The organism is Streptomyces sp. NPDC126503 (assembly GCF_040302405.1).
In the GTDB taxonomy this organism is placed as follows: Bacteria; Actinomycetota; Actinomycetes; order Streptomycetales; family Streptomycetaceae; genus Streptomyces; species Streptomyces gulbargensis.
Map to the genome: position 1 here is coordinate 1 of NZ_JBEORS010000003.1, position 113,408 is coordinate 113,408.

The 113,408-nt window shown below is 73.7% G+C and carries 100 protein-coding genes (1 of these 100 running past the window's edge); 40 read left to right on the top strand and 60 right to left on the bottom strand.

The window, feature by feature from the left end; all coding sequences use genetic code 11:
- The 7 genes from ABTY40_RS05190 to ABTY40_RS05220 form a co-directional block, all read right to left on the bottom strand.
- Positions 1–1,036: RNA polymerase sigma factor (locus tag ABTY40_RS05190; protein WP_352058242.1), on the bottom strand; the 1,036-nt coding region annotated here is incomplete at its 3' end.
- 72 nt (positions 1,037–1,108) lie between these two features.
- Entirely contained in the window at positions 1,109–1,390 is a 282-nt protein-coding gene (locus ABTY40_RS05195) for a hypothetical protein (protein WP_345288102.1), read from the bottom strand.
- A 138-nt stretch (positions 1,391–1,528) separates the two neighbouring features.
- Positions 1,529–3,754: an NADP-dependent isocitrate dehydrogenase gene (locus ABTY40_RS05200; RefSeq protein WP_352058243.1), complete on the bottom strand. Its 2,226-nt coding sequence runs from the start codon at positions 3,752–3,754 to the stop codon at positions 1,529–1,531.
- A 43-nt stretch (positions 3,755–3,797) separates the two neighbouring features.
- Positions 3,798–4,871 carry a phosphatase PAP2 family protein gene (locus ABTY40_RS05205; protein WP_352058244.1) on the bottom strand — a complete coding sequence of 358 codons (1,074 nt, stop codon included), beginning with the start codon at positions 4,869–4,871 and terminating at the stop codon, positions 3,798–3,800.
- A gap of 122 nt (positions 4,872–4,993) precedes the next feature.
- The gene (locus ABTY40_RS05210) at positions 4,994–6,028 is read right to left on the bottom strand and encodes a LacI family DNA-binding transcriptional regulator (protein WP_352058245.1); all 1,035 of its coding nucleotides are present in this window, start codon (positions 6,026–6,028) and stop codon (positions 4,994–4,996) included.
- A gap of 82 nt (positions 6,029–6,110) precedes the next feature.
- Positions 6,111–6,443: a putative quinol monooxygenase gene (locus tag ABTY40_RS05215; RefSeq protein WP_352058246.1), complete on the bottom strand. Its 333-nt coding sequence runs from the start codon at positions 6,441–6,443 to the stop codon at positions 6,111–6,113.
- A 46-nt stretch (positions 6,444–6,489) separates the two neighbouring features.
- On the bottom strand, positions 6,490–7,254 hold the full coding sequence (locus ABTY40_RS05220) for an IclR family transcriptional regulator (RefSeq protein WP_352058247.1): 765 nt from the start codon (positions 7,252–7,254) through the stop codon (positions 6,490–6,492).
- Positions 7,255–7,525: 271 nt separating this feature from the next.
- On the opposite strand from ABTY40_RS05220, the gene ABTY40_RS05225 reads away from it, so the two are divergent.
- Positions 7,526–9,196 carry a VanW family protein gene (locus ABTY40_RS05225; RefSeq protein WP_352058542.1) on the top strand — a complete coding sequence of 557 codons (1,671 nt, stop codon included), beginning with the start codon at positions 7,526–7,528 and terminating at the stop codon, positions 9,194–9,196.
- A gap of 174 nt (positions 9,197–9,370) precedes the next feature.
- Positions 9,371–10,414: a serine hydrolase domain-containing protein gene (locus ABTY40_RS05230; RefSeq protein WP_352058248.1), complete on the top strand. Its 1,044-nt coding sequence runs from the start codon at positions 9,371–9,373 to the stop codon at positions 10,412–10,414.
- Positions 10,415–10,483: 69 nt separating this feature from the next.
- Here the strand turns inward: ABTY40_RS05230 and ABTY40_RS05235 are convergent, their stop codons facing one another.
- Positions 10,484–11,707: a cytochrome P450 family protein gene (locus ABTY40_RS05235; protein WP_352058249.1), complete on the bottom strand. Its 1,224-nt coding sequence runs from the start codon at positions 11,705–11,707 to the stop codon at positions 10,484–10,486.
- Positions 11,708–11,901: 194 nt separating this feature from the next.
- Here ABTY40_RS05235 and ABTY40_RS05240 point away from each other — a divergent pair, with 194 nt between their 5' ends.
- Complete coding sequence (locus ABTY40_RS05240) at positions 11,902–13,347, top strand: glyceraldehyde-3-phosphate dehydrogenase (RefSeq protein WP_352058250.1); 1,446 nt, start codon at positions 11,902–11,904, stop codon at positions 13,345–13,347.
- Positions 13,348–13,536: 189 nt separating this feature from the next.
- Positions 13,537–14,337, top strand: coding sequence for a DUF817 domain-containing protein (locus ABTY40_RS05245; protein ID WP_352058251.1), 801 nt, complete (start codon positions 13,537–13,539; stop codon positions 14,335–14,337).
- Positions 14,338–14,359: 22 nt separating this feature from the next.
- Here ABTY40_RS05245 and ABTY40_RS05250 read toward each other — a convergent pair whose 3' ends face one another.
- Positions 14,360–14,533 (bottom strand): hypothetical protein, encoded by a 174-nt coding sequence (locus tag ABTY40_RS05250; protein WP_309052614.1) that lies wholly within the window; start codon positions 14,531–14,533, stop codon positions 14,360–14,362.
- Between the two features lie 204 nt (positions 14,534–14,737).
- Entirely contained in the window at positions 14,738–15,295 is a 558-nt protein-coding gene (locus ABTY40_RS05255; protein WP_352058252.1) for a TetR/AcrR family transcriptional regulator, read from the bottom strand.
- Between the two features lie 93 nt (positions 15,296–15,388).
- Here ABTY40_RS05255 and ABTY40_RS05260 point away from each other — a divergent pair, with 93 nt between their 5' ends.
- Together ABTY40_RS05260 and ABTY40_RS05265 are read left to right on the top strand one after the other, a co-directional pair.
- Complete coding sequence (locus tag ABTY40_RS05260) at positions 15,389–15,988, top strand: DUF2867 domain-containing protein (RefSeq protein ID WP_352058253.1); 600 nt, start codon at positions 15,389–15,391, stop codon at positions 15,986–15,988.
- Between the two features lie 126 nt (positions 15,989–16,114).
- On the top strand, positions 16,115–16,573 hold the full coding sequence (locus ABTY40_RS05265; RefSeq protein ID WP_352058254.1) for a GNAT family N-acetyltransferase: 459 nt from the start codon (positions 16,115–16,117) through the stop codon (positions 16,571–16,573).
- Between the two features lie 182 nt (positions 16,574–16,755).
- Here the strand turns inward: ABTY40_RS05265 and bla are convergent, their stop codons facing one another.
- The 5 genes from bla to ABTY40_RS05290 form a co-directional block, all read right to left on the bottom strand.
- Entirely contained in the window at positions 16,756–17,673 is a 918-nt protein-coding gene (bla, locus tag ABTY40_RS05270; protein ID WP_352058255.1) for a class A beta-lactamase, read from the bottom strand.
- Between the two features lie 99 nt (positions 17,674–17,772).
- Positions 17,773–20,769, bottom strand: a complete 2,997-nt coding sequence (locus ABTY40_RS05275) for an NHLP bacteriocin export ABC transporter permease/ATPase subunit (protein WP_352058543.1) — start codon at positions 20,767–20,769, stop codon at positions 17,773–17,775.
- A 28-nt stretch (positions 20,770–20,797) separates the two neighbouring features.
- The gene (locus tag ABTY40_RS05280; RefSeq protein ID WP_352058544.1) at positions 20,798–22,915 is read right to left on the bottom strand and encodes an NHLP family bacteriocin export ABC transporter peptidase/permease/ATPase subunit; all 2,118 of its coding nucleotides are present in this window, start codon (positions 22,913–22,915) and stop codon (positions 20,798–20,800) included.
- A 278-nt stretch (positions 22,916–23,193) separates the two neighbouring features.
- Entirely contained in the window at positions 23,194–24,003 is an 810-nt protein-coding gene (locus ABTY40_RS05285) for an HlyD family efflux transporter periplasmic adaptor subunit (protein WP_352058256.1), read from the bottom strand.
- 101 nt (positions 24,004–24,104) lie between these two features.
- Complete coding sequence (locus ABTY40_RS05290; protein WP_309050641.1) at positions 24,105–24,356, bottom strand: hypothetical protein; 252 nt, start codon at positions 24,354–24,356, stop codon at positions 24,105–24,107.
- 449 nt (positions 24,357–24,805) lie between these two features.
- Between ABTY40_RS05290 and ABTY40_RS05295 the strand changes: the two genes are divergently transcribed.
- The 5 genes from ABTY40_RS05295 to ABTY40_RS05315 all read left to right on the top strand — a co-directional run bounded on the left by ABTY40_RS05295 (position 24,806) and on the right by ABTY40_RS05315 (position 28,869).
- Positions 24,806–25,624 (top strand): hypothetical protein, encoded by an 819-nt coding sequence (locus tag ABTY40_RS05295; RefSeq protein ID WP_352058257.1) that lies wholly within the window; start codon positions 24,806–24,808, stop codon positions 25,622–25,624.
- A 140-nt stretch (positions 25,625–25,764) separates the two neighbouring features.
- Complete coding sequence (locus ABTY40_RS05300) at positions 25,765–26,460, top strand: type 1 glutamine amidotransferase domain-containing protein (RefSeq protein ID WP_352058258.1); 696 nt, start codon at positions 25,765–25,767, stop codon at positions 26,458–26,460.
- 140 nt (positions 26,461–26,600) lie between these two features.
- Complete coding sequence (locus ABTY40_RS05305; protein ID WP_352058259.1) at positions 26,601–27,368, top strand: SDR family NAD(P)-dependent oxidoreductase; 768 nt, start codon at positions 26,601–26,603, stop codon at positions 27,366–27,368.
- A gap of 114 nt (positions 27,369–27,482) precedes the next feature.
- A complete protein-coding gene (locus tag ABTY40_RS05310) occupies positions 27,483–28,061 on the top strand; it encodes a hypothetical protein (protein ID WP_352058260.1) in 579 nt (192 codons plus the stop codon).
- Positions 28,062–28,137: 76 nt separating this feature from the next.
- Positions 28,138–28,869, top strand: coding sequence for an SOS response-associated peptidase (locus ABTY40_RS05315; protein WP_352058261.1), 732 nt, complete (start codon positions 28,138–28,140; stop codon positions 28,867–28,869).
- Positions 28,870–28,893: 24 nt separating this feature from the next.
- On the opposite strand, the gene ABTY40_RS05320 is transcribed toward ABTY40_RS05315, so the two are convergent.
- The 9 genes from ABTY40_RS05320 to ABTY40_RS05360 all read right to left on the bottom strand — a co-directional run bounded on the left by ABTY40_RS05320 (position 28,894) and on the right by ABTY40_RS05360 (position 40,052).
- Positions 28,894–29,541, bottom strand: a complete 648-nt coding sequence (locus ABTY40_RS05320; protein WP_352058262.1) for an AAA family ATPase — start codon at positions 29,539–29,541, stop codon at positions 28,894–28,896.
- A gap of 95 nt (positions 29,542–29,636) precedes the next feature.
- Positions 29,637–30,311 (bottom strand): GntR family transcriptional regulator, encoded by a 675-nt coding sequence (locus ABTY40_RS05325; protein WP_352058263.1) that lies wholly within the window; start codon positions 30,309–30,311, stop codon positions 29,637–29,639.
- Between the two features lie 80 nt (positions 30,312–30,391).
- Positions 30,392–31,396, bottom strand: a complete 1,005-nt coding sequence (locus ABTY40_RS05330) for a proline racemase family protein (RefSeq protein WP_352058264.1) — start codon at positions 31,394–31,396, stop codon at positions 30,392–30,394.
- Between the two features lie 105 nt (positions 31,397–31,501).
- Positions 31,502–32,410 carry a dihydrodipicolinate synthase family protein gene (locus ABTY40_RS05335; protein WP_352058265.1) on the bottom strand — a complete coding sequence of 303 codons (909 nt, stop codon included), beginning with the start codon at positions 32,408–32,410 and terminating at the stop codon, positions 31,502–31,504.
- A gap of 55 nt (positions 32,411–32,465) precedes the next feature.
- A complete protein-coding gene (locus ABTY40_RS05340) occupies positions 32,466–34,121 on the bottom strand; it encodes an FAD-dependent oxidoreductase (protein ID WP_352058266.1) in 1,656 nt (551 codons plus the stop codon).
- Positions 34,102–34,413, bottom strand: a complete 312-nt coding sequence (locus ABTY40_RS05345; protein ID WP_352058267.1) for a (2Fe-2S)-binding protein — start codon at positions 34,411–34,413, stop codon at positions 34,102–34,104. The genes ABTY40_RS05340 and ABTY40_RS05345 overlap by 20 nt, the downstream gene beginning before the upstream one ends.
- A 32-nt stretch (positions 34,414–34,445) precedes the next feature.
- Complete coding sequence (locus ABTY40_RS05350) at positions 34,446–35,627, bottom strand: NAD(P)/FAD-dependent oxidoreductase (RefSeq protein ID WP_352058268.1); 1,182 nt, start codon at positions 35,625–35,627, stop codon at positions 34,446–34,448.
- A gap of 83 nt (positions 35,628–35,710) precedes the next feature.
- Positions 35,711–38,071, bottom strand: coding sequence for a collagenase (locus ABTY40_RS05355; RefSeq protein WP_352058269.1), 2,361 nt, complete (start codon positions 38,069–38,071; stop codon positions 35,711–35,713).
- 217 nt (positions 38,072–38,288) lie between these two features.
- On the bottom strand, positions 38,289–40,052 hold the full coding sequence (locus ABTY40_RS05360; protein ID WP_352058270.1) for a BCCT family transporter: 1,764 nt from the start codon (positions 40,050–40,052) through the stop codon (positions 38,289–38,291).
- 380 nt (positions 40,053–40,432) lie between these two features.
- Between ABTY40_RS05360 and ABTY40_RS05365 the strand changes: the two genes are divergently transcribed.
- Both ABTY40_RS05365 and ABTY40_RS05370 read left to right on the top strand, forming a co-directional pair.
- A complete protein-coding gene (locus ABTY40_RS05365) occupies positions 40,433–41,068 on the top strand; it encodes a GntR family transcriptional regulator (protein WP_352058271.1) in 636 nt (211 codons plus the stop codon).
- A gap of 169 nt (positions 41,069–41,237) precedes the next feature.
- Positions 41,238–42,605 (top strand): amidohydrolase, encoded by a 1,368-nt coding sequence (locus ABTY40_RS05370; RefSeq protein WP_352058272.1) that lies wholly within the window; start codon positions 41,238–41,240, stop codon positions 42,603–42,605.
- 4 nt (positions 42,606–42,609) lie between these two features.
- On the opposite strand, the gene ABTY40_RS05375 is transcribed toward ABTY40_RS05370, so the two are convergent.
- From ABTY40_RS05375 to ABTY40_RS05385, 3 genes are all read right to left on the bottom strand, one after another.
- Complete coding sequence (locus ABTY40_RS05375) at positions 42,610–44,175, bottom strand: oxidoreductase (RefSeq protein WP_352058273.1); 1,566 nt, start codon at positions 44,173–44,175, stop codon at positions 42,610–42,612.
- Positions 44,176–44,262: 87 nt separating this feature from the next.
- A complete protein-coding gene (locus tag ABTY40_RS05380) occupies positions 44,263–45,096 on the bottom strand; it encodes a DUF6042 family protein (RefSeq protein ID WP_352058274.1) in 834 nt (277 codons plus the stop codon).
- Between the two features lie 128 nt (positions 45,097–45,224).
- The gene (locus ABTY40_RS05385) at positions 45,225–46,703 is read right to left on the bottom strand and encodes a glutamate-cysteine ligase family protein (RefSeq protein ID WP_352058275.1); all 1,479 of its coding nucleotides are present in this window, start codon (positions 46,701–46,703) and stop codon (positions 45,225–45,227) included.
- A 185-nt stretch (positions 46,704–46,888) separates the two neighbouring features.
- On the opposite strand from ABTY40_RS05385, the gene ABTY40_RS05390 reads away from it, so the two are divergent.
- The gene (locus tag ABTY40_RS05390; protein ID WP_352058276.1) at positions 46,889–47,683 is read left to right on the top strand and encodes a VOC family protein; all 795 of its coding nucleotides are present in this window, start codon (positions 46,889–46,891) and stop codon (positions 47,681–47,683) included.
- Positions 47,684–47,983: 300 nt separating this feature from the next.
- On the opposite strand, the gene ABTY40_RS05395 is transcribed toward ABTY40_RS05390, so the two are convergent.
- On the bottom strand, positions 47,984–49,195 hold the full coding sequence (locus ABTY40_RS05395; RefSeq protein WP_352058277.1) for a S8 family peptidase: 1,212 nt from the start codon (positions 49,193–49,195) through the stop codon (positions 47,984–47,986).
- A 321-nt stretch (positions 49,196–49,516) separates the two neighbouring features.
- On the opposite strand from ABTY40_RS05395, the gene ABTY40_RS05400 reads away from it, so the two are divergent.
- The 7 genes from ABTY40_RS05400 (at position 49,517) to ABTY40_RS05430 (ending at position 55,847) form a co-directional block, all read left to right on the top strand.
- Positions 49,517–51,328 carry a sensor histidine kinase gene (locus ABTY40_RS05400; protein WP_352058278.1) on the top strand — a complete coding sequence of 604 codons (1,812 nt, stop codon included), beginning with the start codon at positions 49,517–49,519 and terminating at the stop codon, positions 51,326–51,328.
- Positions 51,325–51,726 carry a roadblock/LC7 domain-containing protein gene (locus ABTY40_RS05405; protein WP_309055242.1) on the top strand — a complete coding sequence of 134 codons (402 nt, stop codon included), beginning with the start codon at positions 51,325–51,327 and terminating at the stop codon, positions 51,724–51,726. The genes ABTY40_RS05400 and ABTY40_RS05405 overlap by 4 nt, the downstream gene beginning before the upstream one ends.
- Positions 51,723–52,079, top strand: a complete 357-nt coding sequence (locus ABTY40_RS05410) for a DUF742 domain-containing protein (protein ID WP_352058279.1) — start codon at positions 51,723–51,725, stop codon at positions 52,077–52,079. The genes ABTY40_RS05405 and ABTY40_RS05410 overlap by 4 nt, the downstream gene beginning before the upstream one ends.
- The gene (locus ABTY40_RS05415) at positions 52,060–52,695 is read left to right on the top strand and encodes a GTP-binding protein (protein ID WP_352058280.1); all 636 of its coding nucleotides are present in this window, start codon (positions 52,060–52,062) and stop codon (positions 52,693–52,695) included. Before ABTY40_RS05410 ends, ABTY40_RS05415 begins: the two co-directional genes overlap by 20 nt.
- Entirely contained in the window at positions 52,692–53,921 is a 1,230-nt protein-coding gene (locus ABTY40_RS05420) for a cytochrome P450 (protein ID WP_352058281.1), read from the top strand. The genes ABTY40_RS05415 and ABTY40_RS05420 overlap by 4 nt, the downstream gene beginning before the upstream one ends.
- Positions 53,922–53,989: 68 nt before the next feature.
- On the top strand, positions 53,990–55,192 hold the full coding sequence (locus ABTY40_RS05425; protein WP_352058545.1) for a cytochrome P450 family protein: 1,203 nt from the start codon (positions 53,990–53,992) through the stop codon (positions 55,190–55,192).
- A 199-nt stretch (positions 55,193–55,391) separates the two neighbouring features.
- Positions 55,392–55,847, top strand: a complete 456-nt coding sequence (locus tag ABTY40_RS05430) for a DUF6098 family protein (RefSeq protein ID WP_352058282.1) — start codon at positions 55,392–55,394, stop codon at positions 55,845–55,847.
- Positions 55,848–55,906: 59 nt separating this feature from the next.
- Here the strand turns inward: ABTY40_RS05430 and ABTY40_RS05435 are convergent, their stop codons facing one another.
- Positions 55,907–57,061 carry a S1 family peptidase gene (locus ABTY40_RS05435; RefSeq protein ID WP_352058283.1) on the bottom strand — a complete coding sequence of 385 codons (1,155 nt, stop codon included), beginning with the start codon at positions 57,059–57,061 and terminating at the stop codon, positions 55,907–55,909.
- A gap of 210 nt (positions 57,062–57,271) precedes the next feature.
- Entirely contained in the window at positions 57,272–58,264 is a 993-nt protein-coding gene (mgrA, locus tag ABTY40_RS05440) for an L-glyceraldehyde 3-phosphate reductase (RefSeq protein ID WP_352058546.1), read from the bottom strand.
- A gap of 154 nt (positions 58,265–58,418) precedes the next feature.
- On the opposite strand from mgrA, the gene ABTY40_RS05445 reads away from it, so the two are divergent.
- Complete coding sequence (locus ABTY40_RS05445; RefSeq protein WP_352058284.1) at positions 58,419–59,294, top strand: LysR family transcriptional regulator; 876 nt, start codon at positions 58,419–58,421, stop codon at positions 59,292–59,294.
- 111 nt (positions 59,295–59,405) lie between these two features.
- Entirely contained in the window at positions 59,406–60,197 is a 792-nt protein-coding gene (locus ABTY40_RS05450; RefSeq protein WP_352058285.1) for a uracil-DNA glycosylase, read from the top strand.
- Between the two features lie 99 nt (positions 60,198–60,296).
- Here the strand turns inward: ABTY40_RS05450 and ABTY40_RS05455 are convergent, their stop codons facing one another.
- From ABTY40_RS05455 to ABTY40_RS05465, 3 genes are all read right to left on the bottom strand, one after another.
- Positions 60,297–61,019 (bottom strand): SDR family oxidoreductase, encoded by a 723-nt coding sequence (locus tag ABTY40_RS05455; RefSeq protein ID WP_352058286.1) that lies wholly within the window; start codon positions 61,017–61,019, stop codon positions 60,297–60,299.
- A gap of 62 nt (positions 61,020–61,081) precedes the next feature.
- Positions 61,082–61,474: a 5-carboxymethyl-2-hydroxymuconate Delta-isomerase gene (locus ABTY40_RS05460; protein ID WP_352058287.1), complete on the bottom strand. Its 393-nt coding sequence runs from the start codon at positions 61,472–61,474 to the stop codon at positions 61,082–61,084.
- Between the two features lie 41 nt (positions 61,475–61,515).
- The gene (locus tag ABTY40_RS05465; protein WP_352058288.1) at positions 61,516–62,964 is read right to left on the bottom strand and encodes an MFS transporter; all 1,449 of its coding nucleotides are present in this window, start codon (positions 62,962–62,964) and stop codon (positions 61,516–61,518) included.
- Positions 62,965–63,173: 209 nt separating this feature from the next.
- Between ABTY40_RS05465 and ABTY40_RS05470 the strand changes: the two genes are divergently transcribed.
- Entirely contained in the window at positions 63,174–63,581 is a 408-nt protein-coding gene (locus ABTY40_RS05470; protein WP_352058289.1) for an ArsR/SmtB family transcription factor, read from the top strand.
- Positions 63,582–63,772: 191 nt separating this feature from the next.
- Here ABTY40_RS05470 and ABTY40_RS05475 read toward each other — a convergent pair whose 3' ends face one another.
- The 7 genes from ABTY40_RS05475 to ABTY40_RS05505 are packed head-to-tail and all read right to left on the bottom strand — an operon-like array spanning position 63,773 to position 72,671.
- Positions 63,773–65,098, bottom strand: coding sequence for a phthiocerol/phthiodiolone dimycocerosyl transferase family protein (locus ABTY40_RS05475; protein WP_352058290.1), 1,326 nt, complete (start codon positions 65,096–65,098; stop codon positions 63,773–63,775).
- Positions 65,095–66,054, bottom strand: a complete 960-nt coding sequence (locus tag ABTY40_RS05480; protein WP_352058291.1) for an FAH family protein — start codon at positions 66,052–66,054, stop codon at positions 65,095–65,097. Before ABTY40_RS05480 ends, ABTY40_RS05475 begins: the two co-directional genes overlap by 4 nt.
- Positions 66,051–67,808, bottom strand: a complete 1,758-nt coding sequence (locus tag ABTY40_RS05485) for a thiamine pyrophosphate-binding protein (protein ID WP_352058292.1) — start codon at positions 67,806–67,808, stop codon at positions 66,051–66,053. Before ABTY40_RS05485 ends, ABTY40_RS05480 begins: the two co-directional genes overlap by 4 nt.
- Positions 67,805–69,055, bottom strand: coding sequence for an enolase C-terminal domain-like protein (locus ABTY40_RS05490; protein ID WP_352058293.1), 1,251 nt, complete (start codon positions 69,053–69,055; stop codon positions 67,805–67,807). The genes ABTY40_RS05485 and ABTY40_RS05490 overlap by 4 nt, the downstream gene beginning before the upstream one ends.
- Positions 69,048–69,929 carry an alpha/beta fold hydrolase gene (locus ABTY40_RS05495; protein WP_352058294.1) on the bottom strand — a complete coding sequence of 294 codons (882 nt, stop codon included), beginning with the start codon at positions 69,927–69,929 and terminating at the stop codon, positions 69,048–69,050. The genes ABTY40_RS05490 and ABTY40_RS05495 overlap by 8 nt, the downstream gene beginning before the upstream one ends.
- A 15-nt stretch (positions 69,930–69,944) precedes the next feature.
- Positions 69,945–71,618, bottom strand: a complete 1,674-nt coding sequence (locus ABTY40_RS05500) for a GH3 family acyl-acid amido synthetase (RefSeq protein WP_352058295.1) — start codon at positions 71,616–71,618, stop codon at positions 69,945–69,947.
- Between the two features lie 60 nt (positions 71,619–71,678).
- Positions 71,679–72,671, bottom strand: a complete 993-nt coding sequence (locus ABTY40_RS05505) for an aldo/keto reductase (RefSeq protein ID WP_352058296.1) — start codon at positions 72,669–72,671, stop codon at positions 71,679–71,681.
- Positions 72,672–73,074: 403 nt separating this feature from the next.
- Between ABTY40_RS05505 and ABTY40_RS05510 the strand changes: the two genes are divergently transcribed.
- The 7 genes from ABTY40_RS05510 to ABTY40_RS05540 all read left to right on the top strand — a co-directional run bounded on the left by ABTY40_RS05510 (position 73,075) and on the right by ABTY40_RS05540 (position 81,282).
- Positions 73,075–77,058: a type I polyketide synthase gene (locus tag ABTY40_RS05510; RefSeq protein WP_352058297.1), complete on the top strand. Its 3,984-nt coding sequence runs from the start codon at positions 73,075–73,077 to the stop codon at positions 77,056–77,058.
- A gap of 275 nt (positions 77,059–77,333) precedes the next feature.
- A complete protein-coding gene (locus ABTY40_RS05515) occupies positions 77,334–77,948 on the top strand; it encodes a TetR/AcrR family transcriptional regulator (RefSeq protein WP_352058298.1) in 615 nt (204 codons plus the stop codon).
- Between the two features lie 196 nt (positions 77,949–78,144).
- Positions 78,145–78,348, top strand: a complete 204-nt coding sequence (locus ABTY40_RS05520) for a cold-shock protein (protein WP_345286621.1) — start codon at positions 78,145–78,147, stop codon at positions 78,346–78,348.
- 122 nt (positions 78,349–78,470) lie between these two features.
- The gene (locus tag ABTY40_RS05525; RefSeq protein WP_352058299.1) at positions 78,471–79,058 is read left to right on the top strand and encodes a pyridoxamine 5'-phosphate oxidase family protein; all 588 of its coding nucleotides are present in this window, start codon (positions 78,471–78,473) and stop codon (positions 79,056–79,058) included.
- Positions 79,059–79,156: 98 nt separating this feature from the next.
- Entirely contained in the window at positions 79,157–79,813 is a 657-nt protein-coding gene (locus ABTY40_RS05530) for a HEAT repeat domain-containing protein (protein WP_352058300.1), read from the top strand.
- Between the two features lie 3 nt (positions 79,814–79,816).
- On the top strand, positions 79,817–80,821 hold the full coding sequence (locus ABTY40_RS05535) for a MerR family transcriptional regulator (protein ID WP_352058301.1): 1,005 nt from the start codon (positions 79,817–79,819) through the stop codon (positions 80,819–80,821).
- A gap of 44 nt (positions 80,822–80,865) precedes the next feature.
- Positions 80,866–81,282 carry a PIN domain-containing protein gene (locus ABTY40_RS05540; protein ID WP_352058302.1) on the top strand — a complete coding sequence of 139 codons (417 nt, stop codon included), beginning with the start codon at positions 80,866–80,868 and terminating at the stop codon, positions 81,280–81,282.
- A 165-nt stretch (positions 81,283–81,447) separates the two neighbouring features.
- On the opposite strand, the gene ABTY40_RS05545 is transcribed toward ABTY40_RS05540, so the two are convergent.
- From ABTY40_RS05545 to ABTY40_RS05555, 3 genes are all read right to left on the bottom strand, one after another.
- Positions 81,448–82,131, bottom strand: coding sequence for a restriction endonuclease (locus tag ABTY40_RS05545; RefSeq protein WP_502990503.1), 684 nt, complete (start codon positions 82,129–82,131; stop codon positions 81,448–81,450).
- Positions 82,132–82,385: 254 nt separating this feature from the next.
- Positions 82,386–82,559 (bottom strand): CsbD family protein, encoded by a 174-nt coding sequence (locus tag ABTY40_RS05550; RefSeq protein WP_309055296.1) that lies wholly within the window; start codon positions 82,557–82,559, stop codon positions 82,386–82,388.
- Positions 82,560–82,654: 95 nt separating this feature from the next.
- The gene (locus tag ABTY40_RS05555) at positions 82,655–84,598 is read right to left on the bottom strand and encodes a SpoIIE family protein phosphatase (protein WP_352058304.1); all 1,944 of its coding nucleotides are present in this window, start codon (positions 84,596–84,598) and stop codon (positions 82,655–82,657) included.
- Between the two features lie 116 nt (positions 84,599–84,714).
- On the opposite strand from ABTY40_RS05555, the gene ABTY40_RS05560 reads away from it, so the two are divergent.
- The gene (locus ABTY40_RS05560; protein WP_352058305.1) at positions 84,715–85,341 is read left to right on the top strand and encodes a flavodoxin family protein; all 627 of its coding nucleotides are present in this window, start codon (positions 84,715–84,717) and stop codon (positions 85,339–85,341) included.
- Positions 85,342–85,424: 83 nt separating this feature from the next.
- Here the strand turns inward: ABTY40_RS05560 and ABTY40_RS05565 are convergent, their stop codons facing one another.
- Positions 85,425–85,853: an SPW repeat domain-containing protein gene (locus ABTY40_RS05565; protein ID WP_352058306.1), complete on the bottom strand. Its 429-nt coding sequence runs from the start codon at positions 85,851–85,853 to the stop codon at positions 85,425–85,427.
- A 245-nt stretch (positions 85,854–86,098) separates the two neighbouring features.
- Between ABTY40_RS05565 and ABTY40_RS05570 the strand changes: the two genes are divergently transcribed.
- The 7 genes from ABTY40_RS05570 (at position 86,099) to ABTY40_RS05600 (ending at position 92,703) form a co-directional block, all read left to right on the top strand.
- Positions 86,099–87,295, top strand: coding sequence for a hypothetical protein (locus ABTY40_RS05570; RefSeq protein WP_352058307.1), 1,197 nt, complete (start codon positions 86,099–86,101; stop codon positions 87,293–87,295).
- Complete coding sequence (locus tag ABTY40_RS05575) at positions 87,295–87,906, top strand: hemerythrin domain-containing protein (RefSeq protein WP_352058308.1); 612 nt, start codon at positions 87,295–87,297, stop codon at positions 87,904–87,906. The genes ABTY40_RS05570 and ABTY40_RS05575 overlap by 1 nt, the downstream gene beginning before the upstream one ends.
- A 177-nt stretch (positions 87,907–88,083) precedes the next feature.
- Positions 88,084–89,004 (top strand): hypothetical protein, encoded by a 921-nt coding sequence (locus tag ABTY40_RS05580; RefSeq protein ID WP_352058309.1) that lies wholly within the window; start codon positions 88,084–88,086, stop codon positions 89,002–89,004.
- 450 nt (positions 89,005–89,454) lie between these two features.
- Positions 89,455–90,642 carry a S8 family peptidase gene (locus ABTY40_RS05585; protein WP_352058310.1) on the top strand — a complete coding sequence of 396 codons (1,188 nt, stop codon included), beginning with the start codon at positions 89,455–89,457 and terminating at the stop codon, positions 90,640–90,642.
- Between the two features lie 306 nt (positions 90,643–90,948).
- A complete protein-coding gene (locus tag ABTY40_RS05590) occupies positions 90,949–91,632 on the top strand; it encodes a DUF4142 domain-containing protein (protein ID WP_352058311.1) in 684 nt (227 codons plus the stop codon).
- A gap of 6 nt (positions 91,633–91,638) precedes the next feature.
- Positions 91,639–92,265, top strand: coding sequence for a class F sortase (locus ABTY40_RS05595; RefSeq protein WP_352058312.1), 627 nt, complete (start codon positions 91,639–91,641; stop codon positions 92,263–92,265).
- A 12-nt stretch (positions 92,266–92,277) separates the two neighbouring features.
- On the top strand, positions 92,278–92,703 hold the full coding sequence (locus ABTY40_RS05600) for a hypothetical protein (protein WP_352058313.1): 426 nt from the start codon (positions 92,278–92,280) through the stop codon (positions 92,701–92,703).
- 41 nt (positions 92,704–92,744) lie between these two features.
- On the opposite strand, the gene ABTY40_RS05605 is transcribed toward ABTY40_RS05600, so the two are convergent.
- Genes ABTY40_RS05605 through ABTY40_RS05620 form a run of 4 tightly spaced genes read right to left on the bottom strand, consistent with a single transcriptional unit; the run spans position 92,745 to position 97,365 of the window.
- Positions 92,745–94,151, bottom strand: coding sequence for a GH1 family beta-glucosidase (locus ABTY40_RS05605; protein ID WP_502990496.1), 1,407 nt, complete (start codon positions 94,149–94,151; stop codon positions 92,745–92,747).
- A 19-nt stretch (positions 94,152–94,170) separates the two neighbouring features.
- Positions 94,171–95,052, bottom strand: coding sequence for a carbohydrate ABC transporter permease (locus ABTY40_RS05610; protein ID WP_352058315.1), 882 nt, complete (start codon positions 95,050–95,052; stop codon positions 94,171–94,173).
- Positions 95,045–96,037: a carbohydrate ABC transporter permease gene (locus ABTY40_RS05615; RefSeq protein WP_352058316.1), complete on the bottom strand. Its 993-nt coding sequence runs from the start codon at positions 96,035–96,037 to the stop codon at positions 95,045–95,047. Before ABTY40_RS05615 ends, ABTY40_RS05610 begins: the two co-directional genes overlap by 8 nt.
- Before the next feature lie 11 nt (positions 96,038–96,048).
- Positions 96,049–97,365, bottom strand: coding sequence for an ABC transporter substrate-binding protein (locus ABTY40_RS05620; protein WP_352058317.1), 1,317 nt, complete (start codon positions 97,363–97,365; stop codon positions 96,049–96,051).
- A 184-nt stretch (positions 97,366–97,549) separates the two neighbouring features.
- Between ABTY40_RS05620 and ABTY40_RS05625 the strand changes: the two genes are divergently transcribed.
- Positions 97,550–98,860, top strand: coding sequence for an ROK family protein (locus ABTY40_RS05625; protein ID WP_352058318.1), 1,311 nt, complete (start codon positions 97,550–97,552; stop codon positions 98,858–98,860).
- A gap of 144 nt (positions 98,861–99,004) precedes the next feature.
- Here ABTY40_RS05625 and ABTY40_RS05630 read toward each other — a convergent pair whose 3' ends face one another.
- The 12 genes from ABTY40_RS05630 to ABTY40_RS05685 all read right to left on the bottom strand — a co-directional run.
- The gene (locus tag ABTY40_RS05630; RefSeq protein ID WP_352058319.1) at positions 99,005–101,200 is read right to left on the bottom strand and encodes a pectate lyase-like domain-containing protein; all 2,196 of its coding nucleotides are present in this window, start codon (positions 101,198–101,200) and stop codon (positions 99,005–99,007) included.
- A 307-nt stretch (positions 101,201–101,507) separates the two neighbouring features.
- A complete protein-coding gene (locus ABTY40_RS05635) occupies positions 101,508–102,536 on the bottom strand; it encodes a pyridoxal-phosphate dependent enzyme (RefSeq protein WP_352058320.1) in 1,029 nt (342 codons plus the stop codon).
- A 538-nt stretch (positions 102,537–103,074) separates the two neighbouring features.
- The gene (locus ABTY40_RS05640; RefSeq protein ID WP_352058321.1) at positions 103,075–104,673 is read right to left on the bottom strand and encodes a class I tRNA ligase family protein; all 1,599 of its coding nucleotides are present in this window, start codon (positions 104,671–104,673) and stop codon (positions 103,075–103,077) included.
- Positions 104,674–104,687: 14 nt separating this feature from the next.
- Positions 104,688–105,929, bottom strand: a complete 1,242-nt coding sequence (locus ABTY40_RS05645) for an ATP-grasp domain-containing protein (RefSeq protein ID WP_352058322.1) — start codon at positions 105,927–105,929, stop codon at positions 104,688–104,690.
- Complete coding sequence (locus ABTY40_RS05650) at positions 105,926–107,239, bottom strand: ATP-grasp domain-containing protein (RefSeq protein ID WP_352058323.1); 1,314 nt, start codon at positions 107,237–107,239, stop codon at positions 105,926–105,928. The genes ABTY40_RS05645 and ABTY40_RS05650 overlap by 4 nt, the downstream gene beginning before the upstream one ends.
- Entirely contained in the window at positions 107,236–108,456 is a 1,221-nt protein-coding gene (locus ABTY40_RS05655; protein ID WP_352058324.1) for an MFS transporter, read from the bottom strand. Before ABTY40_RS05655 ends, ABTY40_RS05650 begins: the two co-directional genes overlap by 4 nt.
- Positions 108,457–108,525: 69 nt before the next feature.
- Positions 108,526–109,182: an alanyl-tRNA editing protein gene (locus tag ABTY40_RS05660; RefSeq protein WP_352058325.1), complete on the bottom strand. Its 657-nt coding sequence runs from the start codon at positions 109,180–109,182 to the stop codon at positions 108,526–108,528.
- A gap of 92 nt (positions 109,183–109,274) precedes the next feature.
- Positions 109,275–110,111 (bottom strand): 2OG-Fe(II) oxygenase, encoded by an 837-nt coding sequence (locus tag ABTY40_RS05665; protein WP_352058326.1) that lies wholly within the window; start codon positions 110,109–110,111, stop codon positions 109,275–109,277.
- Entirely contained in the window at positions 110,111–111,454 is a 1,344-nt protein-coding gene (locus ABTY40_RS05670) for an ATP-grasp domain-containing protein (protein WP_352058327.1), read from the bottom strand. The genes ABTY40_RS05665 and ABTY40_RS05670 overlap by 1 nt, the downstream gene beginning before the upstream one ends.
- Positions 111,451–112,623 carry an NAD(P)/FAD-dependent oxidoreductase gene (locus tag ABTY40_RS05675; protein ID WP_352058328.1) on the bottom strand — a complete coding sequence of 391 codons (1,173 nt, stop codon included), beginning with the start codon at positions 112,621–112,623 and terminating at the stop codon, positions 111,451–111,453. Before ABTY40_RS05675 ends, ABTY40_RS05670 begins: the two co-directional genes overlap by 4 nt.
- Positions 112,620–113,006, bottom strand: a complete 387-nt coding sequence (locus ABTY40_RS05680) for a cupin domain-containing protein (protein WP_345286721.1) — start codon at positions 113,004–113,006, stop codon at positions 112,620–112,622. The genes ABTY40_RS05675 and ABTY40_RS05680 overlap by 4 nt, the downstream gene beginning before the upstream one ends.
- A gap of 5 nt (positions 113,007–113,011) precedes the next feature.
- Positions 113,012–113,408, bottom strand: the 3' end of a protein-coding gene (locus ABTY40_RS05685) for a lysine N(6)-hydroxylase/L-ornithine N(5)-oxygenase family protein (protein ID WP_352058329.1). 1,004 nt of this gene lie beyond the right edge of the window; 397 of the gene's 1,401 nt are visible here — the last part of the coding sequence; its start codon lies beyond the right edge, outside the window; the stop codon is at positions 113,012–113,014.

The window sequence follows — 113,408 nt, forward strand, 5'->3', positions numbered from 1 at the left end:
CGCCGCCCCCGTGTTCCCGCGCGGTGCCTCCGGTGGTCCCGTGGCCGGCGCCCGGCGCGTGCGGCCCGGACCCCGCGTCGCCCGGAAGTCCGGGCCCGGCGGGGACCAAGGGCTCCGCGAACCCCGGGCCTCCGCCCGTCGGCCCGGCGTGGCTCCCGGCCTCCGCGCCGCCGGCCCAGGGGGTCGCCTCCCCGGCCGGCACGGGCTGGGCGACGGTTTCGGCCGTCAGAGTGCCGTCGGACACGGGACCTGCGAGTGTGGCCGCGAGGGGCGGGACGAGGCCGAGGCCGACCAGGAGGCCCTCGACCGGGGCGAGGGCACCGCGGCCGGTCACCGCCCGCGTACAGGCGGCGCAGTCGCGCAGGTGGCGGGCCACGCGTTTGCGCCAGAGGGGCGAGGGGCGGCCGTCCCAGGTGGCGAGGGTGTCGCCCAGGCCGGGACAGGCCGGGGTGGCGTCGAGGGCGCGGACGACGGCACGGCCGGTCTCCAGGCGTTCCTTCATGCGCTGGATGCGGACGGCGGCGTGCTGCGGCGAGATGCCGCCGAGCCCTTCGGCGACCTCGGCGCGGGTCAGCTCACCGGCCGCTTCCAGCCACCACAGGCTGAGCAGTTCGCGGTCGTCCCCGTCGAGCCACCGGGTGGCGCGGGCCACGTCCCGGCGCTGTCCGGAGAGGCCGAGCCGGAGGATGGTGAGCGCGGTGAAGTCACCGGCGGGGTCGGCGAGTTCGGCGGCCCGGTCGAGCCCGGTCAGCGGGGCGCGCTGCCGTTCGCGCCACCGGCGCCGTACCCCGTTCATGGCGATGGCGACGAGCCAGGAACGGAACCGCGCGGGGTCGCGGAGGCCCGGCAGGCCGTCCAGGGCGCTGACCATCGTCTCCTGGACGATGTCGTCGGTGTCGGCGTGCCCGTCGAGGGCGCGGCCGACGATGTTGTGGACGAGCGGCAGGTAGGCCCGTACCAGCTCCTCCCTGGCGTACGGATCGCCCGCGCGTGCCGCCTCCACCAGGGCGGTGGTGCGGTGCTCGTCTGTGTGCATGGGTCGTGCTCCCTCGTCCCCGGTTCGTGTCCCCCGTCGTTGGGAGAGCCGTGGGCGTGGGAGCGATAACGGTTATGCGGGCAGGGTCGGGACGGTCGCCCCGTGGCCCTCCCGTACGGCCTCCACGACGGCGTCGTGGAGGTCGCGGCTGTCGGGCTCCGAGGAGCAGGGAACGGGACTTCCCGACATGGTGAACCAGTCGGAGGCGCCGCTGTACTGCACGGCCACGCGTGCCTCGCCCTCGGCCCAGGTCGTGTGCACGGTCAGATCGCCCGTGATGACACCGGCCTCGACGGTCAGCACGCCACCACGCCCGGTGTAGACACCGGTGGTCGTCCATGATGCGAAGCTCATCCATCCAGACTCACACCGGTCACCCGGATGCGCCACCGACGGGACGGCCCCGGCCGGACGGGATGTCCGGCCGGGGCCGTCGTCGCGCCGTGCGCCGGGCCGCGCGGGCGACCGCGCGGCCCGGCGTCGCCGGTCCGGTCAGGCGAGGGACGCGATGGCCTCGTTGAAGGTGGCGGACGGGCGCATCACGGCCGCGGCCTTGGCCGGGTCGGGCTGGTAGTAGCCGCCGATGTCGGCCGGGGAGCCCTGGACGGCGACCAGCTCCTCGACGATCTTGCCCTCGTTGGCGGTGAGGGTCTCGGCGAGCGGGGCGAAGGCCTTGGCCAGCTCCGCGTCCTCGGTCTGCCGGGCCAGCTCCTGGGCCCAGTACAGGGCCAGGTAGAAGTGGCTGCCGCGGTTGTCGATGCCGCCGAGGCGGCGGGTCGGCGACTTGTCCTCGTTGAGGAAGGTGCCGGTGGCGCGGTCCAGGGTGTCGGCGAGGACCTGGGCGCGGGCGTTGCCCGTGGTGGTGGCCAGGTGCTCGAAGGACGCGGCCAGGGCGAAGAACTCGCCGAGGGAGTCCCAGCGGAGGTAGTTCTCCTTGACGAGCTGCTGGACGTGCTTCGGGGCGGAGCCGCCGGCGCCCGTCTCGAAGAGGCCGCCGCCCGCCATCAGCGGGACGACGGAGAGCATCTTGGCGCTGGTGCCCAGCTCCAGGATCGGGAAGAGGTCCGTCAGGTAGTCGCGGAGGACGTTGCCGGTCACCGAGATGGTGTCCTCGCCGCGGCGGAGGCGCTCCAGGGAGAACGTGGTGGCCTCGACCGGGGGCAGGATCTTGATCTCCAGGCCCTCGGTGTCGTGCTGCGCCAGGTACTCGTTGACCTTGGCGATCAGCTGCGCGTCGTGGGCGCGGGTCTCGTCCAGCCAGAAGACGGCCGGGGCGCCGGTGGCGCGGGCGCGGGTGACGGCGAGCTTGACCCAGTCCTGGATGGGCAGGTCCTTGGTCTGGCAGGCGCGGAAGATGTCGCCCTCGGCGACCTCCTGCTCCAGGACCACGTTGCCCGCGGCGTCGACGAGGCGGACGGTGCCGGCCGCGGCGATCTCGAAGGTCTTGTCGTGGGAGCCGTACTCCTCGGCCTTCTGCGCCATGAGGCCGACGTTGGGGACGGAGCCCATGGTCGACGGGTCGAAGGCGCCGTGGGCGCGGCAGTCGTCGATGACGGCCTGGTAGACACCGGAGTAGGAGCTGTCCGGGAGGACGGCGAGGGTGTCGGCCTCCTGGCCGTCCGGGCCCCACATGTGGCCGGAGGTGCGGATCATGGCCGGCATCGAGGCGTCGACGATGACGTCGGACGGCACGTGCAGGTTGGTGATGCCCTTGTCGGAGTCGACCATCGCGAGGGCCGGGCCCTCGGCGAGCTCGGCGTCGAAGGAGGCCTTGATCTCCTCGCCGAGGCCGTGCGGGAGGGACTCCAGGCCCTTGAGGACGGCGCCGAGGCCGTCGTTCGGGGACAGGCCGGCGCCGGCGAGGACCTCGCCGTACTTGGCGAACGTCTTCGGGAAGAAGGCGCGCACGACGTGGCCGAAGACGATCGGGTCGGAGACCTTCATCATCGTGGCCTTGAGGTGCACGGAGAAGAGGACGCCCTCGGCCTTGGCGCGGGCGACCTGCTCGGAGAGGAAGGTGCGCAGGGCGGCGGCGCGCATGACGGAGGCGTCGACGACCTCGCCGGCGAGGACCGGGACGGACTCGCGGAGCACGGTGGTCGTGCCGTCGGCGGCGACGTGCTCGATGCGCAGGGTGCCGTCCTCGGCCATGACCGTGGACTTCTCGGTGGACCGGAAGTCGTTCTGGCCCATGGTGGCCACGTTGGTCCTGGACTCGGAGGACCAGGCGCCCATGCGGTGCGGGTGGGTCTTGGCGTAGTTCTTGACCGAGCCGGGGGCGCGGCGGTCGGAGTTGCCCTCGCGCAGGACCGGGTTGACGGCCGAGCCCTTGACCTTGTCGTAGCGGGCGCGGACGTCCTTGTCCTGGTCCGTCTGCGGGTCGTCCGGGTAGTCCGGGAGGGCGTAGCCCTGCGCCTGGAGCTCGGCGATCGCCGCCTTGAGCTGCGGGATCGACGCGGAGATGTTGGGCAGCTTGATGATGTTGGCCTCGGGACGCTTGGCCAGCTCGCCGAGCTCGCCGAGGGCGTCGCCGATGCGCTGCCCCTCCTCCAGGTACTCCGGGAAGAGGGCGATGATGCGGCCCGCGAGGGAGATGTCCCGGGTCTCGACCGTGACGCCGGCCGTCGAGGCATACGCCTGGATCACGGGCAGGAACGAGTACGTCGCCAGGGCAGGCGCCTCGTCAGTGTGGGTGTAGATGATGGTCGAGTCAGTCACCAGGTGCTCCGCTCCACGTCTGCGTATGCGAGATTGCTCGACATCAAGATATCTCGTGATCGCGGTCCTCGGTAAAGGGGCCCACGAGCTCCTCTTCGTCGGGCACGCCGGCGGCCTCCACGAAGGGGCCGCCGAGACGGTACGGCACGGGGCCGCCGTCCACGTCGACGTGGCGGAGGAGGACGAGCGGGAGCAGTCCCGCGGCGAGGGTGACCCCGGCGGCGAGGGCCTGGCCGCAGCGGTGGGCCAGGCGCAGCTCGGCCGGGTCGTACGGGGCCGTGGCGGGCAGGCCGAGGGTGTCACCGAGCAGCATGATCCCGGCGCCCAGTCCGGCCGCCGCGGCGAGCGCGAGGGGCACGGTGACGGCGAGGCCGCGCAGGGAGGTGCCGGCGCGGCGCGCGGGACGGACCCTGTTGCGGCGGGCCAGGAGGGCGACCAGGCCGCAGAGGACGGCGAGGGTGAGCAGGGCGGCGGCGATGACGTCCCCGGGCCGGTGCTGCCCGGCGGCGAGGCTGTACGCGCCGACGGCGGCGGCCCAGAGGGTGGCGGCGCCGGTCACGGGGGCGCGGAGGCGGTGCGGGACGACGAGGACGAGCCCGAAGGCGATGCCCAGGGCGAGCGTGGTCTGCGCGCTGGGGAAGCCGCTCGGCACGAGGGCGCCGGCGCCGTCACCGGGACGGGGGCGCGGCGCGTACCGCTGGAGCAGGCCGGCCACGGCCAGGGCGGTGACGAGGGCGCCCCCGGCGAGGCCGGTGAGGACGTACCGCTTGCGCAGGAGGCCGACGGCGAGGAGGAGAACCGCGCCGGTGACGAGCGAGGCGGTGGTGAACCCGGCGAGCGAGGGGTGCTCGCGGAGGAAGGTGGCGACGGGTATGTCGGCGCGGCGGCCGGTCACGGCGGCGTCGCCCCAGCGGCGGCCGGTGGCCGTGAGCACCAGGCCCGCGTACACGACGGTGAGGAGCAGGACGGCCCCGAGGCAGGCACGCCGGGTCCGGGTGCGGACGCGGGTGCTGAACGAACCGGGGGCCTCGCCGGCCACGGCGGCGTACCACCAGGTGGCACCGGTCTCCAGCGGCCTCGGGGAGCCGCCGGCGCGGGGCCTGTCGTAGGAAGCCATGCCCCGATTCGACACCGGACGCGCCGCCCGCGCCCGCTGGAGACACCCGAACGACACGCCGGGGCGGCGGGAGGAGGGCGCCGTGCCCGGCTCGCCGGGAGGCGCGCCGGGCGGGGACCGCCTCAGGAGGACGCGCGGACCACGAGGTCGGTGGGGAGCATGCGGCGGGGCTGGTCGTCGGGGCCGCCGGGGTCGGCGATCTCCTGGAGGAGGAGGCGGGCCATGGTGCGGCCCATCTCCTCGATGGGCTGGCGGACGCTGGTGAGCGGGGGGTCCATGAGCCGGGCCACGGCGGAGTCGTCGACGCCGACGAGGGCCACGTCGTCGGGGACCCGGCGGCCCGCCTCGCGCAGGACGGCCCGCGCGCCGGCGGCCATGACGTCGGAGGCGGCGAAGACCGCGTCGAGGCCGGGGCGCCGCGCCAGGAGTTCCCGCATGGCGCGGCGGCCGCCCTCCTCGGTGAAGTCGCCGGTGGCGACGAGTCCGTCGTCGGGTTCGAGACCGGCCTCGGCGAGGCCCTCCCGGTAGCCGTCGAGACGACAGCGGGCGCCGTACATGTCGAGCGGTCCGGTGATCGTGGCGACGGTCCGGCGGCCGCGCGCGGCGAGGTGGGCGACGGCGGCGCGCCCGGCACCGGTGTTGTCGGAGTCGACGAAGGCGACGCGCTCGTCCTCGGTGCGGCGGCCGTTGAGGACGGCGGGCAGGCCGAGGGCCCTGACCTGGTCGGGCAGCGGGTCGTCGGCGTGCACGGAGACGAGGAGGACGCCGTCGACGCGCTGGGCGGCGAGGTACTGCTCGAAGCGCTGGCGCTCCTGCTCGCTGCGGATCAGGGTGAGGAGCAACTGCTTGTCGGCTGCGGCCAGTTCGGCGCTGACGCCGCGGATGATGTCGAGGAAGTACGGTTCGGCGAACAGCCGGGCCTCGGTTTCGGGGACCACCAGGGCGACGGCGTCGGTGCGGCTGCCGGCGAGGGCGCGGGCGGCGCGGTTGGGGACGTAGCCGAGCTGCGCGACGGCCCGTTCGACGGCCGTCCTGGCCTGTTCGCTGACCTTGGGCGAGCCGTTGATGACCCGGGAGACCGTGCCACGGCCGACCCCGGCCAGGGCCGCGACCTCCTCCAGGGTGGGCCTGCCGGTCCGCCGCCCGCTCACCGCCATCTGCCGCCTCTCCCCTCGGGCCGCCGCCCCGCCTGCGTGTGCGGCGAAACCTATCAGGCGGGACGGGGCGTTCCGGGGTCGGTCAGGCGGGGTCGACGGGGGTGAGCTCCGCCATGGCCGCCCAGCCCTGCTGCGGGGTGTCGACGTGGATGATCTCGGGGGTGGTGGCGATGGCGGGGGCCATCGCGGCCATGCCGGCCGCGAAGTGGGGGGCGGCGACGTGCGCGGCGCCGGCCTCGGCGTCGGCGAAGCCCTCCAGGAGCGTGTAGACGCACGGGTCGTCGACGCTCCGGGACCAGTCGTAGAAGAGGTTGCCGGGCTCCGCGCGGGTGGCCCGGGTGAAGTCGGCGACCACGTCGAGCCAGTCGTCGGCACGGTCGGGGCGGACGGTGAAACGTACGGCGATGAAGATCATGTACCCACTGTGCGCCGGACCGGCCGCGGGCCCCGGGCCGTACCGCTCAGGATTCCGGCAGGGCCGGAAACGCGGGGACGGCGCGGGCCAGGGCGGTCCTGATGTCGCCGTGGCGGCGGGCGAAGTCGGCGGTGGGGAGGGAGACGGAGAGGGCGTGCACGATGCCGTCGCCCCGGTCCGGGAGGGCCACCGCGAGACAGGTGTACGCCGGGTCGGCCTCGCCCACGGAGACCGCGAAGCCCTGTTCGCGCACCCGGCGGGCCTCGGCCTCGAAGCGTTCGGCGCTGGTGATCGTCCGCTCGGTGAAGCGGGCCATGCCGTGCGCGGCGAGGTACCGGCGGCGCAGCGGGCGGGGCAGCGCGGCCAGGAGCGCCTTGCCGTGGGCGGTGGCGTGGGCCCGGGGTTCGGGGCCTGGGGTGAAGGGGTGGGCGGTGTCGGTGACGGGGGCGGTGGTGTCGACGACGGTGATGAGGCCGTCGCGGTAGGCCGTGTGGTACGCCTCCGCGCCGGTGGCCCGGCGGATCCGCCCGAGGAGCTCGCCGGTCCCGGCCGCCAGGCCGTGGTGGTGCTGGTGGGCACGGTGCAGCGCCGGGACACGGGGGCCGGGCGCGAAACCGTCGGCGGTCCTGACGAGATAGCCGCGGGCGAGCAGCGGTCCGGTGACGTGGTAGACGGTCGACAGGGCGCAGCCGAGCCTGCGGGCCAGCGCCTTCGCCCCGACGGGCCGCCCCGCCTCGGCGACGGCGTCGAGCACGGCGAGGGCGCGTTCGACGGACTGCGGTCCGCCGCTCGGGCGGGAAGGGACGGGCATCGTCCCAGCTTAGGCGGCGGCCGGCGCGCCGCGCGAAGCCGCCGGCCGCTCGGCCGGTGGCTCGGGCGGCCGGGCGCGCACGCACCGTGACCCGGCGCCACTTTCCGTATCACCGCAGGTCAAACGGGCCTTATGTGCATTAAACACACTTTCGGCGTACGGTCGTGAGGATCCCCTTGTCCCCGACGCCCCGGGAGAGCGTGTGCCCCGCCCCAGGACCGACCGTGCCCCCCTGCCCCGCGAGGGGCGCCGTCCGCGCCTGCGGGCGGTGATGGTCGCGACGGGGGTCGTCGCCGTCGCGGCGGGCGGCCTGTACGTGGCGGGTGTCGTGACCACCGGGGACGAGATATCCGCCGGCACCCGGGTCGCCGGCATCCCGATAGGCGGCATGAGCCGCGCCGAGGCCAGCGCCCGGCTCTCCGCCGAGGCACCCGCTTCCTGGACCGCGCCGATCCCCGTCGCGATCGGCGCCCGGACCACCACGGTGAATCCGGCCGCCGCGGGACTGCGGATGGACACGGACAGGACCGCCGAGCGCGCCGCGGATCCCTCCCGCGACCCGGTGACCGTGATCCGGCGCCTCTTCTCCCCCGACGAGCGCGAGATCCAGCCGGTCCTCGTCCACGACACCGCGCGCACGCGCACCGTCCTGGCCGAGCTGGCGAAGCACAACGACCGGAAGGTCCGCGAGGGCTCCGTCGCCTTCCGCGACGGCAGGGCCGTCTCGACCCGGCCCGTGACCGGACAGAAGCTGGAGACCGACCGCGCCGTCGGCACCCTGCGCGCCGCCTACCCGGCGGCCCCGGGCGCCTCGGCGGTGGCCCTGCCCGTGACGACGACCGAGCCGAAGCTGCCGGCCACCGAGATCGCCCACTTCCTCGGCTCGTACGCCAAGCCCGCCGTCTCCGGCCCGGTGACGCTCCTGGTCGACGGGGAGCGGCTGCGGATCTCCGCCGAGACGCTCGGCGACCACCTCTCGGTGACCTCCGAGGACGGCCGGCTGGCCGGCACGCTCGACGCCGAGGGCCTGCTGCGGGATCCGGACGTGGCCCGGCCGCTCGCCGCGATGACCGGCGCCCCGGTGGAGTCGGTGCTCGGCGTCCGGGACGGCAAGGTCGTCGTCGAGAAGGAGGGCCGCCCGGGCCGCGAGGTCACGGCGAAGGCCCTCGGCGACGCCGTCCGCCCGCTGCTCGCGAAGACCGGCGAGGCGGCCCGTACCGGCCGCGTCGCGACGAAGGTCACGCAGCCGGAGCTGACGGCGGCGTCCCTGGCGCGGCTCGGCATCACCGAGGAGATGTCGACCTTCACCGTGAACTTCCCGAGCGCCCCGTACCGCACGAAGAACATCGGCCGGGCCGTCGAGCTGATCAACGGGTCGCTGGTGCACCCCGGCGAGGTCTGGAGCTTCAACCGGACCGTCGGCGAGCGCACCGAGGAGAACGGGTTCGTGGACGGCACCATGATCCTGGACGGCCAGTACCGGCAGGCGCCCGGCGGGGGTGTTTCCGCGGTGGCGACGACCGTGTTCAACGCGATGTTCTTCGCCGGGGTGAAGCCGGTCGAGTACGGCGCCCACTCCTTCTACATCGAGCGGTACCCGGCCGGCCGGGAGGCGACCGTCGCCTGGGGTTCCCTGGACCTGAAGTTCCGCAACGACTCGGGCAAGCCGCTCTACATCAAGGCGAGTTCCACCGACTCCTCCCTCACCGTCAGCTTCCTCGGCACGAAGAAGTACGACTCGGTGGAGGCCGTCGCCGGGCCGCGCACCAACCTCACCGAGCCCGCCAAGCGCGAGGGCACCGGCGAGGAGTGCGTGCCGCAGCCGCCCCTGGAGGGCTTCGACATCTCGGTCGACCGGGTGTTCAAGGACGGCGGGGCCGAGGTGAAGCGCGAGAACTTCAAGACGCACTACACGCCCCGCGACGAGGTCGTCTGCAAGTGACCCGCCGCCCGGCGGACCCCAGGGCCGCCGGCACCTGACGGGCCGGGCGGGCGCCCGCCTGCGGAAGGGTGTCTTCCCGTCCGGCGCGGGCATCACTGGGGAGCGGCGTGCGGTGCCCCGGGGGGGCGGTCACGCCGATCACCCCCGTCCCGCCGCACCCGCCGGAGGCCCGCCATGGTCCCGCGCAGCCCGCGTCCCCGTGACCCCTTCGAGCGCCTCCTCGACGAGGGCGTGCGCGCCGGGGTGTATCCCGCCGCGGCCTGGGCGGTGGGCGACGCCCGGGCCCTCCTGTCGGAGGGGGCCGTCGGATTCCTGGACCCGGCGCGCCCGGACGTACCGGCCCGCCGGGACACCGTGTTCGACGTGGCCAGCCTCACCAAGATCCTGGCGGTGTGGGCGGTCGTCGGGACGCTGGTCGACGCGGGCGCGCTGGATCTCGCCGCGCCGCTCGGCAGCTACTGGCCCGAGGCGGCCGGACGTCCCGTGGCGGAGGTCTCCGCGCTCCATCTCCTCACCCACACCGCCGGGCTGCCGCTGCGGGCCAACCTGCGGCATCTGTACGGCTCCGACCCGGGGGCCGTCCGGGACGGGGTGCTGGCCGAGCCCCTGCGGCACCGGCCCGGCGCGGCCGTCGCGTACACCGACCGGGCGGCGCTGATCCTCGGCTACCTCGCCGAGCACCTCACCGGCCGGCCGCTCCCCCGGCTCGCCCGGGAGCGGGTGTGGGACCCCCTGGGCATGACGGAGACCCGGTACGGTCCGCTGCCGCCGGAGACGGTGGAGCGGTGCGCGCCGACGGAGTACGACGAGGAGACCGGCGCCCCTCTCAGGGGCACCGTCCACGACTTCTCGGCGCGGCTGCTGGGCGGTGCCTGCGGGATCGCGGGCGTCTTCACCACCACGGGGGACGTCGGCCTCTTCCTGCGGCATCTGCTCGACCCGCGTCCGGGGACCTTCTCCGCCGGGTGGACGGCGGCCTCGCTGCGGGTGCGGACGGGTGAACTGCTGCCGCCGCGCGGTCTGTTCTGGCATCCGGCCCCGGGCACGGAGGCGGCGGACGACGTGTGGGCGCACTTCGGTTTCACCGGCACCGCCCTGTGGGTCTCGCCCGCGCGCGGGCGCTGGGCGGTGCTGCTGACGAACCGGCTGTACGTCACCCGTGACCCGGGTCCGCTGTCGCGCCTCCGGGACGCCTTCCGGGCCGGCGCCTTCGCCTGACCCGTACCGCCCGCTCCTCACCCGGCCCGTACCGCCGCTTCGCGGTCCGCTCCCGCCGTGTCCCCGGGTTCAGGTCAGGAACACCGGCAGTGACTGGTGGCCGTTGCTGATGAGGGAGGGGGTGCGGCGGAGTTCGGCCGCGGGGACGGCGAGGCGGATGCCCGGGAAGCGCTCGAACAGTTCGCGGAGCACGGTGGTCACCTCCAGGCGGGCGAGCGGGGCGCCGAGGCAGAAGTGGACGCCGTGGCCGAAGGCGAGGTGGTCCTTCCCGGCGCGGGTGACGTCGAAGGCGTCGGCGGTGGGGCCGTGCCAGTCGGGGTGCCGGTTGGCCGCGGCGTACGAGGCGAGGATGGCCTCGCCCTTGGCGATGACCCGGCCGTCGGGGAGCGGCACGTCGGTGACCGCGTAGCGCAGCGGCAGGTGCCGGACGGCCGGTTCGTGCCGCAGGGTCTCCTCCACCACGTCCTGCCAGCCGGCGCGGCCCGCGCGGACGTGGCCTAGCTGTTCGGGGTGGGTGAGGAGGGCGGTCACGGCCTGGTCGATGACGTTGACGGTGGTCTCGTACCCGGCGGCGATCATGAGCAGCAGCGTGTCGCGGAGTTCGTCCTCGGTGAGGGCGGATCCGTCGCCCTCCTCGTCGCGGGTGGCGATGAGGAAGGAGGTCATGTCGTCGCCGGGGCGGATCCGTTTCTCCGCGATGAACTCGTTGAGGAGGACGTAGAGGCGCGCGGTGTTGGCGGCGGCCTCGTCGGCGCTGAGGCGGGTGTCGAAGATGCCGTCGACGACGGCTCGGAAGCCGGCGTTCCGGGAGGCGGGCAGGCCGAGGAGCTGGCCGATGACGGTGATGGGCAGCGGGTGGGCGAGTCGTTCGCGCAGGTCGACGACGGTCCCGGGCGGTTCCGCGGCGAGGCCGTCGAGGAGGTCGGCGACGACGGTCTCGACGCCCGGGCGGAGGGCGGCGACGCGGCGGGCACCGAAGGCGGGGCCGACGATCCGGCGCAGCCGGGCGTGGTCGGTGCCGTAGGCGGTGAACATGTTGCGGGCGTCGACCCAGAGGGCGAGCGGCCAGCCCGGCACGACCCGGTCGAAGTCGGCCCAGTGGCGCCGCCCGTCCTTGGAGACGTCGGGGCTGGTGAGCAGCCGCTTGAGGAGGGCGGGGTCGGAGACGGACCAGGCCCGTACGCCGAGGACGTCGACCGGGGTCGCGGGGCCGCGCTCGCGGAGCAGGGTGTGCTCGGCGTCGGGGTCGGTTCCGGTCGGGTCGAGCACGATCGGGCGGTCGGGCGGGGTCACGGCGGGTTCCCTTCGGTCGGCTGCGCCTCCTCAGAGTGGTGGGCCGGCCGGCCCGGCAACAGGTCGCGTTGCGGCCATTCCGGCCGGAACACACCCCCGGGAGTGATCCTCCGCACGTGGGTTCGGGACCCCTTGATCGAGCGGGACGGGCGGGGGTTACCATATGAGCGCCGCCTAGCTCGAAAGATAAACTTGTGACTGTCAATGATGACTCGTTCACCAGCTGGAAGAACCGCGAGGAGATCGCGGAGTCGATGATCCCGATCATCGGGAAGCTGCACCGGGAGCGGGACGTGACCGTCCTGGTCCACAGCCGCTCCCTGGTGAACAAGTCGGTGGTCAGCATTCTCAAGACCCACCGCTTCGCTCGCCAGATAGCCGGCGAGGAGCTCTCGGTCACCGAGACCCTGCCGTTCCTCGAGGCGCTCACCACTCTCGACCTCGGCCCTTCCCAGATCGACATCGGCATGCTCGCCGCGACGTACAAGACCGACGACCGCGGTCTGTCGGTGGCGGAGTTCACCGCCGAGGCCGTCGCCGGCGCGACCGGTGAGAACAAGATCGAGCGCTGCGAGGGCCGCGACGTCGTCCTGTACGGCTTCGGCCGCATCGGCCGACTCGTCGCCCGCCTGCTCATCGAGAAGGCCGGTTCCGGCCACGGCCTGCGGCTGCGCGCCATCGTCGTGCGCGGAGGCGGCGAGCAGGACCTCGTCAAGCGTGCCTCGCTGCTGCGGCGCGACTCGATCCACGGCCAGTTCCAGGGCACGATCACGGTCGACGAGGCGAACAGCACCATCGTCGCCAACGGCAACACGATCAAGGTCATCTACGCCAACGACCCGTCCGAGGTCGACTACACGGCGTACGGCATCCAGAACGCCATCCTGATCGACAACACCGGCAAGTGGCGCGACCGCGAGGGCCTCTCCAAGCACCTGCGCCCCGGCATCGACAAGGTCGTCCTGACCGCGCCCGGCAAGGGCGACGTGCCCAACATCGTGCACGGCGTCAACCACGACACGATCAAGCCGGACGAGCAGATCCTCTCCTGCGCGTCCTGCACGACCAACGCGATCGTGCCGCCGCTCAAGGCGATGGACGACGAGTACGGCGTCCTGCGCGGTCACGTGGAGACCGTCCACTCGTTCACGAACGACCAGAACCTGCTGGACAACTACCACAAGGCCGACCGCCGCGGCCGTTCCGCGCCGCTCAACATGGTCATCACCGAGACGGGTGCCGCCTCGGCCGTCGCGAAGGCGCTGCCGGACCTCAAGGCCCCGATCACGGGCAGCTCGATCCGCGTCCCCGTCCCGGACGTGTCGATCGCGATCCTGAGCCTGCGCCTGGGCCGCGAGACCACCCGCGAGGAGGTCCTCGAGTACCTGCGCGACGTCTCGCTGCACTCGCCGCTCAAGCGCCAGATCGACTTCACCACGGCCCCCGACGCCGTCTCGATGGACTTCGTGGGCTCGCGCCACGCGTCGATCGTCGACGCCGGCGCGACCAAGGTCGACGGCGACAACGCGATCCTGTACCTGTGGTACGACAACGAGTTCGGCTACTCGTGCCAGGTCATCCGGGTCGTCCAGCACGTCTCCGGCGTGGAGTACCCGACCTTCCCCGCTCCGGCGGTCTGATCTCCCGCGTCCGTACGCACGGCGGCGGCGCGCCGCACCCTCTCACGGGGTGCGGCGCGCCGCCGCCGTTCTCCGTACCGGTGCGCCCTTCCCCGGCCGCAGGAAGGCTCAGGGAACGAGGCGCACGGGAACGGGGAGGGGTATGCGGTCGCCCGAAACCGCGTGCGAGCCGACCGCGTCCCTCCCCGCATGGAGACAGTCATCCGCGCGACCCGCCACCTCCTGCGCTTCGCGGTCCTCGAGGCGCGCTGCTGCGCCTTCGCCGTCGCGCTCGTCGGGGGCATCGCGCTCTCGGGCCTGTTGCCGGAGCTGCCCCTGGCCCGTTACGACCTCCTGCTCCTCTACGGCGCCGGCCTCACCCTCCTGTCCTGGCGGCTCGGCTGGGACAGCGGGCGGGACCTCGCCGTGATCGCCGGCTGCCATGCGATCGGCCTGCTGTTCGAGCTGGTGAAGGTGCGGCTGGGGTCCTGGAGCTACCCGGAGGAGGCCCTGACGAAGGTGGGGGGCGTCCCGCTGTACGGCGGGTTCATGTACGCGGCCGTGGGCAGCTACGTGTGCCGGGCCTGGCACCTGATGGACCTGCGGCTGACCGGCTACCGTCCGCGCCTCATGGCCGTCCTCGCCGGCGCCGTGTACGTCAACTTCTTCAGCCACCACTGGCTGCCGGACGCCCGCTGGGCGCTCGCGGCGCTGATCCTGCTGGCGACGGCGGGAACCTGGGTGCGTTTCCGCGTCGGGACGCGGGACCACCGGATGCCGCTCGCCCTCTCCTTCGTCCTGATCGGCTTCTTCCTGTGGATCGCCGAGAACGCGGCGACGTACCTGGGGGCGTGGAGCTACCCGCACCAACTGGACGGCTGGGAGCCGGTGCCCGTCACCAAGTTCGGCGCCTGGGCCCTGCTGATCACGGTCACCTTCGTCCTCGCCGCGGCGGCCACGGGCGCCGCCCGCCGCCCCGGCCCGGCGCCGGGGGACGGAGCCGTGCCCTGACGCCCCCGGGGCCGGGCCCCGGTTACTCGTCGCGCTCGAAATCGGCTTCCGCGCGCTCCTGGTCGAGGTCGGACTGGGCGTGGGTGTACAGGTCGTGCACGAACTGCCGGGCATCCTCGCGCGAGATGCCGTCGGCGAGCCCCAGCAGCCGTTCGGTCCAGGGGCCGAACGGGTCGCCGGTCGCGGAATCGGCCATGGTGACGCCTCCTGCGGTGAGCGCGGCCGGCCCGCGGGACGGACCCGCGGGACGGAGGTGGACACCCACCCCCGCCCATGCTCGGCCGGGCCGCCGGGCGCCGCAAACCGGGCCGGGTGACCGGACCTGCCGGAACCGGCGACCGGGCCGCTCACTCCCGCCCGCCGACCGGACCGCCCTCGCCGGGCCCCGCGCGGGCGGCCGTCAGCGGTGCGGGCGCAGCAGGAACTCCCCCGCCAGACCCACGGCCTCGAGGGTGGTGCGCCCGGGGTGATCGGCGGCGATGAAGTGGCGGCCGATCGCGAGCGTGAACGTGAGGATGCTGCGTGCCTCCACCTCGTCGGGATCGGTGAGGAAGCCGCCGTACATCGTCCGCAGGAAGTCCATCCGCACGTTGTCGACCCGCCGCAGCCGCGCGGCGACCGCCGGATCGTGGCGGGCCCACTCGCGGACCGCCAGGTCGACGCGGTGCAGCTCCTCGGCGAAGGTGAGGCGGCCGGCCCTGCGCAGGCGCTCGGCGGGGTCGCCGCCCTCCTCGGCCACCCGCTCCAGGATGTCGCCGGTGCACCGGTGCTCCCAGGTGTCGAGCAGCTCGGCGAGCAGCTCGGCCCGGCCGCCGAAGTGGCCGTAGAAGCCGCCCTTCGTCACCCCGAGGTCGGCGGCCAGAACCTCCACGCGTACGGCCTCGGGGCCGCCCCGGGCGAGGGCCTCCAGACCGGCCTCGATCCAGCGGTTCCGTGGGGTGCGGGGGGTGGGGGGCACGCGTTCACCTGCTCGTGGGGATGTCGGGTCCGCGTTGTGTACGGTACCGTACACAACATTCATACGGCACCGTACAGAACGAGAGGCCGCGCCATGGCTCGTCTTCCGAAGTCCGCCCACACCGAGCAGCCGTGGCGCATCCACGCCATCGCCCCCGACTTCACGGTGGAGGACGTGTGGGCGTTCCGTATGCCCGGCTCCGGGCCCGGTGACTTCCCCGCCGCGCTCGCGGCGTTGCGGGCCTCCGGCGGCCTCGCCCGGCAGCCCGGGCCCGCCCGTTTCCTCTTCGCCCTCCGCTGGAAGCTCGGCGCGCTCCTCGGCTGGGACGATCCGCGCGCCGGCGTCGGCGCGCGCGTCACCTCGCTCCGCGAGCGGCTGCCCGCCGACATGCGGGACGCCCCGCGGGGCGAGGACAGTGACGCGCTGCCCCTGAAGGGGGTCTACGAGCTCGCCACGGAGTCGGCCCGCGAGCTGGCCAACAAGACCGTGCACAGCGTGATGCACCTCGGCTGGGTGCGCGGGGCGGACGGCGACCACGAGCTGCGCATGGCGGTGCTCGTCAAGCCCAACGGCCGGTCCGGACGGCTGTACATGGCCGCCATCGCGCCGTTCCGGTACGGCATCGTCTACCCGGCTCTGGAGCGCAGGTGGGAGGCGGCCTGGCGGGAGCACCGGGCCGCGTCCGCGGGCTGAGGAGGGCCTGGCGGAAGGGACGGGGCGACCCCGGTGCGCCGGTGCCCCGCGCCCTGCTGGGAGGATCGACTCCTCTGCTCGTCGTGTCCCATTCGGCGGGCACCGGAACAAGCGAGTGTGAGCTCCATGTCGACCGACATCACGGTCCGCGCGGTACGCGCCGGGGACTTCCCCCAGTGGCGCGCCCTCTACCAGGGGTACGCCGATTTCTACGGGGTCGAGCAGACCGAGGAGGCCGCCGGCCTCGTCTGGTCCTGGGTGAACGACCCCGGCCACGAGGTCGCTGCCCTCGTCGCCGAGGACGGCGAGGGCCGCCTCCTCGGCCTGGCGCACTACCGGCCCTTCGCGCGCCCCCTGTCGGCCACGACCGGCTGCTTCCTGGACGACCTGTTCGTCGACCCGGCCCGTCGCGGCTCCGGGGCGGCGGACCTCCTCCTGGCCGCCCTGCGCGGGATCGCCGCCGAGCGCGGCTGGAGCGTGGTGCGGTGGATCACCGCCGACGACAACCACCGGGCCCGCGCCAAGTACGACCAGGTGGCCACGCGCACGATGTGGGTCACGTACGACATGACGCCCGGCGCCTGACCGCGCCCCGAGCGCGCGCCCCGCCCCCTCACCCGGAGCGGGGCGCGGCGTTTCTCCGGCCGGGGCCGACCCGGGGAGCGGGCACCCGTACCCCCGGGCGTCGGCCCCGGGAGCCGTACCGGTCGGCCCCCGGCCTGCCGCTTCCGCCGCACGGTCCCCGTGACCGGCCTACGGCCTCCGGCTCAGACGAGGGCCTCGGCGAGTACGGCGGCCGTCGACGCCACGAGCGCGCTGTCGTTCGGGGCGTTCTCCTCGGGCTGGAGGGTCAGGACGGCGAGCACGACGGGGGTGCCGTCCGGGGCCCAGGCGACACCGACGTCGTGGGCTCCGCCGTAGCGGGGGCTGCCCGTCTTGTCGGCCACCGACCAGTCGGCGGGCAGGCCGCGGCGGAACCGCTCGGTGTTGGTGGTGTTGCGCAGCAGCCAGTCGGTGAGCCGCTCCCGGTCCGGGGCGTCCAGCGCGTCGCCGAGGACGAGGCGGGCGTACGTCAGGCCGATGGCGTGCGGGCTGGTGGTGTCGGTGACCCGCCCGGGCTCCGCCGAGTTGAGCTCGGGCTCCCAGCGGTCGAGCCGGGTCACGCGGTCCCCGAGGCTGCGGCAGAAGCGGGTGATCGCCGTGGGCCCGCCCAGCTCCCGCAGCAGCAGGTTCCCCGCGGTGTTGTCGCTCTCCCGGACGGTGGCGTCGCAGAGTTGGGCGACGGTCATGCCGCCGGCGACGTTCTCCGCCCGGCCGGTGACCGGGGAGTACCCGGACCGCGTCACGTACGCCTGGGTGTAGTGGACGCGCCGGGCGAGGTACTCCCCGTCGCGGTCCAGGTCGCGCAGGACGGCCGCGGCGGCGAGGGTCTTGAAGACGGAGGCGATCGGGAAGCGCTCGGCGGCGCGGTAGGCGACCGTACGTCCGGTGCGCATGTTGCGGGCGAAGACGCCCAGCCGGGCGGTGTGCTCCTGTTCCAGGTTCCGCAGCCGGGCGACGGCGCCGCCGTCCCGCGGTGCGGCGTGGGCGGTGCCGCCGCCGAGGGCGAGCGCCGTGGTGAGGGCCGTGCCCGCGCCCAGGGCGAGCGCGGTACGGCGGGAGAGGGCCGGCCGGTCGGTGAACACGTGAGTCCTTCCGCTGGAGATCACTGACACCGGTCAACACGCCCCAGGAGCCCCATTGGTTGCACCGCGTCACACCCCGCCCCGCCGCGGTGGGCCGGCTCAGCGCAGCTGGCGGCGGACCAGTTCGTGGAAGAGGCCGGTGGTGTCGGCGAGCAGCTCGGCCGGGGTGCCCTCCTGGACCACGCGCCCGTCCGCCAGGGCGATCACCCGGTCCGCGTCCATGATGGTGGACAGCCGGTGGGCGACGACGATCCGGGTGGCGTTCAGGGCCTTGGTCGACTCGATGACCACGCGCTGCGCCTCGTTGTCCAGGGCGCTGGTCGCCTCGTCCAGGAAGAGGACCCGTGGGCGGCGGACGAGCGCCTGGGCGATCATCAGCCGCTGCCGCTGGCCGCCCGAGACGGTGCCGCCGCCGTCGGACAGCATGGTGTGCAGGCCCATGGGCATGGCCTTGATGTCCTCGGCCAGGCCGGCCATCGCGGCCGCCTCCCAGACCTCCTCCGGGGTGTGGGCCTCGGCGCCGCGGATGCAGTCGAGGATCGAGCCCGCGAAGGGCTGGGCGTTCTGCAGCACGACCCCGCACTGCCGGCGCACGGCCGCGCGGTCGAGGGCCGCCAGGTCCTGGCCGTCGTACAGCACGCTGCCGGAGAGCGGCTCGTCGAAGCCGATGAGCAGCCGGAGCAGGGTGGACTTGCCGCTGCCGCTGGCCCCGACGATCGCGACGAACTCGCCGGGCGCGATCCGGAAGCTGACGTCGTCGAGGACGAGCGGGCCGTCCTCCGCGTACCGGTAGGAGAGGTTCGTGACCTCGATCTCACCCGTGAGGCCGCCCGGTGGGGCGAGCGCACCCGCCGCCTCGGGCACGGCCCGCAGGATGGGCCGGACCCGCTCGAACATCGGCTGCACGGCGGCCGCCGAGAGCAGCGCGCCCGTGACCTGGGTGACGGACGACAGCAGCATCGTCAGGGCCGTACCGAAGGTCAGGAACTCACCGGGTGTCAGGGTGCCGCGCGCGGGGCCGGCGAGGAGCACGAACATCACGAGGGTGCAGAGCGGCAGACAGACCGCGCTCAGCACCGCGAGGACGTTCTTGATCCGCCCCACGCGCCGGTGGAGCTCGCGGGTACGGGCGAACTCCCGCGCCCAGGCGGCGTAGGCGAAGCTCTCGGCCGCCGCCACGCGCAGCTTCGCCAGCCCGCGCAGGGTCTGGTACGCCTGGTTGTCGAGGCGGTCGCCGAGGCGGATCAGCTGCCGCTGGAAGCGCAGCTGCCACAGCCCCAGGCCGAGGAAGACCGCCGCCACCGCCAGCAGCAGGCCGATCGCGACCAGCCCCAGGGGCACGCTGTGAGTGAGGAGCAGCACGAGGCTCATGGTGCCGACGGTGCTCGCCTGGACGACGACGGGGCCGGTGCCGGACAGGACCCGGCGGATGGCGCTGATCCCCATGGCGGCGCCCGCGAGCTCGCCGGTGGAGCGGCCGGTGAAGAAGGTCGTCGGCAGGCGCAGGAGCCGGTCCCAGACGGCGGGTTGCAAAGTGGCCTCGATCCGGCCCTCCATGCGGAGGATGGCGGTGTTCTGCAGGAGCATGAAGGCGGCGGAGACCACGGCGGTGGCGATGATCGCCATTCCGGCCTGGACGATGAGACCCTCCTCGGCGGCCGGTACGTACGAGCCGAGGACCTTGCCGGTGGCGAGCGGGACGAGGGCGCCCGCACCGACGGAGACCAGGCCGCCGAGGAGCAGCGCGCGCAGCTCGGCGCGGGTGCCGAGGAGGCTGAACCGGAGGAGCCGGAGCAGGCCGAGCGGCCGGTCGGGCAGCGGCCGGTAGAACATGACGGCACGCGGGTCGAGTTCCGCCGCCTCGGCCCGGCCGATCCGGACGCGCGTGCCGGTGGCCGGGTCGACCGCCTCGTACCGGCCGCGCCGCCACAGCAGGGCGACGGGGCGGGCGTCGGTCGTGCGGCGGCCCACCAGGGGGCCGCTGTTCTCGCGCCACCAGTCACCGTCGAGCCGGACGGCCCGGGTGCGGACGCGGGAGGCGAGCGCGATGCGTTCGACCGGGTCGAGCCGGCCCGCGACCGCCGCGACGGCGGTGGGTTCCGCCAGCGTGACGCGCGCCTCGCGGGCGACGGCGCGGCAGACGGCGTAGGTGGCGTCGTCCCCGCTCCCCGTGGCCCGGGGGCCGTCCCCGGTGCGGCCGATGGAGGCGAGCAGCGTGCGGTCCGCCTCCGTGCGGGCGGCCCGGCCGGCCTCGATGCCGGCGGCGGTGCGGTCCGCGTGGGCGCGTTCGAGCTCCTCGATCCAGCCGTCCAGGGCGTGGAGCAGGCGGTACTGGAGGTCGACCATGCCCTGCCACATCACGGGGTCGACGAGGAGGGCGGGGCCGCCGTGCGCCTCGCCACCGTGGGCGCCGCCGCCGTGCGCTCCCGCGCCGGATCCGTAGGCTCCGGCTCCGTACGCCGCTGCTCCGTACGCTCCCGCTCCGTACGCGACGGCGCCCGGGGCGACCGGCATCCAGAGGATGTCGTCGTCCGCCGCACCCGGGTCGAGCCCGGCGCGGCCGCCGAGCGGCGCCTGGTAGAGCACGCGCAGCCCGCGCCCGACGCCGAGCGCGAAGGCCTGTTCGAGCGGCCCCGGACCGGTTCCGCCGGTGCCGTACCCCCCGCCGTACGCGGCCTGTCCGTCGTACCCGCCGTACCGCGGGTCCGTGCCGTACGTGCCGTGCGCGCCCTGTCCGTCGTACCCGCCGTACGGGTCCGGGGCGGCGGGCGCGGGCAGTTCGCCCAGCTCGACGCGGCGCAGGAGGCAGCCCTGCAGGGGTCTGCCGATCAGGGTGTGGCCGGGACCCCGCACGGGGCCGAGGAGGAGGGTGCCTGCGGTGAGGCGGCCCAGGAAGTGCCAGGGGCCGGCCAGGGCGGCGTCGACGGCGAACAGGTCCATGGCGCCCTCGGCGACGAGCCACAGCACGTGGGGGCCTTCGAGGGGGACGCTGTTGAGGCCGGCGCCGTCGAGCGGGGTGCCCAGGCCGCCCAGGGCCGCGACGACCGGGTCCCGGGCGGGGTCCGTGGGAGGGGTCGCGGGCGGCTGGGCGGGCATGGCGGCGGGATGCTGCGGGAACGTCACCTCAGCGCTCCTTGACCAGGTCGGCGTAGACCCCGCCCGCGGCGACGAGCTGTTCGTGCCGGCCGCGTTCCACGACCGTGCCCCGGTTGAGGACCAGGATCTCGTCGCTGTCGCGGACCGTGCTCAGCCGGTGGGCGATGACCACGCAGGCGCAGCCGCGGCGCCGGAGGTTGTCGATGACGATCTGCTCGGTGGCGGCGTCGAGCGCGCTGGTCACCTCGTCCAGGATCATGACGCTGGGCCGGCGGACCAGCGCGCGGGCGATCTCCAGGCGCTGTCGCTGGCCGCCGGAGAAGTTGCGGCCGTCCTGCTCGACGCGGCTGTGGATGCCGCCGGGGCGGCGGGCGACCACGTCGAGGACGGCCGCGTCCTCCAGGGCGGCGACGACGGCCTCGTCGGGGACGGTCGGGTCCCACAGCGTCACGTTGTCGCGGACGGTCCCCTCGAAGAGGAAGACGTCCTGGTCCACGAAGGCGACGGAGGCGGCCAGGGTGCCGCGCGGGATGTCCTCCAGCCTCGTCCCGTCGATGCGGATCGTGCCCTCCCATGGGGTGTGGAGGCCGGACATCAGCCGGGAGACGGTCGACTTGCCGCTGCCCGAGCCGCCGACCAGCGCCACCTGGCGGCCCGGGCCGACGGAGAGCGAGAAGTCCCGCAGGAGCGGGGGGTCCAGGGGGCTGTGGCCGAAGGTGATGCCGTCGAGTTCGACATGGCCGGTGAGGCGGCGGGGGCGGACACCGGGGTCGTCGCGGGTGTGCACGGGGTCGGCGGGGAAGTCCTCCACGTCCTTGAGCCGGGCGACGTCGGCGGCGAAGTCCTGGATGCGCCCGGCCACCCCGCCGAGGCGGGTGAGGGGGGCGGTGAAGCTGGTGACCAGGGCCTGGAAGGCGACCAGGAGACCGACCGTGAGGTGCCCCTCGACGGCCCGCAGACCGCCGATCATCAGGATCAGGGCGCTGTTGAGGGTGGCCAGGGTGGGGGCGACGACGGCCAGCCACGCGCCCGGCACGCCGAGCCGCTGCTGCACGTCGAGGGTGGTGGCGTGCTGACCGGCCCAGCGGCGGAAGAAGCCGTCCTCGCCGCCGGTGGCCTTCATCGTCTCGATGAGCTGGAGGCCGCTGTAGGAGGTGTTGGTCAGCCGGGCGCTCTCGGCGCGGAGCTTCTGCGTGCCGGTGGCGCGCAGCTGGAGCACGACGCGCAGGGCCACGACGTTCAGGAGGGCGATCAGGACACCGACGACCGTGAGGTGGGGGTCGTACGTCCACAGGACCACCGCGTACAGCAGGACGACGGCGGCGTCGACGCCGGCCGCGGCCAGGTCGCGGGCGAGCGTCTCGGCGACGGCGTCGTTGGAGCGGAGCCGCTGGACGAGGTCGGCGGGACTTCGCTGGGCGTAGAAGCCGAGCGGAAGCCTGAGCAGGTGCCGCAGGAAGCGGGCGCTGCCGAGGGTGGAGGAGATGATGCGCCCGCGCAGCAGGTTGGCCTGCTGGAGCGCGGTGAGGGTGGCGGTGAGGACGAGGGCGGCGGCCATCGCGGTGAAGACCACCCCGAGGAGGGAGGTCTGGTTGCCGATGAGGAAGAGGTCGATGTACGTACGGCTGAGCGCGGGCAGCCACGCGCCGACGACGACCAGGAGGAGGCTGGCGAGGACGGCGGCGGCCATGGTGCCGGAGGTGCCGCGCAGCCGGGCGGGCAGGGCGGCGAGGACGCCCGGTTTGCGCCCGCCCCGGCGGAAGGCGGGACCCGGCTCGAAGGTGAGGACGATACCGGTGAAGGCGGAGTCGAACTCCTCCATGGTGACGAACCTGCGGCCCCGGTCGGGGTCGTTGACGTGGACGCCGCGGCGGCCGAAGCGCCGGCCCATGCCGTCGTAGACGACGTAGTGGTTGAACTCCCAGAAGAGGATGGCGGGCGCCGCCACCCCGGCGAGGGCCGCGAGGTCCATCTGCATGCCCTTGGCCTGGAGACCGTAACCGCGGGCCGCCTTGAGGAGGTTGCTGGCCCGGGAGCCGTCGCGCGAGACGCCGCAGGCGATGCGGAGTTCCTCCAGGGGGACGAAGCGGCCGAAGTGGCCGAGGACCATGGCGAGGGCGGCGGCGCCGCACTCGACGGCCTCCATCTGGAGCACGGTGGGGGTGCGGACGGCGCGGGGGCGGCTGCCTCGGGGGGCGGGGGCCCGGCGCCGGGACGCGGCGGCCGGCTGCCGGCGGGACCCGGCACGGGCGGTCCCCGGGCCGGCCGGCAGGGAGCGGCCCTTGCGGGCGGCGGCACGGGCGGCGGAGCGCGCACCCGGGACCCGGTCCTCGGGGGAGGCGGGGATCCGGTCCTCGCGGGCGGCGGGGGCGGCGGGGTGCTGCGGGGCGGCGGCCCCGGGACCGGCCCGGTGCTGCGGGGCGCTCACGGCAGGAGCCAGTCGACGGGGCGCTGCGCGGCCAGGTGGACGGCGCCGGTGACGGGCGTGCCGGAGGCGAGGGCGTGCGGGGGGCCGCCCGCCGAGGACCACGCGTAGCCGGAGGGAGTGCGGGAGCGCTCCAGGTCGACGAGGACGGCGACCGGGGTGCCCTGTCCCTGGCGGGCGAACTGGGCGGCGAGCCCGTTGTCGCCGAGGAAGGCGGCGATGCGCTGCGGGGTCTGGGGTGTACGGCTCACCTCGCGGACGCGCCCGCGCAGGACGCCGAAGCGGTCGCGCGGGACCGCCTGCACGCCGAGGTCGACCGGGGCGCCCGCCCGGAGGGTGGCGGCGCTCTCGCCGGGCAGGTACAGCACGGCCGTCAGGGGCGCCTTCGGATCGGTCACGCGCTCCACGGTCGCCACGTCCGCGCCGGTGGTGACGACGGAACCGGTCCGCGCGTACAGGGTGGTGACCCGCCCTCCGGCCACGGCGCGCACGGGCAGTTCGCCGTTCGCGGTGCGGACCATGAGCAGGGGCGCGCCGGCGGCCACGGGCCGGCCCTCGTCGGCGAGGACGCGGGTGACCTGTCCGGCGACGGGGCTCTGGAGGAGGTAGCTGCCCTCGGCGTGGGTGAGGACACCGGCGGCGCTCACCTTGGAGGTGACGGTTCCGGTGACGGCCCAGAAGGTCGCGGCCGCCATGACGGCGACGGTGACGGCGAGGACGAGCCGTCCCTGCGGGCGGGCGAAGCGCACGGGAACGTCGAGTTCTTCGGGCGATTGCAGCTTGGAAAGCGCCTTTTGGCGGAACTGCACGGACTATTCCTTCGACTGCATTCTCGTCGGGCGGGCGCGGGGGCGCCGCGAACCCCGGAACCGGGAAGGTTCCGGGGTTCGCGGCGGAATTCCGCTCAGCTTCAGATGCCGGCGAGACCGGCGATGCCCGCGGTGTTCACCGAGACACCCGTGATGCCGGAGGCCAGGCCGGGGACGCCGGCGGCGAGGCTCTCGACACCCTGGACCGTCTGCAGGGAGCCGACGGTGCCGAGGACGTTGGTGACGTCGTTGGTCAGCGCGCCGGCGAGGCCGCCGGAGACGGTGACGAGGCCACCGGACACGGCGTCCAGGTCGGCGTCGGAGATCTCGGCGGTCTCAAGGTCGTGACGCATGATGCGCACCCTTCGTTCTTTGGGGGGAATCCGTCTTCTGCGGCCGCAGCGGGCTGATCAAATCACGCGACCGGCTGACCGAACCAATTCGGTTGACGCCTCGTCATGCGCATTTCTGCATCTCGGGCAGCGGCCGTGCAGCGAATTTCACCGGATGCCGACAACTTCTCCCCGGAACCGAGTAACAGATTCGGGGTCGCCGTCGACCCCGGCGGACATAACGGGACGGACAGGGGTCTGACGGCCGCGTTCCGCGCCGCCGGGGTCCGGGAATGGTGAAGGTGAACGTGCTCCACACGCGCACGTTGTGGAGGTTTCCGTCAGGCCCGCCCCTCCGCCCTCCCCCGCCCCCGGCGCCCCGGACCGTGGCGCGCCTTCGGGAAGTCGGCTGGACGCCGACACGCGGAACTGAAAGCCTCGTCGGCCGAGGACCGTACGAGGAGGGCTCCATGAACACCGCCGGAGAAGGACGGCAGCACCTGGACACGATCAGCGTTCTCACCGCGAAGAGGACCCTCCTCCAGCTCCTCGAAAGGGCGGGTGTCCACTCCGCCGACGCCGAGGAGCTGATCGGCCTCGTGGAGGCCGGTGTCCTCGCCCTCGCCCACCACGAGATCGCGGGCGTGGCCGAATCCCTGGCCGCGACTCCCCCTGACGGCACGTCGGGGCCGGGAGGCGCGGGGGACGGGAGCGGGCCGCGCGCCGAGGCCCGAGGCGGCGAGGACGAGGACGGGTCGTACGCCGCCGGCCGGCGGGACGGCGCGCGGGCGGTGGCCGACGCGCTCGGCGCCCTCGCCGACCGGGCGCTCCGGGAGGCCGTCGGCGCCGGGGCCGGGGATGGACCGGCCGACGACGAGCGGCCGCCCGTGGGACGGATGGAGCTGGAGCGGGCGAAGGTCGCGGTCCTGCCGCACTACCTGACCTTCACCGAGCTCTCCGACCTCGACCCCGAGGTCTCCGAGCAGGTGCTGACCGCCGTGCTCGGCACCATGGGCCCCCGGCAGCGGGCCGCCTACGCGGGCCGGCTGGCCGGTTACGTCGAGGACCACCGGACGGAGCTGGAGCGCCTGTTCGCCGCGTACGGTCCCGGCAGCCCCATCGCGATCCACGGCCGCTACTCGCTGCTCCACTCCCCCGCCAGCGTCGCCGTCATGGAGCGCCTGGCCACGGTGCCGGCGGCGCTGCGCAAGGAGTGGGACGCGGCCGAGCTGCCGCCCGCGTGGCTGGACGGGCTGACGACGGCCGGGGCGCCGGGAGCACGGGGATGACCCCCGCCCGGCCCGTCCTTGGGCCGGAGGAGTGCCGGGCGGCGGCACCGGCCCGTCCATAGGTTCCACGGACGGGGGCAGACCTAGGGTCGATGGCAACCCCGGGGCCGACCGGCCCCCGTCTCTCATGGAGCAGCCCTATGTCGAAGATCCTTTTCGTGATGAGCGGCGCCGACCACTGGACGCTGGCGGACGGCACCCGGCACCCGACCGGTTTCTGGGCCGAGGAGGCCGTGGCCCCGTACGAGGCGTTCACGGCCGCCGGCCACGAGGTCGTCGTCGCCACGCCGGGCGGTGTCGTCCCGACGGTCGACAAGGCCAGCCTGGCGCCCGAGGTGAACGGCGGCCGGGAGGGCGCGGACCGGGTCGCCGCCGCCCTGGACGCGATGAAGGAGCTGCGGCGGCCGATGGCGCTGGAGGACGTACGGCTCGACGACTACGCGGCCGTCTTCTACCCCGGTGGGCACGGGCCGATGGAGGACCTCGCCGTGGACGCGACCTCCGGCCGGCTGCTGGTCGACGTCCTGCGCTCGGGCAAGCCGCTGGCCGTCGTCTGCCACGGTCCGGCCGCGCTGCTCGCCGCCACCACCGAGGACGGGGCGAACGCGTTCGCCGGCTACCGGGTGACCGCCTTCACCAACGCCGAGGAGACCCAGGGCGGCCTGGCCGACCGGGCGAAGTGGCTCCTGGAGACCCGGCTCGTCGACGCGGGCCTCGAGGTCCGCACCGGCGAGCCGTGGGCCCCGCACGTGATCGAGGACCGCACCCTGCTCACCGGCCAGAACCCGGCGTCGTCCGCTCCGCTCGCCGCCGAGCTGCTGAAGAAGCTCGGCTGACCCCACCCCTCCCCTTCCGGTGGCCGCGCGGCCACCCGGTCGGCGGTCCCGCCCCCGGCACCGGCAGAATGCGTGATCACGGGGCGGGCCGCCGCCCGGGCGCAGCAGCGTCCGCCGTCGACAGGGAGAGGGGCACCGTCATGAAGCTGCCCGCATCAGGCCGCCGTGTGCTGGTGACCGGGGCGTCGCGGGGGCTCGGCCGGGCGGTGGCCCGCGCGTTCGCCGCCAACGGCGACCGGGTCGCCGTCCACTACTCCTCGCGCGAGGAGGAGGCCCGCGAGACGTACGCGTCCCTCGACGGCACCGGGCACGCCCTCGTCGGCCGCGACCTGACGGACCCGGCCGGCGCGGCGGAACTCGCCGGGGCCGCGGCGGACGCGCTCGGCGGGATCGACGTCCTGGTGAACAACGCGGCGGTGAACATCCGGCACCCCCTGCCCGAGACCCCGTACGAGGAGTGGGTGGCCGTCTGGCAGCGGCACGTGTCCGTGAACCTGCTGGCCACCGCCCATCTGAGCCATCTCGCGGCGCGGCTGATGATCGACGCGGGAAACGGCGGCCGGATCGTCAACATCGGCTCGCGCGGCGCTTTCCGGGGCGAGCCGGACCATCCGGCGTACGGGGCGACGAAGGCGGCCGTTCACGCCCTGGGCCAGTCGCTGGCGGTCTCCCTCGCCCCGTACGGCATCGCCGTCGCGTCGGTCGCGCCCGGCTTCTTCGCGACGGAGCGGGTGGCCGCCCGCCTGGAGGGCCCCGAGGGCGACGCGATCCGCGCGCAGAGCCCCTTCCAGCGCGTCGCCGCACCGGAGGAGATCGCGGACGCCGTGCTGTGGCTCGCCTCCCCCGCCGCCGAATGGTCCTCCGGCACCGTCCTGGACCTCAACGGCGCCTCGTACCTCCGGACCTGAGCCCGGCGACGGGGAGAGGTGACACGGGGCCGCCGCCGTGTCACCCCCGCTCCCGCCCCCCTTCCCCGCGCGGACGTCCCCGCCTCCACCCCCGCCCTTCGTCCTGGAGTCCCCTTGTCACTGTCACCTCTGCGGAGCCGTACCGTCCGCGCGGCATCCCTCCTCCTGACGACCGCGCTCGCGGCCGGTGCCCTCGCCGGCTGCACGCTCCTGGAAGTCGTCACGGCGGACTGCGAGGGGACCGAGGCGCGGGTGAAGGAGCTGGCCGCACTCGGCGTCCTCGACGCCCCGCCCGCCGGGGCCACGGTGCCCCGGGGCTTCGAGAAGGCCGACGCCGGATGCTGGGCGGACAGCGGTGACGTCGTGCTGTACGCGGAGCGTACGTACGCCTTCCCCGGCCCGAGGACCGCCGTCGCCACGCACTACCGCACGGCGGCGCTCCGGGACGGCTGGACCCCGTCTCCCGGAACCCCGGCGGGCGACCTGTGCTTCACCCGGAAGGACACGGCCCTGCTCATCGTCTTCCACACCGCCGAGACCCTCACCGAGAGCGGCCACGGCAACCGCCCGGACCTCCTCACGGGCGCCGGGTACAACGTCGCGGTCGAGACGTACGCGAACAGCGGCGCCGAGGCGGACTGCCAGGTTCTGTCGTCACACGTCACGCCCACATCAGGAGCGAGGCGAGGGTGACGGCGGCTTCGTAGGACTCGGGCCCGAAGTGAACTTTCGCCACCCAGGACCTTCCGTCCAGTGGCACAGTGGCGGTATGTGCGGCCGTTATGCATCCACCCGCAGTCCCCAGGACCTGACCCGGCTCTTTCAGGTCACCGACTGGCGTCCCGAGGAGGCGTTGGCCCCGAGCTGGAACGTCGCGCCGACGGACGCCGTCTACGCGGTTCTCGAACGCGCGGACCGGGAGAACGGCGGCGGCCCGTCCAGGCAGCTTCGCACGGTGCGATGGGGGTTGGTGCCGTCCTGGGCGAAGGACGTGAAAATCGGCGCGCGGATGATCAACGCCCGCGTGGAAACGGTGCAAGAGAAGCCCGCGTTCCGACGTGCCTTCGCCAAGCGCCGCTGCATCCTCCCGGCCGACGGCTTCTACGAGTGGGATCCGGTCAAGGACGAGACATCGGGCAAGGTCTACAAGCGGCCCTACTTCATCCGCCCCAGGGACGGGCAGGTCATGGCCCTGGCAGGCCTCTACGAGTACTGGCGCGACCCCGACGTCACACACGACGACGATCCGGGCGCCTGGGTGACGACCTGCACGATCATCACCACCGAAGCCACCGACGCCGCCGGCCGCGTCCACCCCCGCATGCCGCTCGCCCTCCCGCCCGACCACTACGACACCTGGCTTGATCCCCGCCATCAGGACACCGACGACCTTCGCGCCCTGCTCACCCGGCCGGCTGACGGACAGCTCGACGCCCGCCCGGTCTCCACCGCCGTGAACAACATCCGCAACAACGGGCCGCATCTCCTCGACGGACCATGACGCGGAGACGCGTGCTGCTCCCTGTCAGGTGAAGGAGAAGCGTGCGGCGGCTTCGGCGGGCGTGGTTGCCTGGCGCCGTCCGGGGACATCGTGGACGGCGCTCGCGCCCTCGGAACGGAGCTGGTCGGAACCGGCGTGGCGGGCCATGGTGGCGGCGTAGGCACGGACGTCCGCGGCGGTGAGGTCCGTGCGGCCTCGCTCGGTGTGCTGATGAAGGAGATCGGTGACGTCCGGGTCGAATCGCAGCATGGTCACCGGGGCGTCGAAGCGCCTGGCGATGGCGATGAGTCGTGCGCGTGCCTGGGGCGTGACGTTCGTGGACTCGGCGACTGCTGTTCGTCCGGTGGCGAGCCTGGCGACGATCCTGCGGTCACGTTCCTCGAAGATCCGTGCATCCGCCGCGTCGGACTCTGCTTGTGCGGGTGCGGTGCCGAAAAGCTCCGCGCGGATCTCGTCACTGGACACCACGGCTTCCGCTTCGATCCGCCGGCGCGCGATCAGTGCCCGGACGAAGGCGGTCTTGCCCGAGGCTGGTGGACCGACGAGGACGACGATCCCCGCCGGCACCCGGATGATGGGCGCGAGAGCGTTGAGGCAGAGGTCGCCTGCGCAGTCGAGGGCTTCCTCCGGGGAGCCGGCAGGCAGTCCGCTGGGCGGGACCTCCTCCCGCATATGGGGCGCCCAGCACTTGGGAGCGGGACCGCGCCACCCGGCCGGAGCGGGCTTCGAGCATCGCCGGCAGGGTCCGGTACACGCCATCACCGCGCTCAGGCCGGGCGGGTGCCGTCGGCCCAGAGGGAGCGGACGTGGCCCAGGTGGCGGGTCATGCAGGCTTCGGCGGCCGGGGCGTCGCCGGTGAGCATCAGGTCGAGGAGTTCGAGGTGTTCCTCGGCCGAGGGGACGAGGTCGCCGCGTTCGTCGAGGGCCGTGAGGCCGTAGAGGCGGGAGCGTTTGCGGAGGTCGCCGACCGTTTCGACCAGGCGCTCGTTGCCGGCCAGGCCGAGGAGGGTGAGGTGGAACAGCCGGTCGGCCTCCAGGTAGCCGATGAGGTCGTGGGCGCGGGCCGCGCGCACGATGTCCTCGGCGATGGGGCGCAGCGCCTCCAGGTCTTCACGGGCCGCGGTCGTGGTGATGCGGCCGACCATGGGGATCTCGATGAGCGCGCGGATCTCGGTGTACTGGTCGAGGTCGCGTTCGTCGACCTCGGTGACCCGGAAGCCCTTGTTGCGGACGGGCTCGACGAGGCCTTCCCGGGCGAGGTCGAGCATCGCCTCGCGGACGGGGGTGGCGGAGATGCCGAAGTCTTCCGCGAGGGTGGGCGCCGAGTACACGACGCCCGGGCGGAGTTCGCCGGAGATCAGCGCGGCGCGCAGGGCGTGGGCGACCTGGTCGCGCAGCCGCTCGCGAGAGGCGTTGAGGTCGCGTCGGGTCAGGTGCCCCATGGCGGTGGTGATCCCTTCGGTCCGGTGAACGTGACCACCGTACGATGTCACGCCGCCGGCCCGGCCCGAGCCGCCGGCGGTCACAGGAGGAAGCCCGCGGGGAAGGGGTCGTCCGGGTCGAGGAAGTACTGGGCGGTGCCGGTGATCCAGGCGCGGCCGGTGACCGTGGGCACGACGGCCGGCACTCCGCCGACCTCCGTCTCGGCGGTGAGCCGCCCGGTGAAGCGGGTGCCGATGAAGGACTCGTTCACGAAGTCCTGGTGGAGCGGGAGTTCGCCGCGCGCGTGCAGCTGGGCCATGCGGGCGCTGGTGCCGGTGCCGCACGGGGAGCGGTCGAACCAGCCGGGGTGGATGGCCATGGCGTGCCGCGAGTGGCGGGCGTCGGAGCCGGGTGCGGTGAGGTAGACGTGTTTGAGCCCGGCGATCTCGGGGTGGAGGGGGTGGACGGGACGGTCCGGTGAGGCGTTGACGGCCTCCATGACGGCGAGTCCGGCAGTGAGGAGGTCGTTCCCGCGGTCCCGGTCGAAGGGGAGTTTCAGGTCGTCGAGGGAGACGAAGGCGTAGAAGTTGCCGCCGAAGGCGAGGTCGTAGCGGAGGGTTCCGTGGCCGGGCACGTCCACGGTCCGGTCGAGGGCCACGCTGAAGGCGGGAACGTTGGTGAGGGTGACCGCCGTCGCCCGGCCGTCGCTGACCTGGACGTCGACGCTCACCAGGCCGGCGGGGGTGTCGAGGCGGACGGTGGTGACGGGTTCGGTGACCGTGACCATGCCGGTCTCGACGAGGACGGTGGCGACGCCGATCGTGCCGTGGCCGCACATCGGGAGGACTCCGGAGACCTCGATGTAGAGGACGCCGTGGTCGGCGTCGGGACGGGTGGGCGGCTGGAGGATCGCGCCGCTCATCGCCGCGTGGCCCCGGGGCTCGTACATGAGGAGGGTCCGCAGGTGGTCGAGGTGCTCGATGAAGTGCAGCCGGCGTTCGGCCATGGTCGCGCCGGGGACGACGCCGACGCCCCCGGTGATCACGCGGGTGGGCATGCCCTCGGTGTGCGAGTCGACGGCGTGGAAGACATGACGCGTGCGCACGGGGTTCCTCTCGGTGGGCGGTACGGGGTACGGGGACGGTGGTGCGGTACGGGGCTCCCGCGGGTCCGGGCGCGTACCGCGCCGGGCTCCGGCGCTGCGGGGCCGTCAGTGGTGACCGTCGGCGAGGGCCTTCTCGGTGGCGGTCCGTACGGCGGCCCGGTCCTCGGCGGTGAGCGGCAGCCTCGGCGGGCGGCTGGGACCGCCCCGGCGGCCGACGAGGTCCATGGAGAACTTGATGGCCTGGACGAACTCCGTCCTGGAGTCCCAGCGCAGCAGGGGGTGCAGGGACCGGTAGAGCGGGAGGGCGGTGGCCAGGTCGCCCCGCACGGCGGCGTGGTACAGGGCGGCGCAGGCGGCGGGGAACGCGTTCGGGTAGCCGGCGATCCAGCCGACCGCGCCGGCCGTGGCGAGTTCCAGGAGGACGTCGTCCGCGCCGATCAACAGGTCCAGTTCCGGCGCGACTTCGGCGATCTCGTAGGCGCGCCGGACGTCGCCGCTGAACTCCTTGACGGCCACGATGCCGCTGTCCGCGTGGAGCCGGGCGAGCAGGCCCGGGGTGAGGTCGACCTTGGTGTCGATCGGGTTGTTGTACGCGACGACGGGCAGGCCCACGTCGGCCACGTCCCGGTAGTGGGCGAGGACGGCCCGTTCGTCGGCCCGGTACGCGTTGGGCGGCAGGAGCAGGACAGAGCCGCAGCCCGCCTCGGCGGCCTGCTCGGTCCAGCGGCGGGCCTGGGCACTGCCGTACGCGGAGACGCCGGGCATCACCCGGGCGCCGTCCCCGGCGGCCTCGACGGCGGTGCGGACGACGCGGGCGCGCTCGTCGTCGGTGAGCGTCTGGTACTCGCCGAGGGAACCGTTGGGGACGACGCCGTCGCAGCCTTGGTCGATCAGGTGGGCGACGTGCTCGGCGTAGGCGTCGTGGTCGACGGAGAGGTCCTCGCGCAGGGGAAGGGCGGTGGCGACCATGATGCCGCGCCAGGGGCGCTCGGGGTTCCAGGTGGCGGTGGTCATGCGGGCGTTCTCCTCTGGGGGGTGAAGGGCGGGACCGACGGTGGTCCGCCGTGTCTCACGCGGTGGAGCGGCGGTGCGGGTGGCGGGCCGGAGGGGCCTCCGGTGGACCCGGGGCGCCCGCCGGCCGGGGATCGGCCGGAGGCAGGGGGGCGGTCTGAGGCAGGGGGGTGGCCGGAGGCTCCGGGGAGCCCGGGGACTCCCGCCCCTCCCGGACCGCCGGAAGTCCGGTCCCCCGGGGCTCCCCCGCCGCCAGGGCCGACAGCGGCACCGGCACGGCCAGCAGGCGGCGGTCGGGGGGCGGTGGTGCGGGGGCGCCGCGGGAGGTGAGGCAGGCCACCGCCGTCCCGCACATCCGGCCCTGGCACCAGCCCATGCCCGCCCGGGTGAGGAGCTTGACGGTGCGCGGGTCCCGGGCGCCGAGGTCGGTGACCGCCTCGCGGACCCGTCCGGCGGTCACCTCCTCGCAGCGGCAGACGTCCGTGTCATCGGTGAGCCACCCGGTCCAGCCGGGGCCCGGCGCGTGGGCGGCCGCCATCGCGTCCGCGAAGGCGCGCAGCCGGTCCCTGCGGCGCCGGAGCAGGGCGGTCCGTTCGGGATCGGCCCGCCGGCCGAGGAGGCGGGCGGCGATGGCGCGTGCCGCCATCTCGCCCTCCACCCGGGCGAGTTCGGCCCCACCCACGCCGCCGGCCTCCCCGGCGGCCCACAGTCCGGGCACGGAGGTCTCCTGGTGGGCGCCGAGGGCCAGGCCGCGGGTGCCGTCGGCGAGGGTGCGGGTGGCGCAGCCGACGGCGGTGGCCAGTTCGATCTGGGGGACGAGACCGTGTCCCACGGCGAGCGCGTCGCAGGTGATCCGGCGGCCCGTGCCGGGCAGGGGCCGCCAGTCGCGGTCCAGGCGGGTGACGGTGACGGCTTCCACGCGCTCGGTCCCGTGGACCCGGGTCACCGCGCTGCGCGGGAGGAGCGGTACCCGGTGCCGGAGCAGGGTGGCGCCGTACGTGAGGGCTTCTGCGGCCTTGCGGGGGTTGGCGGCGAGGGTACGCGGGGTCCGGGCGTACCGCAGGTAGCCGGCCGCCTCGACGACGGCGGGGATCCGCGCGCCGGCGGCGGCCAGCGAGGCGGCGACGGCGAGCAGCAGGGGCCCGCTGCCGGCGACGACGACGCGGCGGCCGGGCAGGACGAGACCGGCGCTGAGCATGGCCTGCGCTCCGCCGGCCCCGACGACCCCGGGGAGGGTCCAGCCGGGGAAGGGCAGGTGGCGTTCGTGGGCGCCGGTGGCGAGGAGCAGTGCGCGGCCGCGCGTCCGGGCGGGCCGGCCGTCGGTGCCGTCCGCCCCGGTGACGGCGTGCGCCGTCCAGGTGCCGTCGGACTCCCGTACCACCGACCAGATGTGATTTTCCGTCAGACACGTCGTGGTGCGGCTCGCGGCGAGACGGCGGCGGAGGTCGGTGAAGGGGGCCCGGTCGTGGTGGGGTGCCGGGGGCCGCCCTGCGCTCAGGGCGGGTGCGGGGTGCCGGTCGTACTGGCCGCCGGGCCGGGCCGCGGAATCCACCAGGGCGACGGTGAGGCCGAGTTCGGCGGCGGTGACGGCCGCGGTGAGGCCGGCCGGGCCGGCGCCGATGACGACCAGGTCGTACGTCTCTTCGGACCCGGCCGGGGCGGGGTGCGGGCCCCGGGCCTGAGGGCCCTCGGGTTCAGCTGCCGGGACGGTCATGGCCGTGTCCCTCCTGCGTGGTGAGGGCGTCTCCGGGCCGGGCGGGGACGAGGCACGCCCGGCGGTTGGGCACTCCGTTGACGGTGGCGAGGCAGTCGTGGCACTGGCCGATGCCGCAGAAGGCGCCGCGCGGCCGGCCGCCGACGCGGGTGGTGCGCCAGGCGAGGATTCCGGCGGCCCAGAGGGCGGCGGCGAGGGTCTGGCCGGGCAGGGCGGGGACGGGACGCCCGTCGAAGGTGATGGTGAACGGCTCGGGCCGGGCGCCGGCGGGGCCGGCGGGGGGACGGGCCACGGGCCCTCCTCTCGGGACGGTACGGGCGCGGTTCAGGACGCGCCGGCGGGGAACCGGTCGGGCCGGAAGGGGTGGAGGTCGAGGGGTGGCCGCGCGCCGGTGAGGCAGGCGGCGACGAGGAGCCCGGTCGCCGGGGCGAGTCCGACCCCGGCGCCCTCGTGCCCGCAGGCGTGGAGCAGTCCGGGGACGCGGGGGTCGGGTCCGATGGCCGGCAGGTGGTCGGGCAGGTAGGGGCGGAAGCCCGCGTACGTGCGGAGGGCACGGGCGCCGGCGAGGACGGGGAAGAGGGTGGTGGCGCCCGTGGCGAGCCGGCGGAGGGCCTCGGTGGAGAGCGTGCGGTCGAAGCCGACGCGTTCCCTGCTGGCACCGATGAGGACGGGTCCCGCCGGGGTGCCCTCGACGACCGCCGAGGTCTGGAGGGCGGCGGAATCGCTGGCGACGTCGGCCACGTAGTCGGCGGCGTACACCTTGTGCCGGACGAGGCGGGGCAGGGGTTCGGTGACGAGGACGAAGCCCCGGCGGGGCAGGACGGGGAGGTGGACGCCGGCGAGGCGGGCGAGTTCGCCGCCCCAGGTGCCGGCGGCGTTCACGACGTGGGGGGCGTGGAGGTCGCCGGCGGTGGTCCGTACGCCGCGGACGGCGCTGTCCGGGCCGGTGAGGACGCGGGTGACCTCCGTGCCGGGCAGGACGGTGACGCGTCCGCCGCCGGCGCGCAGCAGGTGGGCGGCGGCGAGGGCGGGCATCACCTGGGCGTCCTGGGGGTAGTGGACGCCGCCCGCGAGCCCGGGGGCGAGGTGTGGCTCCAGGTCGTGGAGCGCGTCCCCCGGGACGGCGCGGAGGGTGACGCCCGCCTTCTCCTGCCGGGCGGCGAAGGCGCGCAGGGCGCGCAGCCCGGTGTCGTCGGAGGCGACGACGAGGCCGCCTTTGGCCTCGTACTCGATTTCCTGCGGGAGCAGTTCGGCCAGCTCGGCCCACAAGGTGGAGGAGAGCAGGGCGAGTTCGAGTTCCGGTCCGGGCTCCTTGTCGGAGAGGAGGAGGTTTCCCTCACCGGCTCCCGTGGTGCCGCCGGCGACGGCACCACGGTCGACGACGGTGACGGTGAGGCCGGCGCGGGCGGCGTGGAAGGCGCAGGCCGCGCCGACCACTCCGGCGCCGACGACGATGACGTCCGGGGCCGGCCGGGTGTGGTCCCGGGTCCGGCGCGTGGGTCTCACGGGTCTCGTGGGCACCTCAGTAATATTTCACATGGTACTGAGCTTGCCAAGGCCCTCGCGCCGGACGGGACGTGCAAACCGCCTCAGCTGCGCAGAGGCCCTTCACACCGGTAACTCGACGTCCCGGCCCGCTTGTTGGCCCACACCTCCACCGGTCCGAAGCTGCAGTTCATGTCGGCCAGGTTGTTCGAGGCGGCGCCCGCCCGGTCGAGGATGAAGTGGTCGACGGTCTCGGACATGTCCCGGAAGATCCGGTCCTGGTCGGTGGCGTCGCCCAGGTTGGCGGTGATGCGTCCGGTGCACACGAACCGCCGCTTGGCGGGGTCGCCGTTCTCCACGCACTCCGGGTTCAGGTACGTGGCGGTGGCGAGGGACGACCTGACGGCGCCGAGCTCGGAGTCCCGGAGCCGCTCGTTGGGCGTGTAGCTCGTGTTCGGGACGAACAGCTCGTCCACCTTGGCGATCTGCTCGTCGAGGAAGCGGTCGTAGCCGCGCTGCAGGGCGGCGTCCGCGCCGAGCCGGGCGCGCCAGGCGTCGTACGCCCGGACGTCGTCGGCACGCAGGTGGGCGTACATCTCGCGCAGCAGGGAGGGGCGCTGCGTCCAGAGGTATTCGAAGAACGTGCCGGCGTAGCTGTAGAAGCGGAAGCCGTCGCCGTCGTAGGTGGCGTTGAGGATCTGGGGCAGGGTCATCCGGGGACCGCCTGCGGCGGTGTCGGCGATCACCGAGCGGACGAGCGACCTGCGGACGGCGATCCCGTCGTCGCGCGTGGCGCCGGCGAAGAACTCGGCCGTGCCCTCGTCCATGAAGGTGGTGCGGTCGCCCTGGTACCAGGGGCCCTCGCCGAAGAAGCCGGGTACGGCGAAGCGGCCGTTGAGGTAGTGCGTGTACTCGTGGCGGAACAGCTCCTCCAGCGTCAGCGAGGAGTCCTGCGGCACGCGGCGCTGGTACGTGTAGAAGGTGGCGCCGCGCTCGATGTAGATGCCGCCGTTGTCGGTGCCCATGCCGGTCAGGAGCGGGTGGTAGGTCTCGTAGTCGGCGCGCGAGGCGTAGAGGACGACGTGGAGGGTGCTGTGGGGGTCGCCCGCGAGCGGCCGCTCGGCGCCGAGGACCCGGTGGAACTGCGCCCTGACCCGCTTGCTCGCGTAGTAGAGCTGGTCGACGGTGGCCCGGTCGAGGCCGGTGCGGACCTTGAGGGCGCCGTTGTCGTAGGCGTACGTGTGCGGGAACAGCTGCTTCTCGATGTCGGCCTTGCACACCCCGTACGGCGCGCAGGCCTCGTAGACGTTGAGCCAGGAGACGACCTTGGCCCAGGGTTCGCTGCCGCGGCCGAAGGCGGTGACGACCGGGGTGAGCAGGGGGCCGAGGTCGGCGACGACGGCGGTCCGCAGGCTGTCGATCTGGCCGAAGCGGCCGTACTCGCCGAGGGCGTCGCGGGCGACCCACTCGTTGGCGGTGTCCTTGAGGTGGCCGTGGTGGGCGAAGGCCCGGAAGGCCGCGCGATAGGCCGGGTCCGCGGCGACGGCGGCGTGGAAGGCGGTGTCGCGGTTGCCGGGGTAGGTGCCCAGGTAGTTGACGGAGAGGCCGGCGAGGGCGGCGCCCGCCCAGGCGGGATCGTGGTGCGTCGCGGGGTGCGCGGCGTCCATGGTGGCCAGGACCCGGGGGATCAGACCGAGTTGGTGGTGGCGCAGACCCGGCCCGCTCGCGGCGTAGAGGGCTTCGCGCAGGGTGTTGGCGTTGGCCTTGGTGGTGTCGAAGGTGCGGGCGGCGGCGCCGAGGTCGGCGACCGCCTGCCGTATCGCCTGGGTGGTGGGCGCGTCGGTGGTGTCGATCTCGTCGCGCGAGAAGTCGTGGTACGCCACCGCGTGGAGATAGGTGAACATCTCCTCCAGGTGCGTGGAGTTGCGGCCGTCGTGGGTGGCGGCCAGGCCGGATGCCCGGCGGGAGACGGCCTGGACGTGGGCGTCGGACATCACGGGTGCGAGCCGGGCGTCCCAGGTCCAGACGAGGCCGCGCAGGCAGCCGTCCGCCGTGATCGCCGGATCGGCGAGGAAGTCGGCGAACGCCTCGGGACCGAGCCGGGTGACGCCGTCGAGCGTGCAGGACACGCCGGCGGCGGTACGGGAGGTGGCGGCCGTCCGGGCGGTGGCGGGGCTCGGCGCGGGGCCGGGCACCCGGTTCGTGGGGTGGCCGCCGGGCGCCGGCGCCGGCGCGAGTCCGGCGCGGGGCGCGGAGGCGAGGCGCTGGACCTCGTCGAAGGGATGCGATCCGCGCGGGGCCGGTGCGGGCGCCGGGACGGGTGGCGCCTGTGCGCCCGGGACGGCCGGTGCCGGGCGGGCTTCCCGGTCCGCCGGGGCGGCGGCCGTCTGGGCCGCGGAGGCGAGGAGGGTGGCGGTCACGGCCGAGGCGAGCAGAGCCGTGCGCGCACGTCTGCGGAGGGACAACAGAACTCCTGGGTGTGTGGGGGAATGCCCCGGGAGGGGGCGAGAACTGTCGCGCTGCGCACGGTGGCGACGACACGTCCCACCGTGTGCGATGTAACATAGTAATGTGAAATTGCACTGACAACCCCTCAGGCTCCCTGCTCACAAGCGGAGTTGTGGGTACCGGGGACACGGCTCGGCCGCCGCCCCGGGAGAGGCGGCGGCCGGAAGCGAAGGGTCAGGGGCCGCCGGGCCCCGGGGCGGACCCCGAGCCGGGACCGGCCGGCGAGGAGCCCGAAGGACCGGCGCCGGAGCCCGGACCGGCCGCCGCACCCGGGGCGTCGGTGGCCGTGGCACCGGAGGAGCCCGGCCCGATCCGCAGCTCGAAGTCGCCGTCGTACCGCTGGTGCCCGGCGATGACGGCGAGTTCGACGGCCTCCTCCCCCATCTCGCCCCGCACGATGAGCGGATCGCGCCGCAGGTCCCGCATGAGCGCCACGCACATGCCGAGCATCACCAGGACGAACGGGGCCGCCACGAGGATGGTGAGGTTCTGCAGGCCGGCGAGGGCGTCGCCCTGCCCGTCGCCGATGAGGAGCATGATGGCGGCGACGGCCCCGGTCACCACGCCCCAGAAGACCACCACCGGGCGGGTGGGCTCGAAGGCACCGCGCTGGGAGAGGGTCCCCATGACGATCGAGGCGGCGTCGGCGCCGGACACGAAGAAGATCCCGACCAGCACCATCACGAGCAGGCTCATGGCCCCGGCGACCGGGAACTGCTGGAGCAGGCCGAAGAGTTGGCCCTCGGGGGTGGTCTCCCCCGCCAGCTCGCCCTTCTCCCCCAGCTGCATCGCCGTGCCGCCGAAGACGGCGAACCAGACCAGGCTCACGGAGCTCGGCACCAGGATGACCCCGCCGACGAACTGCCGGATCGTCCGCCCCCGGCTGATGCGGGCGATGAACATGCCGACGAACGGGGTCCAGGAGATCCACCACGCCCAGTAGAAGACGGTCCAGCTGCCCAGCCAGGCGTGGATGTTCTCGCCGCTCGTCGCCTCCGTCCGGCCCGCCAGCTGCGGAAGGTCGCCCAGGTAGGCGGCGAGGGAGGTGGGCAGCAGGTCGAGCACGATGACGGTGGGGCCCGCGACGAAGACGAAGACGGCGAGGACGGCCGCGAGGACCATGTTGGTGTTGGAGAGCCACTGGATGCCCTTCTCCACCCCGGAGACCGCGGAGAGGACGAAGGCCAGGGTCAGGACGCCGATGATGGCCACGAGAAGCCCGGTGCCCGCCTTCTCCATCCACCCCAGCTCCGTGAAGCCGCTGCCGATCTGGAGCGCGCCCAGTCCCAGCGAGGCGGCGGAGCCGAAGAGGGTGGCGAAGATGGCCAGGATGTCGATGAACCGGCCGGGGCCGCCGTACGCCCGCCGCTCACCCATCAACGGGACGAAGACGGCGCTGATGGTCTGGCGCCGCCGGCGGCGGAAGGTGGAGTACGCGATGGCGAGTCCGACGACGGCGTAGATCGCCCACGGGTGGAGGGTCCAGTGGAAGAGCGTCGTGGCCATCGCGGTCTCCATCCGCTCGGCCGAGTCGGCGGGGCGGGTGCCGGGCGGCGGGGTGCCGTAGTGCGCCAGCGGCTCGCTCACTCCGTAGAACATCAGCCCGATGCCCATGCCGGCACTGAACATCATCGCGACCCACGACACGGTGCGGAACTCGGGCCCCTCGTCCTCCTGGCCCAGCGTGATCCGGCCGTAACGGCTGACGGCCAGCCACAGCGCGAAGACGACGAAGCCGGAGGCGGCCAGCATGAAGGCCCAGCCCCCGTTGCGGATGAGCCCGTCGAGGAGGTCTCCCGAGACGCGTTCCAGGGTGCCCGTGGCGGTGGCCCCCCACACGACGAAGGCCACGGTGAGCACGGCCGTGACACCGAACACGATCCGGTCGGTACGCGCCCGCCGGTGACTCTCGGGAAGGCCGGGAAGGTCGGCGGTCACCACCCTGCCCCAGTCCCCGCCCGGCGTACGGCCCCTGAACCGGTGGTCCCGTCCGCCGCCTCCGCCCTTCCGGCCCGGCCGCCCCGCGCCCGCGCGGCCGTCGTCCGGCTCCCGCTCTCCTTGCGACACCTCATCGCCTTTCGCCGCTTCTACGGGAAAAATCCCGTGTGTTCCGTAAGGCACTACCACAGCCGGCGCCGAACCCGGCGGACATCGGTGCCGTGGGACCCGACGTATCCTCGGCCGTCGGGCGGGGACCAGGCCGGCGACCGAGGACGGAAGAGGCGGAGCAGGTGGCGGACAGCAGCGGGACCCGCGCGAACGGGGGCAGCGGCGAAGGGAGCCGTACGGGCCGGGGACGGGCGGAGCCCTCCGGTTCGATGAGCGCCCGGGCCCGCGAGGAGGTCCTGCGGCGGATCGTGGACCGCCGGTACGCCCAGGGCGCCCGTCTCGTCGAGCGGGAGGTCGCCGAGGAGCTCGGCATGTCCCGGGTGCCGGTACGCGAGGCGCTGCGGGCCCTTGTCGCGGAAGGGCTCCTGGAACTGCTCCCGAACAGCGGCGTGCGCGTGCGGCGCCTCGAACGGGCCGACGTGGAGCATCTGTACGAGGTGTGGGAGCCGCTCGCGGTGCAGGCCTCCCGGCTGGCGGCCCGCACCGTGGCGGCGGGGCGCGCGGACGGACGGCTCGCGGCACTCGAAGCCACTCTGCGCGAGGCAGAGTCGGCAGCGGCGGCGGGTGAGGGCGCCCGGGAGGTGGCCGCCCACACAGCCTTCCACGAGGGCGTCCAGGAACTGTCGGACAACCCGCTCCTCGTCCGGACGACGGAGCAGCTGAGCCGGCAGCTGCGGCTGCTGTTCGGGTTCCGGGCGGAGCCGGCGCACATGCGGGCCCAGCATGCCGAGATGTACCGGCACATCGCCGCCGGGGACGCGGAGGCCGCCGGGGCCTGCACGCTCCTGCACGTGCGGGACAGCCGGGCGGTGGCACTCCGCTCGCTGTTCGGCGACGACTCCTGAGCCCTTTTGTATACCAGCCATCGCTCCAGCTGAAGCGTTCCCCCCTCTCGACCGCGCATTTTCCGGAGCTCTCGCGGCACTCTTGCTCCTGGCGTCTCGCTTGGTATACAAACAGCGGACCGTGCCGCTGTGCGCGGTCCGCCCCGCCGCCCCCAGCGAAGGAGTCCTCATGCAGTCGTCCTCGGGTTCCCCCGGCGCGCTCTCCCGCCGCACGATGCTGGCCGGCGCCGCCGCCCTGGCCGGTACGACGGCGGCGATGTCGGCCCCGGCCGGCTCGGCACAGGCCGCGGCGCGTCCCGCCGGCGCCATGACGGCCGGGGTGACGGCGCGGGCCGCCACCGGGCGCCCCTCGCGGGCCGTGGTCTTCCGGGACGTGCGCCCCTTCGGTTCGGCGGAGGCGACCGATCTCGTCGCGGCCGACGGGCGCATCGTGGACGGGCCCGCGCCGCGCGGTGCCCAGGTGATCGACGGCGGCGGCCGGATCGCCCTCCCGTCCCTGGTCGACGCGCACATCCATCCCGACAAGACGACCTGGGGCGGTTCCTGGGTCTCCCGGCGGCCCGCCGACGGCATCGCGGACTACGTCGAGCAGGACGTGGAGCTGTACCGCGCCCAGCGCAGGTCCGTCGGGGAAAGGGCGTACGGACTGATGTCCCAGGCCGTGGCGCGCGGCACGCGCGCGATGCGCGCCCATGCCGACGTCGCACCGGCCTACGGCCTGGACGGGGTGGAAGGCGTGGCGGAGGCCCGCACCCGGCTGCGGCACGCCCTCGACGTGCAGATCGTCGCCTTCCCGCAGCACGGCGTCGTCCGGACGCCCGGCACGGCGGCGCTCCTGGAGGAGGCGGCGCGCGCCGGGATCGTCGACATGATCGGCGGCATCGACCCGCTCGGCTTCGACCAGGCGCTCGACGAGCAGCTGGACCTGGTGTTCGGCATCGCGGACCGCCACGGGGTGGGCGTCGACATCCACCTGCACGACCGTGGCGAGAAGGGCCTCGCGGCCCTGCGCGGCATCATCGACCGTACGCGCGCCCTGTCCCTCACCGGGAAGGTGACGGTCAGTCATGTCTTCGTGCTGCCGGGGCTTGCGGACCGCGACCTGGGCCGGCTGGCGGCCGATCTGGGCGAGACGGACATCGCCCTGACGACGGTCGCCCCGTCCGCCTCCCTGGTGCTGCCGATCGCCCGGCTGCGCGAGTGCGGCGTCCGCGTCGGCCTGGGCTCCGACGGTGTGCGGGACTCCTGGAGCCCGTTCGGCAACGCCGACATGCTGCACCGCGCGCATCTGCTCGGCTGGGTGACGGACGTCCGCCTCGACGAGGAACTGACGGACTGCTACCGCGTCGCCGCCCACGGAGGCGCGGACGTCATGGGCCTGGCTCACGCCGACCTCCGCGCCGGCTCCCCGGCCGACTTCGTGCTCGTCTCCGGCGAGTGCCTGCCCCAGGTCGTGGTCGACATGCCCCGCCGCGACCTGGTGGTCCACGGCGGGGTGGTCGTGGCCCGGGACGGGGAGTTCCTGGACGGGCGCTGACGGGCTAGTTCCTCTGCAGGGTGCGCGTGACGCCGGCGATGACGGCGGTCGTGAGGACCCAGCCGAGGGCGATCAGGAGGTAGGCCAGTCCCTGGAGGGCGTCGTCGGTCCAGTACCAGGCCGTGCGCTGGCCCAGGCCGCCGATGGGGACCAGGAGGTCGAGGGTGTAGACGAGGGGCTGGAACGGGACCCCTTCGCCCGGTTTGACCGGCTTGGGGGTTGCCGTACGGAAGGACAGGGTGCCCAGCAGCGTCAGCGCGAGGAGCCAGACACCGGCCAGCCAGGGGCGGTAGCCGTAGCCGACGGTCACGTCGAGGAGGTGGCCCCACGCGCGCGACGCCGGCGGGAGGGTACGGCGGCGGTGGCGCTGCTTGGCGAGCAGGACGCGGCGGGCGTCGTCGTCGTGGCCGGCCTTGCGGTACCAGGCCGCGACCTGCTCGTACGGCTGCGGGTTGTAGCCGGGGCTGCTGCGTATCCAGGCCAGGCGGCGGGCCACCGATCCGCGGCCTCCCACGGCCTCGTGGCGTTCTCCGTCCGTGTCCGCCGTCATGACGGAGCCGTAGACGAGGCCGTCCAGCCGCACCCGGTCCGGCCAGCTGTGCTCGTTCTCGTGGAGGTACGCGACCTGGGCGCCCCGCAGGTCGAGGGCGCCGGCCGGAGGCCGGGCGAGAGTCAGGTCGAGGTCGACGGCCTGCAGGTGCGTGGCGACGAGGGCCGGGGAGTCCCCCTGGTCCCCGTGCGGGCCGTTCAGGACGGCGCCGGCGAAGGTGACGTCGTCCGTGACCTGGGCCCCGCGGAGCCGTACCGTGCCGTTCGCGGTGAACCCCTCGGAAAGTTTGAGGGAGGAGGCCCGGGCGTTGTCGAGGACGAGGGCCACTCCGCGTGGGCCACCACCCTCGAGCCGGGCACCCTGCATGGCGAGAGTGCCCGGCAACTGGGCTCCCAGGAGACGGACTTCACCTTGGGCGACGAACCCGTTGCGGCAGAAGACGCCTCCTTCCATGGCCAGGCCACCGGCCGACAGAGCCCAGCCGCCGGGTGCGAGCAGGCGGGCCCCGTTGAGGAGCAGGGCACCGGACACGCGTGCGTCGGTGAGCGCCAGGGCGGTGGGCGCGCGGTTGAAGGGGGTGGGGGCGCCGCCCTCCACGACGGCGTGCCGCAGGGAGAAGTTGCCTTCGACACGGGCCGAATCGGCCTCCACGCCGGGTATCCGGCTGCCGGCGAACACAAGGGTCCGGGTCGACGCGCCGAGGAGATTCACCGGTTCGTCGAACCAGCAGTTCTCCAGCCAGAGGGCATGGGTCAGTTCCGCGCCGGCCAGATCGAGGCGGCCGGATATCCGGGCCCCGGTGAGCCGGAGGCGCGCCACCACACCCGGCTGCCCGTTGTGGGCGCCCAGCAGCAGGGCGGCGATCACCGCCGCCCGTACGGTCCGCTCCCTCCCCCACTGCCCGCCGTCGGAGATCCGGTCCTCCTCGGGCGTCCCCGTCCGCAGGTCCACCCGCCGGCCCTCGGGGAACGCGTCCCACAGTGCACGCTCGGGCGCCGTCAACTCGTCGTAGGAATACACCCGTGCAGCGTAGGGATCTTCTTCCGGCCGCGCACCGCCCCGTCGGCGACGTGGGGTCCGCCGAGGACGTCCTCTCGGCCGGGCACGTCAGGCCCGGTGCACGAAGACGCGGTGGGCGTGGAAGTGGTCCCAGTCCGGGACGAGGTGGAAGCGCTCGTGGGACGCGAGGTCGCCGGGTGTGGTGCCGACGCGGGGCAGGCCGCGTTCCAGGCGGGCGTCGCCGGTGTCGACGAGCCGCTGGAGTCCGCCGCGGACCTCGTCCTCGGTGAGGCCGAGCGCGCGGGCGAGGCGGTCGATGGAGGTGAAGACCTCGGCGGGGTGATCGAGACCGTCCGTGAGGTGGGCGACGAGGGCCCGCTCGGCCGGGGCCACCGCCTGGTCGTGCCGCAGCTCCCGGAGGCGGGCGCGCAGGCCGTCGGGCAGGGTGAGGACGTCCTCGGGGAGGGGCAGCCGTTTGGGCATGACCCAGACGCCGTCCTGGCGCGACGCGATGCCCAGGGCCGTCATGGTCTCGGCGAGGCCGCGCACCGTGGTGGGCAGGGGCAGGCCGGCGGGGCGGAGGGCCTCCTCGCAGGCGGCGCGCGACGCCTCGGCCTCGGCGCGGATCGCGGCCTCCTCCTCCTCGCCGTCCGCGCCGTCCTCGCCGAGCCCGTCGAGCTCGTGGGGCTCCATCCAGCGCACGGGAGCGTCGAGGCTCCCCCCGAGCCGGTCGAGCAGCCCGTCGGCGCCCACCTGCTCGGCCACCTCCTCCAAGGTGCCGCTGAGGCCCCGTCGTACGGCCGTGCTGAGGAAGAGGGCGAGCAGGAACGACTGGTGCTTCGGCAGAACGAAGATCCACCCGGACTCGAACCAGTCGGGGTGCATGAAGACGGCGGACGACAGGTCTTCCGTCGCTCCGGCGGTGGCGGCGTGTGCGGTCATGGTGAGCCCCTCCTGTGCTGTGCGCGGCGCGGCCGTCGGCGGCGGCGCGGTCGTCACCGTAGGACCGCTGAAGCATGCGTATGGCATATTCGGCCACGGTCCGCCCGAACGGGTGACGCGGGGCGCCGTCAGTCGACCGGCCAGGTGTGCACGGGGGCGTTCAGATGCATGAAGTCGATGTACTGGCGTGTCATGCGCCGCAGCGCCTCGTGCCGGTCCGCGTGGACGACGTCGTGCAGGTGGTGGAACATCTCCGCCTGCCACACGGCCCCGTTCCGGCCGGTGACGCACCGCTGCTCGATGATCCCGAGGAGCGGTTCCCGCCAGGCCGTGTCCATGCCGAGTCGTTCGAGGCCGCGGTGGGCGAGCGGCAGGAGGCGCCGCAGGACCAGTTCGGTCACCGGCACCTCGCCGGTGCCGGGCCAGTACAGCTCGGCGTCGATGCCGTGGCGCGCCGCGGCGTGCAGGTTGTCGGCCGCGGCGGCGAAGGACATCCGGGACCAGACGGGCCGGTCCTCCTCGGCGAGGGCGTGGACCAGACCGTAGTAGAAGGCGCCGTTGGACAGCACGTCGGCGACGGTGGGGCCGGCGGGCAGCACCCGGTTCTCCACCCGCAGGTGCGGGACGCCGTCGACCACCGCGTAGACGGGGCGGTTCCAGCGGTAGACGGTGCCGTTGTGGAGGGTGAGTTCGGCGAGGGCGGGGATCCGGCCGTCGTCGAGGGCGCGCCGGGGGTCCTCGTCGTCGCAGAGGGGCAGCAGGGCGGGGAAGTACCGCGTGTTCTCCTCGAAGAGATCGAAGACGCTGGTGATCCACCGCTCGCCGAACCAGACGCGGGGCCGCACCCCTTGCTCCTTGAACTCGTGCGGGCGGGTGTCCGTGGCCTGTTCGAACAGGGGCAGGCGCGTCTCGCGCCACAGTTCCCGGCCGAAGAGGAAGGGGGAGTTCGCGGCGAGGGCCACCTGGACGCCCGCCACGGCCTGGGCGGCGTTCCAGTGGGCCGCGAACTCCTCGGGCGCCACCTGGAGGTGGAACTGGGTGCTGGTGCAGGCCGCCTCGGGGGTGATCGTGTCCGCGTAGGTACGGAGCCGCTCCACACCGTCCACGGCGATCAGCAGGTCCTCGCCGCGGGCGGCGAAGATCTGCTCGTCGAGCAGGTGGTAGCGGGGGTTCTCGGAGAGCGCCGCGGCGCCCACGTCCTTCTGTTCCAGCGTCGGCAGGATGCCGATCATGACGAGGTGGGTGCCGAGGGCCGCGGCCTTCTCCTCGGCGTGGTCGAGGGCCGCCCGGATCTCGCCCTCCCAGGAGTCCGGGCCGCCCTCGGTGAGCCGCCGGGGCGGGATGTTGATCTCCAGGTTGAACCGTCCCAGCTCGCTGGACCAGGCGGGATCGGCGATGGCCTCCAGGACGTCGGCGCTCCGCATGGCGGGTTCGGCCCGGGAGTCCACCAGGTTCAGTTCGATCTCCAGGCCGACCTGCGGCCGCTCGGCGTCGAACCGTGACTCGCGCAGCATGCGTGCGAGGACGTCGAGGCACGCGTGGGTCTTGTCCCGGAACCGGCGACGGTCGTCCCGTGTGAACTCCCGCGCCGGGACGTCACGTCCCATTCGGCCCTCCCGGTGTCGTCGGCACGGACCTCTCCTCAGCGTGCCACTGCCCGCCCGCACCGACCAGCGCGGCGCCCTCGCCCACCCGGCCGCCCGTCGCCCCGGTGGACGCGGGTCGGCGGGCGGATGTCAGTGGCGGATGTCACGCTGGGTGCATCTACGGTCCACGGAAGGGAACCAACACCGTGATCACCACCGACTTCGCACCCGGTTCGCCCTGCTGGCTCGATCTGGGCGCGCCGGACGTCGCCGCGGCCGCGGCGTTCTACGGCGCCGTGCTCGGCTGGGACTACGAGGCCATGGGGGACGGGGAGGAGGAGGGCGGTGTGTTCCGGAAGGGCGGGAAGACCGTCGCCGGACTCGGCCGGCTCACCGAGGAAGGCGCCCGCTCCGCCTGGATGATCTACTTCACCGTCACCGACGCGGACGCCACCACCCGGGCCGTCGAGCAGGGCGGCGGCGCCGTCCGGGTGCGGCCGAGAGATCTCGGCGACTGGGGGCGCATGGCGCAGTTCAACGACCCGCTGGGCGGGCAGTTCGCGGTCTGGCAGCCGGGGACGAACAAGGGCGTCGAGCTGGTGGACGCGCCGGGCTCGCTCTCCTGGACCGAGCTGTACACGAGCGACGCGGCGGCCTCCAAGGAGTTCTACGGCACGGTCCTCGGCTGGCGGTTCGACGACGTGGAGCTGCCGGGCGGCGGGGGCACGTACTCCCTCGTCACCCCGGCGAGCCTGCCCGACGAGCGGATGCACGGCGGTGTGATGGAGCTTCCCAAGGAGCACCTCGTCCTGACCCACGGGCGGCCGTACTGGCACCCTGTCTTCGACGTGACGGACTGCGACGCCGCCGTCGCCCGGGTCACCGACCACGGGGGACGCCTGCAGATGGGCCCGGAGGACGCGGAGGGCGTCGGCCGGCTCGCCGTCTGCGTCGACCCGGCGGGCGCGGACTTCGTCCTGCTCACTCCGTCCGGGCGCTGAGGCCGGCGCAGACCCGCACGAGCTGACACGGCCCTCGCGTAGGACGCGGGACGGCCCGCCGTCGCCCTCGCACGGGGACGCGGGACGGCCCGCCGCGGCCCTCGCACGGGGACGCGGGACGGCCCGCCGCGGCCCTCGTGGGACCGCGGCGGGCCGTTGTGGCACGGAGCCGGCCGTCCGTCCGGTGCCGGTGGCGCCGTGCCGGCGGTGGGAGGCACGGTGCCCGCCGGTCGTACGGTGCGGTGGGCTCCGTCCGGGCCGTGCGGGTGCCGGGGGCACCGGTGCCGGTGGTGCGGGTGGTTACTCGACGATCTTCAGGAGCTTGTTGGCGGTGCCGGGGCTCGCGTTGCCGATCGTGCCGGCGATGGCTCCGCCGACGAGGGCCTCGGCGACCTGGGCCGGGGTGGCGTCCGGGTGGCCGGCGAGGTAGACGGCGGCGGCGCCGACGACGTGCGGGGTGGCCATCGACGTACCGGAGATGGTCTTGGTGCCGGTGTCGCTGTCGTTCCAGGTGGAGGTGATCTCCGAGCCGGGGGCGTACAGGTCCACGACGGAGCCGAAGTTGGAGAAGTCGGACTGCTGGTCGTCCTTGGTGGAGGAGGCCACGGTGATCGCCTCGGGCACGCGGGACGGGGAGCCCTGACCGGCGTCGGCGGACTCGTTGCCGGCGGCGACACCGAAGGTGACACCGGCGGCGATCGCCTTCTTCACCGCCTCGTCGAGGGCCGGGTCGGCGCTGCCGCCGAGACTCATGTTGGCGACGGAGGGCCCCTGGTGGTTGCGGGTGACCCAGTCGATGCCGGCGACGACCTGCTCGGTGGTGCCCGAGCCGTTGTCGTCCAGGACGCGCACGCCGACGATCTTCGCCTTCTTCGCGATGCCGTGGGTGGCTCCCGCGATGGTGCCGGCGACGTGGGTGCCGTGGCCGTTGCCGTCCTGGGCCGTGTTGTCGTTGTCGACGGCGTCGAAGCCGTCCGAGGCGCGGCCGCCGAAGTCCTGGTGGCTGACGCGGACACCGGTGTCGATGACGTACGCGGTGACCCCCTCACCGGCGTTGTCGGGGTAGGTGTACTTCCGGTCGCCCGCGGTGTCGGCCTGGTCGACGCGGTCGAGCCCCCACGACGGCGGGTTCTCCTGCGTGGCCTTGATGCTGAAGACGCGGTTCTGGACGACCTTGGCGACCGCCGGGTCGGCGGCGAGCCGCTTGGCCTCCGTCTCCGTCAGGTTGTTGACGGAGAAGCCGTTGACGCGCGAGTCGTAGCTGCGGCGCAGGGTGCCGCCGTACTCCTGGGCGAGCCGGCTCTTGCCGGCCTTGTCGGTGGTCTCGTCGAGCAGCACGACGTAGCTGCCGGCCACGGCGTTCGGGGCGCCGAGCCCGAACACGGTGCCCTCGGCGGGCGCGGGGGCCGCACCCGCGAACGGGCCGACGGCCACGGTCACTCCGGCCGCCGCGGCGATCGCGGTCGTAACGGCGATGGCGCGGAAACGGCGCGGACGCTTGTGAGTTGTCATCGAGAGGGGTCTCCTCATCAGGATTTGTGGGGGGTTGAACCACCGGGCGGAAGCGCTCCGGCGGCTTGTTCGAAACCCTGACTGATTGACGAGTGCAAATCAAAGGGTCTTCACAGGGCTATGACCTTTTCAGCAAGGTTTCTTGATAACCCGGCAGTCGGCGACGCCTTCAGCCCCGGTGCGCGATCAGAAAGTGTCGACGGAGCGCAGAAACACGCGCACCACTGAAGAGGGATCCGATCGGGAGAGTTCCGAACTGATCAAGGGCGCCTCTATAGTGCGAGCGCGAACCCTTACCAGTGCCCGCTCGAGAGTCGGTTGATGTCGGCGTCCTCCACCCCCTTCCGCCCTGCCCTGACCGCCTCTCTGCTGACGGCCGCCGCGGGAGGAGCCCTCGCGGCCGCGGCGGTGTCGGCCGCGCCGGCCGGGGTCCGCCCCGCGCTCGGCTGGTTCGCCGTCTGCGGCGTGGTCCTGCTGTCGGCCGCCGCCTTCGCCGTCACCTGGTACGGACGCACGGCACGCGCGCTCGCGAGGAAGGCCGAGCGGCTCACCGCGCAGGTCGCCTCCCAGGACGCGTACGCCGCCCAGCGGACCGCCGCCGCCGAGCGTGAGCTCGCCGCCCTGAAGGAACGTCACCAGGCGGAGAGCGCTGCCACGGCCGCCGCGCACACGGCACGGGTGGAGGACCTCCTCCGCTCCCACGAGGCCGAGCGGGAGCGGATCGCCGCCGACCTGGGAGCTGAGACCGAGCGGCTGCGGGACCGGCTCCGCCGGGCCGAGTCCGCCCGCTCCGCCGCCATGGCCGCCGCTGCGAACGCCGCCGGGCGCATGCAGGCGCTGGCCACGAGCATGATGGCCGACCTGCGCGAGATGGAGCACCGGCACGCCGACGAGGACGTCCTCACCGACCTGCTCCACCTCGACCACCGCACCGCGCAGGCGGGCCGGCTCGCCGACTCCGTCGCGGTGCTCACCGGCGCCCGGTCCGGACGGCGCTGGGCACGTCCCATCGTCATGGAGTCGATCCTGCGCGGCGCCATGGGCCGCATCGCCGGCTATCAGCGCGTACGGCTCCACTCGCACTGCGAGGCGGCGGTCGCCGGGCACGCGGCCGAGGGCGTCATGCACGCGCTGGCCGAACTCCTCGACAACGCGGCCAACTTCTCCCCGCCCACGGCCGAGGTGCACGTGTACGTGGAGGAGGTGCCGGCGGGCGTCGTCGTGACCGTCGAGGACAGCGGCCTGAGGATGAGCGACGTCCAGCTGCGCCGGGCGGAAGCCGCCGTCGGAGCGGCGGCGCAGGACCTGGCCGGTCTCTCGGGCACCCGCCTCGGCCTCCACGTGGTCGGCCGGCTGGCCCGCAAGCACCACCTCACCGTGTCGTTCCGCCCCTCGGCGCGCGGCGGCACCGGCGTCGTCCTGATGATCCCGCAGGAGCTCATCAGCCGCTCCCCCCGGTCCGCCGCCCCGGCGGGAGGACTCCCGCTGCCCGTGGCCGGCGCCGGCACGCGAGCCCTTCCCTCCCCCCGGGCCGCCGCTCCTGCGCCGGAGCCGGAGCCGGAGCTCGACGCCCCCGGGGACTCCCCCGCGACGCGCGCCGCCGACGGCCCGGGCGAGCCGGACCCGGCCGCGGCGGACGAGGTTCCCCTCCCCCGCCGCCGGCGCGGCCGGACACTCGCCGCACACCTCAAGCACGCCGAACCGTCCTCCGCCCCGGCCCGGGAGACGTCTCCCCGGCCCGGCGGGGCGGCCAGGACGTCGGCCCGTTTCGGTGGCTTCCACCGCGCCGTACGGGGAGCGGGCCCGGCCCCGGACGACGACCGTCCCGAGCCGGCCGCCGCCCCCGAGGCACCGGCCGTCCCACAGGTCCCGCAGGCCACAGCAGTCCCGCAGGCCCTGGGCGCGCCCTCCGCCTCTCGCACCGAGCAGCCCACGGGCGCCGCCCAAGCCCCGGAAGCCTCCGGCTCCCCCGCGGCTCCGGCCATCCCGGAGGCCACTTCGGCACCGTCCGGAACCTCCGCGCCCTCCGAGGCCCCCCAATCCTCCGTCTCCTCCGTTCCCCCCGCCACGACGGCCGCACCGACCACGCCGCCGTCCTCGAACCCCCCGTATCCGGAAGGCAGTCCCGCATGACCGGCACCACCACCGACGAGAAGCTGAGCTGGCTCCTGGAGGGGCTGCTGGAACGCACCCCGGGGACCCGGCACGCCCTGGTGCTCTCCCGCGACGGCCTCAAGCTCTGCCGTACGCCCGGGCTCTCCGTCGACCAGGCCGACCAGCTCGCCGCCATCGCCGCCGGCATCCAGAGCCTCTCGCACGGCGCCTCCGTCGAGTTCGGCGACGGCACGGGCGGCGTGCGGTCCGCCATGGCCGAGTTCTACGGCGGCATCCTCTTCATCGTGGAGGCCGGCGAAGGCGCCCACCTCGCCCTGATCGCGGACGAGGACGCCGACGCCGGGCTCGTCGGGCACAACATGACCGAGCTGGTCGAGCAGCTGGGCGAGCACCTCGTCGCGAGGCCCCGGGGATGAGCCGCGTCAGGCCGGGTCGCGACGAGTCCCCCGACCGGCTCTACACCCTGACCGGAGGCCGCACCCGCGCCGGCTCCACCGCGTTCGACCTGGTGACACTGATCGTCGCCGAGAGCGACCCGGCCCCCGGCATGCAGTCCGAGCACGCCGCGATCCTGCGCATGTGCCGCTACCCCACGGCCGTGGTGGAGGTGGCGGCGGGCCTCGGGCTGCCCGTCTCGATCACCCGCATCCTCCTGGCCGACCTGCACGACACGGGCCGGATCAGCGCACGGCACCCGCGCCCCGCCCCGTACCGCCTTCCCGATCACGACATCCTGGAGCAGGTGCTCGTTGGACTCCGAAACCTCTGAAAAGCGGCAGCGGCCGCGGCAGGACCGGCACCTCAGCAGCACCGCCGACAACGGGCTGAAGATCGTCGTCACCGGCGGCTTCGGTGTCGGCAAGACGACGATGGTCCGGTCGGTCAGCGAGATCCGCCCGCTGAACACCGAGGAGACCATGTCGGAGGCGGGCGAGCACGTCGACGACACCGCCGGCGTCGCCGCCAAGACGGCCACGACCGTCGCCTTCGACTTCGGCCGGATCTCGCTCGACGCGCACAACGTCCTCTACCTGTTCGGCGCGCCGGGCCAGGAACGGTTCTGGTTCCTGTGGGACCGGCTGTTCTCCGGGACGCTCGGCGCCGTCGTCCTCGTCGACCCACGGCGGCTCGCCGACTCCTGGTACGCGGTGGACCGCCTGGAACACCACGGCACCCCGTTCGTCGTCGCCTGCAACGACTTCGGCGGGCCCGCGCACACCGCCGCCCAGATCCGCGAGGCCCTCGACCTCGCCGACGAGGTCCCCCTGGTCTTCTGCGACGCCCGGTCGCGCGAGTCCAGCAAGCAGGTCCTGATCTCCCTGGTCGAGCACCTGCGGACCGTCGTCGCCTCGGAACCACAGCCGATCCCGGAGCCCACCCCGTGACCCACCCCGCGTCCGCGCCCGTCCCGCTGAGCGGCCCCCGCTTCCACACCGAGCCGCTGGAGCTGTACCGGCGGATCCGGCGGGAGCACGGAGCCGTCGCTCCCGTCCTGCTCGACGGTGACGTCCCCGCCTGGCTGGTCCTGGGCTACCGCGAACTGCACCAGGTCACCAGCGACCCGGTCCTCTTCTCGCGCGACTCCGACCTGTGGAACCAGTGGGACGCCATCCCGGCGGACTGGCCGCTGCTGCCCATGATCGGCCGCAAGCAGCCGTCGATCCTCTACACCGTCGGCGAGCGGCACCGCGAGCGGGCCGGGGTCGTCTCCGGCGCCCTGGAGGCCGTCGACCCCTTCGTGCTGCGGCAGCTCGCCGAGCGGTACGCGGACGAGCTCATCGACGCGCTGTGCGGCAAGGGGGCCTGCGACCTCGTCGCCGAGTACGCCATGCTCCTGCCGGTCCGTGTCCTCGCCGCCCTCTACGGCTTCGCCGACGAGCAGGGCCCGGGCCTGGTCACCGCCATGAACGACATGATCAACGGCGGTGCGGGCGCCCTCGACGGCCAGCGCCACCTCGCGGAGTCGATGGGCGCGCTGCTCGCCGCCAAGGCAGCGCGCCCCGGCGACGACGTCGCCTCGCGGATGCTGGGCAACACGGCCGGCTTCACCGTCGAGGAGGTCGCCCAGGACCTCATGGTCATGATGGCCGCCGGCCACCAGCCCACCGCCGACTGGATCGGCAACTCGCTGCGCCTGATGCTCACCGACGACCGGTTCGCCGCCTCCCTCTCCGGCGGCCGGCACAGCGTCGGCGAGGCGATGAACGAGGTCCTGTGGGAGGACACGCCGACGCAGAACGTCGCCGGCCGGTGGGCGTCGCGCGACACCCACCTCGGCGGACGCCGGATCGAACAGGGCGACCTGCTGCTGCTCGGCCTGGCCGCCGCCAACGCCGATCCGCACGTACGCGCCGACGCCGGGGCCTTCACCGGCGGCAACAACGCCCACCTCTCCTTCGGCCACGGCGAGCACCGCTGCCCGTTCCCCGCGCAGGAGGTCGCCGAGACCATCGCCCGCACCGGCATCGAGGTGCTGCTCGACCGGCTGCCGGACGTGGACCTCGCCGTGCCGGAGGACAGTCTGACCCGGCGGCCCTCGCCCTGGCTGCGGGGCCTGACCGCGCTGCCCGTGACGTACACCCCGACCCCGGCCCTGGGAGGCCTCTCGTGAGCTGTCCGTTCGACCACACCGCCGCGTCCGGTGCCGCAGGCGGCGCCGGTGACCTCGGCGAGACCGACGTGATCACGCTGGACCCGTTCGTGTCGGACCTCGACGGCGAGAGCGCCCGGCTGCGCGCGGCCGGCCCGCTGGCGCGGGTCGTGCTGCCCGGCGGGGTGCCCTGCTTCGCCGTCACCCGCCACGCCGAGGCGCGCACGCTCCTCACCGACGCGCGCCTGGTCAAGGACATCGAGGTGTGGGGCGCGTGGCGGCGCGGCGAGATATCGCAGGACTGGCCGCTGATCGGGCTCGCGAACCCCGGCCGGTCGATGCTGACCGTGGACGGCGAGGAGCACCGGCGGTTGCGCACCCTGGTCGCGCAGGCGCTGACCGCGCGCCGGGTGGAGCGGCTGCGCGCCCGTATCGAGGCCCTGACGGACGGCATGCTGGACCGGCTGGCCGGGCGGCCGGCGGGCGAGGTCGTGGACCTGAAGGCGGAGTTCGCCTACCCGTTGCCGATGAACGTGATCGGCGAGCTGATGGGTGTGGACGCGGCGGACCATCCCCGGATGAAGTCGCTGTTCGACAAGTTCTTCTCCACGCAGACGCCGCCCGAGGAGGTGCCGGCGATGATGGCGGACCTGGGCGCCCTGTTCGCGGGGATCGTCGCGGCGAAGAAGGAGCGTCCCGGCGACGACCTCACCAGCGCGCTGATCGAGGCCTCGGAGGACGGCGACCGGCTCACCACGGAGGAGATCACCAACACCCTCCAGCTGATGGTGGCGGCGGGCCACGAGACGACCATCAGCCTGATCGTGAACGCCGTCGTCGCCCTGGAGACCCACCCCGAGCAGCGGGCCCTGGTGCTCAAGGGCGAGGTGCCGTGGGAGAACGTGATCGAGGAGACCCTGCGCTGGTCGACGCCGACCTCGCACGTCCTGTTCCGGTTCGCCCGGGAGGACGTCCAGGTCGGGGACCGGGTGCTGCCGGAGGGCGAGGCGCTGATCGTGTCGTACGGCGCGATCGGCCGGGACGAGGCGCAGCACGGTCCGACGGCGGGCGACTTCGACGTCACCCGCAGCCCGAACCGCCACATCTCCTTCGGGCACGGCCCGCACGTGTGCCCCGGCGCGGCCCTGTCGCGGCTGGAGGCCTCGGTGGCGCTGCCGGCCCTGTACGCCCGCTTCCCGGAGCTCCGGCTGGCGGTGCCGCGCGAGGAGCTGCGGAACAAGCCGGTCGTCACGCAGAACGACCTGTTCGACCTGCCGGTGGTCCTCGCCTGAGCAGGGAGCGGTGCCGGGGAGCCGTGACCGTGAACCGGTGAGCAGTGAGCAGTGAGCAGCTAGCAGTGAGCAGTGAGCGGCGGCGTACGCGGTGACCGGGGAGCCCTACGCCGCCGGAGCAGGGGTTTTTCGGCCCGGCCGCGAGCCGGGTCACGCGACCGGGCCGAGTGGAGCGGGCCGGACCGGGTAGTCGCCGCTCATGCACCGGACGCCCGATCATCTGGACGCGATGCCCACCATCGCCACACTGGACGAGCTGACCGACCTGATCGCCTCACGGCGCCATCTGTACGTGCGGTGGTCGCTGGGCCCGTACGTGGATCTCGCGGGGCCGACGAGCCGGGACGGACTGACCGGCGTCGAGCTGCCGGGCCTCTCCGCGAATCCCCTGGACGTCGAGGAGTGGTGGGGCGACCACTCACTGCGGACGTGGGCGGCGCGGCGGCTGTACGACTACTCGCACCTCCCCCGGATCAGGGACGGCGTGGTCCGGCCCTGGCTCCTGCACGGGCGGGAGGCCGCCCGGGGCCCGGACAACGAGCCCCTCGTCCGTGACGTGCGGCCGCTCGGCTGGATCGCACCGGAGGTCATCGAGCAGGCCGAGGAGGAGATCGCCCGGCAGGTGGGGGCGTGGGGGCCGCTCGACCGGCACTAGGGCCTGTCTTTCGGACACGGCCCGCCCAGGGCACGGCACGGGTCCGGACCGGCCGGGCGTCAGGCGGTGTGGAGGCGCAGACCGTAGCGGTTGAGGATCTCGTTCACCGGCTGGAACCAGGTCTCGCCGCCGGAGGAGCAGTTGCCCCATCCGCCGGAGGTGACGCCCTGCGCCTGATCACCGCTGAGGAACGACCCGCCGGAGTCGCCGCCCTCGGCGCACACGCTGGTCTTCGTCATCTGGTGCACCGCGCCCTGGCTGTAGTTCACGGTCTCGTTCTTGGCGAGCACCCTGCCGCAGTGCCAGCGCGTCGTGGAGCCGGACCGGCAGATCGAGGCGCCGACGGGCGCCTCGGCCGACCCGCGTATGAGCTGGTCGGGGACGGTGCCCCAGCCGAGGACCACCGGCACGGTCCACCAGCCGCTGTGGATGCCGACGTAGGCGTAGTCGTCGCCCGGGAACGAGGAGCCGTGGAAGGTGCCCATGGCGGAGCCGTCCCAGCCGCGCACGGCCGCTCCGGCGCGGCCGCAGTGGCCCGCCGTCACGAAGCCGCCGTGGACGGAGAAGCCGATGGAGCAGCGGACGTTGCCGGTGTAGTACGGGTCCCCGCCGACGGTGCCCGCGGCGTACGTGCGCGGCGCCTCGGCCGTCTCGGCGACCGTGACGGGGCCGCCGGCCCGGGCGCGGTCGACGAAGGCGCGGACGGCGGGCTCGTCCCGCTCGGCCCGCACGACCGTGACGACGACGCTGTTGGCGCGGGGGTCGACGTGCCAGCCGGCCACGCCCGACGGCGCGTCCAGCGCGTCGATCCGGGCCTTGGCGCGGTCGAGCGCGGCGGCGCTGTGCCGGACCAGCCGGGTGTCGGCGCCCAGGGCCCTGACCTCGGCCTCCTCGGCACGGTCCGTCACCGCGACGACGAGCCGGCCGGTGGCCGGGTCGAACCAGGAGCCCGCGAACGCGGACCCGGCCGCCTCCCGGGCGGGCCTCTCCACGGCCGTCGCGGCCTTCTCCGCCCGGAGCCGGTCCTCGGCCTCGGCGGCGGTCAGTCCGAGGTCGCGCCGCATGGCGTCGAGCAGTCCGGCGGAGGCCGAGGGCGCGGCGGCGACCCGCTCCGGGGCCACAGCGGCCTGTGCGCCGCTCGCGTGGGCGGCGCTCCATCCGGTCGTCAGGAGCAGTGCGGCGAGGGCGGTGCGCAGGGCGGCGGGGCGTTTCACGAGACCTCCAGGTGAGGGAGTCGAGTGCCGAGAGAAGGCTGAGAGCGCTCTCAGTCAGCGTTCGACGGTCACGCTAGCGGCCCTGCATTGTCAGGTCCATACCAGAAACCGGCCGCGTTCCCCTTCCGATGGACGGCCGTTCGCCCGGTTGCGGCGGGGCTGGGGCCCGGCCGCCTCCCGGGCCCCGGGCCGCCGCGCCGGCCCGCAGCGTCAGGGGCGTACGAGGGCGTCGACGCGGGCCAGTTCCCCGGCGTCGAAGTCGAGGTTCCGTACGGCTGCCGCGCACTCCTCCAGCTGCTGCGGGCGGCTGGCGCCGACCAGGGCGGAGGTGACGCGGCCCTCGCGCAGCACCCAGGCGAGGGCCATCTGGGCGAGGCTCTGGCCCCGGGCGGCGGCGAGCTCGTTCAGGCCGCGCAACCGGGCCACGAGGTCCTCGGTGACGGCCTCCCGGTTCAGGAAGGGGCTGTCGCTCGCGGCCCGCGAGTCCTCGGGGATGCCGTCCAGGTAGCGCCCGGTGAGCAGGCCCTGCTCCAGCGGGGAGTAGGCGACGGAGCCGATCCGCAGCTCGTCGAGGGCGTCGAGCAGGCCCTCGTCCTCGGGGCGCCGGTCGAGCAGGGAGTAGCGGGGCTGGTGGACGGTGAGCGGGGTGCCGAGGCCGGCGAGGATGCGGGCGGCCTCGCGGGTCTGCTCGGCCGGGTAGTTGGAGACGCCGACGTAGAGCGCCTTGCCCTGCTGGACGGCGGTGTGCAGGGCGCCCATCGTCTCTTCGAGCGGGGTGTCGGGGTCGTAGCGGTGCGAGTAGAAGATGTCGACGTGGTCGAGGCCGAGCCGCCGCAGGCTCTGGTCCAGCGACGACAGGAGGTACTTGCGGGAGCCCCACTCGCCGTACGGCCCGGGCCACATCAGGTAGCCGGCCTTGGTGGAGATCACGAGTTCGTCGCGGTACGGCGCGAAGTCGGTCCCGAGGAAGCCGCCGAGCGCGGTCTCGGCGGCGCCGGGCGGCGGGCCGTAGTTGTTGGCGAGGTCGAAGTGGGTGATCCCGAGGTCGAAGGCGCGGCGCAGGACGGCGCGCTGGAGGTCGGCCGGGCGGTCGGGGCCGAAGTTGTGCCAGAGGCCGAGGGAGAGGGCGGGGAGCTTCAGGCCGCTGCCGCCGGTGCGGCGGTACGGGAGGTCGGCGTAGCGCTCGGGGTGTGCGGTGTACAACACGGCTCCACGGGGGTGAGGGGGTGGAAGACACGGGGCCGCGCACGGAGGCCGGGCCCGGGATCCAATCTGCCGTGGGCTGCGGGGATCGGTCCAACAGGAGAATCCGATGGGATTCAGTGCCCGTCGTTCTCAATCGCCTAGGCTGTGGCCCGTGGAACTGCGCCATCTCCAGCATTTCGTCGCCGTCGCCGAGGAGCGGCACTTCACCCGTGCGGCGGAACGGCTCCTGGTGTCCCAGTCGGGTCTGTCGGCCTCGATCCGGGCCCTGGAGCGGGAGCTGCGGGCGCCGCTGTTCGTGCGCAGCACCCGCCGGGTGACGCTGACGGAGGCGGGGCGCGCGCTGCTCGTGGAGGCGGAGCGCGTCCTGGCGCAGGTGCGGGCGGCGCAGGAGGCGGTGGCCGCGGTGCAGGGGGTCCTGCGCGGCACGCTCGCCCTCGGCACCGAGCAGTGCATCGCGGGGGTGCCGGTGGCGGGGCTGCTCGCCGCGTTCCGGCGGCGCCATCCGGACGTGGAGATCCGGCTGCGGCAGGAGGGCTCCGCGGCCCTGGCCGAGGAGGTCGCGGCGGGGCGGCTGGACCTGGCGTTCGCCTACCGTGCGGGGGCCGCGTCGGAGCAGGTGCGGGCGGTGCCGCTGGCGGCCGAGCCGATGACCCTGCTGTGCCACCCCGACCATCCGTTCGTCGCGGCGGACGCGGAGTTGTCGCCGCCGGACCTCGCCGGTGAGGTGTTCGTGGACTTCCATCCCGGGTGGGGGCCGCGCCGGGCCACGGACGCCGCGTTCGCCGCCGCGGGGGTACGCCGCTCGGTGGCCCTGGAGGTGAACGACGTGCACAGTCTGCTGGACCTGGTGGACGAGAACCTGGGGGTGGCCGCCGTGCCGGCGCACTTCCGGCACAAGCGGCCCTCGCTGCGCGCCCTGCCGCTCCGGGGGACGGCCGGGGCGGTCTACGAGACGGTGGCGCTGTTGCCGTCCCCGGAGGCGACGAGCCCCGCGGCCCGCGCCCTGATGGGCCTGCTGCAGCGCTGAGGGCGCCCCGGTGGGGCCGCGTTGTGCGGGGCGGTGGTGACCTCGTACAACTGGAGGGACGGGCGCGCCGGTCACGGGCGCCCGCCGACGATCCGCGAAAGCAGGCCGCGCATGTCCTCCGCCGTTCCCGGTCCCGCCCGGCAGGCCCCCGAGGCCGCGACGCTCACGGATCTGGACGGGCGGCTGGTGGAGTGCCGGGCCTGTCCCCGGCTCGTGGCCTGGCGGGGGGAGACCGCCGCCGTCAAGCGGGCGGCCTTCCGCGACTGGACGTACTGGGGGCGTCCGGTGCCCGGTTTCGGTCCGCCGGACGCGTCCCTGCTCGTCGTGGGGCTCGCGCCGGCCGCGCACGGCGGGAACCGGACCGGCCGGATGTTCACCGGGGACCGGGCCGGGGACGTGCTGTTCGCGACCCTGAGCGAGCTGGGGCTCGCGTCGCGGGGGACGGTGACGGACCGGGACGACGGTCTGGAGCTGTACGGGGTGCGGCTGACGTCGCCGGTGCACTGCGCCCCTCCGGCGAACCGGCCCACCCCCGGCGAGCGGGACACCTGCCGTCCGTGGCTGGCCCGCGAACTGGAGCTGTTGCGGCCCACCCTGCGCTCCGTCGTCGTCCTCGGCGGCTTCGGCTGGCAGGCGGCCCTGCCGGCCCTGGGCGCGGCGGGATGGCCGGTGCCCCGGCCCCGGCCGGTGTTCGGCCACGGCACGCGGACAACCCTGGCGCCGGCGGACGGGCGGGGTGCGCCGCTGCACCTGTTCGGCTGCTACCACGTGAGCCAGCGCAACGTGTTCACCGGCCGGCTGACCGTCGACATGCTCCGCGAGGTGCTGGCCGAGGCGGCGGAGGCGGCGGGCCTGGGTACGGCCGAGGAGCGGCGGGGTCGTCCGGCGCGCGGTCCTGCCTGACCGGGCGCCCGGCGGCTCCACGGGGTGAGGGCCGGGCGGTTCCTGCGGGCCGGGCGCCCGGAGGTCCCGCGCGTCGGCCGTCCCGGCCGGCGGGTCGCGTCAGGCGATCATGCCGCCGCCGTCGACGTAGAGGGTCGTTCCGGTCGTGTACGCGTTCCCGGCGACGAACAGCACCGCCTCGGCGACGTCGTCCGGGTCGCCCACGCGCCGCACGGGCAGGCGGCCGGCCGCCGCCTCGTACATCCGCTCGCGGTCGGCGTCGTCCAGGCCCTCCCAGAGGGGGGTGCGCAGCAGGCCGGGCGAGACGGCGTTGACGCGCAGCGGCGCGTACTCCAGGGCCATGCCGCGGACCAGGGCTTCGAGGGCGGCGTTGATGGCGCTCTGCAGGGCGGAGGCCCGGCCGGGCCGTTGGGAGAGGTAGCCGGAGACCAGGGTGAGCGAGCCGGCGGGGGCGACGCGGACGGCGCGGGCGACGCGGTAGGCGCCCCAGAACTTGCTGTCCATGGCGGCGTAGGCGTCGGCGAGCGGCAGGGTGTCCACGCGGCCCATGGGGGTCTCGCCGGCGGTGACGACCACGTGGTCGAAGGTTCCGGCGGTGGCGGCGAAGCGTTCCACCTCGTCGTCGGAGCGGATGTCGAGGGGCAGTCCGGTGGCCTTGCCGCCGTCGGCGGTGAGCGTGGCGAGGGCGGCGTCGACCTTCCGGGCCGAGCGTGAGGCGACGACGGTTTCGGCGCCGCGGGCGGTGAACTCCCGCGCGGTGGCGAGTCCGACGCCGGAGGTGCCGCCGACGACGAGGACGCGCCGGCCGGTGAAGCTGCTCATGAGGGGTCTGCTCCTGTACGTGAGGGAAGGGCGTGGGTACGGGGAAGGGGGCGGGTGGCGGGTCAGGCCGCGCGGTGGCCGTCCCCGTCGTCCCCGGAGCGCGTCCGGGCGAAGCTCGGGCGGTCCAGTTCGGTGATCTGGACGGAGATGTCGCAGGCGGTTTCGCGCAGGGTGGCGGGGAAGGCGCGGGTGAGGACGTCCAGGGCGGCCCGGGTGATCGCCGCCCGGGTGTCGGGGGCTTTGCCGGCGAAGGTCCGTACGTCGAGGTTGACGAAGGACTGCTCGCGGGTGCCGTCGCCGATGAAGAACCGGTCCATGCGGACGGCGCGGCTCTTGAAGTCCTGGAGGCGGAAGCCTCCCGCCCGGGCGAGGACGGGGTGGAGTTCGGCGAAGAGGACGGCGGGGTCCACGCGGTCGCGGGCGTTGCCGGAGTATTCGAGGACGAGGTGGGGCACGGGGGCTCCTTCGGGGGGACGGGGCGGCGGGGCGGGCGGTGTCAGCGGGCGTCGGCGGCGGCGCGGGCGGCGGCCCCCGGGGCCCGTGCCGCGGCCGGTTCGGGCCTGCGGATGCCCGTCGCGCTCAGTACGGCGCCGGCGGCGAGGGCGACGACGGCCCAGACGAGGGCCGCGCGCAGTCCGGAGAGGAAGTGGCCGGCGGAGGCCTGGCCGACGAGGAGGCCCATCACGGCGACGCCGATCAGTCCGCCGAGCTGGCGGGAGGCGTTGAGGACGCCGGAGGCGATGCCCGCGTTGGCGGGGTCGACGGCGCCGAGCATGGCGTTGGTCATGGACGGCACGACGAGGCCGATGCCGAAGCCGGCGACGACGAACTGGACGATCATGACGGGGTAGGAGGCGGAGTCGACGAACGGGACGGTGGCCAGGTAGCCGACAGCGGCCAGCGTGTTGCCGGTGAGGAGGACGGCCCGGGCGCCGTAGCGCTTGACGAGCGGTCCGCAGGCGAGGTTGGCGGCCATGATGGCGGCGGTCATCGGCAGGAACGCGAGCCCGGCGCCGAGCGGCGAGTAGGCCCACACCTGCTGGAAGTAGAGGCTGAAGACGAAGATGAGGCCGTAGAAGGAGAAGTTGAGCAGGACGCCGATGAGGGAGGTGGAGCTGAACGCCTTCCGGCGGAAGAGGTGCAGCGGCAGCATCGGGTCGGCGCTGCGGCGCTCCACGGTGAGGAAGGCGGCCAGGGAGAGGAGGAAGACGGCGGCGCAGCTCAGGACCAGCGGCGAGGTCCAGCCCTGGGAGTTGGCCTCCACGATCGCGCCGGTGAGCGCGCCGAGGGCGAGGACGGCGAGGATCTGGCCGGGCAGGTCGAGGGAGCGGCGGGCCGGCGCGCCGGCGGCGGAGGGGGTGCGGCCGGTGGCGGGCAGCGCGTACGCCCGGACGAGGAGGATGCCGATGGCGGCGATGGGGACGTTGACGTAGAAGATGGACCGCCAGCCGAGCGAGTCGACCAGGACGCCGCCGACGACGGGGCCGAGTGCGAGGGCGAGTCCGCCGGCCGCCGCCCAGAGGCTGACGGCGCGGGTGCGTCCGGCCGCGTCGGGGAAGTTGGTGTTCACCAGGGAGAGGGACGAGGGCACGATCATCGCGGCTCCGACGCCCTGGACGATCCGGGCGACGATGAGGGTGACGAGTGAGGGCGCGGCGCCGCAGGCCAGGGAGGTGAGGGCGAAGAGGCCGAAGCCCGCGATGAAGATCCGCTTGGGGTCGAAGCGGTCGCCGAGGGAGCCGGCGGTGAGGAGGAAGGCGGCGAAGGTGAGGGTGTAGCCGTTGATCACCCATTCCAGGCCGGACAGGCTGTCCCCGAAGTCCTCGGCGAGGGCCTTGGTGGCGACGTTGACGACGCTGACGTCCAGGATGACGACCACGAAGCCGAGGCAGGCCGCGAACAGCGTGAGGCCCGGCCGGGCGTGGGGTGTCGGGGTGGGGGTCACGGGTTTTCCTTCCTTGCGCGCCGAGGGGCGGCCGGTGAGGACGGGTGGAGGGGTGAGGGGGGAGGCGGTCGGTCCGGGCAGGACGTCACCGGCTCCGCTAGAGTGTTCGCTCAAAGACGAACACGCTTGAGTGTACGCAGATCATCGAACACTCCGCAATCCGTGACGGCCGTGTCACGGAGCGCCGGAGCGGGGACGGAGCGGCCGGTATGACGGCATCGGCAGAGCGGGCGGAGCAGGCGGCGCGTGGCGAGCGGAAGGGAGCGCGCCGGGCGGCGGAGCCCGCGGGCCACCGCCCGCCCCCGGTCCACGCGGACCCCGCCGACGTACCCCTGGAGACGGCCCTCACGGCACTCGCCGACCCGGTGCGGCGGACCCTCGTACGGGAGTTGGCGGGCGCCGCGGACTGGGAGCGGGCCTGCGGCAGCTTCGACGTGCCCGTCACCAAGGCGACCCTGAGCCGGCACTTCGCCGTCCTGCGCGAGGCGGGCCTCCTGGAGCAGCGGGACGCCGGCCCCAAGCGGCTCAACCGGCTGCGGCGCGCCGAGTTCGACGCCCGCTTCCCCGGACTGCTGGACCTGGTGCTGCGCTCCGGCGACGAGGAGCCCACGGACTAGGGCCTGTCTTCCGGATCTTGCCGGGCTCGCGTCGCCTGGCACGCACGCCCTCCCCCGTAGCCCTTCGGGCACGGGAGGTGCCCCCAGCGTTGTCGTCGGTCGCCGATGCTCCGCATGGACTCCCTCCTCCGCCTTGCGAACGCACGCACCAGACGCCGCTCCCTGATCCGGCCTGATCCGAAAGAAAGACCCTAGGGCGCCGCGCGACCGGGGTGCAGCACGCGGTCGCGCAGCGCCTTCGCCACGCCCCGCACCGTTTCCGGGTCCGTACTCGGGGTGCCGAAGGCGAGGGCGGCGGAGAACGCCCCGTGGAGGGTGCCGAGATGGAGCACCGTGCCGTAGTTGGCGCCCGTGCGGTTGACGACCGTGCGGAAGCCGGTGACCCGGCCCGCGTGCGGGCCGAGCGCCGGATCGACCACGCCCACGTTGGTGAGGCAGATCCCGGGAGAGGAACGGGCGCCGGCCAGGTCCCCCACCGTGCGGCGGATCTCCGCGTGGTCCCGCCGGGGCGGGCGCCAGGCGGCGTCCGCCCGCGCCAGGGCGGTGGCGTAGGCGCGCGCCTGCCGGGCCGGGTCGTCGCCGCCCGGCCGCAGGGGGACGGCGAGGACACTGATGTAGCAGCCCACGTCGGGCAGCGGGGTGTGGGGCGCGTACCGGCGCCGCAGCGACACGGCCGTGTACAAGGAGATCTCCGTACGGCCCGTCACCTGGGCGAACGAGGCGGCGAGCGCCGCCGCGAAGAACTGGTTGACGGTCGTGCCGTGCTCCTTGCACCAGGTCCGCAGGGCGAGGCTCTCCCCCGCCGTGAAGGCCAGCGGGACCACGTCGGTGCCCCGCTCGCGCCACGGCCGGTGGTCGGCGAACGGCAGCGGCGCGGGCCGGGCGGCGGCCGGCTCCTCCTGACCGTCCGGCTGTGCGGCGGGCCCGGCCGCCGGGGGCAGATAGGGCAGCTCGTCGGCATTGGGGGCCGGGCGGCCCACGTCGTACGGGCTGCCCTGCCCCTCACCCGGGCCGTACAGCAGGTCGAGGAGGGTCCGGACGACGGCGCCGGTCGAATGTCCGTCGGAGATGGCGTGGTTGCGGGTGAAGTAGAGGTGCGCGGACCCGGCACGCGGGTCGTGGACCAGACGCAGCCGCCACAGCGGACCGCCGGTCTCCAGGACGTCGTTGAGCTCCTCGCGCAGCACGTCGTCGCTGGTGGTGCCCGGGTCGAGCACGCCGGTGCGGACGGGCGGGTGCGGGGCGCCGGGCTCCGGGCGGAACCACAGGCCGTCGGGCCGTTCCTCGATGCGGAGCGACAGGATCGGCAGCGCGGCGGCCCACCGCCGGACGGCCGCCCGCAGCCGGGCGGGATCGACGTCGCCGCGGACGGTGACGTGGGTGGTGACCTGGGTCGTGCCGCGCAGCAGGGCGTGGGTCCAGGCGAACGAGGCCTCGATGTCACTGAGCCGGCGGGCGGCCGGGGCCCCCGCGGTGCTCGCCGCGCCGCCGGGGGCCGTCTCCGTCAGGGCGCTCATTCCCGCTCCTGTCCGGACCGGGCCCGGCCGGTCCACACGAGGGTGTGGGAGAGCCGTACACCGTGGTCGGCCACGTCGATCGTGACCCGGTCGCCGTCGGCGGTGCGGAAGCCGGCGTGGAAGCTGCCCCGGTCCGCGCCGATGTACACGTAGTGCGTCCGGCCGGGGCGGTGCAGGGCCTCGTGGGCGAAGAGGCGGGACATCATCGTGGGCAGGTCGTAGTGGAGGGCGTCGGTGCCGGTGGTGAAGGGGCCCTTCCACACCGGGGAGCCGTCCCGCTCGACGGTGACCTCGCCGGTCACCGAGCGGGGCGGCGGCCCGAGGTGCAGCCAGGGCGCCACGCCCGCGTCGCAGAGCTTGGCGTACGACAGGTGCCCGGGGTGCCGCTTGAACCGGCCGATGTCGGTGACGTCGTTGCCGAAGGTGTAGCCGGTGTAGCGGGGCACGCCGTGCTCGTCGCCCGTGTAGACGAGGACGACCTCGGCCTCCTCGCACACCGCGACGGCCTCGCCGGGCACGCGCAGCGGCTCGCCGGGGACCTTCAGGACGTCCCCGAGTCCCTTGACGAACCAGTTCGGCTGGTCGGGGACCTCGGCGTCGACCTTCACGTTGTGCGTCATCATGAAGCCGCTGACCAGGGCGTCGCCCGGGTGGTCGGGCAGCAGTGGCGGCAGCATGCGCACCCGGTGGCGCTCGGCGGCCGGCACCTCGACCGGCGCGCCACGTGCCGCGAGGACGGCGGACAGGGCCTGCGGCGAGCCGTCCGTGCCGCGCAGCAGACCGGCCAGGGTGTCGTCGCCGAGGGGGTGGAGGAGCAGCGGGGCTCCGTCGTCGGGCACACCCGTTCCGAGGTGCCGCCGGTTGTCGTGGACGCATTCGAAGACCACCGTCATGGTGGGTGCCTCCTGGGGGACGTTCGTGAGGGAGTCGGGGGCGCGGCGCGTGGGGGCCGTCACTCCATGAGGATCTCGACGAGGGCCGGCTTGCCGTGTTCCTTGATGTGGGCGACGGCTTCGCGCACGGCGGGGGCGACGGCGTCGATGCGCTCCACCCGCGGCAGGGCGTGGATGCCGTAGGAGCGGGCCATGGTCACGAAGTCGACGGGGTGGTCGTAGAAGCTGGTGGCGATGTGGGCCCGGTCGATGTCGCGGTCCCGGTGGCCGGCGATGCGGGCGGCGTGCTGGGTGGAGTTGAGGTAGAGGCGGTTGTTCATGACGACGACCAGGAGCGGTACGTCGTAGGCGGCGAGGGTCCACAGCGCGCTCGGCGTGTAGAGGAAGTCGCCGTCGGCCTGGAGGTCGATGCAGAGCGCCGGGTCGTCCTGGTGGGCGAGGGCGGCGCCGATGGAGGCGCCGAGGCCGTAACCGAGGCCGCCGCCGCCGTTGAGGCCCAGGTAGCTGCCGGGCCGCTCCAGCGGCCAGAGCTTCTTCACCCAGCCGTCGATGGTGAGGCTGCCGGTGTTGGTGAGGATCCACTCCTCGTCCCGTACGGCCCGGTGGATCTCGTCCACGGCGCCGGCCACGTGGATCCGGGGCCGGGTCTTCGTCTCCTCGGCCTGCCGGGCCCAGTCGGCGCGGGCCTCGGTGTGCCGGGCGGCGAGCACCTTGGCGCGTTCCTCGCGGCGCTCCACGAACGCGGGGGCCGCGAAGGGGCCGTCCGGGTCCTCGGCGGCGGCGCGCAGGGCGGCGACGGTGCCCGCCGTGTCGGCGGCGACGGCCCGGGTGACGGGCACGAACTGCTGGTAGTCGGCGGCCCACTTGCTGGTGAGAAGCTCGTTGAAGCCGATGGTGACGAGGTCGGCGCCGTTGGCGGGCGTGCCCTGGTCGGTGAGGGGGAGGATGGCGCCGAGGGCGCCCACGAGGTCCTGCACCTCGAGGGCGACGACCAGGTCCGCCTCCGCGAGCAGGTCGGTGCCGGTGTGGCTGATGTTGAGGGGGTGGGTGGTGGGGAAGTTCATGCGGTTGCCGCGGTCGACGACGGCCAGGCCGAGGGCCTCGGCGAGCGCGACGAGCGGTGCCACGGTGCCGGGGTCGCGGCCGGAGAAGTCGACCACCAGGACGGGCAGCCGGGCGTCGAGCAGCCGGCGGGTCAGGTCGTCCAGGTCCGCGTCGCTCAGCGCGGGCAGGCGCGCCGGCTCGGTGGCGCTCGCGGGGAGGAGCCGTACACCGTCCTCCAGGGGCTGTTCCTGCACGTCGAAGTCGAGCGCCACGAACACGGGGGCGTGCATGGGGGTGTTCATGAGCTTGAAGGCGCGGTAGAGGGATTCGACGGTGGCGCGCTGACCGACGGGCTGGTCGCACCACTTCACGTAGTCCTTGACGACCGACTCGATGTTCTGCGAGGTGTGGATCCAGTCGATCCACGGGCGGCGCTTGCCGGCGTCGACGGGCCCGTTCCCGCCGAGGACGAACAGCGGCACCCGGTCGCACCAGGCGTTGAAGACGGCCATGGAGGCGTGCAGCAGACCGACGTTGGCGTGCACGAGGACGCCCATGTGGCGGCCGCTCGCCTTGTGGTAGCCGTGGGCCACGGCCACGGCGATCTCCTCGTGGCAGGTCATCACGATGCCGGGCGCGACGGCGGCGTTGTCGGCGTGGACGAGGGAGTCGTGGACGCCGCGGAAGGAGGCGCCGGGGTTGAAGGCGACCTTGTCGATGCCCTGCTGGTGCAGGAACTCGACCACGAGGTCGGAGAAGTAGGTCGTCGTCATGCGTGTTCCTTCGTACGGGGCGCGGGGCGGCGGTCCTCGGGTTCCGCGCCGTGGTGGCGGTCCGCCTCCCCGGGCGCGGCGACCCGCCACCGGGCCGGGTCGCCCGCGCGGTGGCGCAGGACGGCCCAGGGCGCGGCGTGGGCGTTGGGCACGAGCCCGAACCCGGGTCCGGGCGGGGGGCTCACGGTGTTGGCGGCGCGGTCCACGGCGGGGCGCGGGGAGACGACCATCTCGGGGAAGAATCGGTCGGACTGGCCGGCTTCGACGGTGAGCGCGTCGGCGTGGGCGAACGCGAGGGCGCGGCCGGCGGTGATCAGCGGTCCGACCTCGGCGACCTGGACGCCGATCTGGAAGGCGAGGCCGCCGCGCCGGGCGAGGTCGATCATCTTTCCCGCGGTGACGGGCCCGCCGTTCTTGGCGACGCGGATGTTCACGAGGTCGCAGGCGCCGCTCGCGACCGCCGTCAGGAGGTCCCCGGGGGTGCAGACGGACTCGTCCAGCATGAGGCGGGGGCCGCCGTGGGCGCGGAGCCGGGCGAGGTCCGCCCAGGAGCCCTTGGCGAGGGGCTCCTCCACGTAGTCGGTGCCGTGGTCGCGCAGGGCGGTGAGGTGGCCGGGGGCCTCCTCGGGCGTCCAGCTCATGTTGGCGTCGACGAGGACGGGGACCCGGTCGCCGAGCCGCGCGCGGATCGCGGTGACGGTGCGGACGTCGCGGCGGATGTCCCGTGAGGCCTTGACCTTGACGAAGTGGAAGGGCCCGCGGGTGTCGAGGAATTCCTCGACGTCCAGGCCGAGGTCGAGCACCTGGGAGACGGGCAGCGTCGGGGGGCGGGTGGCGGGGGCGCCGTCGTGCGGCACGAGCGCTTCCCCGCCGAGGCCGAGCCGGCGGCCGAGCAGGTCGAGGACGGCGGTCTCCAGGAGGCACAGGAGGTTGTTGCCGCCCCGTACGCCGAAGGTCTCGGCGAAGCCCCGGTCCAGGAGCGCGGCGAGGAGCCCGGCGGGCTCGGCGGTCCGCAGGCGGTCGAGGACCGCGTCCATCGGCACGTCCTGGAGGGCCTCGGTGACGGAGGCGGTGGTCTCCCCGGTGACGTACGCGCGGGGGGCGCACTCCCCGAGGCCGGCCGTCCCGTCGACGTCCAGCCGCAGCAGCAGGCTTTCGGCGCGGGTGCGGCGCCGGGCCGGGTGGTCGAAGCCGACCGCCATCGGCGTCCGCACCCGGTACAGGGTGGCCCCGGCGGTCTCAGGCATCGCGGTCCAGTCCCTGGAGGAGGGTGAAGGTGGACGCCCAGTCGACCAACCGCTCCCGCACGCCGGTGTAGAAGAGGTAGTGCTTGTCGGTGGCGAACTGGAGCAGGGCGCCGTGGCTTCCGGTCATGCGCAGGAAGGTGCGGCGGGCGTCGTCGAGGTCACAGATGGGGTCGGCGATGCCGGAGACGAAGGCGGCGGGCACCGGCGGCAGGGTGCGGCCCGGCCGCATGTACAGCTCCTCCAGGGCGAGGAGGGTGGCGCGGGAGCGCCGGGTGAGGGCGCGGACGGCCAGGTCGTCGTGGTCGATGAAGTGGCGGTGGCGGGGCTCGTCGGTGAAGTCCTCGGAGCGCAGTCCGGCGTCCCACAGCTCCGTGCCGGTCTCGGCGGCCAGTTCGCGCCGCTGCTCCTCGTCGAGGGTGGCGTGCAGTTTGCCCAGCCAGGCGGAGCAGAAGACGGCGGCGTCGTAGCGGGTGGTGAAGTCCGGGTGGTGCATCAGGGCCGCCATGAAGGAGCCGCCGAGGCAGTGTCCGAAGAGGGAGAGCGGCACGTCGTCGCCGATGGTGTCGCGTACGTGGGCGACAGCGGTGGAGTAGTCGGCGAGGACCGTGTCGGCGTCGGGCAGTTCGTGGCGGGCGCCGCCGCTGATGCCGCTGCCGCGCCGGTCCAGGACGAAGAAGGCGATGTCGTTGTCGGCGAACTGCGGGCCGACCTCCCACAGCCAGCCGGCGTGCGACTGGAGGCCGTGGAAGTAGAAGACGGCGCCCTTCACCGGTCCGCGCGGCCGCCACAGGTGCAGGGCCAGTTCGGCGCCCTCGACGGGCAGTCCGACGATCTCGCGGCGGATGTTCTGCGGTGGCCTCTTGGTCTCGATCATGTTCCGCGTCCCCCTTCAGCGGCCGGTGACGGCCGCGACGAACTCGATGTCCTGCTGGAACGGCTTGTACTTGTACTGGGTGGCGTTGCCGGCCTGGCGGCGGCTCTCGATGTAGGCGGTGATGGCGTCGTGCGGCACGGTGACGACCTCCAGGGCGCCGAGCCGGCCACTGTCCCGCTTGGAGGCGTACTCGATGTTGATGTCGTGCAGGGCGGTGTCGACGGCGGCCGAGAGGGAGCGGTCCAGTTCGGGGGACGGCTCGGGGGCCTCGGTGACGACGATGTAGTGGGGTGGCTCGCCCCAGTGCGGTCCGCACATGTAGAGGCCGGTGCCGAGCCCGTGGGCGGCGAGGCCCCGCTCGATGGCCTGGGTGACCTGGGACTCGGTGATCTTCTCGCCGGTGAAGGAGTGGAAGATGCCGGCGCGGTGCACGAAGTGCACCCACGGGGTGCCGTCCACGATCCGGTCGACGTGGTAGATGTCGCCGGTCCACAGGCGGTAGAGCCCGTTGCCCTGCGTCATGATCAGGTGGTAGTCGCGGTCCGGTTCGACCTCGTCGAACAGCAGCGTCTCCACCGGCTCGCCGCGTTCGACCAGCTCGCCGAGGGGTACGTCGGCGGGGACGAACTCGAAGTACGCCTGGCCGACGGCGAGCGGCTGGCTGTGCAGGGAGTCGTCCACCGGGATGGTGGTGACGCCCTCGGTGCCGCAGCTCATGAACGGGAGCTTGGCCACGCCCGGGAAGACGGCGTCGAGCTTGGCCGCGTACAGCCCGGCGGAGGCGGAGAGCCAGCAGGTGTAGAGCGACAGGGAGGGCCACACGTCGGTGAGGCTGAAGTCCGGGTCGCGCAGGACCGCTTCGAGGTGCCGGGCGGCCTCCTCGTCCGGCGCGCCGTACGGCCGGCCTTCGAGGGTCCCGGCGCGCAGGTCGCGCACCAGCTCGGCGCCGTGCTCGGCGAGCAGGTCCCGGAGCGAGATCAGGGTGCTGGGGTTGATGGCCGAGATGGTGTGGAGGTCCTTGCCGACGAGGTGGCGCAGCCGGTGGTACATGCGGCCCTCGTGGGTGTTCGGCACGTCGGGCCCGAACCACGGCGACTCGTACCACGGCGGGTTCCAGTCGTGGCTGTTGATGCGCGGGTGCCGGTTGCTGACGGCCTGGTGCCCGATGCCGTGTACGAAGTCGAAGACGTCCTCGCGGACGGTCTGGGTGTCGAGGGTGGCGTACGGGTGCGCAAGCAGCTCCGGGTGGTGCTCCAGGTAGGTGCCCCACATCGCCTTCATGGCGGGGATGCGGTAGGTGAGGAGCCAGTGGAGGGTGTACGGGACGCGCTTGGGCACGCCGGTGGTACCGCTGGTCTTGAGCCAGCGCAGGACGGGGCTGCACGTCAGCACGCCGCCCTTGGTGCGGGTCTCGCGTTCGATCTCGGGGACGAAGTCCTCGTACCGCATGACGGGGAGGACCGTGCGGAACAGGTCGTGGTCCTGGGCGACGGCGCTGTAGCCGCGTTCCTTCCAGTGGACGGAGCCGGCGCTCACGTCGATGACGTCGGCGAGCACGCGCCGCTGTGCCGCCTCGGGCTGCTTGAGGTCGGCCAGGAGGGCGTCCCGGGCCTGCCGGCACTCCTCCGCGAAGGGTGAGCGGCGCTCCTGCCAGCGCTGTTGCCAGAACGGTATGGGGGGTGTCTCCACTGCTGCTCCTGAGAGGTCGGGGTCCGGCCGTGCCGGGTTGCTGCTGCGGGAGGCGGAGGATCAGCGGTCGATGTACGCCATCATTCGCTCGTTGTAGCGGGGGCCCGCGACGGTGCCGGCGCGGACGGCGCCGTCGAGTTCGGCGAGGGTGGCGGCGTCGAGGGTGACCGTGGCGGCGCGCGTGTTCTCCTCAAGGTAGGCGCGCCGCTTGGTGCCGGGGATCGGCACGATGTCGTCGCCCTGGTGGAGCGCCCAGGCGATGGCCAGCTGGGCGGGGGTGAGTCCGTGGCGCTCGGCGACCTCCCTGACCCGGGCGGCGATCACCATGTTCTGGTCGTAGTTGGCACCCTGCAGGCGGGGGTCGTGGTGGCGGAAGTCGTCCTCGGGGTACTCCTCGGCGCGGCGCACCCCGCCGGTGAGGAAGCCGCGGCCGAGCGGGCAGAAGCCGACGAGGCCGATGCCGAGTTCGCGCAGCAGGGGCAGGATGCCGTCCTCCAGGTTCCGCTCCCAGACGGAGAACTCGCTCTGGACGACGGAGAGCGGGTGGACGGCGTGGGCGCGCCGGATGGTGTTCTCACCGGCCTCGCAGAGGCCGATGTGACGGACCTTGCCCTGCCGGACGAGCTCCGCCATGGTGCCGACGACGTCCTCGATCGGCACCTTGGGGTCGACCCGGTGCTGGTAGAGCACGTCGATGTAGTCGGTCCCGAGGCGCCGCAGGGAGGCTTCGACGACCTCCACGATGTGCGCGGGCCGGCTGTCGGCCTCGGCCGTGGTGCCGTCCTTCAGCTTCATGGGGAAACCGAACTTGGTGGCGATGACGGCCCGTTCGCGGCGGCCGGCGAGGGCACGGCCGAGAAGGACCTCGTTGTCGTAGGGACCGTAGGCCTCGGCCGTGTCGAAGAGGGTGTAACCGAGGTCGAGGGCCCGGTGGACGGTGGCGATCGACTCGCGGTCGTCCGTGGCGCCGTACCACTGGCTCATGCCCATGCAGCCGAGGCCGAGTTCGGAGACCTCCAGGCCCTGACGGCCGAGCTTCCTGGTGTTCAGCATGCCTGCTCCTCGTGGTGGGGTGGGGGATGGAGGGGGTGGGGGATGGAGGGGGTGGGGGATGGAGGGGGTGGGGGGGTGGCGCGGGACGGGGCCACGCGCAGGGCGGACGAAGGGCGGCGAACCGGCGCGGGATCCGCGGGGCCGCCTCTCGGCTCGCTCACTGAAGCACAAACATGGACTTGAGTTCAACAGTTGACTGGAGGCCATGACGGATGCCTGGCGCGCCCTCGCCGGCGAGGTAACAGAGCAGGTCAAGGACGCCCCAAAAGCCGGTCAAGTGGCCTCGATACGCCGCTCACTCCGGCGTAACACTCCGCTCATCAGGTCGTCACATGAAAGACTCCAGAACAAAGTTGCCCTTGGGTATAGTTTTGGACCGCTGGACCGTCAGGAAGGCCTTCGAGTGAACACGGTTGACCCGATCGCGATCATCGGCATGGGGTGCAGGTTCCCCTCGGCAGCTGGGGTGGAGGACTACTGGAGACTGCTGGTGGACAACACCGACGCCGTCGCGGAGGTCCCCCGGGACAGATTCGACGTCTCCGCCTGGTACGACGCCGAACCCGCGACCCCGGGCAAGCTGATCTCCCGTCACGGCGGCTTCCTGGAGGACCTGTTCGGCTTCGACGCCGCCTTCTTCGGCATCTCGCCGCGCGAGGCCCGGGCCATGGACCCGCAGCAGCGCCTCCTCCTCCAGGTCGTGTGGGAGACCCTGGAGGACGCCGGCGTCCCCCCGTCCTCGCTGCGCGGCAGCACCACCGGCGTCTTCGTCGGCCAGGCGACCGCCGACTACGGGGACACGGCCGGGCCCTCGGCCTCCGCGGACGTCCGCGCGATGGCGGGCAGCCGGCTCCGCGCCGTCACCGCCGGACGCGTCTCGCACGCCTTCGACCTGCGCGGCCCCAGCCTCGTCCTCGACACGGCCTGTTCCTCCTCGCTGGTCGCCGTGCACACCGCGCGCCAAAGCCTGCTGACCGGGGAGTGCGACCTCGCCGTCGCCGCCGGCGTCAACGCGATCCTCGCCCCCACGGACGCCATCGCCTACTCCCAGGGCCGGATGCTCGCGCCGGACGGCCGCTGCAAGTTCGGCGACGACTCGGCGGACGGTTTCGTCCGCAGCGAGGGCGTGGGCGCGGTCCTCCTCAAGCGGCTCCCCGACGCCCTCGCCGACGGCGACCCCGTGCACGCCCTGCTGCTCGGGAGCGCGGTCACCAACGACGGCGACGGCAGCGGACTGCTGCTCCAGCCCGCGGTGTCCGGGCAGGCGGCCATGCTGCGGGCGGCCTGGCGCAGCGCCGGTGTGACTGCGGCGCAGGTGGAGTACGTGGAGGCGCACGGCACGGGCACGACCGTCGGCGACGGCGTGGAACTGCGGGCGCTGGCCGAGGCGCTGGGCGACGACGGCGAGTCCGAGCGGGAGCCGGTGCTCGTCGGTTCCGTGAAGACCAACATCGGTCACGCGGAGGCCGCGGCGGGCATCGCCGGTTTCATCAAGGCGGTCCTGGTCGCCCGGCACGGCCTCGTCCCGGCCTCGCTGCACCTGACGTCCCCCCGGAGCGCCCTCACCGATCCGGACAGCCCGGTCCGGGTGGTGGACCGCAACACCCCGCTGCCCCGCCGGGGCGGGCGCGCGGTGCTCGGGGTGAGCTCCTTCGGCCTGTCGGGCACCAACGCGCACGCGGTGATCGGCACCTACGTCCCCGACCCGGACGCGCCGGGGGCGCGGGCCGCGACCACGGCCTCCCCGGACGCCTCCGCTCCGGCGCCGGGAGCACCCGCACCGGCCGAGGCCGCTCCGGCCCCCGCCGAGACCTCCGTTCCCACCCGGGAAGCGCGCCCGCCGGCCCCGACCACGGCGCCCGGGGCCCGCGTGCCCGCCCCGGCCGGTGCGGCCCGCCCGCATCTGCTGGTGCTGAGCGCCCGCTCCCCCCGGGCCCTGCGCCGTCTGGCCGCCCGGTACGCCGCCCACCTGGAACCGGGCGGCACGGGACGCGGTCACGACCTGCGGGAGCTGTGCCGCTCGGCGGCGACCGGCCGGGACGCGCTGCCCTTCCGCCTCTGGGCCGTGGGTGGCTCCCACGACGAACTGGCGGGCGTGCTGCGCGTCCTGGCGGCGGGCGGGGCGACCCCCGACGGCGGGACGGAGGAGGCGGGCTTCACCGGCCCGCGCCCCGCGGCCTTCGTCTTCCCCGGGCAGGGCTCCCAGTGGCACGGCATGGGGCAGGAACTCCTGGCGACCTCCGAGGCGTTCCGCGCGGCCCTGCTGGAGTGCGACGCGGCGGTGCGCGAGGAACTCGGCTGGTCGGTCGTGGACCGGCTCCTGGACGAGGAGGCGGAACTGCCCGACGCCGTCGACGTCGTGCAGCCGGTCCTGTGGGCCGTGCAGGTCGCGCTGGCCGCCCACTGGCGGGCCCTGGGCGTCGAGCCGGACCTGTGTGTCGGCCACAGCATGGGCGAGGCCGCGGCGGCGTGCGTGGCCGGCGCCCTGTCCGTACGGGACGCGGCCCGGGTGATCTGCCGGCGCAGCACCCTGATGCAGCGCCTCGCCGGGCGGGGCGCGATGCTCGCGACGGAGCTCTCGCCCGCCGAGGCGCACGACCTCCTCGCCGGACACGGGGACGAGGTGTGCGTGGCGGTGGAGAACTCGCCGTGCGCCACGGTGCTGGCGGGCGACGTGGCGGTGCTCGACGGGATCGCCCGCGAGCTGGAGGGGCGCGGCGTCCTCTGCCGTACGGTCAAGGTCAATGTCGCCTCGCACTCCCCCGTCATGGACGAGATCCGTGACGACCTCCTCGAACGGCTCGCCGGGGTGCGGCCGGCCGCGCCGCGCACGGCGATGGTCTCCACCGTCCGGTGCGCGCCGGTGGGGGACGGGGAACTCGACGCCGGGTACTGGGTGGACAACCTGCGCCGGCCGGTGCGCTTCGCCGATTCCGTCCGCCGGATCGCGCAGGAGCACGACGCGGTGTTCGTGGAGGTCAGCCCGCATCCGCTGCTGACCCAGGCGGTCGCGGACACGCAGCGGGCGCTCGGCGCCCCGCCGAAGGCCGTGTCCACGCTGACCCGGGGGCACGCGGAGTGGCGGGCGTCCGTCCGTGCCGCCGGCCGGGCGTTCTGCCTGGGGGTACGGGTCGACTGGACGCGCTGGTACGGCGCGGGCGGCGCGGCCCGGGTGCCGCTGCCGCGGTACCCGTGGGACACCGAGGAGTTCCGTCCGGAGCCGGACCACGGCACCGACGGGGGGCCCTCCCCCGTACCGGCGGCGCCCGGGGCGGCCGGGCCGGTCCTCTCCGAACGCCGGGTCCGCCTCTCCCGCCTGGGCGTCGAGCGGCTGGGCAGGGGCGTGTCGGTCCGCGGGCTCTCCCCCGTCCCGCCCGCCGTGCACCTCCACGCGGTGGCCGAGGCGGTACGGGACCTCACGGGCGAGGCGGCGGTGCTGCTGCGGGACGTCCGGCTGGGGGCGGCGCTGCCGGACCTCGCCGACGCCGGGGACACCAGTCTCCGGATCCGTCTCGAACAGGCCGCCGAGTGGGGGGAGGTGCGCTTCACCGTCGAGGCGCTCTCCGGCCGGACCGGCGGGGCGGTGCCGTGCGTGACGGGCACGGCGCGGACCGGGGCCGTACCGTCGTACGAACCCGGGCCGGGGCCGCGGGACGGAGCACTGGCCCGCTGCGGCACGTACGTACCGGGCGGGGACTTCTACCGCGAGGTCGGGGCCCGGGGGTACACGGTGGCGCCCGAGCTGCGCGCGGTGGAGCAGCTGTGGCGCGGCGGGGGCGAGGCGGTGGCCCGTCTGCGGATGCCGGCGTCCTGCCCGGGCGGGGCCCTGGAGGCGGGGCTGCTGGTGATGGCCGGTGCCTGGCCCGGCCCCGAGGGCGCGGGGGACGCGTACCTGCCGCTCTCCTTCGACAGCGTCCTGCTGGCCGGGGAGCCGGACGGGGAGTTCTGGAGCACGGCGCGCTTCACCGGCGGCGCCGGCGCGGACCGGGCCCGCTGCGACCTCCTGCTCACCTCGCCGGAAGGACGCGTGCTGGCCGACTTCCGTGGCGTCCGCCTGCTGCGCGCGTCGGCCCCGCGCGATCAGGTGCCGTCGCAGGCGCCGGTCACGGTCCCGGAATCGGCCGGCCGGCCGCAGGGGCCGGACCCCGAGGGGCCGGAGGAGGCCGGGGCGCCGTCGGTGAACCGTCTCTTCATCCACACGGCGCGGGTGCTCGGCACGACGGTGGACCGGGTGGACCCGCGGCGCCCGCTGCGCGACCTGGGTCTGGACTCGCTCATGGCCATCCAGTTGAAGAACACCCTGCGGCAGGACCTGGGGGTGGAGATCCCCGCCAGCCGCCTGCTCGGGGACGAGAGCGCGGCCAGTATCGCCGCCGACATCGGCTGACCCTCGTCCGGAGCGGCCGCGACTCCCCCGCGGGGCGCGGCCGCTCCCCGCACCCCCTTCTAGCACCACGATCCATTGATGGACTATGGTACAAACACGGGGACCCGTGGAGGGCCCGTCCGGCGCGACGGCCGACGCGCCGGACGGGCCCCGCCCGTACCGGAGAGTTCACGGGAGACGTCTCGACGGGGGCCGAGAGAAAGAGAGAGCCGATGACGGTTGAGGAATCCCAGCAGACGCGTCCGCCCAGCAGAAGAGAACGGAACAGGCAGCACGTGCACGACCGCCTGTACACCTCGGCGCTGGAGCTCTTCGCGGAGCAAGGATACGAACGCACCACGATCGACCAGATCACGGAGCGGGCCGACGTCGCGCGAGGGACCTTCTTCAACCACTTCCAGCGCAAGGAAGACCTCGTCACCACGTGGGCGGAGCAGCGCCGGGACAAGCTGCGCGCCTTCATGGAGCACTCGCTCGCCCGTGAGGACGACGACGTCACCGTCCAGCTGGAGCGCTGCATGGCGGCCCTGTCCGAGTTCAACGAGGCCGAACACGACCTCACGCGCGTGATGCTGACCGCGTGGGTGAAGTCCGGCCAGCCCCTTCTGGAGGAGCCGGACTACGCGGGCCACGTCTTCACCAAGGTCATCTCGGCCGGACAGGCCCGCGGCGAGGTCGCCCGCGACATCGACCCGGCCATGGCCGGCAACATGCTGCGGGACGCCTATCTGGGCCTTCTCTACCGCTGGACCCGCAGCGCCGACGCGAAGGTGCCCCTCCACGTCGAGCTGCGCGCCCTCCTGAGGATCGGCCTCACGGGCGTCCTCACCTTCGACCGGCGCACCCGCGGCACCGCCGGCGCGTCCGACGGCCCGCAGGCCGCCGCCTGACGGCGCCGCCGTCACTCTGGCGACACGCGGAGCTCCCCTCGGTGAACGGAAGCGGCCGGGGTGTGCTACGGTTACGGGAGTTGCAGTTTTGGTACCCATGAACCTGTGTGCGCCTGACCGGAATGCAGTTCCGCAGGCGCATTCTTTAGTTTCCGGCATCTCCGGATGGGGCCTCTGCCTACAGAAGGAGAAAGTCATGGCACAGGGAACCGTGAAGTGGTTCAACTCGGAAAAGGGCTTCGGCTTCATCGAGCAGGACGGCGGCGGCCCGGACGTCTTCGCCCACTACTCGAACATCGCCACCCAGGGCTTCCGTGAGCTCCAGGAGGGCCAGCGGGTCTCGTTCGACGTCACGCAGGGCCAGAAGGGCCCGCAGGCGGAGAACATCCTCCCCGCCTGATCTCCAGGCACCCCGACCGGGGCCCGCACCACACCGGTGCGGGCCCCGGTCCGCGTTCCGGGCCGTCGCGCACGCCGGATGTCGTTAGACAGGCGAAGATTTCCCTTGCATCATCCTTAGACATGGGAAAGACTTACGAACGCATCGACGGACGTCTGCGCGCCTTCATCGAGCAGCAGCCGATCTTCTTCACGGCGACCGCCCCGCTGGCCGGTGACGGCACGGTCAACCTCTCCCCCAAGGGCCTCAAGGGATCCTTCGCGGTGCTCGACGAGCAGCGGATCGCCTATCTCGACTTCGCCGGCAGCACCGCCGAGACCGTCGCCCACCTGCGGGAGAACGGCCGGATCACGGTGATGTGGTGCGCCTTCCAGGGGCCGCCGAACATCGTCCGCGTGCACGGCCGGGGTGAGCCCGTCTTCCGCGACGACCCGCGCTTCCCCGAGCTCCTCGCGCATTTCCCGGACATCGACCCGAGCCTGCACGGACTGCGGGCGATCATCGTGGTGACGGCCGAACTCGTCCGCGACTCCTGCGGCTACGGCGTGCCTTTCATGACGTACGACGAGGACCGCGACCTGCACGGCAGGCGTTTCGCGCGCGAGGACGACGCCTCGCTGAGCGCGTACTTCGCCAAGAAGGAACACATCGCCCGGAGCATCGACGGCCTGCCCGGCCTGCCCCTTCCGCTGCCCCCCAGCACCTTCTGACCGGCCGCCCCGCCCCCTCCCCCCGCCCCGTGAGGCACCCGCGGCTTGACCTTGACACGGTGACAAGCCCTTCACTGCGTGCCAAGGAGGTGGTCCCGATGACCATGACGAGCCAGGACGCCCTGCGAGGCCTGGAGGACGGCCGTTCGTCCGTGCGGCTGCGGGCGGCGATGGCGGTGGGGACGGAGCCGGAGGACCGGTTCATCGGCCCGCTGGTCGAACGGTGCGCGGTGGAGACCGAGTTCTATGTCCGCGACATGCTGACCTGGGCGCTGACCCGCCACCCGGTGGCGCTGACGCTCCCCGCGCTGCTGCGCGAGCTGCGGTCGGAGCGGACGCAGGCACGGAGCCAGGCGCTGCACACCCTGTCGAAGATCGGGGACGGGCGGGCCTGGCCGGCGATCACGCGGGCGCTGCTGTGCGACGGTGACGAGGACGTCGCCCGGAGCGCGTGGCGGGCCGCCGTCGTCCTCGTACCGGAAGGGGAGGAGGCCGGTCTCGCGGGGACACTGGCCACGCAGCTCGGGCGCGGAGGTCAGGAGACGCAGCTGAGTCTGAGCCGGGCCCTGGTGGGGCTGGGCGAGGGCGTGGTGCCGGTGCTGCGCGCCGCGTCGGCGGGGGCCGGTCCCGCCGCCCGGGCCCACGCGCTCGCCACCGAGCGGCTGCTGCGCGACCCGGACACCGGATTCGCCTTCGCCATCGAGGAGGCGAAGCGCGTCGTGGCCCTGGGCGGGGCCGGCGGAGAAGGAGGATAGGACGTGTTGATCGGTGAGGTGGCGCGAAGGTCCGGGGTCAGCGCCCGCATGCTCCGGCACTACGAATCGCTCGGACTGGTCCGGCCCTCGGGCCGGACGGGCACCAACTACCGGGAGTACGCCGACGAGGACATCCGGCGGATCTTCCACATCGAGAGCCTGCGGTCACTGGGGCTGTCGCTGCGGGAGGTCGGCCGCGCCCTGGACGACCCCGGCTTCGCGCCCTCGGCGCTGGTCGAGGACCTCGTCCGGCAGACGCGCGAACGCGTCGCGGCGGAGACCGAGCTGCTCACACGGCTGCGCCGGATCGGTGCGGCGGAGCCCGCCGCCTGGGACGACGTCCTGCAGGCCGTCGCGTTCCTCCAGGCCCTGCGGTCGCACAGCCCCGACGCCCGGCAGCGGGCCGCCCTCGCCTCCGTCGACGAGGTGCCGGTGCCCGTGGAGGCCCTGGTCGAGGCGGTTCTGGCGGAGACCGATCCGAATGTCGCCGGGGCGTTGCGCTGGGCGCTGGCCCGCGCGGGCGACGGCGGGACGGCCCTGCTCGCGGAGGGGCTGGACTCGCCGGTCGCCGCCGTGCGGGAGCGCGCCGTCCTGTCACTGGCCGCCCTGCCCGGGGACGGCGCGGCCGACCGCCTGCGCGACGCCCTCGGGCATCCCGACGCCGTGGTCCGCGGGCACGCCGCCCTGGCCCTCGGGGCCCGGGGGACGGCCGCCGCGCTGCCGGAGCTCCTCGACATGATCGTGGCGGGCATGAGGGACACCGACGCGGCCGACGCCCTGAGCGTCCTCGCCGCCGACACGGCCGCGGCCGACCGGATCGCCGGCGGGCTCCTCTCCCGCCTGTCCGACGAGGCCACACCGGCGCCGGCCCGCGTACGGCTCACCCAGGCGCTGGCGGACATCCCCGGCGCCATCGCCTCGGACGTCCTCGTGGAGCTCGCACGGGACGAGGACCGCGCCGTGGCCGTGACGGCGGCCTATCTGCTCCGGTTCCGCGAGACACGGTGACCGGCCCCGTCCGCGGGCGACGGCCGGGCTGACATGCTGGGGGCATGAGCCCTGAGGAGACGCGACCCCGTCCGCTGCTCGTCGTGGACGGGGCCAACGTCGTGGGATCGGTGCCGGACGGCTGGTGGCGCGACCGGCGCGGGGCCGCCGAGCGGCTGCGCGACCGCCTCGCCGCGACCGGCGGGCCCGTCGACGGACCGTATCCCGGCCCGTACGAGATCGTCCTGGTGGTGGAGGGCCGTGCCCGGGGGGTCGCCTCGGTGCCGGGGGTACGCGTCGAGGAGGCGCCCGGCAGCGGCGACGACCTGATCGCGGAGCTGGCCCGCGAGGCGCGGGGACGACCGTGTCTGGTCGTCACGGCCGACCGGGAACTGCGCCGCCGCGTGGAGGAGGCGGGCGCCCGCTGCGCGGGACCGCGCAGCCTTCCCCCGGTGCCGGGACGTACCGCGTCCGGGGACTAGCGGCGTCCGCCCGCGGGGCGGCGCCGGCGTCCGGTGCGTGCCCTCGCCGTGGGGGTGCCCCCCGTGCCCCAAGGGCCGCCGGGGGGAGAGGATGCCTGCTGGGGAGCACCTCCCGGGCGCAGGTGTGGGGAGACGCGAGCCCGGCAAGATCGGCGAGACGCCCCCCTAGCGGGGGTCGGCCTCCGGGTCGCCGGCCGCGTCCGCGCCGGTGCGGGCGTACGTCTCCCACGGCGGGGGCGCGGACGATTCCGTCCAGGCGGCGAGCGCGTCGCCGTCGACGCAGACGATCCCGCAGGTGGCGGCGTAGTCGAGGGCGGGGGCGGTGAAGGAGCTGGTGGTGACGAGGACCGCCACGTCGGCCTCGTGGACGGTGAAGCAGGTGCCGCCGAACCTCTGCAGGTCCTGGGATCCGACGCGGTGGTCCTCCGCGTAGTGCTTGCACTGCAGGACCACGCGCCGTCCGTCCGCGGTCGTCGCCACGACGTCGGCCCCCAGGTCGCCCGCGCCGCCGACCACCTCCACGGTGGCGCAGCCGTCGCGTACGCAGAGCGCGGCGACCGTGTGCTCGAAACCGTCGGGATCCGCCTCCGCGTGGTCGAGGGCGTCGGCGCCGACCTCCGGGAGGTCGGCGGGCGGCGCCGGGGGCCCGGCGCGCAGGGGGCGGCGGCGGGAGGGGGCCACGCTCCAGCGGGCCATCACCACTCCCACGAGGAGCACCGCGACGATGGCGAGCGGCAGTCCCCAGCCGGTCCCCCGGGCGCCTGCCACGTCGGCGGTCCGGAGGAAGAGGGCCAGGCCGCCGCCGCATATTCCGACGAGCCCGACCGCCAGCACCACGTCCCGCGCCATCGCCGCGGAGCCGCGCCTCGGCGCTCCCCTGTTGTCGTGGGCCGTTGTCACCGGAGCCCCTCCCCTGCTCGTCGACGCTTCCCCGCCTGTGTACGCCCGTGGCACCGTCCCGGCGCCGCGTCCCGCGCGGTGCGCTCCCCCCGCCGCGGGGGCCCCGCTTCCCGTACGACTCCCGTCGCCGGAAGGTGCCCCGTACGACGCCGGTCCCGCCCCTTACGGGAGGGGCGGGACCGCGGGGGTGCCGGTCGGGCGGCTCAGTGCTTGAAGATGTCCTTGGTCTTCTCCTTGGCCTCCCGGGCGTCCCCGCGGGCCTGTTCGGCGCGGCCCTCCGCGGTGAGCCGTTCGTTGCCGAGCGCGCGTCCGGTCTCCTCCTTGACCGCGCCCTTGATCTTCTCGCCCTTGGCTCGCGTCTTCTCGTCGGCCGCCATGACGGCTCCTTTCCGAGTGATCGTCACTTCCGGGAAGGTCCGTATGACCGGGCCCCGCGCCGCGAAACCTGCCGGCGCGGAAAGGCGCCGTCCGGTCAGGAGCCGGCCAGGATGTGCAGGGCGCAGATGTCGTCGCGCCGGCCGCCTGGGGCGTCGAGCCGGGCGAGCAGGTGGTCGAGGAGGTTCACGCCGGGAGGTGTGGCCGCCGCGGTGGCGGTGAGACGGGCGAAGCCGTCGTCGAGGGACTCGCCCGGCTTCTCGATGAGGCCGTCGGTGTAGAGGACCAGCTCGTCACCGGGATCGAGGGTGACGACCGCCTCGGTGTAGACGGGGTCGGGGGTCGCCCCCAGGAGGACGCCCGCGGGCCGGTCGAGGATGAGGGGGAGGCCGTCATGGATCATGAGCGGGGGCAGGTGCCCGGCCTGCACCCAGGAGAGGCGGCGGGTGTCGGGCCGGTAGCGGGCCATGATCATGGTGGCGGTGTTGATGTGGCCGTCCGCCGCGTGCAGCAGGACCGTGTTGAGCCGGGCGAGGATGTCGGGCAGCGGCGTGCCGGTGACGGCCATGCCCTTCGCGGTGAAGCGGAGCTGGGCCATGGTGGCGACCGAGTCCAGGCCGTGGCCGCCGACGTCCCCGACGACCAGGAGCGCGCTGCCGTCGGGCAGCTCGACCGCGCTGTACCAGTCCCCGCTCACGTTCAGGCCCTGCTCGGCGGGCCGGTACGCGACGTCGACCTGGAGCCCGGACAGGGCGCGGGTCTCCTGCGCGATGGGCAGCAGCGCCTCCTGCAGCCGGGCCGCCAGCGCGCGCTCGGCGCGCAGCCGGCCGAGCTGCAGGTGGGCGTTGCGCTCGTGCGCGAGGATCTCCTGTTCGGCCCGCTTGGCGGCCGTGACGTCCTGCAGGAAGCCACGCACCTCGATCGGGCTGCCGTCGGCGGCTCGCTCCGACTCCGCGACGAGCCGCACGTACCGGATGCCGGACGGGACGGTGAGACGGCAGGTCCGGTCGACGGGCGTGCCCTCGGCGAGCAGGCGCCGTACGTCCTCCTCCAGGGCCGCGGCGGCATCGGCCCCGACGAGGCCGGGCAGCCTCGCGAGCGTCACGGGCCCGTCCGCGGGGTCACGCTCGAGGATCGCGTAGGCCTGCTCGGACCAGGTGGCGGTGTCGGCGGCCACGTCCCAGTCGGCCCAGCCGAGGTTGCCCAGCCGCTGCATGACCGCGAGCCGCCGCTGGTCGCGCTCGTCGGCGTTCAGCCGCACCCAGGAGACGACCAGCCGTCCGCGCCAGGGGGCGGCGCGCACCGAGAGCCGCGAGAGGCGCCGGACCCCGTCGATGGTCTCCTCCTGCTCGAACGGCTCCCCTCTCCAGACCGTGGAGGTCACGAGCGCGGTCAGGTAGCCGTCCCACAGCTCGCTCCCGCGCAGGTGCGGGTAGTGCTCCAGGAGCCGCCGGCCGATCAGGTCGCGCCCCGAGACGCCGAAGATGTCGACGGCGTCGGGCGAGGCGGCGTCCATGCGGAGATCGGCCACCTCGCCGCCTGGGCCACGCACCGGGGTGAGAAGAACCACCATTCCGGGGAGGGCGTCGAACAGGCGCACGGTGGCTCCGTCCACCCCGGCCGCCTCCCCGGTTTCCCCGCCCGGTGCCGCCGCCGGCTCCTCCGCGGCCGCCCCTTGGAGGGCTTCCGGGGCCACCCACGAGGTGATGGCCGTCGTCCCGAGGGAGTCGGGGACCGTGCCGAGGACGGGCGGCAGCACGTCCGGGACCTCCGGCCCGGCCCCCGGGGCGGCCACGTGGGGGCGCAGGCCCGCCAGGAGCGTCCTGGCCTCGTCGGTCAGGGAGCGGCCGTCGCGCAGCGCGCGCCGTACGAGCTCCGCTTCGGCGGCCTCGGCCGAGGCGCCGGTCAACGCCATGAGAACGCCCTTGGCCTGCTCCACCTCCGCGCCGGGCAGGCCCTCCCCGGCGCGAGCGCAGCCGCCACGCAGCCGTGCGCTCGCCCGCGCCAAGAAGTCGTCGTTCTCCTGCGTCACATCCGCCATACCCGAAGCATGGCAGTACGCCGGGGCGCCGGAGCAAGCCCACAGGGTGTGAGATAACCCGGTTCGGGTGGAAGAGACCCGGGATGCCACGCCGAACCAGGGGTATCCGGGACACCATGGAACCCACCGACACCACGCCCCTCCGGGCCGTAGCGCTCGTCTGCACGCTCTCCCCCTCCCCGGCCCCCTCCAGTTCGCAGCTGCTCGCCGAACAGACCATGGCCGCGCTCAGTGAGCACGGGGTCACCGGGAAGACCATCCGGATCGCCGACCACGACGTGCGGCCCGGCGTACAGATCGACATGGGTGAGGGCGACGCCTGGCCAGAGATCCGGGACACCGTCATGGGCGCCGACATCCTGGTCCTCGCGACCCCCATCTGGCTCGGCCACCCCTCCAGCATCGCCCAGCGGGTCCTCGAACGCCTGGACGCCGAGCTCTCCGAGACCGACGACGAGGGCCGGCTGCTCACGTTCGGCAAGGTCGCCGCGGTCTGCGTGGTCGGCAACGAGGACGGCGCCCACAAGGTCAGCGCCGACCTCTTCCAGGGCCTGAACGACGTGGGCTTCACCCTGGCCGCGAACGCCGTCACGTACTGGGTGGGCGAGGCGATGCAGGGCACGGACTACCAGGATCTCGACAAGGTCCCCGAGGCCACCGCCCGAGCCACCCGCACCCTCGCCGCGAACACCGCCCACCTGGCCCGGCGCCTGAAGTACGCCCCGTACCCGCCGTCCTCCTGACCGCTCCGCGCACGGCGCCCCCTCCCGGTCCTCCGGGAGGGGGCGCTCGCCGTCGCGGCCGGCGGGGGCCGACGGCCCGGTGCCTACGAGCGGCCGGTGCGCTTGCGGTCGAGCCGCCAGACGAGCAGGGACAGCAGGCTCAGGGCGACCAGGACGCCGCCGGTCACGAAGGCGAGCACGCGGTCGGCCGTGTGGACCGCCGTGTTCTGGAGGTCAAGGACGAAGGGCGAGACGATCAGCCAGACGCCCGCGAGGCCGATCACGGCGTCGGACCACGGCCCCGCGCCCCGGTAGACGCGCCAACCGGCGGTGAACGCGACGACGAGCCCGACCAGCAGCTCGTTCATCTGCGCGTCCTTGGGGCCGGTCTCCGTGATCATCGGCATGACCAGGAGCAGCACCCCGACCGCGAACATCAGCAGGCCCAGGATCTGGTCGTGCACTCCCTGACGCAGGACGTGGGACGGGTCCGAGACGCGCGGCCTCAGCCCCCGCTCGATGTGGATCACCATGGCCCTCAGCTCCTCGTGGTGGTCGTGTCCCCCGTGGGGGTGACGCGGTTCATGGCGGGTACCCACTGCGCCCGTCTCCACGCGCGGTGGCCCCCTCCCCCCGGCCGGCGGAGCGCCCGCGGGCAGTGGTGTGGAAAGCGGGGTCCGTTGAGGTGAGACCCCCGCGCGCCGCGGATGGACGGCGCGGCCGGGGGCACGCGTGCGAGGAGCACACCGACGCCCCTTCTCCCGAAAGCCGGTGCCGCATGACCTTCAACCCCTTGGAACAACGGGGCATCCCCCTGGACAAGCAGGTACGCAGCTGGCGCGAGCTGAACGTCGCGCCGATCGACCCGGACGCCACGGACCCGTACACCCGCTGCCGCGTCATCACCATGAACGGCATCGAGGTCGAGGCCGTCCTCTTCAGCCACCAGCTCGCACGGCACACCGCCGACCCGGAGATCAAGCGGAGTCTGGCGGAGGTCCGATACGTCGAGGCGCAGCAGCAGAAGGCGGTCAACTGGCTGCTGCCGGGAGTCTCCTCGGTCCTGGAGACGACGATCGCGTACGAGCAGGTGGCGGTGGACCTGACCGCGTGGATCGCCCGGATGGAGCCGGACCCGTACCTCCGGCAGGCGTACGAGTTCGGTGTCCTGGAGGACTTCGACCACCTGTACCGGTACGCGAACCTGTACGAGATGATCGAGCACCGCAAGGCGGAGTCGATCGTCGACGGCCTCACGGAGGTCATGCCGGGCCGTCCGACGCGGATGCACCACCGCCATCCGTACGACAACGTGCGCGACCCGTACGACAGGACCCGGGTCGATCCGCTGTCGAAGCTGCACGCGCTGACGGTCATGTCGGCCGAGCAGCAGACGATGAACTTCTACATGAACACCGGGCCGACCTACATGGAGCCGATCGCCCGGCAGCTCTACCAGGAGATCGGGCTCATCGAGGAGGAGCACGTCACCCACTACGAGTCGCTCGTCGACCCGGGCGAGACGTGGTGGGAGCAGCTGGTCAACCACGAGTACAACGAGTGCTACCTCTACTACTCCTTCATGGAGCAGGAGAGCCACCCGAAGGTGAAGGCGCTGTGGGAACTGCACCTGAACATGGAGCTGGAGCACCTGCGGATCGCCTGTGACCTCATGCGCCGGTACGACGGGCGCGAACCGGAGGAGGTGGTCGCGCCGCAGCTGCCGAACGTGCTGACGTTCGAGCCGAACAAGGCCTATCTGCGCGAGCTGCTGGCCACGCAGATCGACCTCACGACGCTCGGCGCCGGATACGTGCGTGAGGCGCACGAGCGGTTCGAGGAGATGCAGCGGCGGCTGAACGACGGCGAGCGCCCGCCCAGCGACCGCGTCATGGACCAGCACCAGGAGATGTTCGGCCGGGACTACCGGCTGGAGACCGAAGGTCCCCACCCCGTCGCCTCCGAGCGTGCCTGATGGGGGCCGCGAAGAACGAGGCCGTGGACGAGCAGGCCCAGACGGGCGACCCCGCGGCCGGGGACGACGTGGTGGCTCTGCTGATGCGGCAGCACGGCGAGATCCACACCCTCTTCGACGAGGTCCGCGCCGCCGAGGGTGAGGCGCGTGCCGAGGCCTTCCGGCGCCTGGTGCACCTGCTCGCGGTGCACGAGACGGCCGAGGAGGAGGTCGTGCACCCCCATGCCCGTACCGCCTTCGACGGCGGCGGTGAGGTGGTGGACGACCGCCTCGCCGAGGAGAAGGCGGCGAAGGAGAAGCTGTCCGCCCTGGAGGACATGGACGTGTCCGACCCGGCCTTCGTGCCGGCGCTGCTGTCCCTGCGCAACGCGGTCCTCGTGCACGCGCGGTCGGAGGAACGGTACGAGTTCGCGCTGCTGCGGCGCACCACCTCACCGGCCCGGCTCGCCCTGATGGCCAAGGCGGTCCGGGCGGCGGAGGCGACAGCGCCGACGCACCCGCATCCGGGTGTGGAGAGCGCCGCCGCGAACCTCGCCGTCGGACCGGTGGCGGCCGTGATGGACCGCGCGCGGGACGCGATCCGCCGCACGATGGGCGACGGGGACCGCTAGGGCCTGTCTTTCGGATCTTGCCGGGCTCGCGTCGCCTCGTACGCGTCCGACGGATCCGGTCGGTCTCCGCGCCGTGACGGGCCCTCGCCGGCGGGCCCGTCACGGCGGGGGTGATGCCGGCGGGCACCTGGCGGAAGCGGGCCGGTGGGCCCCGGTGGACCGGAGCAGGGTGGACGGGTGGACGTCGAGGAGGTCACGGACGAGCTGTACGGGCTGACGCCGGGCGAGTTCACGGCGGCGCGCGACAGGTACGCGGCCGAGGCGCGCCGGGCGAAGGACCCGGCGGCGGCGAAGGTCATCGCGGCCCTGCGGCGTCCGGCGCTCGCGGCCTGGGCGGCGAACCTGCTGGCCCGCCGGCAGCCGGATCAGGCCGGGGAGCTCCTGCGTCTCGGGGAGATGCTGCGCGAGGCGCACCGCTCGCTCGACGGCGCGCAGCTGCGCACGGCGAGCCGTCAGCAGCACCGGCTGGTCACCGCGCTCGCCCGGACGGCCGCGGAGCTGGCGGGCGAGGCGGGGCAATCGGTGAGCGACACGGTCCTGGCCGAGATCGAGCAGACCCTGCACGCCGTGCTCGCCCGCCCGGAGGTCGCCGCGCAGTGGTCCCGGGGACGGCTGGCGAAGGTGCCGGAGGCGGCGGTCGGCTTCGGCGTCGTCACCCCGGACGCCCTGCCGCCCCGGTCGGCGCCGGAGCCGAAGCCAGAGCCCGAGAAGGGCACCGGGCGGCGGTCACGGCCGAAGCCCGAGCCGGAGAAGGGCGCCGAGCGGCGCCGGGCGGCGGAGCGCCTGCGGGCGCTGGAGCGTGCCCGTGCGACGGCCGGGGAGGCGGTGGCGGTCGTCACGCGCCGGGAGCGGGAGCGCGACGAGGCCCGGGAGCGGCGGCACGCGGCGGCCGCGAAGGCGGAGGAGACGGCCGGGCTCGTCGAGCGGCTGGAGCGCGAACTCGCGGACGCGCGGGAAGCGGCACGGCGGGCCCGGGAGGCCATGACGGCGGCCGACGGCGCGGTGGAGGCGGCGGACCGGGCTGTCACCCGGGCCCGGGAGGCGGCGGACCGGGCCGGCGCCGAGGTCACCCGGCTGGAACGACCGGGCGGTGACTGAACCGGTCGTGACGGGCAGGGCGGGCGGCGAGCAGTTCGACGCCGGTACGCACCCGGCCGCCCGACGCCGGTGGCGCATCCGGCCGTGCCCGCCGGGCGCACGACGGGCGGGTGCGCCTCCGCCCACGCACCGTGCCGGCGCCTCCCCTCCCCCGTCCGAGCGAACGGCGCGTCCGGGCGTCGAACCTACGGGTGAAATCCGGCCACCGATACGCAGAAGGCGGCCAGGGCTTGGCGTGGTGGTGATTAATCCTTTCTGCGGGTGCGCGCCGCGAGCCTGTCGAGGGATCTGACCTGCGGATCCGTCGTCGGCGGCGTGTGGGCCGGGTGGCCGGTCGGGGGTGCAGCGGCGGGCCGGAAATGCCGAAACGGTGCGGGGACGCGGGGAGCGGCTCCGGCCGGTACCGCTCCCCCGTCCGCCCAGGAAACCGACTCACCGATGGAGCACTCCATGCGCTTGATCGCGCGCTGCGCGGCCCTCGCCGTCCCTCTCGTCCTCACCCCCGTGGTGGCCCTGCCCGGCGCCTCCGCCCAGGAAGAACGGCGGGTGCCCGTTCCGGTGACGCGGACCGCCGGTGTCCCGATCCCGGACAGCTACATCGTCACGCTGAAGGAGGGCGCGGACTCGTCGGCGTTCGTGTCGCGGATCCCGCTCATGAACAAGCCCCGGTTCACCTACGGAACCGCGCTCTCCGGGTTCGCGGCGACCCTGACCGACGCGCAGCTCGACTTCGTACGGAAGTCCCCGCTGGTCGCGGCCGTGGAGCAGAACGCCCAGGTCGTGGCGGACGGCGTGGGCGGCCGTGGGCTGGCGCCGGCCGAGACCTGGGGCCTGGACCGGATCGACCAGCGGACCCTGCCGCTGGACGGTGACTTCACCACGTCCGGCAACGGCGCCGGGGTGCGGGCGTACGTGCTCGACACGGGGATCGACTACCGGCACACGGAGTTCGGCGGCCGGGCGTCCTTCGGGTTCGACGCGATGGGCGACGGCCGGGCGGGGGCGGACTGCCAGGGCCACGGCACGCACGTGGCGGGCACGATCGGCGGTAGCACGTACGGCGTCGCCCGCAAGGCCACCCTGGTCAGCGTCCGGGTGCTGGGATGCGACGGCAGGGGCGACTGGGCCGGGATCATCGCGGGGATGGACTGGATCGCGAAGAACGCCGTGAAGCCCGCCGTCGTCAACGCCTCCCTCGGCGGCCAGCGGTCCGCGGCGGTGAACGACGCCGCCGACGCCCTGTACGCCGGCGGTGTCCTGCCCGTGGCCGCCGCGGGCAACAGCGCCGCCGACGCCTGCGGGGTCTCCCCGGCGAGCGCCGCCGGTGCCTTCACGGTCGGCGCCACGAACCGGAACGACGAGGAGACCTCCTTCTCCAACTGGGGTCCGTGTCTGTCGCTCTACGCCCCCGGTCAGGACATCGAGTCCGCCAAGCTGGGCGGCGGCAGCGTGGCGCTGAGCGGCACCTCGATGGCCGCGCCGCACGTCGCGGGCGTCGCCGCCCTCTACCTGGCCGCCAACCCCAGCTCCTCGAGCGCCGATGTCGCCGCCTGGCTCGACCGGAGTTCCACCAAGGACGTCCTCCGGTCCCTCAGCCCGACCTCGCCCAACCGGCTGGTCTTCACCAACGGTCTCTGAGACGAGCCCGGCCACGGTCCGGCACCACTCCGTGCCGGACCGGACCGGGAGGCGATGCGGCCGATCGGCCGCACGGCCGGGGCCACCGGGAGCCGGGCCGGGCCGGCGGCCGACGGCCGGGCGACCAGCGGGCCGGGGCGGCCGTCACGCCTCACCGGCGGGAGCCGTCCCTCACCCGTTGTAGCGAACTACGGCGACACGGTGACGCTCCGGAGTGTCGTGCGGGGAAGTCTCGTACGCAGGTGCTATCGAGGCGCCCGTACGTCGTGCCCGAGGGAGGCTCCCCCGGGTGAAAGGAAGAACCCCATGCGGATCAGTGTCATGTCGTCCACCACCGCGCTCATAGCCGCCGCCACCCTTCTCGCGGCGCCGCAGGCCCTGGCGGCCGAGGTCGGCGAGCACGACAGGACGTTCCTCAAGGCGGCGCACCAGGGCAACCTGGCCGAGATCGCCGCGGGCCAGGACGCACAGAAGAACGCGACCACGGAGTGTGTGAAGGCGGTCGGCGCCGCGCTCGTGCGCGACCACCGGAAGCTCGACGCGGCCACCACGGCGCTTTCGGCGAAGCTGGGCGTGTCCCTGCCCCCGGGCCCGGCTCCGGAGGACGAGCGGAAGCTGGCGGCGGTCCGCGCGAAGGCGGGCACGTCCGCCTACGACGCCGCCTGGCTGGCCGACCAAGAGGTCGCCCACACCAAGACCCTCGCGCTGATCGACCGGGAGCTGGAGGAGGGCCGGAACAGCGAGGTCTTCGCCGCCGCCCGCTCGGCCCGGCCGGTCGTGGCCATGCACCTCGACATGGTGCGGGCCGGCACCTGTCACGCGGCGAAGGCGCCGAAGACCGTCGGCGCGGGCTCCGGCGGCCACGTCGCGGCCGCGGCGAACGACCGTGACGCCCTCGCCGGGGCGACCCTGGCGAGCGGCCTGCTGCTCACGGCCGGCGCCGGATGGTGGGCCCTGCGCGGGCGCCGCCGGGTGGCCGGCGGGAGCTGACCGGACGTGGCTCGACTCCACCAGGCCTGCGCCGCCGCGGCGGTCGTGGCCGGCGGGGTGCTGATGGCGACGGGCTGGACCCTCCTCGACTCCCGCCCCGTGCGGGACGAGGGGGCCCTGCCCGCCGCCCTGCGGACGGAGGATCCGGGCCGGGCGGCGCCGCCGCCCTCGCCACCGGTCGCCCTGGCCGTCAGCGGGCCGCACCGGCTGCACGTCACGGTCGCGGCCGTGGCCGCCACCCGCGAGGGCGACCTCGACCTCCCCGAGGACGGCGGCAGCGCCGGCTGGTGGGCGCTGGGCGCGGCGCCCGGCGCGCCACGGGGAACGGTCCTGCTGGCCGGGCACCTCGACACCCCGGCGGGCCCCGGCTCGTTCGAGGCGCTCCACGACGTGGGCGTGGGCACCCGCGTGCAGGTGAACTCGGCCGACGGCAGGGTGCACGCGTACCGGGTGACGGCGCGCCGCACCTATCCGCGCGCCCACCTCCCCGACGACCTCTTCTCGGCGGCCGGTCCCGCGCGGCTGGCCCTGCTCACCTGCGCGGGTGACTACGACCCCGAGGCCGGGCAGTACGACGAGAACCTCGTCCTGTACGCGGCTCCGGCCCCGGCGGCCGGACCCCCGCCGCCCTGAGGTAAGTTGAACATGTTCAAGTCACCGGAACCGGGGGGCGGGGTCATGCCGGGCACGACGCGGGACAGCATTCATCCATGGCAGTTCGGGCTCGTCGTGCTCGCGGCGCTCACCCCCCTGCCGCCACTGGCCGTGGCCGCCGCCGAGGGGTTCGTCGACCTGCCCCTCGCCGTCCTGACCTCGGTGGTGACCGGCCTCCCGCTGCTGCTCCACGCCCGGCCGGCCGGCTTCGCCGTCCTCATCGGCTGCCTGGCCCCGGTGCTGCTGTTCTGGTCCTTGGCGGGTGCCATGGCCGGGATGTTCGTCTTCCTCCCTTCGGTGCTCCAGCTCCTCCTGGCCCTCGGCGCGGACCCGCGCCGGGGGCCGGCCCCCGCCAAGGTGATGGCGGCCGCGGGCCTCCTGCTCTCGGCGGCCGTACCGGCCCACTTCCTGGCCTGACCCACCCGCGCGGCGCGGCGCGCGGACGGGCGACGAACCCGTCAGCCGCCGGTCGTCCCGCGGTGGGCGCGGATGATGTCCGCGTACCGGCGGCCGCTCGTCTTCACGGTCCTGCGCTGGGTGGCATAGTCGACGTGGACGAGGCCGAAACGCTTGTCGTAGCCGTAGGCCCATTCGAAGTTGTCGAGCAGGGACCACGCGTAGTAGCCGGCGAGCGGGGCGCCCCTGCGGACGGCGCGGGCACAGGCCGCCAGGTGCTGCTCCAGGTAGCCGGTCCGCTCGGGGTCGTGGACGGTGCCGTCGGGGTCCACGGTGTCCGGGAAGGCCGAGCCGTTCTCGGTGACGTACAGCCTGCGTACGCCGTAGTCCTCGGTGAGCCGCAGCAGGAACGACTCCAGGCCGCCGGCATCGATCTGCCAGTCCATACCGGTGCGGGGCACGTCGGGCAGGCGGACCTCGCGGGCGTGCGGGACGGGTCCGGTGGGGTCGTCGGCAACGGTGACCGGGAAGTAGTAGTTGAGGCCGTGCCAGTCGAGCGGGGCGGCGATGGTCTCCGCGTCCCCGGCCCGCTCGGGCAGCTCGACCCCGTACAGCTCTCGCATGTCGGTGGGGAAGCCTCGGCCGTAGACGGGGTCGAGCCACCAGCGGTTGGTGTGGCCGTCCGCGCGAGCCGCGGCAGCGAGGTCCTCGGGCCGCGTGGAGGCGGGCGTGACGGTCGAGTGGTTGGTGACCAGGCCGACCTGGGCTCCGGGCGCGGCGGCGCGAAGGGCCTGGGAGGCGAGGCCGTGGCCGAGGAGCAAGTGGTAGGACGCGCGGACGGCGGCCGTGAGGTCGGTGATCCCCGGCGCCATCCGGCCTTCGAGGTGGCCGATCCAGGCCGAGCAGAGCGGCTCGTTGAGGGTGGTCCACTGGGCGACCCGGTCGCCGAGGCGCTCGGCGACGACGGAGGCGTACGCGGCGAAGTGCTCGGCGGTGGCCCGCTCGGTCCAGCCGCCGCGGCTGTGCTGGACGCGGTCCTGGAGGGCCTGCGGCAGGTCCCAGTGGTAGAGGGTGACGGAAGGCGCCAGCCCGGCGTCGAGGAGGCCGTCGACGAGCCGGTCGTAGAAGTCGAGGCCGGCCTTGTTGACCGGTCCGTCGCCGCCGGGGACGACGCGCGGCCAGGCGATGGAGAGCCGGTAGGCGTCGGTGCCCAGGTCCTTCGCGAGGGCGATGTCCTCGGGCCAGCGGTGGTAATGGTCGCAGGCGATGTCACCGTGGTCGCCGTTGTCGGTCTTCCCGGGAGTGTGGGAGAAGACGTCCCAGATGGAGGGGGCGCGGCCGTCCTCGGCGATGGCGCCCTCGATCTGGTACGCGGAGGTCGCCGTGCCCCAGGCGAAGTCCGGGGGGAAGGCCTCCAGGTCGAGCGAGGCGCGGAGGTCGGTGGATTCGGACACAGGAAACCTCTTCATGGTCGACGGGCCAGGGGCGTCACTTGACCGCACCAGCGGTGAGGCCGGCGACGAGATGGCGCTGGAGGAGGAGGAAGCCGATGACGACGGGGACGCTCACCACGAGGGAGGCGGCCATCACCTGGTTCCAGTAGACGTCGTTCTGGGTGGCGTACCCCTGGAGGCCGACGGCCAGGGTGCGCGTGGTGTCGTCGGTCATGACGGAGGCGAAGAGGACCTCGCCCCAGGCGGTCATGAAGGCGTAGACGGCGACGGCGATGATGCCCGGGGACGCCGCCGGCACGATGACGCGGAACAGCGCGCGGACCGGCCCGCAGCCGTCGACCTTGGCGGCTTCGTCGAGTTCGCGCGGGATCGAGTCGAAGTAGCCGGTCAGCATCCAGATGGAGAACGGCAGCGAGAAGGTCAGATAGGTGAGGATCAGCCCCTCGCGCGAGCCGAAGAGCGCGATGCCGGTCGCGTTGCCGATGTTGACGTAGATGAGGAACAGCGGCAGCAGGAAGAGGATGCCGGGAAACATCTGCGTCGAGAGGACCGTCACCGAGAAGACGCGTTTGCCGCGGAAGGTGTAGCGGCTGACGGCGTAGGCGGCGAAGATCGCGACGGCTACCGAGAGGACCGTCGCGGCGCTCGCGACGACGACCGAGTTCAGGAAGTAGTCGGCGAGCGGGACCGTCTGCCAGATGTCGGCGTACGGGCGCAGCGTGATCTCGGAGGGGATCCACTCGAACGCGCCCGAGACGTCCTCGAGGGGTTTGAGGGAGCTGGAGATCATCACGTACACCGGCAGCACCACGAAGGCGGTGAGCAGGGTGAGGAAGATCCGCCGGGTCCGGAGGAACGAGCGGGGCGCCGCCGTGGGAGAACGCGGGACTGTGCGGCGCGCTGCGTGCTCAGACATCGGAGGGTTTCCTTCCCCGGGTGGTGAGCAGGAGGTAGACGCCCGTGACGACGAGGAGGAAGAGCAGGAGCAGCACGGACATGGCCGAGCCGGTGCCGAAGTTCCACGTCTGGAAGGACGACTGGTAGATGTGGAGCGAGATCAGGTCGGCGGCTTCGGGTGCCGCCTTGCCGAAGAGCACGAACGGCGTGTTGAAGTCGTTGAACGTCCACAGGAACAGGACCAGGACGAGGACCTGGTTGACGGAGCGCAACGACGGCAGGGTGATGTGCCGGATCTGCTTCCACACGCCGGCGCCGTCGAGAGCGGCGGCCTCGTACATGTCCCGGGGGACGTTCTGCAGTCCGGCCATGACGGTGAGGAAGGCGAAGGGCCATCCCTTCCAGACGGAGACGATCAGCAGGGCCCAGAAGCTGTTGTCGCCGATGAGCCAGAAGGCGGGGCTGTCGCCGATGCCGAGCTGGTCGTGCAGGACGTAGTTGATGATGCCGTTGTCCCGCTGGAACATGAACGCCCAGGTGATGACGGCGGCGTAGACGGGCAGCGCGTACGGCACGAGGAACAGGGTCCGCAGGAAGCCCCGGCCCCGGAAGTCCTCCTGGAGGAAGATCGCGGCGGCCGTGCCGAGAAGCCAGCACAGCCCCACGGACAGGACGGTGAACAGGCATGTCGTCAGGAAGGACTTCAGGAGCGCCTGGCCGACGGGCGCGTCGAAGTCGATCGCGACGGCGAAGTTGTCGAATCCGGTCCAGGGGGCCTCGGACCAGTTCCGGATGGAGAACTGGGTGAGCTCCCTGAAGCTCATGGTGACGCCCATGAGCATCGGTAGGAGGTGGACGAGGAGTTCGAGGAGCAGGGCGGGCAGGAGCAGCAGGTACGGCAGTGCGATGCGGCGGCGCCCGGAGCGGTGTGGCGCGGGAGCCTCTCCGGGTGCGGTCTCGCGCACCGCGCGCTCACTCGGAGGAGTGACGACGGTTCCGGTCATGGTGGGGCGGCCTACTTCTTGGGCATCTGCTGCTGGGCCTTTTCGAGCTCGGCCCGTACGGACTCGGTGGTGACCGCCTGGCCCGCGGCCGCGTCGGCGAACAGTTTCTTGACCGCGGTCCCGACGACCGTCTCGAACTGGGACTCCTCGGGGACCTGCGGCAGTGCGGCGGAGCTGGTGGCGAGGGTGTCACGAAGGACCGTCAGGGTGGGGCCGCTGAACGCGGGATCCCGCTGGGCGGCCCTGACCGGCGGGATCGACCCGTAGGCCTTGTTGAGGACGACCTGCTCCTCGTCGCTGGTCATGAACTTCACGAACTCGAGCGCGCCGTCCCTGTTCTTCGTGTTCTTGAAGACGGCCATGTTGATGCCGGCGACCATCGAGTTGGTCTGCTCGTCCGCCCCGGGCCTTCCCGACCGGACGGGGGCGGGAGCCACCCCCCACTCGTCCTCGTTCATGCCCTGGGCCTTGAACGTGGCCGACGCGGTCTGCCACAGGACCATCGCGGTCCTGTCCTTGGCGAAGTCGCTCAGAGACTGGTTCTGGGCGTACTCGGCGTTGCCGGGGGCGACGATCTTGTGGGCGGCCATGAGATCGACGTACTGCTTGACGGCGGCGACGGCTCCGTCGGAGGTGAAGTCGGCCTTGCCGTCGGGGGTGAAGAAGTCGGCGCCGTGCTGTTTGCCGAGGACGAAGACCTGGTGGATGTTGTTGGCGAGGTTGGAGCCCTCGACACCGATGCCGGCCCTGCCGTCCTTGGTGAGCTTCTTGCCGGTGGCGACGAGTTCGTCCCAGGTGGCCGGCGGCTTCCGGATGCCGGCTTCGGCGAACAGCTTCTTGTTGTAGTAGAGCGCGTACGCCATGGAGTAGAGCGGCACGGCGGCCGGGTCCTCGGTCCGGACGCCGGTGGAGCCGAGTGCGGAATCGACGAAGCGGTCCTTGCCGCCGATGGCCTCGAAGTTCTTCGCGTCCCAGGGCAGCAGCGCGCCGGTGGACTGGAGGGAGGCGCTCCAGGTGTTGCCGATGTTGAGCACGTCGGGGCCCTGGCCGGACGTGGTGGCGGTGAGGATCCGGTTGAGCAGGTCGGGCCAGGGCACGACCTCCAGCTTGACCTTGATCCCGGTCCGCTTCTCGAACTTGTCGAGTTCGGGCTGGAGGACCTTCTTGTCGACCTCGATGTTGGCGCCCTGGTTGGAGGCCCAGTAGGTGAGGGTCCTGGCCTGTTCGCCGGATCCGGATCCGCCGGTGGAACCGCCACCGCAGGCCGCCGCCGTGAGGACGAACGAGAGGGTGACGGCGCCGGCGGCTGCGACTCTGACTCTGCGCATGGGTCCTGGAGCCCCTTTCAGGGGATGTCGGAAACCGGGGGCCAGGGGACGCGCTGTCCCGTGTTCGGCTCCCACCTGGCCTCTCGGCTTAATTTAGGATGTGAGTTAAACCTCGGGAGAAGGTCGCGTCAAGGGGTGTCGCGGAGGTATGTTGCGAGGAGGACCTAACGGAAGTGGGTGTCGGGTGAGAGTGCGCAGCGGTCGTACGGTGCGTGACCTGCGGCGGGAGAACCGCACCGCGGTGTTGCAACGGTTGTATTTCGACGGGCCGCTGAGCCGCTTCTCGCTGGGGCCGGCCACGGGTCTCAGTTCAGGGTCCGTCAGCAACGTGGTGGCGGAGCTGGTCTCCGAGGGCCTGGTGGAGGAGGCCGGCAGCGTGGACTCCGCCGGCGGCCGGCCCCGCACGCTCCTGCGCATCCGCCAGGACAGTGCCTATCTCATCGGCGTCGACATCGGCGAAACGCGGGTTCGTGTCGAACTCTTCGACCTCGCTCTCACCGAGCTCGCCCGGGTGGAGAAGCCGCTTGGCACCGACGGGCCGCGCAGGGAGGACCGTTACGACGTCAACGTCGTGATCGCACACGTCCACGACGGTGTTCAGGAGGTCGTCCGGCAGGCGGGGGTGGGCAGCGAGCAGCTGCTGGGCGTGGGCGTGGGCGTCCCCGGCATCGTCGTCAGGACGCCGGAGGACGGCGCGGTGGTGCACGGGCAGACGATCGGCTGGGACGCCGTGCCCCTGGAACGGTTGCTGCGCGACTCCGTGCCGCTGCCGCGGTCGGTGCCGTACTTCATCGACAACGGGGCCAAGACGCTCGGCCAGGCGGAGATGTGGTTCGGCGCCGGGCGCGGGGCGAGCAGCGCGGTCGTCGTGCTCTTCGGCTCCGGCGTCGGCGCGTGCGTGGTCGGCGACGACCTGCGTCCCGGCCGGGCCGTGGAGTGGGGTCATCTGAAGGTGCAGGTGCGCGGGCGCCGTTGCCGCTGCGGCGCGCAGGGGTGCCTGGAAGCCTATGCCGGCGCCGAAGCGCTGCTGGAGCGCTGGCGCGAGGCGGGCGGCTGTCCGCCGGCCGGCGCGGACGAGGAGACCGCGCTGACCGCGATCCTGGCAGCCGCCTACCCGGCCGCCGCCGAGGCGGAGGCCGACACGGTCGCGCTCGGCGTCCTGGAAGAGACCGCCGAGTACCTGGGTGCCGGATTCGCCGACCTGATCAACCTCTTCCAGCCCGAGCGGATCCTCGTCGGCGGGTGGGCGGGCCTTCAGCTCGGCGCCCGGTTCCTGGACAGCGTCCGGGCCCACGCGACCTCCTACGCGCTCTCCTACCCCGCCTCTCACGTGCGCATCCAGCTCGGCACCCTCGGACCCGACGCCGTCACGGTCGGCGCGGCGATCCTGCCGCTCGCCGACTTCTTCGCCCATGGAGGCCGCCGGCAGCCGACGAAGACCGACGGGACGGCTCCGGCGTGGGAGACCTCGCTTCGGGAACGGACGGTGCGATGACCGCGCTGCGGCACCCGGCTCCGTGGAGGGGGATCCACGGTGCTGTGGAGCGAGCCCTTCCGGGCCGGGTACGGGGGACCTGAACACCCGGCCGGGAAGGGAATCGCAGTCCTCGCCGCCAGGTGGCGCGAGGGACCCCGCGCCTCAGGGGTAGGACACGACCGTGGACGGCACCGTCGAGGTGCCGGCGGGGATGGTGGACGCCCCGGTGTCGTTGATGACGTGGTGGTAGTGACCCTGGCCGCCGAGGGACACCACCAGGAGGCTGTGGAACCTCACTCCCGGTTTGACGGGTGCCTTGAAGCCGTGGTCCTGGACGATGGTCGGGTCCACGTTGTAGTTGCAGTAGCTGCCGAGGCCCCAGGCCTCGTGCGTGTCGACCGAGTCGTCGACGCGGTAGGCGGCGTACCCCCTGGTGGCGCCGTTCTGGATGGCTGCCTGGTGGGGAGCGTCGTACGCCTTCTCGTTCTGGTAGAAGACCGTGCGGCCTCGCTCGCCGTACCATTCGACGTCGTACTTGTTGAAGTGCTCGACGAACAGGCCGGTGGCGAGCACGTCGTCGCCGTTGACGCGGACGCCGTAGTCGGCCCGGTTGCTCTCCCAGCCGACACCCTCGCCGTGGTCGGCGCGCCACACCCACGTGTGGTCGATGATCGTGTCGTCGCTGTTCACGACCATGCTGGTGGTGGCCTTGCCCGCACCGGCGCCACCGATGCGGATGTAGACGTCCTGGACAGTGGTGGGATTGGCGGCGTGGTCCGCGCCGGCGCCCTGCGGTCCGATCTCCAGCAGCGTCGGCGAGTTGACCGGACCGGCGTCGATCAGGAAGCCGGCGAGCCGGACGCCGTCGACATCGGCCACCCTCATCGCGGTGACCCCGTTGTCCGGGACGATCGTGGCGAGGCCGAGGCCGAGCACGATGGTGTTCGCACGGTTCACGTCGATGGTCCGGTCGACGTGGTAGATGCCCGGGGTGAACAGCAGGTGCAGGCCCTGGGCCAGCGCCTGATTGATCGTGGCCGCGGTCGTGCCGGGCTTGACGACGTAGAACCTGCTGAGCGGGATCGACTGCCCCTGCGGGGTGCCGTTCGCCCATGTGGTGCCCCGGGCGTTCGTGCGCCTGGCGGGCGCGAAGACTTTGTACTCGTTGCCGTCGAGGTACAGGTACGGCTTCTCGCGGGAGATCGGGGTGGTGGCCAGCGTGGTGTACCGCGGCTCGGGGAAGGAGGTCGCGGGCGCACCCTCGACACCGGAGAAGGTCTGGTTCCAGACCGAGTTGGACCAGCCGCCGATGGCGCTGTCCCGCGTGTACCACTGCTGCTGCGAGTAGTTGCCGACCTGCCCGTCGACCTTGGAGTCGGCGATGTAGCCGCCGGACGCCCAGCCGTAGCCGTTGGGCGCGAGGTTCAGTCCGCCCTTGACGTGCATGCGGCGGAAGGAGGACGCCTGGGAGACGGCCCACCGGTTGGTGCCGTTGACCGGGTTGAGGGTCAGGCCCTCCGCGCCCCGCCAGAAGTTCTGGGTGGCGTTGCCGTTGAACCAGCCGGCGTCCACCGTGACGTCACCGTTGATGGTGGTGTCGCCGGGGCGCAGGCCGAGGCCCGCGATCTGCGTGTAGAAGCCGAGTTGGGCGTTGAGGTTGTTGTACGTGCCGGGCTTGAAGAGGAACGCGTGCCGGCCGGCACCGAACTGGGCCGACTCCTGCTCCTGGAAGACCTGGTCCAGCTTGCCCTGGATGTTCGGGGTCGAGGGGTCGATGACGTGGACGTTGGGGCCGAGGTCGCCGCCCCCGGGCAGCGTCGGGCCGCTGCCGTCTCCGCCGCCGTACACCTGGAACTCCCAGAGCGAGTAGCCGTACCCGGTGGCTCGCGTCACGCCCTGCATCCGCACGTACCGGGCGGTGCCCGACACAGAGACGGTCTCCGTGCCGCCCGCCCCGGTCGTGGTGGCGTAGGCCGTTGACCAGGTGGCGCCGTCCGTCGACAGCTCGATGCGATAAGCCTTGGCGTACGCGGCCTCCCACCGCAGCACCACCTGGTCGACGGCGACAGGGCTGCCCAGGTCCACCCGCAGCCACTGCCCGTCGGACGCCGCGCTCGACCAGCGGGTGCCGAGATCCCCGTCGACCGCGCCGGCCGCCGGGGTCCCGTAGTGCTCCTGGCTGGAGGCCGAGACCGGCTTCCCCTGGGACAGGAGCACCGGAGCGGCCTGCGCCGTCGTCGTCGGAACCACCGTCAGGAGCGTGGCGGCGAGTCCGGTGAGGACGGCGCCCACGAGACTGCGGCGCACGCGCCGACGGGTCGGCGGTGGAGCCGACACAGGCGTGCCACATGTGGACATAGGGAGTCTCCTTGGGGCGAGAGAGGTGATCGGGAGAGCGCTCTCCCGAACCATGCCGCCCTGCATGCACGCGGTCAATAACTCTCACACGCCTTTTCTTCTGACTTGACTTAAGGGGGAGTTGATCGCGCCCTGGTGCGCGCATCCCCCTTTTCCGCTCCCACGCGAAAGCGGTAGAGGGCCGGTGGTCGCTCACCTTCAGCGCCCGGAGCCAGGGTGAGCGAGCTCTACGGCGAGCTTGACGAGGGCGGCCGATGGGGCAGCCGAACGGCTGTCCGCTCGGCTGCCCCGGTCACGGGCTGCCTGATCATCGTCGCGCCAGGGTCCGGGGGTGGGTGTTCGCGCCGCAGAGGACCACGCACACCTTCTCGCCGTTGGCGGGCCGGTAGCTGCCGCTCGGCGTCGGGGGCCGGGACGGCAGGTCGCGGTCCGGTACGTGCTGGTCGGGGGCGAGCAGGGCCGCCAAGGCGGTGGCCGTGCCGTGCTCCACCGCGATCCGCCCGTGGTCCCACAGGGCCTGGCGGGCGTGGACGATCTCGGTGTCCGGGACGAGGACGGAATGGACGCGGTCCTGCTGGGCGGCGGCGAGGGCCGGGGCGGAAGTGCGGTGTGCGCCCAGGGAGTCGGCGGCGATCGAGTCGACCGGGACGTCGAGCGGGCGGCCGGCCCCGAGCACTCGGCGGTTCGTCGGCTCGACCGCCACGGTGCGGATGCCGTGGTGCCGGGCGACCGTGGTGACGCCGGCGAACAGCCCGCCGCCGCCGGGGATCACCACGGTGTCCAGGTCGGGGATCCGCTGGTGGATTTCCTCCAGCAAGGTGCCCGCCCCGGCGGCGAACAGCGGATGGTCGTACGCGTGGGGGCGGAGCGCTCCGGTGCCGGCGGCGAACTCGTCGCAGGCGGCGAGCGCCTCGGCGTACTCCGTGCCGGCCAGGCGCACGTCGGCGCCGTGGTCGCGGAACTCGGCCACCTTCACCCGCGGGGCCGTGGTGGGGAGGAACACGGTGGCGCGCACGCCCTGCTGCTGGGCGGCCCATGCGCAGGCCAGGCCGGCCCGGCCGCCCGGGGCGATGGTCACCCCGGCGTCGGGAAGGGTGCCCGCGTCGTGGTGGGCCCGGATGAAGTTCTGTGCGCCGCGGGCCTCGAAGGAGCCGGTGTGCTGCATGAACTCGAGGGCGAGCCACACCTCGCAGGGCTGCTCCGGACGGTCGTCGAGGGCGTCGCGGTGGCCGGTGCGGACGGCGCCCGGATCGAGGGGGACGAGGGTGACGGGGCGGATGCGCCCCGAGATCCGGTGGGCGGCGGCCTTGACGTCGCCGTAGGTGAGCTGGTGCACGGGTAGCTCCTGCGATCGGAGTGACGACCGGGCGGTGAGCCGGCCGGTGGTGGTCAGGCCCAGGAAGAAGGCGGACGCGCTCCGGCGCCCGCTCGGGCGGTGCCGACCGCCACGGAGAAGCGGTTCACCGCGTCGTACGGGCTGCTGACCGCCCATCCGGGCCTGACCGCCCTGCGGCCCCCGGCCCCGGCTGGACCTACCTGTTGGGGCGCCTGGTGGAGCCGCAGCTCGCCGACTCCCCCGCCGCCGGCATGACCCCCGGGACGCGATCGTCACCTACCGGCGGTTGTACCCGCCGGCCCTGGGCAGCGCCGGCTTCGTGGACCACCACGACCCAGGGCCGCGCGGGCCACCGCCCGCCGGGTGCCGGCCGCGCTCGAACCCGAGGGGTTTTCCGGTACCGACCGGCAACGTGGCCGTGATCGTGCCCGCCGTCGTCGACCACGAGGTCTACCGCGGCGGGCTCCGCCGGCCGATCCACGCCGCCGACCCGGCCCGGACGGGGCACCGAGGGCGATCCGCCTGCTTCCACGCCCGCTCAGGCCGGTTGCGGCAGGAGGGCCTCCACGGACGTTCGGGGGACGGCGGACAGGCCTTCGTAGGCTTCCGGGGCGGTGATGCGGTCCGGTAGCGGGGTGGCCAGGGTGGGATGCCCGGTTCCGCCCAGGGCTTTCCAGAGCTGGGTGCCGAGGGTGGGCATCAGGGGCCAGGCCAGGAGGGACACGACGGCCAGCCACAGGGGGTGGTGGCCGGCGGCCAGGCCGGGTTCCGCACGGGTGATCCACGCGTCGAGGGTGGCCAGGGCCGCTCTGGGGCTGGTCGTCGGGGGGCGGAGGGCGTCGGCTGCCGCGGTGAGGGCCGCCACGGCTTCGGCGGTGAAGGATTCCGAGTACGTCGCGTCGTGACAGGCTCCGTCGCGCAGGGCGCGGCGGATGATCGGGTCCCAGCGGTCGGCGAGGACCCGGGAGGTCCAGTCGGTGAAGCCGGCCGTGCGGAAGTCGCTCTCGCCGTCCGCGTCGGACAGCGAGGCGAGGTAACCGCGCAGGGCGTCGACGGACAGTCCGGCGTCGAGATAGTCGTGTGCCCAGATGACGTGCTTCCGGCTGGTGGAGAACTTGCTGCCGTTCAGGAGCAGGAAGCGGTTCATGATGTGGTGCTGGTGCGGCTGCCAGTCGGTGTCGTCGTCCATGAAGGCGAGGACGAACATCCAGGGCAGGGTGGCGTCGTAGCCGCCCGTGGCGATGGTGACGACGTCGGTGTCGCGGGCGAAGGCGTCGCGTCCCGCGGGGTCGGCGTCGCGGTACAGGTCGCGCAGGATGCTGAAGGCGGCGTAGGTGCCGGTGCCGTAGCTCAGGTGGACGTCGTCGGCGGTGCCGCCGCGCCACGGCACGCCCCAGCCCAGGGGGTGGTTGAGGCGGATGCGGCGGCCGTTGTGGGCGACGTAGGCCTCCAGGAGTTCGGCGTAGCCGGGCGGGAAGCGGCGGGCCGCTTCCTCGCCGGAGAACCAACGCGGGTCACCGGGCAGGAAGGCGCTGCGGACCGCGCGCAGTTCGGCGGTCCCGTCCTCGGGCAGGGTGGGGCGGGCGCCGGTGAGGTCGGCGGGTCCGAACCACAGTCCGCACGCTTCGCAGGAGCTGCCGGCGGCGCCGCTGCCGCATGCCGGGCAGCCGCCCTGGACGAAGGCGCCGACAAGGCCCTGCCCCGTGGTGGTGGAGTGGAGGAGCTTCTCGGTCTCGTGGACGAGGCGGCCCCGGCGTGCCAGGTCCTCGACCGTGGCGTGGCTGCGCGCGTGGTAGAGGTCGCGGTACGGCGCCCGGTGCATGTCGGGCCAGGCGTCCTGGTGCATGCCGAGGCCGGTGAGGGCGGTGAGCGCCTCGTCGTGGTATCGGGTGGCGACGGCTTCGGGAGTGAGCCCGCCGCGCCGGGCGGTCATGAGGATGTACGACTCGTGGGAGTCGGTGGCGGAGATGCGGGCCACGGGGTGGCCCAGCGTCTCGAGGTGGCGGGCGACGACGTCGGCGGAGAGGAACGGGCCGCCGATGTGGCCGAGGTGGAGGGGGCCGTTGGGCGTGTGGTACGCGGCGGTGACGAGGTGCGGGCGGGCGGGGCCCCGCCGTACCTGTTCGAGCAGGTTCACGGTCTGGGGGCCCTTCAGGCGGTGACGACGGGGCGGATGACGGACTGCAGGGTGTCCAGCGTGGCGGTGACCTCGGCGGGGGTGCCCGCGCGGACGAGGGCGGCGCCGAGGGCGTACTCCATGTAGTGCTCCGGCGGGACGCGGACGGTGGCGCCGGGCCGCGTGTCCACGACGAGGTGCTCCAGGCCGGGGACGGTGGTGGCCTCGGCGAGCCCCTCGAAGCCTTGGAAGGTGCCGGCGTGGGGCGCCAGGAACTTCTGCACTCCGGCGGCGAGTTCGGGCCCGGTGGGCGCGAGGGGGGCCTGACCGGTCGCGATGCGCAGCGTGTTCTCGTAGAAGGACCGGCCGGTGGCGAGCGGGACGAGGTGGGAGGTGATGTGGTCGCCGCCGACGCGGGCGGCGATCTCGATGAGCCGGGCCCGTTCCCCGTCCCACTTGCACTCCAGGTGGAACACCCCGTCGGTGAGGCCGAGTTCGGTGACGACGGCCTCGGTCATGCGGATGATCGCGGCACGTGCCGCTTCCGGCAGCGCGGAGGGGAAGACGTGACGGGTCTCGGTGTGGAAGGGGGCGAGGGTCGTCTTGTCGGTGATCCCGGCGACGGTGACCCGGCCCTGGTGGGCGTACCCCTCGACACTGTGCTCGGAGCCCGTGAGGAACTCCTCCAGGATCAGCTCGCCGGTGCTCGTCGCGAAGATGGGGTGCACTTCGGGGCGGGTGTAGGCGTGGAGCTGGTCGAAGGCGGGGCGCAGGTCGGCGGGGCTGTGGATCTCGAAGATGCCGATGCTGCCGGCGGCGCCGGTGGGCTTGAGGACGGCGGGCGTGCCGACGTGTTCGGCGGCGCGCTCCAGTTCGTCGAAGCTGGTGACGCGGGCGTAGCGGGGCAGGTACTCGGGCAGAGCGGAGAGTGCGCTGCGCATGCGGTGCTTGTTGCGGAAGGCGGGCGCCGCCTCGGGGCTCAGGCCGGGCAGGTCCAGGGCACGGGCCAGTTCGGCGGTGCCCAGGACGTCGCGGTCGCTCCACGTCACGACGCCGGTGACGCGGTGCCGGCGGGCGAGTTCGCGGCCGGCTTCGACGAGTTGCGCGATGTCGTAGGTGGGTACGCGGATCTGCTCGGCCAGCAGGGACGGTGCCACGTCGGCCTTCTGGTCGGTGATCAGCAGCACGTCGAGGCCCAGCTGGTGGGCGGCGCGGAGCGCGGCATGGTGTTCGAGCTGGTTGGGCCGCAGGTTGCACATGATGACGGCGTCGGTCACGGGGTGGTCCTTCGGTACTCGGTGACGGCGGGGGTGGGGTCTTCGGTGGTGAGGGTGATACGGATGTGATCGGCGGCCTTCTCCGCCGCGGCGAGCGCCTCGGCGGGTGTCGGACCGACCGCGATGACGTGGCCGAGCCGGTCCCAGCTGCTGTGCAGGCCCGTGACGACGAGCCCGGGTGCCGCGGTGACGGTGATGTCCTGGACCCCTGGCAGGGCACGCGCCTCCTCGACGCCGTCGATGGCGGCGACCGTGCCGGGCGAGGAGTGCAGGAAGCGGATGGCGGCGCACTGGACCGCGCCGGCCGGCAGGTCCGGGGTCTCGCCGCGCAGCACGCGGGCGAGGTGGTGGTGGAAGTCGCCGCCCCAGGCGAGGGCGATGAGGTCCATGATGCTGTCGCCGGGACAGCGCCCGGCGCACTCGACCAGTACGGGCCCGTCGTCGGTGAGGATCCACTCGGCGCACAGGATGCCGGAGCCTATGCCCACGGCGTCGACAAGGCTCTCCATGCCGGTGCGCAGGGCCTCGTGGGTGGCGGGCGGCAGAGCGGCGGGCAGGACGTGGCCCAGCTCGACGGGGTGGGGGCCGTCCGCGGTGGTCTTGGCGGTGATGTTGAGGAAGAGGAGCCGGCCCTCGCTGACGAGTGCCTCGGCGCTGATCTCCGGTCCGGTCAGGCGTTCCTCGGCGAGATAGCGCCAGGTCATCGGCCGGTCCGCGATCTGGGCTCCCTCGTCGGCGCCGGTCGTGGCGTGCCACGCCGCCGTCACCTCCTCGGGCGGGGTGCCGGGGAGCAGGAATTGGACGCCGAGGCTGGCCTGCCGGTTGGCCGGCTTCAGGACGACCTCCCCGCGTCCTTCCTGGGCGAGGAAGGCGGCCAGGTCGTCTGCCGAGCGCAGTTCGCGGAAGGCCGGTGCCGCCATCCCGGCGGCGCTGGTCGTCTCGCGCAGCACGATCTTGTCGCGCAGGGTGCGGGCGGCGTTCGTCCCCAGGCCGGGAAGGCCGAGCGCGGCGGCGGCCTCGGCGGCCGCCTCGACGGCGTACTCCATCCCGGGCAGCACGCCCGTCACACCGTGCTCGTCGTGGACCCGCCGGACTTCCTCGACGGCATCGCCGGACTGCTGGTAGGCGGCGAGGCGGACTTCGGTGAGGCAGCGGAAGGAGCCCTCCATCGCGGCGATGGGCTTCTTCGCGTAGACGCCGGGGTCTTCCACGACGGTCAGGGAACGCGGGGGCAGGAACTGTTCCAGGGAGCGGATGAAGGCCGGGAAGAAGCCGATCATCACGAGCTGGGGCACAACCGGCGGGGTCACGAGGCCACCTTCGGAGCGGGCGCGGGGGCAGGGGCGGGGGGTGTGGGGCGGACCGTGCCCCAGGCGGTGAGCAGGCCGAGACCGACGAGCGCGAGCGCGCCGACGAGGAGGAACCAGGTGCCACGGCCGAAGTGGGGGGCCAGGGCGAGGTATCCGGCGGCGCCGGCGAAGGAGCCGAGGGACTCCCCCGCCGCCGTGACGATCTGGCGGGCGTTGAACGACTCGTAGGCGGACTCCGCCGTCAGATCGGCGAACGCGGTGTCCACGAGGGGTACGTAGACGGCCTCGCCGAGCGAGAAGACGACGATGCCCGCGAAGATCAGCCACGGGGTGTCGGTGACCACGGCCATCAGCGGGAAGGCGAGGGTCAGCAGCAGGCATCCGTAGCGCGCCAGGGTCAGCGGGGAGGTTCCCGCCTCCAGGCGGCGCGCGACCAGGGCCGAGACCGGGCCCTGGAGCAGGATGACGGCGAGGGCGTTGGCGGTGAAGTACGCGGCGACCGCCCGGCGGTCGACGGTGTCGGCGAGGAAGAGCGGCAGGGCGGAGAACAGCTGGGCGTAGACGAACCAGCCCAGCGCGGTGACGGCCGCGAGCCGTCGGGCGTACGGCGAGCGGAGTATCGACCGGATGAGGGAGAGCCGTTGCCGCAGAGTGCTGGCCTTGCCCTGTGCGGCGGGGACCGGCGGCATCATCAGGCGGGTCGTCGCCGCCGCGAGCAGGTAGCAGCCGCCCACGGCGAGCCAGAGCTGTTCGTTCCAGCCGGCCCAGACGAGGAAGGTACCGGCGACCGGCCCGAGGGAGGCGGCCACGTTCACGGCGAGGTTGACCGCGGCGAAAAGCTTGTGCCGGGCTCCGCTCTCGGGGACGGCCTGGGCGACGTAGGCGCGGACGGTCAGTCCGTTGACGCTGATGCCGCAGCCGGCCGCGAGAAGCAGGACGAGCAGGACGGGGAACGGCGGCCGCAGGGCCAGGGCCGTGAAGGCCCCGGCCGCGAGGAGCAGACCGCCCACCATGGAGCCCCGGACGGGGAAGCGTTCCAGCCGGCCGCTGATGAGCACCGAGGCCGCGCGCGAGGCGACGGTGAAGCACAGCAGTGCGGCTCCCGCCCCGGCCGCTCCCGCTCCGCGTTCCAGCAGCATGGGCAGGACGGGGAGCAGGGAGAAGTATCCGAGGTGCGTGAGGAGATAGGCCGTGGTGAGGGCCAGGGTGCGGCGCATGGGGCTCCGGCGGTCACAAAGGGGGCTGGGAGGTGAGGGCTGTGAAGGGGTGGTGCTCGGTGGCGGGGGTCAGGCGGCGGGGGCGACGGTGAGGCGTACGGTGCCCTTGCCCTTGCCCTTGACGGTCACGGCCAGGGGGCCGATCTCGTCCGTGGAGCGGACGTGGGTGCCGCCGCAGGGGATCGGCGGGTGGCCGTCGATGGCCCACTGCCAGTGCTCGCCCTCGGCGTCGGTGGTGTACCGCTCGATGGGCAGGTCGGCGGCGACGAGGTCGGCGAGACGGGAGGTGAGCGCCGCCGCGTCGGGGCGCTCGGGGGCCTCCCAGGCGACGTCGAGCCGGGCCTTGTCGGGGCTGATCTCGCCGCCGCGGTCCTGCTGCTCCGGGCCGTACTCGGCGGCGAGGGCGATCCACAGCAGGTGCTGGGCGCTGTGCAGGCGCATCAGGCGGTGGCGGCGGTCCCAGTCGACGCTGCCGGCAAGGCGGTCGCCGGCCTCGGGCGGGGTGCCGTTCCACTCCATGCGGTGCAGGACGCTCAGGCCGTCGGGGGACTTGACCGTGTCGAGCACGCGGTGTCCGCCGAGGACGCCCTGGTCGCCGAGCTGTCCGCCGCTGCGGGCGTAGAAGGCGGTCGCGTCGAGGACGAGGGTGTCCTCGGCGACCTGGACGACGGTGGCCTCGAAGTCGCGCAGGTAGGGGTCCTCGCGGTGGAGCAGGTGGGTACGCACGTGGTTCTTCCTTCGGTTCGGGGTGGGGCGGCGGGTGCCCGGGGCCGGCCGGCGGGCAGGCCGGCGAGCCGGCCGGCCCCGGGCGTCCTGGGTCAGGACCAGAGAACGAGCTTGTTCTCCGTGGTGACACCGCAGAAGAACGCGAGCGACAGGCGCCGGCCCGCGGTGTTGGGGTTGATGGCGTGGTAGTTGCGCGAGTCGAACCAGACGGAGTCGCCCACGGTCGGCTTGACCTGGACGCGCGGCTCGTCGGCGGCGACCGACTCGTTCCAGCCGTAGCCGATGCGCTTCTGGTCGTCGCTCGGCTTCCAGCGGCGGCGGTAGACGACGAGCTCGCCGCCCTCCTCCGGCACGCTTATATAGCAGTTGAAGCCGAACTGGGCGACGAGTTCGTGGTCGAAGACGCCGGGGAACTCCCGCATCAGCTCGTCGAAGTGCATCCGGGCGCCGCCGGTCAGCTCGCGGACCATGCCGACGAACAGCTCACGGCCGCCGACGGTTGCGGGCTCCACCGGGCCCTGCCAGATGCGGCGCAGTTCCGCGACGAGGGTGTCCAGCGGGTCGTCGTCGCCCACGATCTGCTTCCAGGTGGCGCGGGACCGCTCCGCGTGCTCCCAGTACTCGGGGCGGATCGTGCCGTCGAGGTAGTAGTCGAAGACGGCCGGACCGAACTTGGTCACCGGCGGGAAGATCCGGCGCTCGTCGTAGGTGTCGAAGTCGGCGGTGTCGAGCGCCTTGATGAGCTCGGCGCAGCGCTCGGCCGACAGGTGGTGGGGAATGCGGACCGCGGCAAGCGTTCCGGCGGCCAGGCGGACCAGATCGGAGCGGGCGGGCTCGTCCTTGGACAGTACGTCGAAGAGCGGGTCGATGTGCTGGATGACCTCCGTGTTCTCCGCAACGAGGGCCGCGTCGTGAAGGGCGGTGTTCATCAGTGGTCCTGTTCCTGTCGTACGGGCATGGATGTGGGTGTGGGGGGTGGGACCGGCGCGCCGGGTGGCGGCGCGACCGTGGTCGTGAGGCGCGCGGCCAGGCGGTGCGCCTGGTCGAGTGCGGTCCGGGCGTCCTCGGCGGTGGTGATGAGGACGCCGCGCCGGGCCGCGGAGTCGGTGAGCGGCGGAACGGTGTCGCCGGGCGCGAGTTGCGGGTCGGCGTGCAGCACACCGGGCAGACCGGTGAGCTCGTTCCAGCCGTGCAGGGCCGTCACGGTGCCGGGTGGCGGCGTGGGGAAGAGGACGGCCGCACCGCGCAGGGTGGTGGCGGGGTCAGTGGGGATCGGGACCTGGGTGGGCAGGCCGAGGAGGTCGCGCAGGACGGTCTCGGAGAGGTCCGCGTCCAGGACGTGTTCGAGCATGAGGTGGATCCAGTCGCCGCCGAAGCGGGTGTGGACCTCGCCGAGGACGGGGCCGTGCTCGGTCCACCAGGCCTCGATGTGGAAGATGCCGCGGCGCAGTCCGAGCGCGGTGACCGCGGCGGTGGCCTCGCGGGCGAGCCCGTCGTGGACCTCGGGTTCCACGGGGGCGGGCAGGGCGTGGGCCAGTTCCACGAAAAGCGGCGGCTTCGTGACGTACTTGGCGGTGACGGCCAGGACGGTCGGCCGGCCTCCCACCAGGACCCCTTCGATGCTGAACTCGGGTCCGGTCACGTACTCCTCCACGAGGAAGGGTCCGGGCGCCGGCAGGGCGGTGATCGCGTCGTCGAGCGCGTCCGGGGTCTCCACGAGCGTGACGCCGATGCTGCCCATCGCGTCGCGGGGCTTCACGACCCACGGGCCCGACCGTCCCGTCACGAACTCCCGGGCTTGGTCCGGGTCGTGACACAGCATGACCGCGGGTTGGCGGAAGCCGGCCTCGGCGAGGGCCGCCCTGCACAGGTCCTTGCGGCGCACGGTGGCGACGACCCGCGGGTCGTTGCCGGGCAGGCCGAGGGTGGCGGCGAGGGTGACGGCCGCTTCCTGGGCGTATTCGCGCGAACTGAAGACCGCGGCGACGTTCCCGGCCGCGCCGGAGCGCGCCCACTCGGCGCACACCTCCGGCTTTTCGTGGTCGAGAGCGCTCACCCGGTCGGCGAGAGCGGTGACGGCGGTCGCGGCGGCCAGCGCCTCGGGCAGGTCGGTGAGGTGGACGGCGAGGCCGAGAGCGTGCGCGGCGCGGATGGTGCGCAGGGTGGAGTCGGCGCCGTGGTCTCTGGCGGCGCCTCCGCCGACGAGCAGGAGGGTGGGGGCGCCGGTGACGTCCTGGGCGGGCAGTGGGGTGCCGGCGGCGGGCTCGGTCATGACGTGGCTCCGCTGGATGCGAGGAGGTGGGGGGTGGTGGGCTGGTCGTGGGGCGTGTCGAGGAGGCGTACGGCCCGTGCGGCGAGCGCGGGGGCGAAACGGATGCCCGAGCCGGAGCAGCCGGTGATCCGGACGAGTCCCGGCGCCGCCGCGGGCCGGTCGACGACGGGAAGCCGGCCCGGCGTGTAGGTGTCGGGGAAGCAGCGGCCCCCGGTGACCTGGCGGGCGAGTGCGGGCAGTCGGCGGGCCAGAGCCCGTACCCCTGCGGCCTTCTCGTCGGCGGGCAGCCCGGCGCGGGGGACTTCGCCGTCGGCCAGGATGCGGCGGGCGGCGAAGCTCACCAGAGGGGTCGCGCCGGGCAGGACGAACAGGTCGTCGTCGAGGAACACGACCCCGGGGGTGTGGGGCCGGTCCCGCAGCGTGCCCGGGGCGAGGTGGAGGGCTGCGACGAGCTTGGTCGTGGTGGCCGCCGAAGGCTCGCCCCGGGGGGTGGCGGGGGCGGTGACGAGGTCGGAGGTGGTGACCGCGCCGGGGTCGCAGACGATCTCGGGGGCGGGCCACGGTCCGGTCGCGAGCAGGACGCGGCGGGCGCGCAGGACGGAGCCGTCCGCCGTGTCGGCGGCCCAGCCGTCGCCGTCCGCCCGTACCCGCGTGACGGTGGTGCGGGTGAGGACCCGGGGTGCGGGGGCGCCGGGTGACGTGCCGTCGAGGACGGCCGTGATCCAGGCGGGAACGTCGAGCAGCGTGCACCGGTCACCCGCGTCGAGGACCGTCTCCCCCTGGCCCAGTCGCAGGTCGGGGTAGGCGGCGTGCAGCGCGGCGAGCCGGGTGGCGTCCGCGACGGGTATCGGGCTGCCGAGGAAACGGCCCGCGGCGGTGGTGACGTTGTCCTGTGCCGTCACGAACAGCATCGGTACGGTTCGCTGGAAGCCGGCGAGGGGGGCCTCGGCCAGCAGGGCGGCGGCCTCCCCCATGAGCGTCCGGTGAGCGGAGTCGGGGGCGTACGGAACGATCAGCGCGGCGGAATGCGCGCTGGTGCCGCCACCGGGCTCGCCCCGGTCGACGAGGACGATCCGGGAGCCGGGCGCGTGCCGTGCGGCGGCCCAGGCGGCGGTGGTGCCGACCATGCCGCCACCGATGATCAGCAGGTCGTCGCGGGGGTCGGTCATCGGGGCTCCCACCAGACGGCGAAGCCCACGAGCGGGCCGGGTCCGCGGCTGACGGCGTGGTGGGGCACCTCGGACGGGATGAAGACGCTCTGCCCGGCGCGGATGCGGATGGTCTCGTCGCCCAGGTGCAGGTCGGCCTCTCCGGCCGAGACCAGCCACATCTCGTGGACGCGGTGGCTTTCGGCGGGAGTGCTCCGGCCGGGGTCGAGGCTCCACCAGTTCACCTTGACGGGGACGTCGGGGCCGCCGGGGAAGCGGTCGGGCAGGACGAACTCGAGCAGGGTGGTGCCGTCGCCGTCGAGCTGGAGTTCGGCTCCGAGGACGCCCTCGCGGGGCAGGTGGGCGATGTCCTGGGCGTCTCGGGCGTGGAGGACATGGGGCATGGCGATCACGGGAGTAGCGTTCCTGCTTCGGTCGCGGTGGGGGCGGTGGAGGTGGCCGTACGGGCGGCGGGGGCGGGGCTGGGGGTGCTCGGCCCGAGGACGAAGGCGGCCGGCTCGAAGGTGAAGGTGGTGTCGAAGCCGTCGGTCTTGAACACCTCACGTCCTGTCAGGGAGTTGAGGATGGTGGCGCTGCGCCAGGTCGAGAGGCTGAGGTTGGGGTCGGCGACGCCGTGGCTGTGGCGGGCCGCGTTCTGCACCCAGATCCCGCCCGTGCCGACGAGCTCTCCGCGTCCGGCCGGCCGCGTCGCCGTGTCGAGACGGAAGTCGGCGCGGGTGCGGAAGGTGCCGTCGTCGTGGCGCGGGAGTTCGTCAAGGAGCGGGGTGAGGAACTCGGGGGCGGCG

Excerpts from the sequence above, each read along its gene's own strand:
- ABTY40_RS05195 (WP_345288102.1), bottom strand. The coding sequence starts at position 1,390 with ATGAGCTTCGCATCATGGACGACCACCGGTGTCTACACCGGGCGTGGT.
- ABTY40_RS05205 (WP_352058244.1), bottom strand. The coding sequence starts at position 4,871 with ATGGCTTCCTACGACAGGCCCCGCGCCGGCGGCTCCCCGAGGCCGCTG.
- ABTY40_RS05210 (WP_352058245.1), bottom strand. The coding sequence starts at position 6,028 with ATGGCGGTGAGCGGGCGGCGGACCGGCAGGCCCACCCTGGAGGAGGTC.
- ABTY40_RS05215 (WP_352058246.1), bottom strand. The coding sequence starts at position 6,443 with ATGATCTTCATCGCCGTACGTTTCACCGTCCGCCCCGACCGTGCCGAC.
- ABTY40_RS05220 (WP_352058247.1), bottom strand. The coding sequence starts at position 7,254 with ATGCCCGTCCCTTCCCGCCCGAGCGGCGGACCGCAGTCCGTCGAACGC.
- ABTY40_RS05225 (WP_352058542.1), top strand. The coding sequence starts at position 7,526 with ATGGTCGCGACGGGGGTCGTCGCCGTCGCGGCGGGCGGCCTGTACGTG.
- ABTY40_RS05230 (WP_352058248.1), top strand. The coding sequence starts at position 9,371 with ATGGTCCCGCGCAGCCCGCGTCCCCGTGACCCCTTCGAGCGCCTCCTC.
- ABTY40_RS05245 (WP_352058251.1), top strand. The coding sequence starts at position 13,537 with ATGGAGACAGTCATCCGCGCGACCCGCCACCTCCTGCGCTTCGCGGTC.
- ABTY40_RS05250 (WP_309052614.1), bottom strand. The coding sequence starts at position 14,533 with ATGGCCGATTCCGCGACCGGCGACCCGTTCGGCCCCTGGACCGAACGG.
- ABTY40_RS05260 (WP_352058253.1), top strand. The coding sequence starts at position 15,389 with ATGGCTCGTCTTCCGAAGTCCGCCCACACCGAGCAGCCGTGGCGCATC.
- ABTY40_RS05265 (WP_352058254.1), top strand. The coding sequence starts at position 16,115 with ATGTCGACCGACATCACGGTCCGCGCGGTACGCGCCGGGGACTTCCCC.
- ABTY40_RS05275 (WP_352058543.1), bottom strand. The coding sequence starts at position 20,769 with ATGCCCGCCCAGCCGCCCGCGACCCCTCCCACGGACCCCGCCCGGGAC.
- ABTY40_RS05280 (WP_352058544.1), bottom strand. The coding sequence starts at position 22,915 with ATGGAGGCCGTCGAGTGCGGCGCCGCCGCCCTCGCCATGGTCCTCGGC.
- ABTY40_RS05290 (WP_309050641.1), bottom strand. The coding sequence starts at position 24,356 with ATGCGTCACGACCTTGAGACCGCCGAGATCTCCGACGCCGACCTGGAC.
- ABTY40_RS05295 (WP_352058257.1), top strand. The coding sequence starts at position 24,806 with ATGAACACCGCCGGAGAAGGACGGCAGCACCTGGACACGATCAGCGTT.
- ABTY40_RS05300 (WP_352058258.1), top strand. The coding sequence starts at position 25,765 with ATGTCGAAGATCCTTTTCGTGATGAGCGGCGCCGACCACTGGACGCTG.
- ABTY40_RS05305 (WP_352058259.1), top strand. The coding sequence starts at position 26,601 with ATGAAGCTGCCCGCATCAGGCCGCCGTGTGCTGGTGACCGGGGCGTCG.
- ABTY40_RS05315 (WP_352058261.1), top strand. The coding sequence starts at position 28,138 with ATGTGCGGCCGTTATGCATCCACCCGCAGTCCCCAGGACCTGACCCGG.
- ABTY40_RS05320 (WP_352058262.1), bottom strand. The coding sequence starts at position 29,541 with ATGCGGGAGGAGGTCCCGCCCAGCGGACTGCCTGCCGGCTCCCCGGAG.
- ABTY40_RS05325 (WP_352058263.1), bottom strand. The coding sequence starts at position 30,311 with ATGGGGCACCTGACCCGACGCGACCTCAACGCCTCTCGCGAGCGGCTG.
- ABTY40_RS05335 (WP_352058265.1), bottom strand. The coding sequence starts at position 32,410 with ATGACCACCGCCACCTGGAACCCCGAGCGCCCCTGGCGCGGCATCATG.
- ABTY40_RS05340 (WP_352058266.1), bottom strand. The coding sequence starts at position 34,121 with ATGACCGTCCCGGCAGCTGAACCCGAGGGCCCTCAGGCCCGGGGCCCG.
- ABTY40_RS05365 (WP_352058271.1), top strand. The coding sequence starts at position 40,433 with ATGAGCGCCCGGGCCCGCGAGGAGGTCCTGCGGCGGATCGTGGACCGC.
- ABTY40_RS05370 (WP_352058272.1), top strand. The coding sequence starts at position 41,238 with ATGCAGTCGTCCTCGGGTTCCCCCGGCGCGCTCTCCCGCCGCACGATG.
- ABTY40_RS05380 (WP_352058274.1), bottom strand. The coding sequence starts at position 45,096 with ATGACCGCACACGCCGCCACCGCCGGAGCGACGGAAGACCTGTCGTCC.
- ABTY40_RS05385 (WP_352058275.1), bottom strand. The coding sequence starts at position 46,703 with ATGGGACGTGACGTCCCGGCGCGGGAGTTCACACGGGACGACCGTCGC.
- ABTY40_RS05395 (WP_352058277.1), bottom strand. The coding sequence starts at position 49,195 with ATGACAACTCACAAGCGTCCGCGCCGTTTCCGCGCCATCGCCGTTACG.
- ABTY40_RS05400 (WP_352058278.1), top strand. The coding sequence starts at position 49,517 with ATGTCGGCGTCCTCCACCCCCTTCCGCCCTGCCCTGACCGCCTCTCTG.
- ABTY40_RS05405 (WP_309055242.1), top strand. The coding sequence starts at position 51,325 with ATGACCGGCACCACCACCGACGAGAAGCTGAGCTGGCTCCTGGAGGGG.
- ABTY40_RS05410 (WP_352058279.1), top strand. The coding sequence starts at position 51,723 with ATGAGCCGCGTCAGGCCGGGTCGCGACGAGTCCCCCGACCGGCTCTAC.
- ABTY40_RS05430 (WP_352058282.1), top strand. The coding sequence starts at position 55,392 with ATGCACCGGACGCCCGATCATCTGGACGCGATGCCCACCATCGCCACA.
- ABTY40_RS05450 (WP_352058285.1), top strand. The coding sequence starts at position 59,406 with ATGTCCTCCGCCGTTCCCGGTCCCGCCCGGCAGGCCCCCGAGGCCGCG.
- ABTY40_RS05455 (WP_352058286.1), bottom strand. The coding sequence starts at position 61,019 with ATGAGCAGCTTCACCGGCCGGCGCGTCCTCGTCGTCGGCGGCACCTCC.
- ABTY40_RS05470 (WP_352058289.1), top strand. The coding sequence starts at position 63,174 with ATGACGGCATCGGCAGAGCGGGCGGAGCAGGCGGCGCGTGGCGAGCGG.
- ABTY40_RS05475 (WP_352058290.1), bottom strand. The coding sequence starts at position 65,098 with ATGAGCGCCCTGACGGAGACGGCCCCCGGCGGCGCGGCGAGCACCGCG.
- ABTY40_RS05485 (WP_352058292.1), bottom strand. The coding sequence starts at position 67,808 with ATGACGACGACCTACTTCTCCGACCTCGTGGTCGAGTTCCTGCACCAG.
- ABTY40_RS05490 (WP_352058293.1), bottom strand. The coding sequence starts at position 69,055 with ATGCCTGAGACCGCCGGGGCCACCCTGTACCGGGTGCGGACGCCGATG.
- ABTY40_RS05495 (WP_352058294.1), bottom strand. The coding sequence starts at position 69,929 with ATGATCGAGACCAAGAGGCCACCGCAGAACATCCGCCGCGAGATCGTC.
- ABTY40_RS05505 (WP_352058296.1), bottom strand. The coding sequence starts at position 72,671 with ATGCTGAACACCAGGAAGCTCGGCCGTCAGGGCCTGGAGGTCTCCGAA.
- ABTY40_RS05520 (WP_345286621.1), top strand. The coding sequence starts at position 78,145 with ATGGCACAGGGAACCGTGAAGTGGTTCAACTCGGAAAAGGGCTTCGGC.
- ABTY40_RS05525 (WP_352058299.1), top strand. The coding sequence starts at position 78,471 with ATGGGAAAGACTTACGAACGCATCGACGGACGTCTGCGCGCCTTCATC.
- ABTY40_RS05530 (WP_352058300.1), top strand. The coding sequence starts at position 79,157 with ATGACCATGACGAGCCAGGACGCCCTGCGAGGCCTGGAGGACGGCCGT.
- ABTY40_RS05540 (WP_352058302.1), top strand. The coding sequence starts at position 80,866 with ATGAGCCCTGAGGAGACGCGACCCCGTCCGCTGCTCGTCGTGGACGGG.
- ABTY40_RS05545 (WP_502990503.1), bottom strand. The coding sequence starts at position 82,131 with ATGGCGCGGGACGTGGTGCTGGCGGTCGGGCTCGTCGGAATATGCGGC.
- ABTY40_RS05550 (WP_309055296.1), bottom strand. The coding sequence starts at position 82,559 with ATGGCGGCCGACGAGAAGACGCGAGCCAAGGGCGAGAAGATCAAGGGC.
- ABTY40_RS05555 (WP_352058304.1), bottom strand. The coding sequence starts at position 84,598 with ATGGCGGATGTGACGCAGGAGAACGACGACTTCTTGGCGCGGGCGAGC.
- ABTY40_RS05560 (WP_352058305.1), top strand. The coding sequence starts at position 84,715 with ATGGAACCCACCGACACCACGCCCCTCCGGGCCGTAGCGCTCGTCTGC.
- ABTY40_RS05565 (WP_352058306.1), bottom strand. The coding sequence starts at position 85,853 with ATGGTGATCCACATCGAGCGGGGGCTGAGGCCGCGCGTCTCGGACCCG.
- ABTY40_RS05570 (WP_352058307.1), top strand. The coding sequence starts at position 86,099 with ATGACCTTCAACCCCTTGGAACAACGGGGCATCCCCCTGGACAAGCAG.
- ABTY40_RS05575 (WP_352058308.1), top strand. The coding sequence starts at position 87,295 with ATGGGGGCCGCGAAGAACGAGGCCGTGGACGAGCAGGCCCAGACGGGC.
- ABTY40_RS05585 (WP_352058310.1), top strand. The coding sequence starts at position 89,455 with ATGCGCTTGATCGCGCGCTGCGCGGCCCTCGCCGTCCCTCTCGTCCTC.
- ABTY40_RS05590 (WP_352058311.1), top strand. The coding sequence starts at position 90,949 with ATGCGGATCAGTGTCATGTCGTCCACCACCGCGCTCATAGCCGCCGCC.
- ABTY40_RS05600 (WP_352058313.1), top strand. The coding sequence starts at position 92,278 with ATGTTCAAGTCACCGGAACCGGGGGGCGGGGTCATGCCGGGCACGACG.
- ABTY40_RS05605 (WP_502990496.1), bottom strand. The coding sequence starts at position 94,151 with ATGAAGAGGTTTCCTGTGTCCGAATCCACCGACCTCCGCGCCTCGCTC.
- ABTY40_RS05610 (WP_352058315.1), bottom strand. The coding sequence starts at position 95,052 with ATGTCTGAGCACGCAGCGCGCCGCACAGTCCCGCGTTCTCCCACGGCG.
- ABTY40_RS05615 (WP_352058316.1), bottom strand. The coding sequence starts at position 96,037 with ATGACCGGAACCGTCGTCACTCCTCCGAGTGAGCGCGCGGTGCGCGAG.
- ABTY40_RS05620 (WP_352058317.1), bottom strand. The coding sequence starts at position 97,365 with ATGCGCAGAGTCAGAGTCGCAGCCGCCGGCGCCGTCACCCTCTCGTTC.
- ABTY40_RS05630 (WP_352058319.1), bottom strand. The coding sequence starts at position 101,200 with ATGTCCACATGTGGCACGCCTGTGTCGGCTCCACCGCCGACCCGTCGG.
- ABTY40_RS05655 (WP_352058324.1), bottom strand. The coding sequence starts at position 108,456 with ATGCGCCGCACCCTGGCCCTCACCACGGCCTATCTCCTCACGCACCTC.
- ABTY40_RS05665 (WP_352058326.1), bottom strand. The coding sequence starts at position 110,111 with ATGAACACCGCCCTTCACGACGCGGCCCTCGTTGCGGAGAACACGGAG.
- ABTY40_RS05670 (WP_352058327.1), bottom strand. The coding sequence starts at position 111,454 with ATGACCGAGCCCGCCGCCGGCACCCCACTGCCCGCCCAGGACGTCACC.
- ABTY40_RS05675 (WP_352058328.1), bottom strand. The coding sequence starts at position 112,623 with ATGACCGACCCCCGCGACGACCTGCTGATCATCGGTGGCGGCATGGTC.
- ABTY40_RS05680 (WP_345286721.1), bottom strand. The coding sequence starts at position 113,006 with ATGCCCCATGTCCTCCACGCCCGAGACGCCCAGGACATCGCCCACCTG.